Raw genomic sequence first — 96,282 nt, 5'->3', positions numbered from 1 at the left:
TGGTGAGGGGGCCAGCCGGGGCGGGGCAGCCCGGACTATCCTTCCGGCGCCTCCGCCAGACCCTCCGGGCCGCCGGCGCGGCCGGTGCCGTCGCCTGACCTTTCAGTGGGCTGGTCCTGTTCGGCTGGGCCGGAATCCCGGGTGCCGGACCCGGGCTTTGCTGCGTCCGCATCCCGGTGGACGGGTGCTGCGTCTCCTGTGTCAGCGTGGCCGGGTTGCCCGCTGAAATCGTCCGAGTAAGGTGCCCTCGGCCGGGGGAGGTCGTCGATCAGTTCATTGGCGGCCAACGCCAACAGGTCGCGCTGGATGGCCGGAAGCGAGAGGAGCCCCTGGAGGTACGCTTCCACCTCGTATTCGCCGGCATCGCCGGACAGGCTGAAGTACTTCAGCCACAGTTCGGGCAGGGGGATGTCGGCCGCCTTCATCGCTGCGCGCAGGCGCCGCCGCTGTTCCGGTTCGTTCGGATCGAAGCCCATGCGGAGTTCCTAGGCCCTGGGCGCCGGCGGCCCGGACAAGACAGCTTCGCTCACCTGCTGAAGGGTGGCGCCACGGTCCCTGGCTGCCTTGATAAGTTGCCGCAGGGCGGCTTCATGGGGGACGGCCTGCCGCTCCATCAGGACTCCGCAGGCGCGGTTAACTACGTCCCGGCTGTACAGCGACTGGCGCAGCCCCTCAGTCAGTTTCTGCGGAGCTTCGCTGGCCTGGATGTGCGCAATGAGCGTGGCCGCTGGTGCTGCGAAAAGTTCCAGGAGGCGTCCGCTGGAGCCGTCGTACGTGTGGGGTCCGGAAGAGTACAGCTTCAGTGAGCCGATGGCTTCCCTGCCGGCAATCAGGGGAGCGGTGACCACCGAACGGACGGGCAGCTGCTGTACTGCCCGCCGCCACTCCGGCCAGCGGTGCTCGCCGTGGACATCGCTCACCAGCACAGGCCTCTCTGTTGCCCAAGCGGTGAGGCACGGACCTTCCCCGAGCTGGTACTGCACGGCGTCGGCCTGCTGGACAATGCTGTCGGTGTAGCCGCTGCTGGTGCGCGTGCCGCGGGAATCCAGCAGGGAAACGCCCGCGCCGATGGTTCCCGGCACTGAGTCTTTAGCGGCCCGGGCCAGGGAGTGGACTGCTGCCACCACTTTTTCCTCTGTCAGCAGCAGGCCGCGGATACGGCCAATGAGCATGCTGAGCTCGTCAAGGGGAAGCTGCTGGGCCATAGCCCCCAGCATATGCCAATCGATTTGGCCGGTCAGGAAGTCCGCCGATTGCACGCGCCAGTAGGATGGGCACATGTCGAAATCGGCTGACAACAACGTTGTCCACGAACTCCAAGAGATCCTCACTGGCGCCGAGAGCGTGGTGGAGTTTCTCTCCGGGCTGTCCGGAATTGCCGCAGCCGCTGTGTCCGAAGCCGCGAACGACCGGATCGAATGTGCCGTCACCCTGAAGGTCCAGCGGCGGCCCGCAACCGCGGCCGGCAGCAGCGACCGGGCCGTGGAACTGGACCGGGTTGAGCAGGCCCTCGGTGACGGCCCCTGTATCGAGGCGATCCGGGAGATGGCCCCGGTGCTGGTTGAAGACGTCGCCGCAGACCAGCGCTGGCCCGCCTACAACAAGGCGCTGCTCAATGCCGGCGTGCACAGCACGCTGGGCGTTCCGCTGAAGATCACCGAAGGCGCAAGCGCCGCACTGAACTTCTTCGCTGACAAGCCGGGCGCGTTTACGGAAGACGTCTACGCGAAGGCCGTGGGATTCGCGGCCTCGGCGCATAACACGTTCAATCTCTCCGTGCGGCTCAACAAGGCCCAGAACCGTGCGGACGATCTTGAGGCGGCGCTGGAAAGCAGGACTGCCATCAACCTCGCCTGCGGCGTCATCATGGCGCAGAACCGCTGCTCCCAGGCCGAGGCCATGGAAATCCTCACCAGGGTCTCCAGCAACCGGAACCGCAAACTCCGTGATGTGGCAGCGGAGCTGATCCAACAGCTCTCCGGAGACCGCATCCAAACCCACTTCGAGTAGGCGCCCACCCTCGCGGTGATTGCCGACGGCGGCAGGCGGCCTGCGCCGTCGTCGTCAGTTTCCTGCCCGTTCCGCTGTCCGGGCGGTGACCACCGCGGCTCCTCCGCCAAGGCCTGGACCGCGGCCGGCGCGTCCCCGGATGTCCCAGCAGGTGCCCGCGCCGATCACCGTGTAATCCCCGGCGTCCACTGCGGCGAGAATGATGGCCGTGCCTTCATCAATGGCCACAGCGTGGTCCACCAGTCCGGCTGCTACGGCTCCGGTGGCCCTGCTCAACGTCCCGGCCTGCGCTGCGTGGACGTCCACCGCGAACGGGGCAATCCCCAGTCCGGGGCGGAATTCCAGGTCAACCAGGCCCTCGGAGCACTCTTCGCCGCAGACCTCGATCCCGTTGATGCGGTAGCCACCGATCAGCGCCCGCCCCGGCGCCACCATCGCACCCGCGGAAAAGCCGAGGTAGGGAACGCCGCCCGCCACCGTGTCCCGGATCGCGTGGCCCGCCTCTGCAATGCCCTTCCAGTAGGCAGGCGTCAGCCCGCCGCCCACCACTACGCCGTCTGCTCCGGCGAAAGCCGCGTGATCCACGGGATCGCCCTTACCGAGCAATACCGGCACTACGTCACAGGCAATGCGCTCCTGCAGCGGACCGGCATATTCCGGCAGCCGGGTGATCGGGGCGCCGCCGCTGTCATGGACCACTACCGCGATCCGTGGCCGTCGTCCCGGTCCTGCCCCCAGCTGTGCCTCGGCGGCAAATCTGTCAAACACTTCGGGGAACGATTCTGGGTCCGGCCCGGCGCCCACCAGGAAAATGCTCATGCCCTTCAAGATACAGAACCATTGACGCCCCGTTACCGGCGGGTTATTGTACAACCAAATGGTTGTAGATAAGCTCCGCGAGACCGAACTGGACCGCCTCTTCCAGGCGTTCGCCGATTCCACCCGCCGCGACATCGTCCGCCGCGTAACCGTCGGCGAGTTCTCGGTTTCCGGCCTCGCAGCGCTCTACGCCATGAGCTTCGCCGCAGTCCAAAAGCATGTTGCGGTGTTGGAGCGTGCCTCCCTGGTGACCAAGGAGAAGCGCGGAAGGGAGCAGATTGTGCGGGGTGACCACGACGGCCTGCAGAAAGCCCGACGGCTGCTCGACGAATACGAACACATCTGGCGGCAGCGCGCCGCGCGGATGGCCGACATTCTCGCTGAAGGTTAGGAAGGCATTGCCATGACAGTCATCAGTACGGACAAGAACTTCGAGGCCCTGAGCCTTACCCTGGTTGCCGAGTTCGATGCCGGCGCGGAACGCGTGTGGCAGCTATTCGAGGACCCCCGGCAACTGGAGCGCTGGTGGGGGCCGCCGACGTACCCGGCAACGTTCTACCAGCACGACTTTGTGCCCGGCGGCAAGGCGAGCTACTACATGACCAGCCCCCAGGGCGAAAAGTTCCACGGCTGGTGGGAGTTCACCAGCATCCAGGCGCCGCGGCAGCTGGAGTTCAACGACGGGTTCGCGGACAGCGACGGCAAACCCACCGGTGAGCACGGAACCAGCCACGCCACTGTGACACTGGAACCGCTCGGGGACCGCACCCGGATGACCATGCTCTCCGCCTTCGAGTCCGAAGAGCAGCTGGAACAGATGATGCAGATGGGCATGGAGGAAGGCCTCAAGGAGGCCGTCGGCCAGATGGACAGCATCCTCGCCGAGCACGCCAACGCCTGACGCGGCGGGCTTACTGCGGCGCAAATAAAGGAAGCGGACGACGCCGGGGCCTCCCGGCGTCGTCCGCTTCCGCGTCCGCTTCCGCGTGCGCTGGTTTGCTGCCGGGCGGCTTACGCCGCCGGCGCCTCCCGCCAGGCTGTCCAGCCGACCAGCAGGACCGCGTCCAGCGCGGCAAGGTCGCCGTGTGATTCTTCCCGGCGCTGTTGCGCCTCGACGGGCAGCCCCACCCGGGCCGCGGGGGACAGCGGCAGGATCTCCAGGGTGACGTCGGTACCGGGCCCGATTCCGGCGTCGGCCACATTGATGACCCAGGGGGAGCCGTCCCAGAACCTGTCGGCCACTGCCGCGCCGTCCACCAGCAGCCGGGCCACGTCTCCGGCCCAATGGATTTCCAGCTCGGTGTGCGCTCCGGCCAGCGACTGGCCGGGAAGGGGCAGCCGGTAAGCCTGGGCCAACTCAGTGATCACCGCAGGGTCAGGCGCTGCGGCCCGGTTGGCCGAGGAGCCGTAGGTTCCAGGGACAGGGCCCGCTGCCTTGACCGGTTCCGCGGCAACGTCAACGCTTCCGGCGGCCGGGGCAGCCGGGCCGGTGGCATGCGCGGCGACTGCCTCGAAAGAGCGCGCTCCGGGCCGGTAGCGCAGCACGTCAGGGGTGGCACGGGACAGGCCCGCCAGGTTGCCGTTGCCATCCAGCCACACCGGATCCTTGGAGAGGATCAGTTCAGGCGAGGCGTTGTCGTCCAAGACCCAGGCGGCCTCCGCCGCCTCGGCCGGGAGGACCAGGATGTCCAGCTGGGCATCCCCAAGGCGTGCGGTGGCAACCACCGGTTCGTGGCCGTGGATCCGGTAGGACCCCGCTGCATCCGAGCCGCCGGCGCCATGGACCTCCGTACCTTCGGCGAAAGAGAGTTCCACGGGTATTCCAGGTTCCGCTGCGAGGACAAGGGTGGGCAGCGAATCCGGATCCTCCGCGGACGGCTCCAGGAAGGTCAACGGGGAGGCCGTGGCCCAGGCGATGGTCACGCCGGCCACCTCGAGGTTTACGGGCCAGTGCGCCACGGTGCCCGCGGGGATGTCCACCGGCTGCCCCGGAAAGGTGACCGGACCGCCGTCGAGCTCTATCTCGAAGTGGGCGTCTTCGTAGGTGGGCAGCGGGATGTGCGGCTGGTGCCACGTGATGAACACGAAGCCGGCGGTGCCGTCGCTTCGCAGTGCCCAGCGGAGCGTGGTGGTGTCCTCGATGCCGTTAGGCATGGCCGTAGGGAGGGAAGATGGCATCTGCGCCAGGCGGTCGCCGAAGGCTGCCAGGAAGGCGTGCTGCTTGCGCAGGGCGGCAAAGCTGCCGGCCAGCCGGCCGGAAGCGCCGATCGGGGCATGGAAGTCGTAGTCGAACCGGGGAAGGTCGTTCGGGTAGCCGGTTTCCTGGGATTCCTGCAGCCCGTCGGCAGGGTTCACCCCGCCGGCGAACATGTAGTAGCCCTGCCAGGCCGAGCCGTTGCCGATCTTGTTGTGGGCCACCGCGGCCACATCCAGCCCCTGCGGCCAGGGGCGGCGCTGGTAAGCCGTGGCCATGCCACCGGTCAGCTCGCAGGTGGCGAGTGGAAAAAGGGCCGACGGTGTGCGGGGCGAAGGTGCGTTGTTTCCGCCGCCCGGGTTGCCTGCATCCTCGGCGCCGTTACCCACGAACTCGCGGATGTCCGCGCCGATGCCCGGATCGTCCCACACGTGGCTGAAGAAGTAGTGCTCGCGGAACGTGGGATCCCAGGGGGCGTCCGCATCCACCCAGAACCCGTCGCCGTAGCCGCCGAACAGGGGCAGGACCTCCCCGGCCGGCAGGTCCGCGCCACCCCAGGCCGTGGCCGTCCAGATGGGCGCGGACAGGCCGGCGTTCCTGGCCAGTTTCTTGAGCTCCACGAAGTGGTCCGGCTGGTCGTATAGCTCGTTTTCCAGCTGGATGCCAATCACGTTGGTGTCCGGCCCCGTCAGTTGGCGGAGTTCCTCTCCGAGGTGCCCGAACCAGCCCTTCACCAGTTCCAGGTAGGCGGGATCGTTGGTCCGGTGCTCTACCGGTGCCTCCTGCACCCAGTCCGGGAAGCCGCCGTTGCGGACCTCGCCGTGGCACCAGGGACCGATGCGCAGCACCACGTCCAGGCCGATCTCCGCGCAAAGGCGGACGAACGCACCTACGTCCAGGCCGCCGTCGAACCTCACCTTGCCCTCGGTTTGCTCATGGTGGATCCAGAAAGCGTAGGTGGCCACCACTGTGATGCCGCCGGCCTTCATCAGCCGCAGCCGCTCCTCCCACCGTGCCCGCGGCACCCTGCTGTAGTGCAGCTCACCGGACACCGGGAGGACCGGCTGACCGTCGGCCTCCAGGTATCGGTTGGTGACGCGGTAGCGGTGGTGGCGGTCGATGGTGTTGCTCATGGCGGGCCGGGTCAGGGGAGTTTCCCACGGCGTGTGGGCGGCGCGCAGGACGGACGGGGAACCGTTGGAGGGTGATGGCATGGGAGGAAGTATTGCACACTCGGGAAACGTTTTCTTGGCTTGGTCCCTCCGGGCCGTTGAACCCGGCGCGATGCTTCGAAATACTGGGAGGACGGCATCAACCAAGGCGAGGCGGTGAGACTGATGGGCGGCGGGGCGTCGGAGTACCGGAAGCGGCTGGAGCGCGCGGCCGAGGTCCGTTCGTACCGCGGGGCCGGCATCAGCTCGGAGGAGGAAGCCGCCCTGGATGCGCTCGACGCCAAGGAACGGGAGAAGCGGCGCAAGGTCAGCGACTCAGCGCCGGCCGAGTATCTGGTCCGGGACGCGATGGCGCAGGGAAAGTTCGACAACCTCAAGTACGCCGGCAAGCCGATTCCCGGGCTGGGCGAATCCTACGACCCCGACTGGTGGGTCAAAGGCCTCCTGCAGCGCGAGAACATCAGTGGTCTTGGACCGCCTGCCATCCTGCTCCGGGCGGAGGACGCCGGGCTGGACGCACAACTGGATGCGCAGTACACCGAACAGCAGGTCCGGGACCTCCTGGCTGATTTCAACCGCCGCGTCATTGATGCGCGCCGCCAGCTCCAGGGCGGGCCGCCGGTGGTCACCAAGACCCGGGACGTGGAGGAACAGGTGGAGCGGTGGCGGGCCAGGCGTGCCGCGCGGACGCCTGAGGTGGTGGAGGAGCCCATTCCGGAGCGCTCCTGGTGGCAGCGGCTCTGGAAGGGTCCGGGCTAGGCTGCCGGGTTCGCCAGTTCGTACAGCTCGCACAGGGCGTTGTAGTACCTGCTGGTCTGGCCTTGGTGGAGCAGGCCAAGCCTGGTGTACACACGTTGCGACGCCGCGTTGGCGGGGTTGGTCACGGCCACCACTTTGGGCACGCCGCTATTGAAGGCATAGGCGAGTACCGCCGCCGCGGCCTCGGTGGCGTACCCCTTTCCCCAGTGGTCCGGGTGGAAGTGCCAGCCGATTTCCGTGTCTCCGGACGGCTGCAGGGGGAGTTCAGCGCCCGACGCCGGAATGGACTTGAGGAGCAGCGTCCCGGCGAGTGCGGGCAGGCTGCGTCCCGGGATTCTTGGCTGCGCAGGGTCTGTCAGTTGCGGCGGGTTTGTTGGTTGGGCTGGGTTTGTGGGGTGGGCTGGGTTCGCCTGCTGGGCTGGGTCTTTCAGCTGGACGGCCCAGACGGCGTGGACCGGATCTTCCATGGCCCGCCACACACCAATGCGTTCCTCCGCTTGAGTGCGGTCCGCCATCACTCGGGGCGGGTTTCCGATAAAGCGCTGCACCTCCCAGCGGGAGTAAAGATCCAGCACAAAGTCTTCATCCTCGGGCTCCCATGGCCGAAGGATCAGCCGCTCCGTTTCAAGCTTCTCCACGCCGTTCATTGTGCCCTTGATCGTCCGGGGACCGCTGCTTTTCCACATAGGGCTTTTGGGGCGGCGGGAATGTCAGTGGGTGCTGGAAGACTTTGGTCATGGAGACGGTTGGCGGAGCGGCAGTGGAGCTGGGGCAGGCAGTTGCCGTTGCGCGGCCTGCTGTCAGGGACACCTCCGCGCCCGCCTCAATTGCGCCTATTCCGGCTGCTCCTGACGCCCGTCCGGCGGCCGCGCACGCCCTGGTTGTCCATGTTCCTTCTCTTGCTGACGCACCGCCCGTCACCGCACTTGTCTCGGCTGCCCATTGTCGTCCTCCCGCCGGCGCCGGATCCGCCGCTCCCCAGCCGGCTGCCGCTGGATCGGCCATCCTGCAAGCTACGGCCGTTCATGTTCTTTCGCCTGCGGGAGTCCGGCCGGCCGCAGGCGACCCCTTGGGCGCTGGAGTTCCTTCTCCCTCCGGTGTTGCGGGTGTTCTTGATGTGTTGAGGATTCTGGCGGTGGTGCCGGTTGCGGGTGATGGTTCGGGGATGATTGGTCAGCTTCGGCTGTTGGAGGATGTGAAGGCTGTGGCGGCGGCGAGGCAGGCCGAGATCGCTGTTGCTTTTGACCTGGTCCAGCGGCGGGAGCAGGCCGCTGCCGGTGTCCCCGCCGAGCATCTTGGAGCAGGGGTCGGGGCGCAGGTGGCGTTGGCGCGCCGGGAGTCCCCGGCCCGCGGCGGGCGGCTATTGGGATTGGCCAAGACCCTGACCGGGATGCCCCGCACCTTTGCTGCGTTCCGGTCCGGGCGGTTGAGCGAGTGGCGGACCACCCTGGTGGTGAAGGAAACCATCTGCCTGTCGGTCGAGGACCGGGCCGGGGTCGATGAGGAACTCGCCGCCGATGCCGGCGCTTTCGACGGTGCCGGGGACCGGAGCATCATCTCCGCGGTGAAGGCCGCCGCGTACCGGCGTGACCCCGCCGCTGTGGCCAGGCGGGCCGCTAAAGCCGTAGGCGAGCGGACGGTGAGCCTGCGCCCGGCCCCGGACACCATGGCCCGGCTGACCGCGCTGCTGCCGGTCGCCGAGGGTGTGGCGGCCTACGCCGCGCTCACGGCAGAAGCGGACTCCCTCCTGTCCTCCGGGGATGGCCGGTCCCGGGGCCAGATCATGGCCGATACCCTCGTCGAACGGGCCACCGGAACCCCTTGCGGGGTCAGCGGGGTGGAGGTCCAGCTCGTCATGACCGACCGCACCCTCCTCCAGGGCGACAGCGAGCCCGCCCGTCTGACCGGGTACGGCATCATCCCCGCCACCTGGGCCCGCGAACTGGTCACCGGACATCAACCGGGCACGGACACCACCACCGGCGGCAGGCGTGCAGGCGGTTCCACGGGTGTGGCTGCTCCCGGTACCGGCGGTGCACCCGGGAACCCTGCCAGCACCAGCATCAACAAAGAACCCGGGGCCGGAGCCGATTCCGGGATGGCTGTCTGGGTGAGACGGCTTTACACCGCCCCCGGGACCGGGGAGCTCATCGGATTGGATTCCAAGGCCAGGCTCTTCCCGGCCGGGCTCAAACGCTTCCTCCAGATCCGCGACGACACCTGCCGCACCCCGTACTGCGACGCACCCATCCGCCACCACGACCACATCACCCCCTGGCACCACGGAGGAGACACCACCGCCAACAACGGCCAGGGCCTCTGCGAAGCCTGCAACCACACCAAGGAAGCACCCGGCTGGTCAGCTGCAACAGCACCAAATCCCGGAGCACGCCACACCGTCCAACTCCGAACCCCAACCGGCCACACCTACCACTCCACCGCACCACCACTTCCAGGAAACCGTAATCCGGAATGCTTGACGTACGTCCCGCAGCCCGGAGCACTCCCTGGCGCGGGCGCCGATCAGGAGCGCCGCCGTCGTCCCAACCTTGCCTCGCGGCAGAAACTGGAAAGGCGGCCAAGGACCCGCGTGCCGCATGCTTCAGGACCCAAGGCAGCCGCCGTCGGCATCCCCGAAGCCAAACGAAACCGCGTGGAGGTGCTCGGCCGGGCTGGACCAATGCCTGCGGGGTAGGGCAGGTTCAATCGGTCAGCCCTGGGCTGCTACCGCTTAGGCGCGGGGGTGGGTGTCGGACTCGGGCCGATCATCGACTGGGGAGGCCCGGGGAACGGCGCGGCGGGGTAGAGGGGAGCCGCCTTGAGCATGTAGTTTGCCCATTGCGGGCCGGCGATCATGTACCCGTCGAGGCGGGGATAAAACGTTCCGTTGATGGTGACGTTTTGGCCTGCCCGCTTCTGGCCTTCGAGTGCGTCCCCGAAGAAGGACGCCGTGGCCAGCCCGCTGGTGTATCCCACAATCCAGGTGGCGCCGTTGTTGTTGGAGGTGCCGGTCTTGGCGGCAGTGGGCCACTTATCGTGAACCTTGGGCTGAATCCAGAAGCCGGAACCCCTCACCAGCACGTCCTGTAGGACGCTGTTGACGCCGCGCGCCACCTCCGGCTTCACCGCGTCCCTGCACTCGGTTGTCTGGGCGGGAAGCTTTCCACCCATAGCGTCCTTGATGTCCAGCAGGGCGATGGGGTTGCAGTACCGGCCGTCGTTGGCGAAGGTGGCGAAGGCGTTGGCCAGGTGGAGCGGTGCAACGCCGGTAGCTCCCAGCAGGTTGCCCAGCTGGTGCATGTTGATGGGTGTCCCGTCGAGGCCGCTGTGCAGGCCCACTGCGTCAACCATCTTTTGGATGCCGCAGAAATCCAGCTGCGCGGCGGACGCGAACGTAGCCGTATTGATCGAGTTGTAGAGGCCGTAGTTGATGGGCATCTTCCGGTAGAAGCCCTCTTCCGAGTTCTGCAGGTCATCGGCCGCACCCAGCTCGGGGTTGTTCTGCGCGGTACTGTAGGCGCCCAGTACCTTGCCGCAGCTGGAGCGCCAAGGGAACCCGAGCGGATAGACGCGCCGTGAAGCATCAATCTCCGTAGTCAGGGACTTGCCTTCGTTGAGCCATTCCGCGAACGTGAATGGCTTCATGGTGGATCCGGTTTGGAAGCCACCTGCCCCGTTCAGATCATTCCCCTGCGGATCCCGGGCATCAACATTGAAATTCAGCTGTGTGTCGAATTTGCCCGGTTCGGGCAGGAACGCGGTGTTCTGCGCCATCGCCAGGATCTTGCCCGTTCCCGGTTGTACCGTGACCAGCGCTGCACCCCACTTGTCCGGATTGGCGCCGGCTGTGCTGTCCACCTGGGCCTGAGCCGCCGCCTGCAGCCTGCTGTCCAAGGTGGTGACAATCGTCAGCCCGCCCCGGTACAGCTTGCGCTCGCGCTCCACTTCGTTGGGCCCGAAGGCGGGGTTGTTGAGGATGAGGTGGGAGATGTAGTCGCAGAAGTAGGGGGCCATGGCGGCATTGGCGCAGCCTTGCCGTTCCGGGGTGACCTTGAGTTCCACCGGCGTGGCTTTTGCTTCGTCATGCTGCGCCTGGGTGATCTTCTTGAGGCGAAGCATTTCGTCAAGGACCTGATTGCGGCGCGCCAGCGAGTTCTCGGGGTTGATGGCCGGATTGTAGAAGGTGGGGCTGTTGACCAGCCCGGCCAGGAGGGCGGCCTGCGGCAGGGTGAGGTCCTTTGCGGTGGTGCCGAAGAAGTAGCGTGCTGCCGCCTCGACGCCGTAGGCATCGCTGTTGAAGAAGACGATGTTCAGGTACCCCTCAAGGATCTGGTCCTTGCTGTACTTCTTTTCCAGGGCGATGGCCAGCCTCATCTCCCGCAATTTGTCGCCCATGTCTTTCTGGCCACTCAGGACTACCTCGTCCGGCCGGTCCTGGGACAGCCGGGCCTCATTGACCACGTTGGTGACGTACTGCTGCGTGATGGTGGACGCGCCCTGCTGGTCCCCTTTTGTCACGTTGGCGATCACTGCCCGGAGGATGCCCTGGGGGTCAATTCCCGCGTGCTCGTAGAACCTGCTGTCCTCAATGGAGATGATGGCGTCCTTGATGTATGGCGACATCTGGTCCAGCGGAATCCGCACGCGGTTCTCGGCGTAGAAAGTCGCGATCGGCTGGCCGTCGGAGGTGAGAACCCTGGTGGATTGCGACGGCGGTTGGACCGTCAGCTCTTTAGGCAGGCCCTCGAAGAAGCCGATCGAGTTGCTGACTCCGAGCCCCGCCGCCGCAACTGCCGGGACAACCAGGCTGGCCACCAGCACGCCACACATTGCACTGGCTGCGAGGAACCCCACGAATCGTCCCAGGGCGGCGCCAAAACCGCTTCTGCGCTTCTTCTTCGCCATCTATCAGCCCTCAAGCTTGGAGGTGCGTCCAGCCTACGCCGCTGGTATGGGCTGATCCAGAACTTCGAAGGTCAGGATACGGTCACGAAAAATGCTTGACCGGCGATACTTAACGACATATCGTTAAGTATCGCCGAAGAGATTGGCGTAAAGATAAAAATTGAAAGGTGGATGCCATCATGAGAGGCATTTCTGACGAAAAATTCCCCGGCCCGGAGTTCGCGAAGGGCCGGTTTGAACGAGGCAGGGGACGCCGGGGACCGCATGGCCACCGCGGCGGCGGCGGTTTCGGCCCAGGTTTTGGTCCCGGGTTCGGCCCTGGTTTTGGTCCTGGCTTTGGCCCGGGTTTCGGTCCGGGATTCGGGCGCGGGGGGCGGCGGGCCAGCCGAGGCGACGTCCGCGCCGCCATTCTCTCGCTCCTGGCGGAGTCACCGTCAAATGGTTACGGGCTGATCAAGACCATCGCTGAAAAGACCGAGGGAGCCTGGCGGCCAAGCCCGGGCTCCATCTACCCAACACTCCAGCAACTGGTGGACGAAGGCCTGATCGAGGCCATGAGTGAAGGCCGCGGCACCGAGTTCTCGCTCACCGAGGCCGGCCGGGAGTACGTGGCCGGGCATGCGGAGGAGATGGACAGTGCCTGGAACGCGGTACCGGAAGGATCGGACCGCGAGTTCCACCACAGCATCGGCAAACTGATGGGCGTGATCCACCAGTTCCGCAGCGGTGTTACGGAGGAGCAGCGGACCGCCGCCATCGAGAAGCTGGACGAAACCCGGCGTGCGCTCTACAAGATCCTGGCGGACTAGTGCCGGGGCTGCCGGAGCAGGGGCGGCCGTCAGGCGAAAGTATCTTCCTTTGCCTGACGGTCCGAGCCCTGGGTTTCCGAACCCTGGCGGTCTGAATCCTGGTCGGCCTGGCGGTCTGCGGAGTGCACGCCGGCCGGAGTGTGGCCGAAGACTGCCCGCAGCGGGTTGAAGCCGGCGCCTACCTCGTTGAACGCATAGGCGCTCTCGGCATGCTCGGACAGGTCCACGCCGGCCGTCTCGGCTTCGTGGCTGACCCGGAATCCGATGGTCTTGTTGATGGCGCGGCCGATCACCAGGGTGCCCAGCCCTGAGACCAGCAGCGTGATGACCACGGCCGCCGTCTGGGCAATGAGCTGCTGCACTCCACCGCCGTAGAAAAGACCTCCGGCCTGGCCAGCTGCCGGCAGGGCAATAAACCCGAGCGCCAGGGTGCCGATGAGTCCGGCGCCGAGGTGGACGCCCACCACGTCCAGGGAGTCATCGAGCCCGAAGCGGTACTTGAGGTCAACGAAGATGGCGCACGCTGCACCTGCCATCAGTCCCAGGCCGATTGCGGCCACCGGGCTGATGTTGGCGCAGGAAGGCGTGATCGCCACGAGGCCCGCCACCACGCCGGAGGCGGCCCCCAATGATGTGGGGTGGCCGTGGCGGATCTTCTCGGTCACCAGCCAGCTGAGCATGGCTGCGGCGGGTGTAACCAGGGTGTTAATCCAGATCAGGCCGGCCTGTTCGGCGCTGGTCGCTGCGCCGCCGTTGAATCCGAACCAGCCGAACCACAGCAGGGCCGCGCCCAGCATGATGAAGGGGAGGTTGTGGGGGCGGTGGTTGGGGTCCTTCGCGAAGCCGTGGCGCTGGCCCACGATGACGGCGAGCACCAGTGCGGCTGTACCGGAGCTGATTTCCACCACGGCGCCACCCGCGAAATCGATGACCTGGCCGAAAATGGCCGTCACTGCACCGCCGGCGCTCATCAGTCCGCCGCCCCAGATCATGTAGGCGAGGGGGCAATAGATCAGGGTGATCCAGACCGGCACGAACACTGCCCAGGCGCTGAACTTGGCGCGGTCTGCAATAGCGCCGCTGATCAGGGCCACGGTGATGATGGCAAAGGTTGCGCTGTATCCGGCCTTTATCAGGTCCGGCGAGCCCATCAGGTTCTGCAGCCCGAAATTGGTGAACGGGTTGCCGAAGATGCCCAGGAAGCCGTCGCCGGTGGTCATGGAGTAGCCCCACAGGACCCAGACAACGCCGACGATGCCCGCAGAGATGAAGCTCATCATGATCATGTTCAGCGCGGCCTTGGCACGGGTCATGCCGCCGTAGAAGAGGCCGAGCCCGGGGGTCATCAGCAGTACCATCGCTGCCGAGATAAGCAGCCAGACGTGTTGGGCAGAGATCTCCACCGGTGGTCCCTTCGCATGAGATTCAACGGGGCTTTGTGCCACCCCGGCTTTCCCCCGGGGTCTATTTTTCGGTGCCCGTGTTTCATCCGATGCCGCGGAAAGTTGCCATTGCGTTACACAAAACGCGCCTGCGTGAAGTTCGCATGTCGGCAATGTTTCAGTCATGTAAACGCACTCCCACCGGTACGGCCCCGTCAGTCGAAGGCCGGCCTGCGCGGGCACGCCATCACGGGTGCGCAAGGGAATATGAAGGTGAGCTCCCGCCGTCGTGCCTTAATCGGTCAAAGTTTCCTGCCCGTGAACGGCGGCTCACCGCCGTCGGAGGCGTCTGCGTGCCGTAGCGTGGCACCATGCCGCCGCGGACGAACCTGGGAACGGGCATGACTGCGTTTACCGTTGCGCCTGCCTACGGCGTCGAGCTGAGCTGCTATGACTCGGGTGGAGCCGGGCCTGCCGTGGTGCTGCTGCACGGCCTGGCGGGGAGCGCCCGCGAATTTTTTCCGACGGCGGATGCGTTCCCGGAATACCGGGTCATCCTCGTGGATCTCCGCGGCCATGGGGGCAGCACGAGGGTGCCTCCCGGCGCAGCGCGGTCGGACTATGTTTCGGATGTTGTCACTGTCATTGAGCACGTTGGTGGACCGGTGGTTTTGGTTGGCCAATCGATGGGCGCCCATACGGCCATGCTCGTCGCTGCGGAGCGCCCGGACCTGGTGGGCGGCCTGGTTCTCCTGGAGTGCAGTGCGGCCGGCGGAGACGTGGAGGGCCATTTGGCCATTGGGGACTACTTCAGGTCCTGGCCGACGCCGTTCAGCAGCCGGGAGGCGGCGCGCAGCTTCCTCGGGGATGGCCCGCTGGCCCAGGCATGGGCCGAAGACCTCGAGGAACGGGCGGACGGCTTCCGGCCGAGGTTTGATTCGGACGTCATGGCGGAAGCCGCGGCCGGTCTTTCCGCGCCCCGCTGGAAGGAATGGCATGCAGTCCGGGCGCCGGCGTTGGTGGTCTACGGCGGACGGGGGATGTTCACCCCGACGCCAAGGACGCGTTCGTTCAGCTGGGTCACCGGGTTTCGCGGGTTAACCTGCCCGAGGCGTCGCATGACGCCCACCTGGACGCTTTCGACGACTGGGTGGACGCCCTCCGCGGTTTCCTGGACCGCGAAGGGCGTGGACAGCGCCGGGGCCGCCCCTAGAACTGGCGGGCGTTGGCCAGTACGGGCAGCTTGGTGCGGACGTCGTCAATGACGGCGGGATCGACATCCACGACGGCGAGTTCCGGCTTTCCGCCCAGCGCTACCAAGGCGCTGCCCAGTGGGGAGATGACGGCGCTGTGGCCGATCCCGGTGGGGGCGCTCCCGGCAGGCCCGGCGCCGATGGTTTGGGGGTCGCCCTGGCCGCAGGCCACCACGAAGGTGGTGCTGTCCAGGGCCCTGGCGCGCACCAGGAGGTCCCATTGCTCTGCCTTGCCCTCGCCGGCACCCCAGGAAGCGCAGACGATGTTGACCTGTGCCCCGGCGCGGGCGTTGGCTGTGAAAAGTGCCGGGAAGCGGACGTCGTAGCAGGTGGCGAGGCCAAAGACCGTCCCGTTGAGCTCGAACGTCACCGGGCTCTGGCCGGCGTCGACCGTCTTGGATTCGGTGAAACCGAAGGCATCAAACAGGTGCACCTTGTCGTAGGAGGTATCCAGGCCTGGCCCGGTGACCAGAAGGGTGTTGCGGACGCGGCCGTCCTTCCCCGGCGTGAACATCCCGGCTACGATCGCAATGTCCAGTTCGTTGGCGATGCTGCGGACCTTGTCCGCCCACGGGCCGTCCAGCGGCTCTGCGATATCGGTCAACGAATGGCCGAAGGCACGCATGGCGGCTTCGGGGAAAACCACCAACTCCGCGCCGGCCGCCTTGGCCTGCGTTGCGTAGTCCCGGATGAGCTCCAGGTTGGCTGCCGTATCGGCGCTGCTGATGATTTGGGCGACTGCGAGGCGCATGGATGAACTCCGATCTGTTGTATACATAATGTATGGGAAAAAACTCCGGCACGGCTGCCTCTGGACGCGAAAAGGCATATCTGCATTTGCGTGAGAACGTCCTGGTGGATCCGGAGCTTCAGGGCCACTTCCTCAACGAAGCTGAGCTTGCGGCCGAAATTGGAGTATCCCGGACCCCAGTCCGTGAAGCCCTGCTGCTCCTGGTGTCGGACGGACTTGTGGAACTCATTCCGCAGCGCGGCGCCTATGTTCCGGCGGTGACCGGCCGCGAAATTTCCGAACTTATGGAACTCCGCGGCGTGCTCGAAAATTACGCTGCCCGGCTTGCCATTGCCGAACGCCGGGTGCCGGCGGCGCTGATGCAGGAAACGCTCGACCTGCAGTCCGAGATTCCTGATACGGGAAGGCCCGAGGACGCGCGTGAATTCATTCGCCTCGATACCCTTTTTCACCAGCAGCTCATCGACGCTGCCGGGAACGAACTGATCTCCAAAACCTACAGCAAGCTGCATGTCCGGCAGGTGCTGGTCGGTGTTTCGGCCCTGTTCCGTACCGGTGACCGTCACAGGGCGGTGTGCGCCGAACACCAGGTCATCATTGACGCCCTGGTGTCCGGCGACACGGCCAGGGCGCAGAAGGCCATCGATGAGCACCTCGCGGTTACCCGGGACATTCTCCTGCGCACCTGACACTTCGGAAGGACCTAGCGTGCTCCGCCGATGCCTGCTCCGCTGCCCTCACGGGGCAAGGCCTCCATCAGCAGCCGGTAATCCTGGTCTTCGACCGTGTTGTTGTCGCGCCCAAGGGCAAGCCCCACGAGGGTGACGGCAGCAGCCACCCCAACGTAGATGGCCACCGGCACCCAGCTGTTGAACTGGGCCAGGAGCACTGTGAACAGCAGCGGTGCTATGGCCCCGCCAATAACGCCGGCGAAAGTGTAGGCGAGGGAACTGCCCGTCGATCGAAGCCGCGGAGAGAACTGTTCAACAATGAAGGCTGCCTGCGGTCCGTACATGAAGGAGTGGGCGGCGAGGCCCAGGACGATGCCAATGATCAGCATGGGCTGGTTGTCGCCACCCAAAATGCCGAAGAAGACGAACGTCCACACGGCGCCGACAACTGCGCCAACCCCGTAAACAGCACGGCGATTGAAGCGGTCGGAAACAGCGCCTGCAAGCGGGATGAGGAAGAGCTGGAATGCGGAGCCGATCAGCACAGCGGTGAGCACCTGGTTACGTTCATAACCGAGGGCCTGGATGCCGTAGGTAAGGGTAAAAACCGTAAAGAGCGCATAGAGCACGTCTGGGCCGACGCGGCAAAGTATGGCGGCGATCAGCGGGCGCAGTTCCTGGCTAAAGACTTCCCGGATGGGGGCCTGCGGCTGTTCACCGTGTGCCTCGATGGCTTTGAAGATGGGCGTGTCTTCGAGCTTCAGCCTGATCCAGAGGCCAAAGCCGACCAGCAGCGCGGACACCAGGAAGGCCACCCGCCAGCCGAAGCTCAGGAACTGCTCTTCGGTCAGGGCAAGGGTGAGGACCGCAAGGGCGCCGTTGGCCAGCAGGTTGCCGGCCGGTGGACCCACTTGGGCGGCGGAAGCCCAGAAACCGCGGCGGTTCGGATCGCCGTATTCGCTGGAAAGCAGGACTGCGCCGCCCCATTCGCCACCCACGCCCACGCCCTGTGCAAAGCGCAGCAGCACCAGGATGATGGGTGCCGCAATGCCAATGCTGCCGTAGCCCGGAAGGATGCCGATCAGCACGGTGGCCACGCCGATGATCATCAGGGTAGCGACCAGGACCTTCTTGCGCCCGATCCGGTCACCCAGCCGGCCGAAGACGATGCCTCCCACCGGGCGTGAAACGTAGCCCACTGCGTAAGTGGAGAACGCCAGGATGGTGCCGGTCAAGGGATCAGACGAGGGGAAGAAGACGATGGGAAAAACGACGGCGGCCGCGGCAGAGTACACGGCGAAGTCGTACCACTCAAGGGCGGTTCCGGTCAGGCTCGCGGCGAAGGCCTTGTACAGGCCTTTGGGGTGGATGGGCTTCTGCGGATGCGACGCTGCGTCCGGAGCCTGTTGGGGATTGCTCATGGTGTCCTCCATGGGTTTCAACGGTGACGCCTGTCACGCTGTGATGTAATGTATACATTACGCATACTGGATGTACATCCGCGACTGTTTCCGGTTTCCGGTTTGTTAATTTTTCTTTTGCCCCCGAATAGGACGGACCCACCATGACGGTTCTCAGCTTTGAACTTCCCGACGGCGCCACCACGGATGTGCAGGTCAATCACCTGCTCAACGCCGGGTACGCCGGGCGCGAGCAGGACGAAGTGCAGGCACACATTGCAGAGTTGGCCGAGCTTGGGGTGCCGGGTCCCACCACGACGCCGGCGCTCTACCCGGTTTCCCCGTACCTCGCGCAGCAGGTTTCGGAAGTTCGGGTGCAGCACGCCAGGACCTCAGGCGAAGCTGAGTGGGCCTTGGTCATCACCGACGAAGGCGTCCTCCTGACGGTGGCGTGCGACCACACCGACCGTGAACTGGAGGTTCACGGCGTCGCCTGGAGCAAGAATGCAAGCCCCGATGTCCTGGGGCGTAAAGCCTGGTGGCTCGATGATGTCCGCGACCATCTGGACCGGATCTCGCTGAAGGGCTGGGTGGGTAAGGGGGAGGACGCTGACACGCTCATCCAGGACAGCTCGCTGGAGGCACTCCTGACGCCGGACTACTGGCTGGGCGTCCTCACGGAGCGCGGCCTGAACGCGCCGGGCACGGTCCTGATCTCCGGCACCGTTGCCATGACCAGCGGCGTGGACCAGTTTGCCCGCAGCTGGAAGGTGGAGATGGCTGACCCCGTCACTGGCCTGAGCGTCGAGGCCGGCTACGTGGTGGAGCAGATGCCCGAACCCATCGGCTAGGGCCGGACAGGTGGGCGGCTACTGCTTGTAGCCCTCAACCTCGCTGACGGGGCGCGTCTCGGCGTCGTCGGGATTCTCGCCGGAATCTTTTTTCGCCCGGCGCTGCCGCAGCAGGTCCCAGCACTGGTCCAGGCTGATCTCCACCTGCCGGAGCCTCGCGTGGTCCGGCGCCTGGCCGTCCCCGGGCCCCTCCCGAAGTGAATGCTCCTCATCCACGAGCGCCTGGATGCGTGTCAGGATGTCTTCGTCGTTCATGGTTTCCCCTTCGTCCCGGGCCGGTCTCCCCAGCGTACGTAGTCTGTGCTGATGCCACCAGCCCTCGGGCGGTACCATCAAAGTCATGCCCGATGTGCTGGATATGGCAGGACCAATCCTGGAAATGCTGACCTGGATGTGCCTGCCCGTTGGCTTGCTGCTGCTCTTCTACGTGGGCTTTCAGCGCCGCTTTGTGCATCCCTGGGATGTGGCTGAGGCCGTGGTGTACTCGGACAAGACGGGCGTGGGGTTCAGGTGGCTGGACCGAAAGCACCAGGTGCACAATGCCCCCATGTCGCCCCACGACATCAGGGACCTGGCAGTGGGCGAGACCCTGCCCATCTACTACCATCCCAAGCGCCCCACGCAGTGGCAGATCACTCCGCCCGAGGAAGCCGGGGGGACAGCCTCGGTGCTGGGGCGTGTCCTGACGGCCATTGGTTCCGTGGCACTGCTGGCAGGTTTCGTCCTGCCCATGTTCTAGCCGGCGGCTTACCGCGCACTACCCGGCGAGCACCACGCCGATCCCCAGGGCTCCCAGGGCGATACCGGCGAAGGCTGTCCACAGCACGGCGGTGATGTCGGCGTCCACGTGTTCCCGGGCGACGCCGTGCGACCTGGCGCTGTACCGCCTGCGCTGCGTGAGGTAGATGGCCAGGGCAGCCCCGGCGGAGACCGTGAAAAGCAGCAGGATGGGCAGCCCGTGGTTGGGAAGCCATCGCAGGAAAAGCGCACTCGCCGTCACCAGGGCCAGCATGGTTCTGCCCCAGGCCAGCGAGGTGCGTTCCGGCTGCAGGCCGGGATCACCGTGCGTATCTCCAGCTGGAAGGGATGGCGCCACCGGCGTCAGCGCCAGAGGACGAAAACGAGGACGACGGCGGCCGCCACCGCGCCTGCCCCTGCCAGGAGGGGCACAATGAGCGGCAGGGGGAGGGGCGCCTTGTGCCGCATGCTGCGTTCCACGCGGAGCCATCTCAGCGCGGCCCCGGCGCTGAGCAGCATGCCCAGCAGGAGCAGCACGATGGCCAGGCCCTTGCGGACAGGTTCCAGGAACAGGTCCGAGGTGAACGCCTCGATGGCGATGCCGCCGGCCAGCAGGGCCAGGGAGGTCCGGATCCAGGCGAGGAACGTCCGTTCGTTGGCGAGGGTGAACCTGGGGTCCGGCTCCTCGCCGCCGGGCAGCAGCCGTTCGGCGATCTTGCCGCGCGACGGCGGTGCGCCGTCTCCGGGTGCTTGCTGGCTGTTGGTCACGGTGCCAGTTTAGCCGCGCCGCTGTCCGCGCCCCGGCCCGCCAACGGCGGACCCGGCAGGCTGCCGGCGCCGTAACGCCCTGCCCCAAGACGCTTCCCGACACGCTGTTGCCTACGCGGATCTCCGCAGAGCCGCCCGTGACGCGAGGTGTTCGCCGATGGGCAGGGCCGCCGTCGCTGCCGGGGACGGGGCGTTGAGGACGTGGATCATCCGGCCGGTCTCAGCAAGCAGGAAATCGTGAATGAGCGTGCCGTCCCGGCGTACCGCCTGCGCCCTGATCCCCGCCTCGTACGGCAGCAGGTCTGCCTTGGCCAATCCGGGAGCGTACTTCCGGCATTCCTGCAGGTAGCTGCCCTTGAACAGGGAATTGCGGACCTCCCGGACAGCAGTCAGGGCGTTGGCGCGGGCCACGTGCCACAGCCCTGGGAACTTCGCGTAACGGGCCACATCGCGGTAATCCACCGAGAACTTGGGGTAGCCCTCCCTGGCCATTCCCAGCACAGCGTTGGGGCCCACGGTGATGGTCCCCTGCACCGTGGGGGTGAGGTGGACGCCGAGGAATGGCAGGGCAGGATCGGGGACGGGGTAAATGAGATGCCGGACGTAGCCGGACTTCTCGGCAGGAAGCTCAAAGTACTCTCCGCGGAAGGGGATGATCTGGACGTCGATGTCCACCCCTGCAGCCTCTGCGAGCCGGTCCGACTGCAGCCCGGCGCAGGCCACAAGCTGCCGGCACGAGTACGCCCCGGTCTCGGTGCGAACGTCCACCCGGTCCGTGTGTTCGGAAATGGTGGTGACCCGGGCCTTGGTATATACCTGCCCGCCCGCCCTTTCCACCAGTTGTGCGAGCTTCCGGGCCACCGCCGGGTAGTCCACGATGCCGGTGCTGGGAATGAACAGGGCACCGAGCCCGGTGACATTGGGCTCACGCCGGAGGAGTTCCTTCCGGTCCAGCCGTTCATAGTCCAGTTCGTGGACCGCTGCCCGTTCCTCGAGCTGCGTCAGCCGCTCCAGCTCCAGCGGAGTGGTGGCCACCAGCAGCTTCCCGGGCTCGCGGTAAGGAATGCCGTGCTCCTGGCAGAACTCCTTTGTCTGCCGGGCGCCGGCTTTGCTGAATCTGGCCTTCAGGCTTCCGGGCGCATAGTAGATTCCCGAATGGATGACGCCGCTGTTGTGCCCGGTCTGGTGCGCGGCAAGGGTATCCGCCGCTTCCAGCAGGACCAGGGACGCATCGGGTTCCCTGCGCAGCAGCTGGTAGGCGGTGGCCAGGCCAACGATCCCGCCGCCGATGATGCAGTAGTCCACGTGCTCCACAGGGGAAATTCTGCCCCATGGCCGCAAATACTGCTGTTTAGCCTGCGCTTCGCGGGGCAAACATGATTACTGCCACCCCCAGCAGGCAGATGACCGAGCCGGCCACGTCCCACCGGTCGGGCCGGAAACCGTCGAAAATCATTCCCCATGCGAGGGATCCGGCAACGAACACCCCGCCGTAGGCCGCCAGGATCCGGCCGAAGTGGGCGTCCGGCTGGAGGGTGGCCACGAATCCGTAGGCACCCAGGGCAATCACGCCAAGTCCGGCCCACCACCAGTCCTTGCCTTCCCTGACCGCCTGCCACACCAGCCAGGCCCCGCCGATTTCTGCCGCCGCGGCCAGCACGAACAGCACGATGGTCTTGAGGACGCTGACGGTTTCTTCCGGGATACCCACCCGGCCATCATGCCAGCCGGGAACGCCGGCAACGCGGGAATGCCACCGGGCGGCCGGCGGTTGGGGCAGGTATGGAGCGCATAGGATTCCTTTCATTCGGCCACTGGGGACCCGGCCAGGGTTCCCGCACCAGGACAGCGGGCGAGGCGCTGGTGCAGGGCATCGAATTAGCCGTAGCTGCCGAGGAACTCGGTGTGGACGGTGCGTTCTTCCGGGTACACCATTTCGCCCGCCAACAGGCCTCGCCGTTTCCGCTCCTTGCAGCTATCGCAGCACGCACCCGCCGGATCGAAATCGGTACCGGTGTTATTGACATGCGTTACGAGAACCCGCTCTACATGGCGGAGGAAGCTGCAGCCACTGACCTGATCAGCGGCGGCAGGCTCCAGCTCGGGATCAGTCGTGGCTCACCCGAGCCGGCCCGGCAAGGCGCGTCAGCTTTCGGCTATGTGCCCCGGGACGGCGAATCCGACGCCGATATGGCACGCCGCCACACCGAGCTCTTCCGCAAGGCAATCACCGGGGCTGGAGTGGCGGAAGCCGACCCCCGGTATGCCGGTGGTGCCACGGGCCTCCTGCCCGTGCAACCGCAGTCGCCCGGCCTGGCGCAGCGGATTTGGTGGGGAGCCGGCACCCGCAAAACGGCTGTCTGGGCGGCGGAGCTCGGAATGAACCTGATGAGTTCCACCCTGCTCACGGAGGACACCGGCGTGCCTTTCCATGAACTCCAGGCGGAACAGATCCAGCTGTTCCGGGATACCTGGCAGGCAGCCGGCCACTCCTATCAGCCGAGGATCTCGGTCAGCCGCAGCGTGCTGCCCATCGCGGACGACGAGGACCGCCGCTACTTCGCCGGCAGCGCCCTCCGCGACGGCCGGGACCAGGTGGGCATCATTGATGGGCTCACGGCGCGGTTCGGAAAAAGCTATGTGGGCGAGCCCGACCGGCTCGCGGAGGAACTGGCTGCGGATACCGCTGTCCAGGCCGCTGACACGCTGCTCCTGACGGTCCCGAACCAACTCGGAGTCGAGTTCAACGCGAAACTCCTGGGGAACGTGGCCCGCCACATCGCGCCGTCCCTGGGCTGGAATCCGTCCAGCCGGTGACCGGGCGGGAACCATCTCCGTGACCCAGCCGTTACTCTTAAGGTGCGGCTTGGGGGCTTAGCGCCCCAACCAGTATGGCTGCAGGACGGTCATATGACGGAGAGAGAGAAATATGGCTCGCGCCGCCCTAGGCTTAACTGCATGATCAGGCTACGACAGCTGGCCCAAGCGGCTTCGGTTCTCACCACGCCCTTGGCTCCCGAGGACATCCTCGCGCTCTTCAACCCGGTCTTTTCCGCCCGGCAGCTCCGCGGCGTCGTCACCCGGGTCGTCCAGGAAACCGCCCAGTCGGCCACCATCTTCTTCCGCCCGGGGCGGGGCTGGCAGTCGCACCTTGCCGGCCAGTGGGCCCGCATCGGCGTCGAGCTGGACGGCGTGCGGCACTGGCGCTCGTACTCACTCAGTGCCGCCGCCGGCAAGGATCCCGCCATTACCGTGACGGACGTCGGCGCGGTGTCCGGCACCCTGGTGCGCACCACGCGCCCCGGTGATGTCCTGTTCCTCGCCCCGCCGCAGGGCGATTTTGTCCTGCCCGAGCACCCCAGGCCGCTGCTGATGGTCACCGCCGGCAGTGGCATCACTCCGGTGATGTCCATGATCCGTACGCTGGTGCCGCGCCGCCCGGATGCCGACGTCGTACTTGTCCATTCCGCCCGCACGCCCGGCGACAGCCTGTTCCGCGAGGAACTTGCTGAACTTGCGGACCAGTTCCCCAACTTCCGCCTGGCGCACTGGTTCACCGGGGAGCAGGGCCGGATGGACTTTTCCAGCACCAGCCAGCTGGATGAGATCTGTCCCGACTGGAAGGAACGCGCCGCCTACGCCTGCGGCCCGGACAGCTTCCTGGACGACGCCGAAGCCCTCTGGAACCGCGCCGCCCTCACCACCGCCGCGCCCGGGACCGACATTGCGGTGGCCGGCAGCGCGGGCAACCTCATGATCGAACGGTTCAACACCACCTTTGCCGCCGGTGTGGGGCACGACGGCGGCCTGGTCACCTTCGAAGCCTCGGACCGCGAGGTGGAGGCCGACGGCGACACCCCCATCCTGGACGTCGGAGAGGACGCCGGGGTGCTGATGCCCAGCGGCTGCCGGATGGGCATCTGCCACAGCTGCCTCACTCCGCTCCTGGCCGGCCAGGTGCGCGACCTCCGAACCGGGGAAATCCATGGCGATCCCGGCCAACTGATCCAAACGTGTGTCTCGGCAGCCGCCGGACCCGTCAACCTCGAACTCTGAGGAGCAGAATAATGTCTGTCATCTCACCCACTAAGGCCGCTTCCACCGGAGGGGCAAACGCCGGCAGCTCAAGGACGCGCCCCGGCAAGCTTGCCGAGTCCGGCAGCCCCACCGTACGGCCGCCAGCGGCCGCACACCTGACGGACGAGCAGGTGGCCGAGCTGGGCCGCGAGCTTGACGCCATCCGTGACGAGATCCTGGCGAAGCGTGGCGCCGAAGACGCCGCCTACATCCGCCGGATGATCAAGGTCCAGCGTGGCCTGGAAATTTCCGGCCGTGCCGCCCTTCTGGTTGGCAAGAACAAGGCTGCCTGGGTCACCGGCACCACCCTGCTGAGCCTGGCCAAGATCCTGGAAAACATGGAGATCGGGCACAACGTCCTGCACGGCCAGTGGGACTGGATGCGGGACCCGGACATCCACTCCACCACCTGGGAGTGGGACTTTGTCACCCCCTCGCGTTCGTGGCAGCACACCCACAATGACCTGCACCACCGCTGGACCAACGTGGTGGGCAAGGACAACGACGTCGGATACAACCTCCTGCGGATGGATGAACAGCAGCCGTGGAAGCCGATGAACCTTGGCAACCCGCTGTACAACGCCATCCTGGCGCCTCTCTTCGAGTGGGGCATCGCCATCTACGACCTCGAACTGACGGAGTTCAGGGAAGGCAAGAAGTCCAAGGAAGCGCTGCTCAAGGACCTCAAGGCCCTGGGCAAGAAGGTGGTCACGCAGTTCACCAAGGACTACGCCGCAACTCCCGCCGTTGCCATGCTGACTGGCTCCGGAAAGCAGGCGCTCTACGGAACCCTGACCGCCAACGCCGTGCGCAACGTCTGGGCCCACGCCGTGATCTTCTGTGGCCACTTCCCTGAGGGCACGGATACCTTTACGGAGGAAATGGCGGAAGGTGAAACCCGCGGAGACTGGTACATCCGGCAGATGATCGGCTCCGCCAACATTTCCGGCTCAAAGTTCATGCACATCATGACCGGCAACCTCTCGCACCAGATCGAGCACCACCTTTTCCCGGACCTGCCCTCCAACCGGTATGCCGAAGTTGCGCCCAAGGTCCGTGAGATCTGCCAGCGGTACGGCCTCAAGTACACCACCGGTCCGCTGCTGAAGCAGGTTGGCTCCACCTGGGGCAAGATCTTCAAGCTGGCGCTGCCCGGCAAGACCGCCAAGGCCTGACGCAGGACGGGCAGTCCAATGCAGTAACAGCACCTCCGGTTCCGGGACATGCCGGGACCGGGGGTGCTTTTCCCTTCACGCCCTCGGCGGCGCGCATAATGGATCCCACAGCTGCGCGGCCTTTGGAGGAAAGATGAAATTCGTGGGAGCCCTCATCGTCATCTGGCTCATCATCGGCGGCGTGGCCGCCTGGCAGCGGGGCTATTTCGGCGGGGCGCCCGGGTCCTGCGCAGAAGCAGGCACCGTCGCCGTAACCATCGTTGCGGGGCCACTGAACTACATGGGCGTCAACCCGCAGATCACCTGCGAGCTGCCGCAGCCATCCCAATAGACGGACCGGGAGTCCGAGGCTGCAGGAGAACGGCCGGGGCGGTCCTAGAGTAGGGACTGCGCGGGTATTGGCATGCCGCCTGCCTGCTCCGATCAGTCTCGAAAGGAATTCGCCGCGATGGCTTTCATCACCGTTGGAACTGAGAACAGCACCGACATCGAGCTCTACTACGAGGACCACGGCTCCGGCCAGCCGGTGGTGCTGATCCACGGCTACCCGCTGGACGGGGCGTCCTGGGAACGGCAGGCCACGGCCCTCCTGGCTGCCGGCTACCGTGTGATCACCTACGACCGGCGCGGCTTCGGGAAGTCCAGCAAAACCACCGAAGGCTACGACTACGACACCTTCGCCGCGGACCTCAATACCCTGCTGACCACGCTGGACCTCAGCAACACCGTCCTTGTGGGATTCTCCATGGGCACGGGCGAGGTGGCACGCTACCTTGGCACTTACGGTTCCGGACGCGTTGCCAAGGCTGCCTTCCTGGGATCCCTGGAGCCCTTCCTGCTCAAGACCGACGACAACCCCGGCGGTGTGCCGCAGGAGGTTTTCGACGGGCTGAAGGAAGCCGTCACCGCCGACCGGTATGCGTTCTTCACCGAGTTCTTCAAGAACTTCTACAACTCGGACACCTTCCTGGGGACGCCCCGCCTCAGCCAGGAGGCCGTCACAGCCAGCTGGAACGTGGCCGCAGGCTCCGGTGCCACCGCCTCCGTGGCCGCGCAGGCCACCTGGATCACGGACTTCCGCCAGGACATCCCCAAGATCGATGTTCCTGCGCTGATTGTGCATGGCACCGCGGACAACATCCTGCCCATCGACTCCACCGGGCGGCTGTTCGCCAAGGCCCTGCCGGAAGCGGAGTACGTGGAAATCGAGGGGGCCCCGCACGGCCTGCTCCTGACCCACGCCGCCGAGGTCAACGAGGCCCTGCTCGGCTTCCTGGCCAAGTAGCGCACCAATACTTCCGACGACGGCGGCCGGCTGCCGTCGTCGTCGGAAGTGAGCAGAACAGGATGCCCCATCAGATAACGTCCCTAAACCCGGGTTTTAGGAACCAATCCTGATAGGGCAACCACGGTGGAGAGTGGGGAAGCGGGCCGGAGCTACCGGTGGAAGCCGCCTCCTCCGCCGCCGGGGCCCTGCTCCGCCGTGTATTCGCCGGCGGTGACGGTGTCCACCTGCGTGGCGCCGTCGAGCGAACCCCCACCCAGGCCCGCACTCACCGTTGCCGTGCCCCCGGTGTAGACGGTGTACTTGGCCCCTGCGGTGATCGCCGCCGAGGAGAAGACCAGCGAGGCAGCGGCCTTGGTGGTGACAAACGCTGCCACCACGGTTCCGGAGGAGTCGGCGATCTGGATGACGGTACCGGCCGGAACGGACGAGCCGAGTGTCACCTGCACCCCGGACTGGGTGGAGGACTCCGCGGGCGTAACTGCCATGCCCGCGCTGCCGGCAGCGGCAACAGTTCCTCCGCTCACGGCGAGTTCGCCGTTGACGTCCAGGGCACCGTTGCCGTCGTTCGTGGGGCCGTTGACCACCACGGTGCCACCGGAAATGGTGGCGTTGCCGTTGGAATCGAGGCCGTCACCCTGCGCATTGATGGTCAGCAGGCCGCCGCTGATGTCCACGGTGTAATCACCCACCTCCATGCTGCCGCCGCCCATGCCGCCGCCTGCTCCTGCACCGGAGGAAGCCGTGCTGCTGCCGCCGGACGCGTTCACGCCGTCGTCGTTGGAAGTGACATTGGCGGTGCCGCCGGAGACCACGATGTGCTGAGCCTCCAGGCCCTCCTCGGATTCCTTGACGGTGGTGTCGCCGGCGGCGATGGTGAGGGTGTTGAAGGCCTTCACCCCGTCATCGCCGGCCGTCACGGCCAGGGTGCCGCCATTGATGAGCACCCACCCGCGGCCCTCGTCCTCCTCGTTGTCGGACTTGAAGCCGTCGTCTGCCGCGGTGACCTGGTAGGCACCGTCCAGCAGCACGGCGTAGTCCTTGCCCACAATGCCGTCGTCTGCCGCGTCCACAGTGACGGTGCCGCCGGCCAGGACCAGCCCGTCCTTGCTGGAGATGCCGTCGTTGTAGTTGCCGTCCACGGCCAGGGTACCCGGGCCGGCGATAGTGAGGTCCGCCTTGGAGTAGAGGGCGGCGTTGGGGGCGTCCGTTCCCTGGTCGGCGTAGGTGGAAGCGTCGCTGATCGAGTTGTTGGTGCCCTCCGCGAGGTAGACGATGGCCTCGTCCGCGCTTTCCACCACAAAGGGAGATCCCGTGGAGTTGGCCAGGGTGGCACCGTCCAGGATGATGCATACGGTGTCCTCCTCGCCGGCGGCCACCACGATCCTGCCGTCGGTGAGCGACCCGCTGAGGCGGTAGGTGCCCGCGGCGCTGATGGTGACCGTATCGCCCTCTACCGATACGCCGGATGAGGACCCGGAGGCCACGGAACTGGAGCCGTCCGCGAGGGTCACGGCTACCTCGGAGGCTGCATCCCAGGTGAGGTCGTCGCCGTCGTAATGCGTGTCCTGGGCAAGCGTGTCCAGCGAAACGGCTGTTGTGGTGCCCGTCCCGGTGGAACTGGAAGAAGTGGAGGAACCGGTGCCGGATGTGCCGGTGATGCCGGTGGGTGACGTGCCGGCTACGGAGCAGCCGGCCAGGCCGATGGCGGCTGCCATGGCGGCGACGGAAAGGTAAGTGCGGAGGCTTTTCATGGAGTGTCCTTGGGTGGGGGAGCGGGTGGTCAGGAGGTAATTAGGCGGCTGGGCGGAGGGGGAGGCTGCGGGACAGCGTGCGGTTCCAGCGGTTGGCTGGAAGCTCGGGCCGAAGGGCGGCCATCCCCGTAGCGAACTTGGAGATCCGGGACGGCCTGACGCCGGCCGCCCACAGGTGCCGGTCCAGCGGCCCGGCGGTGGAGCCGGACTTGGTTTCGAGGATGACGGCGTTGTCCAGGACCCACGGTTCCCGGCCAGGCCTCTGCCATGTCACGCCGGTATCGATGGTGGCGCGGCTGCCTGACTCCTGGAGGTAGAAGGTGGTGCGGTGGTAGCGGGTCTCGAGAACAGGTTCCAGGGGGCCGGCGGGGACTGACCCCACGGCGGCGGCCAGGGTTTCCCGGACGTAGTCCAGCCCTTCCGCCGTCAGCCGCGAACGGTCCTCCAACCGGTATGGAATGCGTTCCTTGACGGTGGCTTCCCGGGCGCCTTCGGTCTTGACCTCCAGGAAGCTGATGGCGCTGTCCACGTAGGTCCGCGTGCGGATCTTGTAGCGGCGGCGCCGGCCGTGGGCTGCCAGCAGGTAGCTGTCCAGGGCGGCGGTGTCGAAGTAGACGGAGTCGTAGGCGAAGCTGCGGGCTCCGTCCATTTCCAGGACCCGCATGTCCGTGCCGAAGGTGGCCAGCAGCTGCCGCGCGGTTCCGGTGGCCAGCACGTACTTCCGGTCCACGCGGGTCTGGAGTGCGGCCTCCGCGTTCAGTTCATCCAGTCCCACGGAGGGGAAGAGATGGAGATTCCCGACGGCGGCGCCCGCCGGGTTCATCGCACGCCTGCCTGGATGTGGCCGGGCAGCTGCTCCGGGCTGGGGATGTACTCAGCGGCGGGGATGCCGCCCGCTGTGGCCGGCGCCGTCGTCGTAAGTCCCGCGAGGGTTCCCGGGACGGAGGGGGCGGCGTAGGCGGCGGGGGAGTAGGCGTAGCGGACGTCCACGATGGTCTTGTCATTGACCAGGTCCAGCTGCTGGATGGTGGCGGAGTGGACCTTGCCGTGCAGCACTTCCTCAAGCCGTGCATACAGCTCGCCGTCCTCGGCAATGGCCCGGTCCAGGATGACGGTCTGGTGCCGGTGCGCCGGCAGGACCTTGGGGTGGTCGCCCACGAACATCACCAGCAGGATCAGGGCCATCAGCGAAACGGTCAGCCAGAGCGGCTCGATGCCGAGCCCGGCGATCAGGCCCAACGCCAGTGCCGAGAAGTAGTAGGCCACCTCGTGCTGGGCCAGTTCGGTGGAGCGGAGCCTGATGATGGACAGGACGCCGAACAGTCCGAGCCCCAGTCCCAGGCCTGCAGCGGAACCGGACAGTGCGGTGGCGACGGCCAGGACCCCCACGTTCATGCCGAGGTAGGAGACCACCAGGTCGCGCCGGCGGTGGCGGCGAAGGTAGAGGGCGAAGGTGAGGATGCTGATGGCTGCCAGGTCGGCGAGGATGAAAATGAGGTTCATGGGATTCTCCGGAATGTTTTCGGTGGGCTGTTTCTTACGATCCCCGGCGATACTGTGCAGGTGCTGTGACGGAACCTAGCCGGATATATGAGCTTCTGATGGCGGTTTGCCGGCACCATTCCCGGCCTTTTCCCGTGCTGGTTTTGCGGCGGGCGGCCGGTCTTGTTTCCGGGCGAAGAGCCAGCGCTGCTGCACCGAGAAACTGATGGCGAGCAGCATGATTTCGGCCAGGATCTTGGCCGCCAGGGCAGGTACGGCGATCGCTTCGAGCGCCCAGATCAGCGCAACGTTGGCCGTGAGGAGCACAGCCACCAGGCTGAAATAGCGGAACCCCGCGGAACGGGCCGGGCGTTGCCTGCCGTGTTCGAACACCACATGCCGGTTCACCAGGAAGTTCACCGCGGAGCTCACGGCCCGGGCCCCCAGCACGGCCAGTAGCAGCGAATCCACCAGCACCGTGAGCAGCAGGAACACCGTGGTGTCCACCAGGAACGCCGCGAAGGACGAGCCAAGGAATTTCAGGAGCGGGGCATAGATGCGCACGGAGTCTGCCACCGGACGGAAATGGGAACTGGAATTGTGGTCCAGGTACACCGTGGCGATCTCCAGCGACTGAATGGAGTAGCCGGCATTCTTCGCCTCCAGCAAGAGGTTCAGCTCGTACTCATACCGGTCGCCGCGGACGGACCGGAGCCACGGGAGCATGGCGGCCGGGTAGCCGCGGAGCCCGGTCTGGGTGTCCGGGATGCGCTCGCCGGTGGCCAGGGTGAACAGCGCACGGGTGGCCGTGTTGCCGAGGCGGCTGCGGGCAGGCACATTGCCGCTGAAGCTTCTGCTGCCCAGCACCATGGTGGCCGCGCCCCGCTGGTCACCGCTGTTTCCGTGGACCTTGCCGGCTACCCGGAGGATGTCCGTCACGGTGTGCTGGCCGTCGCTGTCGGCACACACCACGTCATGGCCGGGCAGGTTGTCCGCGATGAAGCCGAAGCCGGCCTTCAGGGCGAAACCTTTCCCCCTGTTGCGTGCGTAACTGAGGACGTGGCACCCCAGCGCCCTGACGTCGTCGAACACGTCCTTGTAGGCGGGGCCGCTGCCGTCATCAACCACCACGACGGCGGTCCACGGCTCGGCGGCGCGGATCCGGCGGATCAGGGCTGGCAAATGGTGGTGGTCCGGTTCGTAGGCCGGGATAAGGATGATCATGGCCGCCTACCCGGCGATGTAGAGGATGTCGGAGGTGCCGCGTTCCTTGTTCTCGCCCAGCGGGTTGTTGACCAGCCCGCCGTTGAAGTACATGGTGGACGAGCCGCCGCCGTCGATGTTGTACGCGGTGGTGGCACCCAGGCCCTGCATGATTTCGGCCAGGCCGGTCATGGTGACGCCGGCGCTGTAGCCCGGGCTGCGGCCGTCCACGACGACGAACACCAGGTGGTTTTCATCGATGATGCCGACGGCGGTGCGCGGCTGCTCGCCCTGGATGGAGTGGTTGCCGAAGTTGGTGTCCACCTCCACGTCCTCGATGCCGGAAGCGACCTCACCGTTGTCCAGGAGGGACGGGCCGAAGGAGAGGGTGTTCCAGACGCCGTCCGCCAGTAACTGTTCGGCGGTGGTGGTGGTTTCGTCGTAGACCTTGACCGTGCCGTCGCGATAGAAGGCAAGGCCCTGGCGGGCGCCTTCGTCGCGGAACACCACGCCGTTGCGGATCACGATGCCGGTGTCGCGGAATCCGTAGTAGTCGCCGTTAATGGCGAAGATGGCATTGTTCGCCTCGGCGATGGCGGAGGTGGTTTCGGTGATGTTCTCGCCGAAGCTGTCGTTGGCGAAGGCGGACTGCAGCGTGGTGGCGTCATCGAGCACGACATCGGCAACGTAGTACGTGACGGTGCTGTCGCCGCTGCCGGTGGTCACCGTTGAGATGCTGATGTTGGACGAATCCGACGTGTAGGACGTGTCCGTGGTGACCGCTGCGGTGCCTGATCCGTCGCCGGCCGCCGTGGTGGTACCGGACTGGGCAGTGCTGCTTTGGGCAGTCCCGGCCTGGCTGGCTTGGTATGCGGAGACGTCCGAGATCTCAACATGCTGGACCACGAACCGGTCCAGCGCCCAGGCGGTGGCGCCGCCGGCGGACAGGGTGAGGGCTACGGCCCCGGCGATGACGGCCCGCCTGACGCGGCCTGGTTTACGTTTGGGAGTCTGTTGGGATGTCATGCCCCATTTCTACGGAGGCAAGTTAGCAGAAGGATTTGCCGTTGATGTGATTGGCCTGTGAAACGTGGGGAGCTGGGGAAGGTGCGGAATCCGTGGCAACTGGGGCGGGGCAAAGCCGGTTGGCCAGGTCCTTGAGTTCCTTGGGGTGGAAGGGCTTGGTGAGGTACGCGGCGGCACCCGAGGCCATGCCGGCCAGGACGTCGTCCTCTTCGGAGCGGGCGGTCAGGAACAGCAGCGGCGCCTTGCTCAGTGCCCGGACTGCGCGCGCCACCACGTGGCCGTCCATGTCCGGCAGCCCGAGGTCCAGCGTCACCAGGGAAACGGCCGGATCAGCCGCGGCGGCGATGCCCTCTGCACCGCTTGCCACCGCCCGCACCTCGAATCCGGCGCGCGTCAGGACCACGGTGATGAGACCGCGGATATCGTCGTTGTCCTCCACCACAAGGCAGACACGTTGTTGTTCCATCGAAGCCCCCCAGGCCAAAAGATGGCATCAGTCTAGCGTGGCGGAGCTAGCCGTCGTAGTGTGTCCTCGCCGGCCCCTGGCCAAGGGAGTTAACCACCGCGCTGGCCACTTCGTGGAGCTTGGAGTTGCGGGTGCTGGAGGCGGTCTTCAGGATATCGAAGGCGTCCTGCTGGCTGCACCGGTTCTGCGCCATGATGATGCCCACCGCCATATCGATCACGGTCCGGGATTCAAGGGTGGCGCGCAGGTTCGCTGCCGTCTCGCTGTAGTGGGCAAAGCGCACTGCCAGGCGAAGGGCCAGCGAGGTCTGGCCAACGAAGTCCTCGGCGAACTTGCGCGCCCGTCCTTCGAAACGGTGCGGCCGCCGCGAATACAGGAGCAGGGCGGCCTTGGTTTCGCCCTCCAGCCGGAACGGGAGTGCAAGCACGGAACGGATGCCCTGGCCCAGGACGGCCCCGGCGTACTCCGGCCAGCTGCCGTCCTTTTCCAGGTCCGGCACGTGCACGGTCACCTTCTCCATGGACGCCGTCAGGCTGGGCGTCTCAGGGTACTGGTGCTCGAGGAGGCCGAGCGACGCGGCCTCCGGGCTGCTGCTGGCCACTGTGGCGGCCTTGCGCTGCCGCAGCAGCGTGATGGCGCACAGGATTTCGTCGCCGGGTTCGGAAAGATTGCGGGCAGACACCTGCGCCAGCTCGTTGAGGAAGTCCTCGACGTCGGAGCTGCTGAGGACCAGCTCGTGCAGGTGTTCAGTGATGGATGTATCGGTTTTAGCTGTTGACTCGCTGGCCACGATTCTCTGGTGCCATTCGCTCAGGTCAAAACGAGCCAGGCGACATGGACACCGGCCGGCGGCAAGCCGGAAGGGTTTCAGGTCGCTGGATCGACGAACTTTCCAACGGCCTGCTGCTAAACCGATATTCAGAAGTATATACATGGCTTTGCAGGCGAAAGTGTCATGTTTCCGCGCCTCCACCACTGGCGAACGCGGGGTGTTCCCGGCAGAATGAAGCGGTCGCCGCGGCTGCGGTGGCAACCGGACGCCAACGGACACTTCGCCGGAGGGACGCGAAAATGACCAGACTGCTCATCATCGGTCCGCCGGGTTCGGGCAAAGGGACGCAGGCGGAACACCTTGCCCGCCACTTTAAGATTCCGGCCGTCTCCACGGGGGATATTTTCCGCAGCAACGTGAACAGGGAAACGGAGCTGGGCCGCCAGGCCGCGGGATACCTCGACGGCGGCAGTTTCGTTCCGGACCATCTCACCAATGCACTCGTCAGGGACCGGCTGCAGGGCACGGACCTCCGTTCCGGTTTCCTGCTGGACGGCTATCCCCGCACAGCGCCCCAGGTGGCGGAGCTGGACACCATGCTGGCCGCCCAGGGCAGGGCTCTGGATGCCGTTATCGAACTGCTGGCCCCCGATGCCGAACTGGAAAAGCGCATGCACCGGAGGGCACAGGAGCAGGGCCGCTCGGATGACACCGAAGAGGTCTTCCGCCGCAGGCTGGAGCTCTACCATACGGAAACGCATGAAGTAGTCTCGGCCTATGCGGGCCGCGGACTCCTGGTGTCCGTGGACGGCACCGGAGATCCCGGCGAGATTACCGCCCTGGCAATCGCCGCCGTCGAGCAATTCCTGGCCTCGTTCCATCCCCGCACCTGACTGCTTCACAGAAAAGGACACCCCCATGAAGATTGCCGTCACCGGCGGAAACGGAAAACTTGGCCGGCATGTGGTCCGCCGCCTTACGGACGACGGACACGAGGTCCTGACCCTGGACCGTGCGGGAACACGCAGTCCCGGGCTCCTGGTGGTGGACCTGCGCAACTACGGCCAGGTGCTGGACGCCCTGCTGGGGGTGGATGACCGCCACGACGGGTTCGACGCCGTGGTGCACCTTGGCGCCATACCGGCCCCGGGCATCCTGCCGGACGCCGCCACGTTCGAGAACAACATGCTCTCCACCTACAACGTCTTCCAGGCCGCGCGCCGCGCCGGGATCAAGAAGGTGGTGTACGCCTCCAGCGAGACGGTGCTGGGGCTGCCGTTCGACGTCGACCCGCCCTACATTCCCGTGGACGAGGAGTACCCGGCACGGCCCGAAAGTACGTACTCCCTGGTCAAAAAGCTGGAAGAGCAGATGGCCGTGGAAATGACGCGCTGGGATCCGGGCCTGAGCATCGTGGGCCTGCGCTTCTCGAACGTCATGGACGTCGAAGACTATGAGCGGTTCCCGTCCTTCGACTCCGACGCGATGCTCCGCAAGTGGAACCTCTGGGGCTACATTGACGGACGAGACGGCGCGCAGGCTGTCGTGAAAGCACTGGAGAACGGGACACCGGGCTTCGAAGCGTTCATCATCGCCAACGCGGACACCGTGATGAGCCGGTCCAGCGCCAGCCTCGCCGCGGAGGTCTTCCCTGCCGTCAAGGTCACCAAGGAACTCGGCGAGCACGAAACCATGCTCTCCATCGGGAAGGCCCGGCGGCTCCTCGGCTTTGAGCCCGAGCACAGCTGGCGCGATCACCAGGACGCGGAATCCGCGCAGCAGGGATAATCTTCACCTAAGCAATCTTCCGGTCGAAGATGCGCTGGATGAATACTCACTGGGCACTGCCCACGCGGCAAGGATGGACACCAGGGTGGCACAGCACGAAACAGCAGGCTCCGGAACGTCCCGCACGGCGGCCGGCAGGAACAACGGACGCTGGCGGACTTTCCACGACAAGTTCGTGGTGGAGGAACGCTTTTTGGAACCGGCGGACCGGCGGGGCCTCTACCGCGCAGCGGTCATCCTGGCTGTGGTTGGCCTGGCATTGTTCATCGCCACGCTGATCAGCGTGTTGCAGGCGGACGGCCTGTCCGCGGCAGACGAACCGGTCCGCGACTGGCTGCTGACGGAGCGCTCCGGCGCCCTCACCGCCGTCATGATCTTCCTCGCCGTGGTTTTCGGCCCCATCGCCCTGCCCATCATCGTCCTGGTGGTCATCGTGGTGTGGGGATTCGCGGCGAAGCACGCCTGGCGCCCCATCCTCCTGGCGTCGGCCATGCTCAGCGGCGTCATCATCTCGCAGGTCATCCTCCGCATCGTCCAGCGGTCCCGCCCGCCCGTGGACCAGATGCTCTTCGGCATCGACCACACCTTTTCCTTCCCGTCCGGCCACGTGCTGGGCGCCTGCGACTTCCTGCTGGTGGGCACCTTCCTCATCTTTTCGCGCCGCAGGAACACCCGGTCCGCCGTGCTGGGGTTCGTTGGCGCCGGCGTAGGAATCGTTCTGGCGTCGGTGAGCAGGCTGTACCTGGGCTACCACTGGCTGACCGACACCCTCGCCTCGTTTTCGCTTTCGCTGGTGATCCTGGCCGGCGTGATCGCCCTGGATACCTGGCGGACAGCGAGGGTCCCGGGCGAACGGGTCACGGGGGAACTGTCTAAGGCGGAAACCCCGCGCGACTGAGGCTGGTCAGCCCGACGGCCGCTGCCGGGCGCGCTTCAGGGCGCTGTGCAGCTTCAGGTTCGCGGCTTCAAGTTCCAACACCATAGCCACCCCGGCAAGGTTCAGGCCCTGTTCCAGCAACTCGCCAATCCGCAGCAGCACCGCGATGTCATCCTCGCTGTACTGCCGCGTCCCGCCGGAGGTCCGGGCCGGCGTTAACAGGCCCTTGGTCTCATAAAGGCGGATGTTCTGCTGGCCCGTCCCGGTCAACCGGGCCGCTACCGAAATGGCGTAAACCGCAGTGGATCCGGGCCGCGGTGTAGCCGGGACCTGCGGTTTTGCCATGGGCTCCTCCAGGTGCTCGGTGCGGTCTTGCCTCAGTTTTTCACGGGTGCTATAAAAAATCTATATCAGCCACCATAGAAGATGCGCCGTAAGAATTAAGACTCGAACACCTGACCCGCACCGACAAGCTGCAAGGAGTGTGCGATGACGGCCGGTCCTCCCGACTACTACGCCATCCTGAACGTGCCGCCCGACGCCGGCCGTCCCGACATTGCGCGGGCCTACCGCGGCCTCATGCGGGCCCACCATCCTGACGTCGGCCCGGCGGCTTCCGGGCACGGCGGGCCAGACGACGAGCTGCTCCGGATTATGGACGCGTATGCGGTGCTGCGCGACCCGTCCCGGCGGGCGGCCTATGACCGGCGGCGGGCTCTATCAGCAGGCCAGTCCCCAGCCCCGGCCTGGCCCGTCGCTGTCCGGAAAGTACCCGGCAACGGCGGAGTCGCCGGAGACATCATCCGGGTCACCCCCGTGCGCTGGGAAAGCGGGCCCTGGGCCTGACACCAGGCGGTGGGGAGTACCTGAAGCACAAAACACGACGAGGAGGGAGAGAGCCGCATGAGCGAGTGGCGGCGTTACGATTCACACCTGATTCCGGCGTTCCATGAGCGCTTTGAACAGCGGTGGGGCAAGGGAACGGCGCCCTTCCTGGATCCTGAAGCCCACGAGGAGCCGGTACCGCGGGCGCAGTGGATCAACCCGTCAACCGGCGCAGCCCTTGCGGTGGTGCCGGTGTGGACCCTGGATGAAAGGCAGCAGCGGTCCTTCGGCGTTTTCTACCTGCCGCCTGCGGGTGACATCTGGGTCCTCAGGCCCGGTTACACCGCCTACCTTGAACCTGCCGACGGCGAACCGGAACACCTGGTCACCCTGCGCAATGATGCGTTCCGGAAGGCCGTGGCCCATGCCAAGGAGTTCCTCTTTGGCTCCCAGTAGCCGTCCCCGGCAGGCTCGCTGACGGGTGCCGCAGCAGTTGCTCGTCAGGGGGCCTTTGCTGTGCCATCCTGAGACGTACTTATCCGCCGATCACCACATAGGGCCGCCAGATGCACATCTCCGCCAAGGACCTCGCAGCAATCATTCCCCCGGGGTTCACGCTCGGCGTCGCCACCGCAGCCATCCAGATCGAGGGGGCCCTGGACGAGGACGGCCGCGGTCCCGCAGGCTGGGACGTCTTTGCCGCCCAGCCTGGCACGATCGTGGAGGACCACAGCCCCGCGGTGGCCACGGACCACTACCACCGGATGCCTCAGGACGTTGCCCTCATGAAGCAACTGGGAGTGGACTCGTACCGGTTCTCCTTCGCCTGGCCCAGGATCCAGCCCACCGGCCGCGGACCCGCCAACAGCGCCGGCCTGGCTTTCTACGACAGGCTCCTCGACGAGCTGCTGGCCAACGGGATCTCCCCAATGGCCACCATCTACCACTGGGACACGCCGCTGGCCCTGGACGAGGCAGACGGCTGGATGAACCGTGACACCGCCTACCGGCTGGGGGAGTATGCCACCATCCTCGCGGAGAAGTTCGGGGACCGGGTTGCCCGGTGGGTCACCATCAACGAACCGGCCACCGTCACCACCAACGGTTACACGCTGGGCTTGCACTCCCCGGGCAAGGAGCTGATGCTGGGCGCCTTCCCCACGGTGCACCACCAGCTGCTGGGCCACGGACTCGCCGTCCAGGCACTGCGCGCTGCCAAGGTCCCCGGCGAAATCGGGATGACCAACGTGTATTCACCCATGGTCCCCAATTCCATCAACCCGCTGGACAAGATCAGCGCCGGCCTCATGGACCTCGCCCAGAACCGGCTGTACGCGGATCCGGTCCTCACCGGAAAGTATCCGGACCTCGTCAGGGCAGCGAAGTTCTTCTCCTCGTTCGAACATCCGGAAGAGGACATGCAGCTGATCTCCCAGCCGCTGGATTTCTACGGGCTCAACTACTACATGCCCACCAAGGTGGCCGTGGGCCCCGGCGGCGGGGCAGTTCCGGCCAGCATGGCCGAAGCCATGGGCAGCGACCTGAGCGCGGCCGGCAACGGCGGCGCGCCGTTCCACGTGGAAACCTGGCCCGAGGCGGACATCACGTCCTATGGCTGGCCGGTGAAGCCCGAGTACATCGGGGTGGCCCTGAAGGAGATGGCCGAGCGGTACCCCAACCTCCCGCCCGTCATCCTCACCGAGGGCGGCGCCAGCTTCGAGGACATCATCGTCCGGGACAAATCCACCAACACCCGGTTCATCCCGGACGAGCGGCGCCTGAAGTACCTCTCGGACCATCTTGAGACGGCGCTGCGTGCAACCGCACCCGGCGGCGAAGCGGAGTCCGTGGACCTGCGTGGCTATTACGTCTGGTCATTGCTGGACAATTTTGAATGGTCAGCAGGCTTCAACCAGCCGTTTGGGCTGTTGCACGTGGACTTCGAGACCCTTGAGCGCACGCCCAAGGCATCCTACTTCTGGCTGCAGGAACTCATCGAAGAGCGCGACCTGTTCCAGGCTGCCGGTGCGGCGATCGCCCAGGCAGTCATCCCGGAGGACGCCGCATAGGCCAGGCGTTTCAGGCGGAGCGGGATCCTAGAGCAGGTCCAGCATGCCAAGCTGCTTGGCCATGCCTGCGCCATCGGGGGAGTAGATCCATGGCACCTTGGACGCGGTGTGGTCCCCGTCTTCGGAGTGGCCGCCGGCGAATACCGACTCGCTGACGGACAGTTGGCGGATGGCGATGGCGGCCACCTTGTCCGGGTTCTCGGCTGCGAAGCCGGAGTAGATGGCTTCGTCGTGCTGGCCGTTGTCGCCAATGAGGAGCCAGCGCATGTCCGGGAACTCCTTGCTGAGCCGTTCCAGGTTGCGGTGCTTGTGGTCCTGTCCGCTGCGGAACCAGCGGTCCTGCGTCAGGCCCCAGTCCGTCAGCAGCAGCGGGCCGGACGGGTACATGTTGCGGCCCAGGAACCTGGCCAGGGTAGGCGCAGCGTTCCACGGCCCGGTGGAGAGATAAATGACGGGGGCATCGGGGTGTTCGATGGTCAGCCGGTCCAGCAGCACGGCCATCCCCGGTGTTGCCATGCGGGCCCGCTCGCTGAGGACAAAAGTGTTCCACAGGGCAAGGAACGGACGGGGCAGTGCGGTCACCATCACCGTGTCATCAATATCGGACACGATGCCGAACTTCACATCAGGGGCGATGACGTGGATCAGGGCTTCTGCCGGCTCGGTACCCTCGGCCTGCAGTGTCGCAGTGTGCCAGCCGGGCGACAACTGGACGTCCACCTCGGTGTCCACCAGGCCGCCGCGGTCCGCCTGTACGCGGGCGACAACATCTCCGATGGTGATTTCGACGTCGGTGAACTGCAGCGGCACGCCGGTAAAGGCGCGCCAGCCGCGGACGTTCTGGGTAGCGTTCTTGGCCTCCTGCTCGGCCTTGCTGCCGGGAAGCGGCTTCTGCGTCATCAGCACCCGGCCCAGGATCCGGACGCGGCTGGTGGAACCGTACCCCTGGTAGGCGATGGTCCGGGGCACGAAGTCCCAACGCCTGGCGAGCCGGATCCGGAAGCTGTTGAACCCGTCAGAGATGCGGTGGGCCAGGCGGAAGGCCTGGTTTCCGTTGAGCTCGGGCCGGCGCTCCGGAATCTGCCCCGGCTGCCCGGAAGCGTGCTGGGTTGCGGGCTGGGTCGGGTTCTGCGGCGCCGGGTCCATGGTTCCACTCTGCCACAGGGCAGCGGCCCGTGCGGCAGCCTGCGGGAGCCGGCGGCACAGTGTGACGTCAGGCGCCCAGGATGGCGCGCAGGGTCCGGGCGTTGCGCACCGCGTGCCCGCCGCCGTCGTTATTGAAATAGGCGTGCACGTCCAGCCCGTTGGCTGCCCAGCCGCGGATCCTGTCCGCCCACCAGTGCAGGTCGTCGTCGGAATAGGAGCCGGCGTAGAGGTGCTGGTGGTCTGGCCCGTGCAGCCTGATGTAGGTGAACGGGGCAGTGGTCTGCAGCAGGCACGGCAGATTGGCTCCGCTCATGATGCAGTAGGCGGCGCCGTGCCGTTCCAGGATGGCCAGGACTTCCTGGCAGTTCCAGGTGGGGTGCCGGAATTCCACCGTGACGCGGATCCAGTCCGGCATGGCGGCCAGGAAGTAGTCCAGCCGGGCATCGTCCCGTTCCAACTGAGGGGGCAGCTGCACCAGGAGTACCGCCCGCTTGTCCCCCAGCTCGTGCCAGCAGCGGGCAATCCGGTCCACCCAGACCTCGGGCTGGTACAGCTTCCGCGCGTGCGTCAGGCCACGCGGAGCCTTGACGGACATGCTGAAGCCCGGGGGCAGCCGGCGGTTCCAGCCCGCAAACGTGGAGTCCCGGGGCCAGCGGTAGAAGCTGGCATTCAGCTCCACGGTGTTGAACTGTGAAACGTAGTGGGCCAGCCGTTCCTTCGCTGGCAGGCCGGGCGGGTACAAGACGTTTGCCCAGTGGTCATAGCTCCAGCCTGATGTGCCGATATGGACTGCCACCCCTGCAGGCTACACCGGGTCTTCTGCGATTTACCCGGAGCGGGAAGCACGTTTGTGGCAGGGTAAGGTCATGGCGCGAATCGAAGATTATGCGGTGGTAGGCGACCTTCAAACCGGGGCGCTCATCAGCAAAGAAGGTTCCATCGACTGGCTTTGCCTTCCCAGGTTTGACTCTCCAGCCTGCTTCAGTGCGCTGCTGGACACACCCGATGCCGGCCGCTGGCTGCTGGCACCCGAAAGCGGCGGGCCGTGCACCCGGCGGGGATACCGGGACGGCAGCCTGATCCTGGAAACCGAATGGGACACCCCTGAAGGAACAGTGCGCGTCATCGACTTCATGCCGCCGCGAGACTCCGTGGCGGACATCGTGCGGATCGTCGAGGGCGTCAGCGGAACCGTGAAGATGCACTGCGAGCTGGTCCTGCGCTTCGACTACGGCCACATCGTTCCGTGGGTACGCCGGGACAAGCACGGCCTCCACGCCATCGCCGGGCCGGACGCTGCCTACTTCGTGACGCCGGCGGAGGTGCACGGCGAGAACATGCATACCGTGGGCGACTTCACCGTCAGTGCCGGGGAGCGCGTCCCGTTCGTCCTCACGTGGGCTCCGAGCCACGTGGGCCGTCCGCACTCGGTGGATGCTGAAAAGGTCCTGGACAGCACCTTCGCGTTCTGGCGCGGCTGGACCACCCAGTGCACGGTGCAGGGGGAGTACCAGGACGCCGTGGTGCGCTCGCTGGTGACCCTCAAGGCCCTGACCTACGCGCCAACCGGCGGCATCGTGGCTGCCGTGACTACCTCCCTGCCCGAACAGCCGGGTGGCCCGCGCAACTGGGACTACAGGTACTGCTGGTTGCGGGACGCCACCATGACGCTTCAGGCACTCCTGGCCGCCGGCTACACCGCCGAAGCGGCGGCTTGGCGCGAGTGGCTGCTGCGTGCGGTGGCCGGGGACCCCGCGGACCTGCAGATCATGTACGGCATCCACGGCGAGCGGCGCCTGCCCGAGCTGGAGCTGCCCTGGCTCAGGGGGTACGAGAACTCGGCGCCCGTGCGGATCGGCAACGCTGCAGCCGAGCAGCTCCAGCTGGACGTGTGGGGCGAGGTGCTGGACTGCCTGGCGCTGACCCGCAATTCCCTGCTGAAGCATCCGGACGATTCGTGGGACCTGCAGTGCGCCCTGATGACGCACCTGGAAACCATCTGGGACCAGCCGGACAATGGGCTGTGGGAAATGCGAGGTCCCCGCCGGCACTTCACCCACTCGAAAGTGATGGCGTGGGTGGCCGCCGACCGGATGGTGAAAGGCGTCAGGGAGTCCGGGCTGCCGGGGCCGGTGGAACGGTGGGAGTCGCTGCGGGACACCATCCACCGGGACGTGATGGCCAATGGGTTCGACGCCGAACGCAACACTTTCGTACAGTCCTACGGCAGCCCGGAGCTGGATGCCAGCCTGTTGCTGATTCCCCGCGTGGGTTTCCTGCCGCCGGACGATCCCCGCGTCATCGGGACGATCGAGGCGATCCAGCGCGAGCTGACCGAGGACGGGTTCGTGCTGCGCTACCGCCCGGAGAAGAGCGACGACGGCCTGCCGGGGAGCGAGGGCGTCTTCCTCGCCTGCTCGTTCTGGCTGGTGGAGGCGCTGCTCGGTGCAGGACGGCATGAGGAATCGCGGGAACTCTTCGAGCGGCTGCTGGAGCTGCGCAATGATGTGGGGCTCCTCAGCGAGGAGTGGGCAGTCCGTGCCGGCCGGCAGCTGGGCAACACCCCGCAGGCGTTCAGCCACTTTGCCCTTGTGACTAGCGCTTTGGAGTTGCATCAGGATACGGTTCGGCGGAGTGACACCCCTATTCCGCCGGAGTCGGCGGACCGGCGCTGAGGCGGTGCCGGCAAGGGGCTGAACTTTCCCTTCGCAGAATAGATAAGTAGACTTACTAACACCTCATGGAGTGCTCCACAAGCACAATGCCGTGACTGACGGAGGAGGAGTGATTCGCATGGCCGGGTATTTTGAGCTCGTTGATGCCCCTGACGGTGGCTACAGGGTCAGGATGATGGACGGGGCGGGGCATCTGATGGCAATTTCGGTGACCTTTCCCACGAAGCGGGCGGCGGTGGCCGGAGTGGCCATGGCCCGTGAAATTGCAGGGACGGGCCTGATTCGGGATAAAAGCCTGGACGGTGCCGGAACGGTGATCAGGGAACGGGTCAGGCCGGTGGCTACCCCCAAGGAAGAAGCTGCCCGGCAGAAGAAGGCCCCCGAGGCCAGGCGGGCCGCGGTGGGCTGATGGGCCAGCAGGACACGCCGCCGGCGTCTAACGGAACACGCCGCCGGGGGGTTCTCTTTGACGTTGACGGAACGCTGATCGATTCCTCGTATTTCCACACCGTGGCCTGGTGGGGTGCGTTCCGCCAGTACGGCTACGACATTCCCATGGCATCCATCCACTACCTTGTGGGCATGGGCGGTGACCGCCTGGTGGACAGCCTGTTGCCCTCGGACCGGGACCGCAGCGCGGACGAAGAGATCATGGCCAGCCACGGCGCCCTGTATGCCGCCCGATGGCCATCCCTGCGCGCTTTTGACGGCTCGAAGGACCTGCTGGCCCAGTGCCATGCCGGTGGCCTCGCCGTTGCCTTGGCCTCCTCGGCCCGGGAAAAGGACCTGCAGATCATGAAGGGAATCCTTGACGCAGACGCGTTCATCGATGCCGCCACGAGCTCAAAGGACGCAGAGGAAAGCAAGCCGGCCCCGGATATCCTGGCTGCTGCCCTGGAGGCAATCGACGTGGAGCCGGCCGATGCTGTCTTTGTTGGTGACGCAGTCTGGGACATGAAGGCCGCGGCAGCGCTCGGCATCCCCGCGGTGGGTGTTACGTGCGGCGGAATCAGCGCCGACGTGCTGCGGGAAGCCGGCGCGGTGGACGTCTACGACAGCCCTGCCGACCTGTTGCGTAACCTGGCCGGCAGCGCCATCGGAAAGCTGCTGAATCGAGGCAGCTAAACGGTTTGCCCGCCCGTCGCGTCCTTCTCGGTGCCGTTGTCGGCGGGTTTGGCCCACGATACGGCCACCTTCACGGAACCGTCATCGTTTCTCTCGACGTCCGTGACGACGTCGGCGAGGTTGGCGCCCATGTCCACGATCCGGGTGCGGTAGCCGGCCACGAGTTCCTCCAGGCTGGCTTCGGTCCATTCGCCGGGCCGCATGCGGGTGGAGATTTCGACCGGTTCCGGCTGATACAGCGTCATGGTGTCCTCGTTCCGTTGGCATCGTCTTCGTCGAGCAGCCCGGCGGGCCCTTCCTACGCTAGAAGCACCGGCCCGGCGCGACAAGCCCTTGAAGGGTGGTTCTCAGGTAAGAACCGACAGCATGCGGTCCATCCGCTGGTGCCGCGCGCGGAATGTCATGCTGCATCTGCCCCAGCAGTATCCGGCGGTCCACCCAAGGGCCGAACGGGCCGGCGAACCGCACGGTGTCCGTGTAGCGGCAGCCGTTGCCTTCGTCCACGGCGGTATGGGTGTGGTGGAAATAGCGGAAGAATCCCCGCACCTGCTGGTCGCTGAACCCGCGGCCCGGCGTGTAGGAATCGATGAAGGCCACCCACTGTATGGGGAAGAGGTTCTTCAGCCACCAGCGGAAGTGGTACGTACCGCCCAGTTGGCCCTTTTCAGTCGATGACCAGAGGACCTGCATCCGATCCGGCATGATGGCGACGAAGTTCTGGCGCTGCAGGCAAAAATCGATGACGACGCCGGCGGGTTGCGGAAGCCACGACTCCACGCGAAGCTCGCACACGCCGCCGGGCTCGTCCAGCAGGGCAAGGCCGCCGATGCGGCTGCGGCCCGCGTAGGCCAGGGCAGAGCTTTTTTGTTCGGCGGTTGCCGATCCCGAGTCATTGGCCAATGCGTCCCCCTGGGCATTCAGTCCACTGGTTGCAGATGCTACCCGAGCGGGGCTGGGGCGGCGAACAGTGCGGAAGACTGAATTTGATCAGCATGCTTACTTTTCGGCCGCAAATTCGATAGCGTCGAACCAAGGGCGCAATGCCCGGACCGCGAGGAAAAGGAGTAGGCCGTGAAAGCACTGACCTGGCAGGGAAAGCGCTCAGTCAGCGTTGAAGAAGTACCGGACCCCGTGATCCAGGAGCCAACTGATGCGATCGTGCGCATCACGTCCACGGCGATCTGCGGATCCGATCTGCACCTGTACGAAGTTCTTGGCCCCTACATGCACAAGGGCGATGTCATCGGCCACGAGCCCATGGGCATCGTGGAAGAAGTGGGCAGCGCCGTTACCAACCTCCGCAAGGGTGACCGCGTGGTGATCCCGTTCAACATCTCGTGCGGCTCCTGCTACATGTGTAAGCAGGGCCTGCAGTCACAGTGCGAGACCACCCAGGTCAAAGACAAGGGATCGGGGGCTGCGCTGTTCGGCTATTCGGAACTGTATGGTTCGGTGCCGGGCGGGCAGGCTGAGTACCTCCGTGTGCCGCATGCCGACTACGGCCCGGTCAAGGTGGGGACGGAACTGCCGGATGAGCGCTACCTGTTCCTCTCCGACATCCTGCCCACCGCTTGGCAGGCGGTGGAGTACGCGGACGTGCAGCCCGGCGGCACGCTCGCAGTCCTGGGGCTGGGACCGGTGGGCCAGTTCGCAGCCCGGATCGGCGTCCAGCGCGGATTCAACGTCGTGGGCGTGGACCCTGTCCCGGAACGCCGCGCCATGGCGGCCCGGCACGGTGTGGACACCCTCGATTACACCAAGACGCTCGGGGACGAACTTCGGGAGAAGACCGCCGGAAGGGGCCCTGACGCGGTGGTGGACGCCGTCGGTATGGAAGCGCACGGATCCCCGGTGGCCGGGTTCGCCCACCAGGCCCTGGGCCTGCTGCCGGACAAACTGGCCCAGAAAGCCATGGAGACGGCGGGGGTGGACCGCCTGGCCGCGCTGCACACCGCCATTGATGCCGTCCGCCGGGGCGGAACACTGTCCCTCAGCGGTGTCTACGGCGGCCAGGCCAGCCCCATGCCGCTGCTGACCATGTTCGACAAGCAGATCCAGGTGCGGATGGGCCAGTGCAACGTGCGCCGCTGGACCGATGACATCCTGCCTCTGGTGGAGGACGGCGCCGATCCGCTGGGTGTGATGGACCTCGTCACCCACCGCTCGGGCCTGGATGGCGCGCCGGCGCTGTACGAAAAGTTCCAGAAGAAGGAAGACGGCTGCATCAAGGTGGTCCTCAACCCTGGAGCCTGATCAGCACAGACTGTTCAAGGCATCCTGCGCGACTTCCTGAATCTCGGAGATCAGCGGATTGACGCCGAGGGTTGGCGGCTCGGGCGGATAGGCCACTGCCATGGCCAGTTGGGTGTTGCCGTCCTCGCTGGTCATGGCAATGGTCCCGTAGCCGTCCGTGTCGCCGGGCAGGCCGTAGTAGAAGCGGTTGTTGCAGGTGTTGTTCCAGCGGCGCAACGCAAAGCCGTAGTACTCCAGGTAGCCGCCTTTCATGGCCGTGACGCTGTCCGGTGGGAGCAGCTCGCCTTTCAGGAGCGCGGCGTAGAAACGGTTCACTTCCGGCAGGGTGGAAACGGCTCCGGAAGACGGAGCTTCCGCTTGCCATTCGGGCATGCTGGCATCCAGGCGCGCTCCGCCCACCGTGACGTAGCCGTGGACCATGCCCGGAAGGCCCGGCCCGCCCAGGCGGGTTGCACCCAGCTCCAGCGGGCGCGCTGTGTCCGTGGCCAGGACCTGTGCGATGTCCTGCCCGCGGAGCCGTTCGACGATCAGGGCCAGCGCCGCATAGTTGGTCCGGGAGTAGTTAAAGATCCGTGCCAGCCGCGGCTCCCACGGCACGGTGGCCGACAGGGCGAGTTGCTGTTCGAGGCTTACCCTGCGCGCCGTGACCTGTTCCCAGGGACCTGACGCCAGCAGCGGGTCGGTGAAGTCGGGCAGCCCCGATTCATGGGTCAACAGTTGGCGCACAGTGACCGGTCCGGGCGGGTGCAGGACGCTGCCGAACTCCGGCAGGTAGCGGCTCACGGGGTCATCGAGGCCGAGTTTTCCTTCCGCCATCAGCTTCAGCACGGAAACTGCCACCAGTGATTCGGTGATGCCGCCGACGCGTACGGGGTCGGACGCCGTTGCAGGTTCGCGGGTTTCCAGGTTCCGCACCCCGGCGGCATGTGTCCAGGCCTTGCCGCCGTAGCGGACGTCGATCAGGACGGCGGGTGCGCCCTCGCCGATCATCCGGTCGCTGAACGCTTCCAGGAGGGCGAAGGCGGCAGCCCTGTCCGGCACCGTCGGCGTGGGGTCCGGAGGGCGGGGTTCTCCGGTGCAGCCGGCGCCGCCGACAACCAGCAAGGCCGCAGCCAGGACGGCTGCGGCCTGCTTGCAGAGCGCGGATGGGCGCGGTCCCATGGGAACATTTTCCCCCGCCGGCCCCGTTTAGGTGAGTTTCACCTGGCGGTTCATGTCCTTGTACAGCAGGTAGCGGAATTCGCCGGGGCCGCCGGCGTAGCAGGCCTGCGGGCAGAAGGCGCGCAGCCACATGAAGTCGCCGGCCTCAACCTCCACCCAGTCGTTGTTGAGGAGGTACATGGCCTTGCCCTCCAGGACGTACAGGCCGTGCTCCATGACGTGGGTTTCGGGGAAGGGGATGACGCCCCCGGGCTGGAACGTCACGATGTTCACCTGCATGTCGTGCGCCAGGTCGCTGGAGTCGGTAAAGCGGGTGGTCTTCCAGGCGTCGTTGGTGTCCGGCATGGAGGTGGGCTCCACGTCCTTCTCGTTGGTGACGAAGGACTTGGCTTCGAAGCCTTCCAGCCGTTCGTAGGCCTTGCGGATCCAGTGGAAGGACACGACGTCGTCCGAAACGTTCTCGAGGCCCCACTCCGCACCGGCGGCGAGGTAGGCGTAGCCGCCTTCCTCGAGCTGGTGCAGTTCGCCGTCGAGGGTGAGGTTGACCTGTCCGCGGGTCACGAAAACGACGCCTTCGACGCCGGCTTCGAACTCGGCCTTGGGTGCTCCGCCGCCGGGACCGATCTCAACGATCAGCTGGGAGAACGTGGTGGCGAAGCCCGAGATGGGACGGGCGATGATCCACGAGCGGGTGTTCGCGAAGCCCGGCAGGTTGGACGTGACGATGTCCGTCATGACGCCCTTGGGGATCACGGTGTACGCCTCGGTGACGATGGCCCGTTCGGTGGTCAGGTGCGTCTGCGGGGGCAGCCCGCCGGTGGGGGAGTAGTACTTACCCATGGAGGAGATCCTTTGCTGAGGTGGTGGAGGTAGCGAGCCGGGGGTGCGCCAGTGCGGTGAGCTGGGGAATTCCGACGCCGGCCAGCGCCAGCACCTCTTCGGCACCTACGGCGCCGCACTGGACACCGCGGAGGACGAAGGCGGCCAGGGCACGGGCGGTGGCGGGCTCGTCCATGACGCCGCCTTCGGTGCGTTCGACATAGTTGCGGAGGCGGGCCGCGGCAGCCGGCAGGCCTTCGCGGTAGAAAGCGTAGGTGGCGGCGAACCTGCTGGGCAGCTGGGCCGGGTGCAGGTCCCAGCCCTGGTAGTAGCCGCGTTCCAGGGACCGGCGGACCAGCCGCCCGTGCAGCCGCCAGGCATTCTCCACGTTGTCGCCCACCGGGATGATGTTGGTGGACCCGTCGGAGAGCCGGATGCCGGTGCCGGCAACGGCCAGCTGCATGACTTCCTTGGCGAAATCAGCCACGGGGTGCTCCATGGACTGGTATTCGGCAGAGATCTGCAGCGACGCGGAGTAGTCGTAGGTGCCATAGTGCAGCCCGCTGATCCGGCCCGGTACGGCGTGCGGCAGCTGCGCCACGGGAGAGGTGCCCTCCGGGCCCAGGATGAGCTGGGGTGTTTCCACCTGGACCTCGAAGCGCAGCCGCCCGGCGGGCAGCGAGTGGACTTCTTCCAGCCGGGACACTGCGTAGTCCATGGCCCGGACCTGGTCCACGGTGGTGACCTTCGGCAGGGTAAGGACCAGACCCTCGGGCAGCTCCCCGGCAGCGGCGAGTCCGGAGACGAACAGGTCCAGGGTGCGCAGGCCGCGGGCCCGGGTGGCCGACTCGAAGCATTTGAAGCGGATGCCGATGAACGGGGGCGCGGACCCGGCCGCGACTGCCTGGGCCACCGCGGAAGCCGCGGCAACAGCGGCGGCGTCCTCGGCGTCGTCGCCCCTGTCCCCGAAGCCGTCCTCGAAGTCCAGGCGCAGATCCTCGATGGGTTCGCCGGCGAGCTTGGCTTCGACGCGTGCGGCGACGGCCTCGGCGAGGCCGGGTTCCTGTCCCAGGAGCCGGCCCAGGTTTTCCAGGCCGCCGTGAGCGTCCGCCGTCGCGGTTGCCTGCGCGCCCCAGTCAGCCGCGAACGACGGCGTGAACCGGTCCGCGGGCACGTACACCGTGTGCACGGGCTGGCGGGAGCCGTCGTCGCCGGGGTAGTTCTGCTCCAGGAGCCGGTCGGTGGCGGCCAGCTGCCCGTCGATGGCGGCGAGGTCTCCCGGCGAAAGCGAGGGTTTGGGTGTTCCGGCCATGCCTCAGCCCACCAGTTCGTAGGCGGGGGTGGTGAGGAAGTCCGTGTACCCGTCGGAGAGGCAGATGTCAGCAATCAGGTCGCTGGCCGGCTGGTAGTACCGGCTGAACGCTTCGTCGCCCACTTCGGTGCGGAGCCGCTCGGTTTCCTCGCCCAGGATCCGCTCCACCAGGTCCTTGGTGACGGTGTTGCCGGTGTCGGCGAGGACGGACTTGTTGCGGATCTGCTGCCAGACCTGCGAGCGGGAGATCTCCGCGGTGGCGGCGTCCTCCATGAGGTTGTGGATGGCAACGGCACCGTTACCGGACAGCCATACGGCCGTGTAGGCCACCGCAACGTACAGGTTCAGGCGCAGTCCGGCCTCGGTCACCTGGCCCTCGGCGGAAGAGACGTCCAGCAGCTCGGCGGCGGTGACCGAAACTTCGGGGCGCTGCCTGTCCACCTGGTTCGGCTTGTCGCCGAGAACGGAATCGAAGACCTCGCGGCAGGTGGACACCAGGTCCGGGTGCGCGACCCAGGAGCCGTCGAACCCGTCGTTGGCTTCACGGGTCTTGTCCGCCCGGACCTTCTCGAAGGCCGCTGCGGTGACCTCCGGGTGGCGGCGGTTGGGAATGACGGCGGCCATGCCGCCCATGGCGAAGGCACCGCGGCGGTGGCAGGTCTTGACGAGCAGCTCGGTGTAGGCACGCATGAAGGGCGCGGTCATGGCCACGGAGGCGCGGTCCGGCAGGACGAACTCCTCCCCGGCATCACGGAAGTACTTGATGATGCTGAACAGGTAGTCCCAGCGGCCGGCGTTCAGGCCCGAGGCGTGGTCCCGCAGTTCGTAGAGGATCTCGTCCATCTCGAACGCGGCAGGGATGGTTTCGATCAGCACCGTGGCGCGGATGGTGCCCTGGTGCAGGCCGAGGAAGTCCTGGGCGAACACGAACACGTCGTTCCACAGCCGGGCCTCGAGGTGGCTTTCCATCTTGGGCAGGTAGTAGTACGGGCCCTGCCCGTTCAGCACCAGCTGCTTGGCGATGTGGAAGAAATGGAGGCCGAAGTCCACCAGTGCGCCCACGGCGGGTTCGCCGTTGACCAGGAGGTGCTTCTCCTGCATGTGCCAGCCGCGCGGGCGGGCCACTACGACGGCGAGCGGCGCGTCGGTGCGGAGCTTGTATTCCTTGCCCTCGTCCGAGGTGAAGCTGAGCGTGCCCTGCGCGGCGTCGCGGAGGTTGAGGATGGCGTCGATGACGTTGCCCCAGGTGGGTGTGCTGGCGTCCTCAAGGTCCGCCAGCCACACCTTGGCGCCCGAGTTCAGCGCATTGATGGCCATCTTCGCCGGTGAGGCAGGTCCTGTCATCTCCACGCGGCGGTCCTGCAGGGCCGCAGGTGCGGGCGCGACCTTCCAGTCGCCGTCGCGTACGTCCTGCGTCTCCGGCAGGAAGTCCAGCTTGCCGGTCTCGGCCACGCGCTGCCGCTTGGCGGAACGGGCCGCCAGGAGTTCGTTGCGGGTGCCGGCGAACCGGTTGTGCAGTTCCTCCACGAACGCCAGCGCCTTGGGGGTGAGGATCTCCTCCGCGCGGTTGATCGGCCGGGGATCTGTGACAGTGATGGCCATTTCTGGTCCTTTCCTTAGGCTGAAGACTTGTGCTGAAGTCAGGCGGTGAATCAGGCGTTGGCCAGGGCGGCTTCCGGTTCCGGCTGTTCCGCCGCTGCTGCGGTTGCCACGTTGGCGGCGTGCGCTGCGGCGGCCACGGCTGAGGCAACATCGGCGGCCACATGGGGATCGAAGACGCTGGGGATAATGTAGCTGGCATTGAGCTCGTCGTCAGCTACCCGGTTGGCGATGGCTTCCGCGGCGGCAACCAGCATTTCGGGGGTGATGTCCGAGGCTCCGGCGTCCAGCAGGCCGCGGAAGAAGCCCGGGAAGGCCAGCACGTTGTTGATCTGGTTGGGGAAGTCGCTGCGGCCGGTGGCCACCACTGCCGCGTGCTTCGCAGCGATGACGGGGTCGATTTCCGGCGTGGGGTTGGCCATGGCGAACACAATGGCGTCCTTGGCCATCGAAGCTACCTGTTCCTCACCGATGACGTGCGGGGCGCTGACGCCGATGAAGACGTCGGCGCCGACGAGTGCCTCGTGCAGTGTGCCGGAGAAGCCTTCCTCGTTGGTGTTGGCGGCGATCCAGCTGCGGTGTTCGTCGCTGTACGTTTCGCCGGAGTGGATGGCGCCGGAGCGGCCGGCGGCGACGATGTGCTCCGCACCCTGGGCCTTGAGGAGCTGGATGATGGCTGAGCCTGCGGCGCCGACGCCCGAGACGACGATCTTCACGTCGGAGAGCTTCTTGCCAACTACGCGCAGCGCGTTGACCAGGGCGGCGAGGGTGACGATGGCGGTGCCGTGCTGGTCGTCGTGGAACACCGGGATGTCCAGCTCTTCGCGGAGCCGGTTCTCGATCTCGAAGCAGCGCGGTGCCGCGATGTCCTCCAGGTTGATGCCGCCGTAGACAGGCGCCATGGCCTTGGCGATACGGATGATCTCCTCGGTGTCCTGGGTGTCCAGGCAGACCGGCCAGGCGTCCACGTTGGCGAACTGCTTGAACAGTGCTGCCTTGCCTTCCATGACGGGGAGGGCGGCGGCGGGGCCGATGTTGCCCAGGCCCAGGACGGCCGATCCGTCGGTGAGCACGGCGATGGTGTTGCGCTTGACCGTCAGGTTGCGGGCCGCGGCGGGGTCTTCGGCAATGGCCAGGCAGACACGGGCGACGCCGGGGGTGTAGGCACGCGAGAGGTCGTCGCGGTTGCGCAGGGCTACTTTGGGGACAACTTCGAGCTTGCCGCCGAGGTGCATCAGGAAGGTGCGGTCCGAGACGTGCTGCACCGTGACGCCGTCGAGCGCGTTGAGGGCGTCCTTGACGCGGGCGGCGTGTTCGTCGTCGGTGGTGTTGCAGGTGACGTCCACAACGAGGGTTTCGTGGTGGGACTCGCTGACGTCCAGGGCGGTGATGGCGGCGCCTGCCGCACCAACCGCGGCGGCGAGCTCGCTCGTGGCGCTGAAGCTGGACGGCGCTTCGACGCGCAGGGTGATCGAGTTTCCGGGGCTGGGGTTCGCCATTGAATGTCCTCCTGTTGGGGCCGTGCATCGGCCTGTTCCGGTAAGCCTGTTCTCTACGAATGTTTTCGTATTATGGATATTATTATCTGCAAGATGGAAATACAAGCCCTCCGAATGCGACTGGAGGACGTGGGTGCCGGCGCGTGCCCGCACCTCCGCGCTTGATGTATGTTGGGTGTTCTAAGCACTCTTTTCACGATGTGGATAAGAGTTGTCGGATTCCGAGCCGTAGGAGACAACGGAATGGCAGAAAAAGCGTCCGGTGGCGTGCAGTCGGTAGAGCGCGTCTTTGAACTGCTGGAGCTGATCACGGATGCCGGCGGCGATGTCACCCTGAGCGAGTTGTCCTCCTCCACTGACCTGCCGCTGCCTACCATCCACCGCCTGCTGCGGACCCTGGTGTCGCTGGGCTACATCCGCCAGCTGCCCAACCGCCGCTACGCCCTGGGCCCGCGGCTGATCCGGCTTGGCGAAGGCGCCAACAAGCAGCTTGGTGCCGTGGCCCGTCCCCAGCTGAAGGCCCTGGTCGACCAGCTCGGCGAGACCTCCAACATGGCCGTGCTGGATTCGGACATGGTCATCTACGTCGCCCAGGTGCCCTCGCTGCACTCGATGCGCATGTTCACCGAGGTGGGCCGGCGCGCCCACACCCATGCCACCGGCGTCGGCAAGGCCATCCTGGCCCAACTCGACGACGAGACAGTCCGCGGCATCGTGGCCCGTGCGGGAATGCCCACGCCCACCGTGAAGAGCATCGGCGACGTCGAGGAACTGCTGGCCGATCTCAAGCTGATCCGGGAACGTGGCTACTCCATCGACGAAGAGGAACAGGAGCTGGGCGTCCGCTGCTTCGCCATGGCCGTCCCCAACGCCCCCACCCCGACGGCGATCTCCGTCTCCGGCCCGGTGTCCCGGGTGGACGAGCATTTCGCCGACAAAGCCGTGCCGGTGCTCCGCCAGGCGGCCGAGACCATCTCCCGCGAGCTGAACCGCACCTAACCGCTGAGAGTTTTTGGGCAGATAACGCGACCTCAGCAGTGGAGAAGTTCCATTATCTGTCCGAAAACTTCGAGTGAGCGGACGACGGCGGCCCGCACCTTTGGCGAAAAGGTGCGGGCCGCCGTCGTTGGCTGGGTTGCTGCTAATGTTCTGATGCCTTTTGGGGCGACTCAACGCGGACTTCCTTGCCGTCGCAGTCGATGAGCTTGCCCCCTTCGAAGCGGTCGCCGTCCACCAGGCACTTGATGTCCTGTTCCTGCACCACGCGTTCAGTGCCGGCGACGAACACGGACTGGTTCTCCGAGTTGCCGGCCTTGAGGTGGTTGAACAGCAGGTTCAGCAGGATGGCCATGACGGCTGCCGAGCTGATGCCAGAGTGGAAGATGGTGCTGAACCAGGACGGGAAGCGGTCGTAGAACGCCGGTGCCGCAATGGGGATCATGCCGAACCCGATGGATGCTGCCACCACGATCAGGTTCATGTTGTTCTTGTACTCCACCTTGGACAGCGTGCGGATGCCGCTGGCGGCCACGGTGCCAAAGAGCACCACGCCGGCGCCGCCCAGGACGGGGGTGGGGACCGCTGCGACAACCCGGCCCAGGACCGGAAGCAGGCCGAGGATCACCAGGATCAGGCCGCCGGCACTGACTACGAACCGGCTTTTGACGCCGGTAATGGCCACCAGACCCACGTTCTGGGCGAAGGCGCTCTGCGTGAAGGAGTTGAACAGCGGGGAGATGGCGCTGGAGAGCATGTCTGCGCGGAGGCCGTTGCCGATCCGCTTGGAGTCCACCTTTGTACCCACGATTTCACCCACGGCGATGATGTCCGCTGACGTTTCGGTCAGGGTGACCAGGATGACGATCAGCATCGAGATGATGGCCGCGATCTCGAACGTGGGCGGGCCGAAGGCGAATGGGGTGGGGAAGGCGACGATCTCGCCCTGGCCCACCTTGGAGAAATCGGCCATGCCAAAGGCGAAGGCGATGCCCGTGCCGAGCACCATTGCCAGCAGGATCGAGAGCCGGGAGATGGCCGCGCTGCCCACCTTGCTCAGGAGCAGGACGATGCCCATGGTGGCGGCGGCGAGGCCGATGTTGGCCATGCTGCCGTAGTTGTCAGCCTTGTTGTTGCCGCCCATGGCCCAGTTGGCGGCCACCGGCATCAGGGTCAGGCCGATGGTGGTGATCACCGTTCCGGTCACCACGGGCGGGAAAAAGCGGATGATCTTCGAAAACAGCGGTGTGATCAGCAGGCCGATGAGCGAGGCCGCGATGACTGACCCGAAGACGGCCTGGATGCCGCCCCCGCCGTGGACAATCGCCACCATGGTGGAGACGCCTGCGAAGGAGACGCCCTGGACCAGGGGGAGCTGGGATCCGAAGAAGGGGACGCCGATGGTCTGGAGGATGGTGGCGAGGCCGCCCACGAAGAGGCAGGCCGCGATCAGCAGGCCGATGTCCTGCGAGGACATGCCGGCCGCGGCGCCGATGATCAGGGGAGGGGCGATGATGCCGCCGTACATGGTGAGGACGTGCTGGAAGCCGTAGGCGAACGTGCTTCCCAGCGGGAGCCGCTGGTCTTCCGGGCGGCCCGGCTGGGTGCCGCGTCCGGCGGCTGCGGCGGCCAGTTTCTTCTTGGTGTTCATGGCAGACTTTCTTGGTTCATGGCAGACGTCATCGTCTGGCTAACTGGTGTCTGGCTAACAGGTGAAGCTGTGGGTGCTGCGAGGCCGGAGTTTTTGGGCAGATACGGGGACTTCAGGGGTGCTGAAGCCGTGGTATCTGCCCAAAAACTCCGGGGTGGGGGGTGTTTAGCAGAAGCCGGCGATGCCGGACCAGGCTGCGGGTGCTGCGGTGGCGTCGTCGCGCTGGACGGTGGCCTCGATCAGGCCGTACGGGCGGTCGGCTGCGAAGAACACTTCATTGGGGTTGTCCAGCCCGAACGGGGACAGGTCAACCAGGAAGTGGTGCTTGTTGGGCATGGAGAACTTGATCTCGTCGATCTCGCTGTGGGCCTCCAGGACCTTGGTGCCCATGTCGAACAGGGTCTGCTGCAGGGCGTGGGAGTACTTCTCGGTGAATCCTTCGAGCAGGAGGCCCTTGACGTCCTCGTAGCTCTTGTTGAAGTCAAGGGTGCTGAAATCGGTGCCGGCCTTGAAGCGCCAGCGGGCGGAAACGTCCGTAGCGAGGATGCGGTCCGTGGTTTCCGGGAGGGTGGTGTAGCGGTCCCGGGGGTAGCCGACGAAGCCTGACTCGGTGGACTTCAGGACGGTCAGGTCCTTCAGGCCGGAGATGAGGTGGGTATCGGCGCCGTCGCGGACCAGCACTGCCGTGCGGACTTCCTGGCCGTTGCGGACGAACGAGTGGTCGTGTTCGCTGCCGTGGGCCTGGATACGGTTCCACGCGTAGGACTCGGCTTCCCAGCGGCCGCCGCTGACCCAGTCGAAGCTGGAGGTGAAGTGCTCGCCGAGGCGCAGCAGGAAAGCTTCCGGGGAGCCGATGCCGTCGCGGGCGAAGGCGTAGATGGTGTTCTTCTGGGTGTCCGTGGCCACCACGTGGGCGTTGTCGCCCTCCAGGTGGGCCGCGGAAAAGTCGCCGCGCAGCTGCGAGGTGACGTTCAGGTCTTCGATCTCGTGGCGGTTGGTGTCCCTGGTGATCTTGACGACGCGGACTTCGGCCTTGCCGTACTGGTTTTCGCCGAGAATGATCTTGCTGCTCATGGTCTTTTCCCAATCTCCGGTAAGTGGAACAAGGTTCCATCACTGAAATTAAGCGCGCATTTCAAGCGCGTTTCCGGTGGAGCCGACCCAACAAAAAAGAGCCGGCATCCATTGATGCCAGCTCATTACGACCCTGCCTGCTGCTCCCAGGTTACGTGACCTGCGCCACGAGTTGCCTAACAGCGTACCCCCGCAAGCCGGTGGTGTACATCACAAGTTCAAAAAACCGATTGTGACCGGCGGGCCAGCAGCTGCCTCGCGGAACCATTGACGCGACGGCGCAGGCCCCTTTACGCTTTTCATATAGCAAAAATTACTTTCCATAATGCGAAATAATAAAACGAGGAGGATCAGATGTACCAGCAGGAGTCGCAGGCAGTTGCACCGGCGAACACGGCGGGCAGTGCCGTCCAGGAGTTCTACCTCCCCCTCGGCGGCGGCACCGATCCGGACTTCTATGTTCCGGAGGACCGCATTCACGAACCCAGCCGCTTCTCGCGCTGGATCTCCGCCCTTCCGGGCTTCGGCCGGCAGCGCTAAGCCCCGTTCCGGCCGGGCCATTCCTTGCCGGCCCACGGATCGTAGTCCGCAATGAGTTCTTCCTGGCCCGGCCGGTCCGCCTCAGGGACGTGCTGCAGGTTGACCCGCACCCGGTACCAGAGCGAGCTTGAGCCCCGCATGCCATCCATGAGGATGTCCGCGGGCTGCAGGGATTTGACCACGACGGCGTGCCCGGACTTCCATTCCTCCAGCGCCTTGAGTGCCTCCGGCTTGGTTTTGGTGCGGGCCACCTCAATCAGCGGCATGGCGGACTGCCGCCGGCCGGATCCGTTTCCCGCCCGCGGCGCCTTCTCGGCCGGACCCAGCTCCTTCGCCAGGGCCAGCAGCCCGTCCAGCGAGCCGGCGGCGCCGTCAATGCCCGCGTGCGGATCGCCGATGTCCGCGAACCGCTCCAGCACCGTGGGGACTGTGAAGCGTTCCGGCCGGACGGTGCGGACCTCGTCCCAGGTGAGCGGCGTGGACACGCGCGCGTCGGGCAGGGCGCGCACCGAGTAGGCCGATGCCACGGTGCGGTCCTTGGCGTTCTGGTTGAAGTCAACGAACACGCTCTCGCCGCGTTCCTCCTTCCACCATCGGGCTGTGGCCAGGCCCGGGGCCCGGTTCTCCACCTCGCGCGCCAGCGTCTCGGCCGCAAGGCGGACGTCTTTATAGGACCACTCGGGCGCGATGCGCACCAATATGTGCAGCCCCCGGGATCCACTGGTCTTCGGCCACCCAACCAGCCCCGCGTCGTGGAGCACTTCCTGCGCCACATAGGCCACATCCACGATCTGCGACCAGTCCACGCCGGGCATGGGATCCAGATCCACCCGCAACTCGTCCGGATGCTCCAGGTCCTCGGCGCGGACCGGGTGCGGGTTCAGGTCCAGACAGCCGAGGTTCACCACCCATGCGAGGCCGGCTGCGTCCCGGATGACAGCTTCTTCCGCCGACGTCCCGGAGGCGTAGTGCAGCGTGGTGGTGTCGATGAACGGCGGGTGGTTTTCCGGGACGCGTTTCTGGAAGAACGGTTCGGCATCGATGCCTTTAGGGAACCGCTTCAGCACCATGGGCCTGCCGCCGGCACCCCGCAGTGCGCCGTCCGCGACGGCAAGGTAGTAACGCACCAGGTCCAGCTTGGTCAGCCCCGGTTCGGGGAACACCATTTTGTCCGGGCTCGAGATCCGGACTTCAACACCTTCGATGTCCAGGATCTCGGCCGGCGTCTTTGACGGAGTCATGGCGCCACGCTAGCAGCGGCGTTGATGCCTGTCAGCCGTTGACCAGCCTGCGCGCGGCCGTGGAGTGCTCCGCAACCAGCGCGGGGATGTCCAGCCCGGGGATCCGGCCGTCCACCACGCGCCACTGGCCGCCCACCATGACCCGGTCGGCCCTGTCGGCCGCGCACAGCAGGAGCGCCGCAATGGGGTCGTGGCTGCCGGAGAAGCGCAGGTCGTCCAGTTTGAACAGGGCGAGGTCTGCCTGCATCCCGGGTGCCAGCTGGCCCAGCCCCTTCCGTCCCAGCGCCGCCGCTGAGCCCCGCGTTGCCCAGCCGAGCGCCCGCTCCACCGGCACGTCCGCACCATAACGGAGGCGCTGCAGGTACAGGGCCTGCCGGGCCTCGAGGATCATGTTGGAGGCATCGTTCGACGCCGAGCCGTCCACTCCCAGCCCCACGGGAACTCCCGCGTCCTCCAGTTCCAGGACCCGCGCCGTTCCCGAGGCGAGGCGCATGTTGGACGTGGGGCAGTGCGCGACGGCGGTCCCCGCCGAACCGAGGCGGGTGATCTCCGCGTCGCTGAAATGGATGCCGTGCCCCAGCCAGGTGCGGTCCGTCAGCCAGCCCACGCTGTCCAGGTAGTCCACGGTCCGCAGCCCGAACCGTTCCCGGCAGAAGTCCTCCTCGTCCAACGTTTCGGCCAAGTGCGTATGCAGCCGGACGTCCAGCCTTTCGGCCAGTGCCGAGCTTTCGGCCATGATTTCTTTTGTCACCGAGAATGGCGAGCAGGGGGCCAGGGCTATCTGTATTACTGCGTCGTCGCCGCGTTCGTGATACTCCGAGACCAGGCGCTCGCTGTCCGCCAGCACCACCTCCGGATCCTGCACCGTGGACTGTGGCGGCAGGCCGCCGTCGTCCGTGCCCAGCGTCATGGAGCCGCGGGTGAGTGTTGCGCGCATGCCGAGGCGGCGCACCGCGGAGACTTCGATGTCGATGGCGTCTTCGAGGCCGGCCGGAAACAGGTAGTGGTGGTCTGCCGCGGTGGTGCAGCCGGACAGCAGCAGCTCTGCCAGGGCAACCGTGGCGGCCAGTTCGAGGTCCTTCGGCGTGAGCCGCGCCCACACCGGATACAGGTTCTGCAGCCAGGGGAACAGCGGGGCGTTGGCCACCGGACCCCAGGCGCGCGTCAGGGTTTGGTAGAAGTGGTGGTGCGTGTTGATCAGTCCGGGGAGCAGGACGTGGCTGCCCGCATCAAAGGTCTGGGAGCAGGGCGCGGACGGCTGCTGGCCCGCGGCGAGGACCTCCGTGATCACGCCGTTGCTGATGACCAGCCCGCCTGAGGCGTCCAGGGAATTGGCGGTGAAGGCGGCCAGCGGATTCCGGATCCAGAGCCGGGCAGCGGCGTCGGAAGTTGCGGAAGCGGGGGTGGGAAGAGTCATGGAAGGCATCCTTGTCTGAGCGGAGTTCTGCACGTTCCAGCTCAGTGAGGCCCTGTCTGCTGATCCAGGTGGCCGGCTGCCAGCTGCGATGCAGCGGGCGGTCCGGCTTTCGCACCAGCGTAGGGAATGCCGGTGACCTGAGTCAATGGCCGCGGAATGTGACCGGCAGCCTCCCGGTGGACGTGAGCGCGACGTAACGTGGATTTCACATTGCGAAATTAAATTTCCAGAAACCTATGGCGTGGACCACAAAGCGGTGCTAATCTCGATTCTGCCAAAGGCGGGCACCCGAACCCGGGAAGCTATCTACCAGGCGCAACTAAACCTTCACAGCACATGCTGAAGCCTGGTAACCGTTCGCACCTGGTTCCTTTGGTCCTTTGCGCGGCTTCAGGCTTCCCGGCACTAAGGAAGTCGCATCATGAGTACCACCGTCACGGCCGAGCAGTTCCTGGCCCGATCCATCCGGCTGGCAACAGCCAACGTCCTCAACAGCGGCGGGCCCTTCGGCGCCATGATCGTCACCGCGGACGGCAAGACGTTCGACGGCGTCAACCGCGTCACCGCTGACAACGATCCCACCGCCCACGCCGAAGTCACGGCCATCCGCACCGCCTGCCGCGAGCTCGGCACCTTCGACCTCAGCGGCGCCGTCCTTTACACCAGCTGCGAGCCATGCCCCATGTGCCTGGCCTCGGCACTCTGGGCCCGCGTGGAGCGAGTGGTCTTCGCCGCGGACCGCCACGACGCCGCCTCGGTGGGCTTCGACGACGCCGTCTTCTACGAGTATTTCGACAACCAAGACAGGGATTCCCTGATGCCGGTCTCCAAACTGGAACTGGCCGATCCCCAGGCGCCGGCCCCGCTGGAGCCGTTCAACACCTGGAACACGCTCGAATCCAGGATTGACTACTAGGGCCCGGTGGCTGACATGACAATCCTGGACAACTCCTCTGAAAAGCAGGCTGCACTGTTCCCGAATGGAGACAACAGTGCAGAGCCCGCAGGGGCACGCGACACGCAAACGGCAAGCGGGCGGGGACGGCAAGGAAGCACCCCGCCGGCGCCGAACAACATCCTTGACCGGTTCTTCCAGATCACCAAGCGCGGCTCCACCGTGGCCCGCGAGTTCCGCGGCGGACTGGTCACCTTCTTCACCATGGCGTACATCGTCATCCTGAACCCGCTGATCCTGGGCGGCTTCAGCGCGGACAACGCCCCCACGGACGTGGCGGGCGGCTGGCTCTCCGCCGCGCAGGTGGGGGCCGTCACAGGCCTCACCGCCGGCGTCATGACCATCCTCTTCGGCCTCATCGCCAACCTGCCGTTCGGCCTCGCAGCGGGCCTGGGCATCAACTCCTTCCTGGCCGTCTCCGTGATCCAGGAGGTCACGTGGGCCGAAGCCATGGGCCTGGTGGTGATCAACGGCATCCTGATTGTGCTGTTCGGCGTCACCGGCGCCCGGACCGCCATCTTCCGGGCCGTCCCCAAGGAACTTAAGGCCGCCATCACCGTGGGCATCGGCCTGTTCATCGCCTTCATCGGCTTCGTGGACTCCGGCTTCGTCCGGCCCACCGCGGGCGGCCCGCCCGTACAGTTGGGCGACGGCGGCTCCATCACCTCCGTGCCCACGCTCGTGTTCGTCGTTGGCCTCCTGGCCATGGGCATCCTGGTGGCCCGCAAGGTCCAGGGTGGCCTGCTCATCGGTATCGTCGGCACCACCGTGCTGGCCGCCGTCGTCGAAGCCTTCATGAAGATCGGCCCCGCCAGCGCCACCAACCCCGGCGGCTGGCACCTGAACACTCCCGTCCTCTCCGGACAACTGGTATCCGCGCCGGACCTGGGCCTGGTGGGCCAGTTCGATCTTTTCGGCTCGTTCGCCAGGATCGGCGGACTCGCAGCCACCATGCTGGTCTTCACCCTCGTGTTCACCAACTTCTTCGACGCCATGGGCACCATGACGGGCCTGGCCAAGAGCGCCGGCGTCGCGCACAAGGACGGCACGTTCCCGCGGCTCAAGTCGGCCTTCATCGTGGAAGGCTTCGGCGCTGTTGCCGGCGGTGCCACGTCCGGCTCGTCCAACACCGTCTACATCGACTCCGCGGCCGGCATCGGCGAAGGGGCCCGCACCGGGCTGGCCTCCGTAGTCACCGGCGTCTTGTTCCTGGGCTCGATGTTCCTCACTCCGCTCACCAGCGTGGTGCCGCTCGAAGTGGCCGCCGCCGCCCTGGTGGTAGTGGGCGCAATGATGATGGCGCAGATCCGCGAGATCAAGTTCACCAAGTTCACCGTGGCCCTGCCGGCGTTCCTCACCATCGTGACCATGCCGCTGAGCTACTCGATCGCCAACGGCATCGGCGTGGGCTTCGTCAGCTGGGCCATCATTGGCGCCGCGTCCGGAAAAGCGAAGAAGATCCATCCGCTCATGTGGGTGGTCAGCGCCGGGTTCCTGGTGTACTTCGCCCGCGGGCCCATCAACGCCCTGCTGGGCGGCTGACACCAGCAGCCCCGGGTCCGGCGGGACATCCGCATCCCGCACTGAAGATGCGGATGTCCCGGCCGGAATGCTTTCCCAACCACCGGATAGGAACGACAATGGACACCACCGCGCGGCAGGAGGAACACCGCAATGCTTGATTTGATCCCTTCGCTGGGCGCCTGGTTGCCTGCGCTCTCCGGGCGGCCGTTCGCCGTCGCCACCATTGTGGCCGCCGCCGGTTCCGTGCCCCGGCCCGTGGGCACGTCCATGATCGTCACGGCGTCAGGTCAGGTGCTGGGCAGCCTGTCCGGCGGCTGCGTTGAGGGCGCCGTGGTGGCGCTCGCGCAGGACGCCATGGACGACGCCGGCACCCGCCGGGAAACATTCGGCTTCAGTTCGGCTGACGCCTTCGCCGCCGGACTCACCTGCGGGGGCACGCTCACCGTCCACATCGAACCTGTTCCGGCCGCTGTGGCCGGTGGTACGCCACACCCGCTGCGTGCCGCCCTCCTCCACCTTGCCGGTGCCATCGCCGGCGAACCCGTTGCCTTGGTAAGGCGCCTGTCCCCGGACGGCGCCGCCGGGGGAGGTGGCGCCGTCGTCATACCGGATCCGGCCAGGGCCTGCGCGGCTGCCCCGGATCTCGCGGCGCTGCTGAGTGACGTGGGGCATGGGCGGGAAGCGGCGGAGATCCCCGCCCTCGTACAGTCTCAGCTGAGGGCCGGCGGAGCCGGACTGGTTCCGCTGCCCGGTCCGGACGGATGCCTTCAGGACCGGGCAACGGACCGCCACATGGGCCCTGCCGTGCTGGTGGAATCCCGGCTGGCTCCGCCACGGATGCTGGTGTTTGGCGCCAACGATTTCGGCGCCGCCCTGGTCCCCGCCGCCAAGCTCCTCGGCTACCACGTGACCCTGGTGGACGCCCGCCCGGCCTTCGCGAACCAGCCGCGGTTCGCCGCCGCCGATGAAGTCGTGACGGACTGGCCCCACCGCTACCTGGCTGCTGAGTCCGCGGCAGGCCGGCTGGACAGCCGCACCGTTGCCGCCGTCCTCACCCACGATCCCAAGTTCGATCTTCCGCTCCTCGAAACGGCCCTCGGCCTCGATCTCGCATACGTGGGGGCCATGGGATCGCGGCGCAGCCACCTGCAGCGCGTCGACGGCCTGCTCAGCGCGGGCATTCCGCCCGCCCGGATTGCCCAGCTCCATTCACCCATCGGCCTGGACCTCGGCGCCGTGACACCGGCGGAGGTGGCCGTGTCCATCACGGCCGAGCTCATCGCCGACCGGACGCGCGCTGCCAGCTGCGCACCGCTTCGTGAGACGTCCGGCAGTATCCACCAACACTCCGCGCCGTCGCCGGCGCCCACCACCCTTTACCAGCAGGAGAACGCATGGACATGAACACCATCGAGGCCGTGGTTCCCACCACGGACCCCGCCCAGTGGCGCGACGGCGACGCCTGGCTTGCCGGCGGCACGGTCCTGTTCTCCTACGGCAGCTACGCCTTCGGGCCCCAGCCGATCCGGCGCCTCCTTGATCTCGGCGCAGCGGGCTGGACGCCTGTTACCGCCACCGGCGACGGGATCGACCTCGCCGCCACCTGCTCCATCGCTGAGCTGTACCGCCTCCCTGACTCATCAGAGGCCGCGGGCATGCCCTGGCCTGCGCTGGACCTGGTCCGGCCGTGCTGCGACTCCTTCGTTGCTTCCTTCAAGGTGTGGAACATGTCCACCGTGGGCGGCAACCTGTGCACCTCGCTGCCCGCGGGCCCGGTCATCTCGCTGTGCGCCGGACTGGACGGGGTGGCCACCATCGCAGGGCCCGGCGGCACCAGCCGCAGCGTACCCGTCGCCGACTTCGTGACCGGGGACGCAAAGAACTGCCTGGCACCGGGCGAGCTGCTCCGCAGCGTCCATCTCCCGGCGTCGGCCCTCTCTTCCAGGGTAGCGTTCCGACGCCTGTCCCTGAGCAACCTGGGCAGGTCCGGAGTATTGCTGATCGGAAGGCTCGACGGCGGCACCGCCCTGGTCCTGACCGTCACCGCGGCCACGAAGCGGCCCGTGCAGCTGCGCTTCGACACTATTCCGGACACCGACCATCTGGCGGCCGCGCTCGACGACGCCATACCTGCCGCCCTGTACCACGACGACGTCCACGGGCTCCCGGCCTGGCGCCGGGACATGACCTACCGGCTGGCCGAGGAAATCCGTGCCGAACTGGCAGCACCTGAGGGGACAGCGGCGGGCCTTAGGGTGTCCGGCGACTTCTGGCCGCCCCGGAGTACCACGGCCACCGGTTCCACAGCTCTTCCGAAAGGGGCCTGACCATGGCCATCAACATCAACGGCGCACCGGCCGAAACGGATCCCCGCCCAGGGCAGTGCCTCCGGACCTTCCTCCGGGAACAGGGAAACCTCGGCGTCAAGAAAGGCTGCGACGGCGGCGACTGCGGCGCCTGCACGGTCCACGTGGACGGCACGCCGGTCCACAGCTGCATCTACCCCGCGGTCCGTGCCGACGGGCGCGCCGTCACCACCATCGAAGGACTGGCCGCCGCGTCCGGCGACGGTACCGGCCTGCACCCCGTGCAGCAGCAGTTCATGGAGCGGCAGGGCTTCCAGTGCGGCTTCTGCACCGCCGGCATGGTGATGACCGCCGCCACATTCGACGACGAACAAAAGGACAACCTGCCCCGCAACCTCAAGGGCAACCTCTGCCGCTGCACGGGCTACCGCGCCATTGCCGACGCCGTCTGCGGCCACGCAGGGCACCCGGATCCGCAGGGGCAGGGCTCGGGTATTGCCGGGGCAGGCCAGCCGGACCCGGAACCCGGCCAGCTTGGTGACGACGTCCCCGCGCCGGCCAGCCGTGCAGTGGTCACCGGCGCGGCCCGCTACACCCTGGACATCCCGCAGGAGCAGCAGCAGGCACTGCTGCACCTCAAGATCCTGCGGTCCCCGCACGCCCACGCGCGGGTGGTGTCCATCGACAAGGACGCAGCCCTCCGGATCCCCGGCGTGGTGGCTGTCTTCACCTCCGATGACGCCCCGGAGCAGCTGTTCTCCACCGCCCAGCACGAGCTGTTCACCGACGATCCGGACGATACCCGCGTGCTGGATGACGTGGTCCGGTTCATCGGGCAGCGCGTGGCCGCCGTCGTGGCCGAATCCGTGGCTGCCGCCGAGGCCGGTGTGCGGGCGCTCGCGGTGGAGTACGGGGAACTGCCCGCGGTCCTCACACCGCAGGACGCACTCCAGCCGGGCGCCCCGCTGGTGCACGGCGACAAGGACGGCGCCACCGCCCGGATCTCCCGCCCGGACCGCAACGTGGTGGCCGAGCTGCATTCCGAGCTTGGAAGCGTGGCAGACGGGTTTTCGGCAGCAGACTTCATCCACGAGCAGACTTACCAGACCCAGCGGGTCCAGCACGTGGCTTTGGAGACCCACGCCGCCGTCGCCTCCGTTGATGCCGAGGGCCGGCTCCAGGTCCGCACCTCCAGCCAGGTACCGTTCCTGGTCCGGCGCACCCTGTGCAGGGTGTTCGGGCTGGAAGAGGACCGGGTGCACGTAGTGGCAGGCAGGGTTGGCGGTGGCTTCGGGGGCAAGCAGGAAGTCCTCACCGAGGACCTCGTGGCGCTCGCGGCCCTGAAACTGGGGCGGCCCGTCCAGCTGGAACTTACCCGCACTGAACAGTTCACCGCCACCACCACCCGGCATCCGTTCACCATCAAGCTCAAGGCCGGGGCCAGCAAGGACGGCCACCTCACCGCCCTGGAGCTGGACGTCCTCACCAACACCGGCGCCTACGGGAACCATGGCCCCGGGGTCATGTTCCACGGCTGCGGCGAATCCCTTGCCGTGTACAAGTGCGACAACAAGAAAGTGGACGCCCACGCCATGTACACGCATACGGTCCCGGCCGGGGCGTTCCGCGGATACGGGCTGAGCCAGATGATTTTTGCTGTGGAGTCTGCCATGGACGAGCTCGCCGCCGGCATCGGCATGGACCCGTACGAGTTCCGCCGCCGAAACATGGTGCGCGAAGGCGACCACATGCTGTCCACCCACCCGGAACCCGAGGAGGACGTTCACTACGGCAGCTACGGGCTGGACCAGTGCCTGGACCTGGTGCGCGGCGCCCTGGACCGGGGCCTGGAGCGGTACCGCGCTGCCGGGCTGGACCAGCTGGGACCGGACTGGATGACCGGTGAGGGCGCCGCGCTGTCCATGATCGACACCGTGCCGCCGCGTGGACACTTCGCCCACTCCCGGATGCGGCTCCTGCCCGACGGGACGTACCAGGCCGACGTCGGCACGGCCGAGTTCGGCAACGGCACCACCACCGTCCACGCCCAGCTGGCCGCCACCGCCCTCTCCACCGAGGCCGCCCGGGTAGCTGTGCGGCAGTCCGACACGGACTTGGTGGAGCACGATACCGGCGCCTTCGGTTCGGCCGGCACAGTGGTGGCCGGAAAGGCCACGCTTGCTGCGGCCGAGGAACTGGCTGTCCGCATCCGGGCCTTTGCCGCTGGTATCCGGCAGACCCAGGCCTCCGCCTGCGTCCTGGACGGAGACGCTGTGGTGGTGGACGGGACGCCCGTGGCACTTTCGGAGCTGGCGCACGCAGCTGCGGAAGCCGGCGTCGAACTCGCCGCCGAAGGCCGCTGGGGCGGAACCCCCCGGTCCGTGGCGTTCAACGTGCACGGCTTCCGCGTCGCGGTGAACCGGAACACCGGCGAACTGAGGATCCTGCAAAGCGTGCAGGCGGCCGACGCCGGCGTGGTGGTCAACCCCCGGCAGTGCCGCGGCCAGATTGAAGGCGGAATCGCGCAGGCCATCGGTGCGGCGCTGTACGAGGAAGTGGTGGTGGACGGCGCCGGCAAGGTCACCACGGACATCCTGCGGCAATACCACATTCCTACTTTCGCGGACGTGCCGCGCAGCGAGGTGTACTTTGCCGACACCAACGACAAGCTGGGGCCTTTGGGCGCGAAGTCGATGAGTGAAAGCCCGTTCAATCCCGTGGCGCCGGCGCTGGCCAACGCCATCCGGAACGCCACCGGGGTGCGGTTCGCGTCCCTGCCCATCGCGCGGGACCGGATCTACCTGGGGCTTAAGGAGGCCGGGTTGGTCCCCGTGGACCATGTCCACTCCCAGCCAGTGCGGTGAACCGGCGGACTGTAAAATTCCTGTGGCTGCCGGGCTGCCCCCTATAGTCGGGGGATGGAACAACGGATTTTAGGCAGGACCGGACGGAACGTCTCCATCGTAGGGTTGGGCACCTGGCAGCTTGGCGCGGACTGGGGCAACGTTGACCCGGCCCAGGCCCAGGCCATCCTGGCGGCGTCCGCCGAAGCCGGTGTCACGTTCTTCGACACCGCCGACGTGTACGGCGATGGCAAGAGCGAGCAGGCCATCGGCAAGTTCCTGGCCGACAACCCCGGGCTGGACATCACCGTGGGCACCAAGATGGGCCGCCGGATGGACCAGCGCCCGGAGAACTACACGCTGGCCAACTTCCGCCAGTGGGTTGACCGCTCGCGGAAGAACCTGGGAACGGACACCCTGGACCTGGTCCAGCTGCACTGCCCGCCCACGCCGGTGTTCAGCAACAACGAGGTCTACGACGCCCTGGACACCCTGGTGTCTGAGGGGGCCATCCGCAACTATGGCGTCAGCGTGGAGCGGACGGACGAGGCCCTGGAAGCCATCCGGCGCCCGGGAACGGCCTCGGTCCAGATCATCCTGAACGCGTTCCGGCTCAAGCCGCTGGACGAGGTCCTGCCCGCCGCGAAGGCAGCCGGCGTGGGGATCATCGCCCGCGTACCCCTGGCTTCAGGGCTGCTGTCCGGAAAATACACCAAGGACACCACGTTCGCGGACAACGACCACCGGAACTACAACCGGGACGGCGGTTCCTTCGATGTGGGGGAGACCTTCTCCGGAGTGGACTTCCAGCTGGGCCTGAAGGCTGTGGCCGAGTTCGAACAGCTGGTTCCCTCCGGCGCCACCACCGCCCAGGCCGCCATCGCGTGGATCGCAGCACAGGACGGCGTCACCACGGTGATCCCGGGTGCCCGTAGCGTGGACCAGGCTGTGGCGAATGCTGCCGCCGCGTCCGTGGCTGTTTCCGATGAATTCGGTGAGGGCGTCCGCTGGATCTACGACCACTACTTCCGCGAGGTCATCCACCCGCGCTGGTAGCCGCGATGCCAGGTCCGGACAGTTCCATGCGGCCCGCTGACAGCGTCGACGCGTTCATTGGCGCGCTCGCCGCCGTGGAGCCGGGTGCTGACTGGGCCAACTTCTTCGATCACACAGTCCCGGAAAATGCGCTGCGCCGGAGCAACCTTGCGCTTTACGTGCAGGAGATGCTGGAACGCCGGCCATCGATCCTGCTGGTGGGCGAGGCGCCGGGTTTCCGGGGCATGCGGCTCACCGGTGTGCCCTTCACCAACCGCACCATGTTCGAGGGGCCGGCCAACAGTTTTGGGCTGTTCGGGCCGGGCAAGGGGTACGTCCTGCCGCCGGACGCTGCAGGGATTGCGGCGGAGCCTACGGCCACGGTGATGTGGGAGGTCCTCGCGGAGCTTGGTGTCCTGCCGCTGCTGTGGAGCGCGTTCCCGTGGCACCCGCACAAGCCGGGGCAGCCGCTGACCAACCGCACGCCGCGGCCGTCCGAAGCGGTCCTGGGCACCCCGTTCTGGCAGGCACTGGCAGAGCTCTTCGCTGTCCGCACCATAGTGGCCGTGGGCAACGTGGCCCATGGCAGCCTGCTCCGGAGCGGACTGGATGCGCCGAAGATCCGGCACCCAGCCCACGGCGGCAGGGCCGGGTTCAAGAGTGGGTTGGAGCAGCTGCTACTGAAGTAAGCCCAGTTGGTCCGGTGTGTCCACATCCTCGCCGGTGGACTGGTCGCTGCAGTCCACCTCATCCACCAGTTCGGGGTGGTCCCGCAGGAAGCGGCGCGCCCCGGCGTCGCCAGTCACCGTTGCGGCAACCGCCGGCCGCAGCGAAGCGTCGATGAGCAGGGGATGGCCGCGGCGCAGCTTGGGCGGCAGACCGCCGTCGTCCGGTGATTCCCGACGGCGGTACGCGGCGGCGGTGATCCGGCCCGGGCGGTGGGCGGCCAGCAGCCGCGCCACCGTTTCCGGGGTGAGCCCGGGCTGGTCCGCCAGGGCAACCAGAATGTGGTCCGCCGGGTCTGCCGTCCGTTCACCGAGCAGGAAGGAACTTCCCATGCCGGACTGCCAGTCCTTATTGGTGGCAATCCGGCAACGGCCCAGATTGGCCGCCGCTACAACCTCCGTGGCACCCGCGCCAAGGACCGCCACCACGTCACGGCAGCCGCCGTCGAACAGTGTTCCGGCGATGGCCTCCACCAGCGGCCGCCCGCGGTAGGGGAGCAGGGCTTTGGGCCCCCGGCCCAGGCGCGTCCCCGCGCCGGCGGCCAGGACGATACCCGTTGTCTTCACCTGTCCCATCCCCATACCCGCACCCTAACCGAGTTTTGGGCAGATACCGCGGCTTACGAGCCCCATAGGTCGTTGTACCTGCCCAAAAACTCTTGCGGGTGGATCAGGCGTCGCCGCCCGCACCACCTGTAGTGCCGGCGTTGACGTCCAGGAGCTTGTACCGGTCCATGGCGTACTGCGGTGCGCCCTCCTCCACGTCGCCCCGCGCCGCGAGCATCTGCAGCGCCTTCACCACGATGGAGTGGGTGTCGTTCTTGAAGAAGCGGCGGGCTGCTGCTCGGGTGTCGGAGAAGCCGAAGCCGTCAGCGCCGAGGGTGGCGTATTCGTTGGGGACGAACTGGCGGATCTGGTCGGGGACGGCTTTCATGTAGTCGGAGACGGCGACGACGGGGCCGGTGGCGCCTTCGAGTTGTTGGGCGACGAACGGGACCCGGGCGGGTTGTTCGGGGTTGAGGAAGGCTTCTTCTTCGGCGGCGAGGCCGTCGCGTCGGAGTTCGTTCCAGGAGGTGACGGACCAGACGTCGGCCGAGACGGACCAGTCTTCGGCGAGGATGCGCTGGGCTTCGAGGGCCCAGGGCACGGACACGCCGGAGGCCAGGATCTGCGCCTTTGGTCCCTCAACGCCCGACGCCGAGATCCGGTGGATGCCGCGCAGGACACCCTGCACATCCAGGTTTTCCGGCTCAGCAGGCTGGACGATGGGCTCGTTGTAGACCGTGAGGTAGTACATGAGGTTCTTGTCTTCGAAACCTGCCGTCCCGCCGTCGGACTTTTCCCCGTACATGCGTTCGAGGCCGTCGCGGATGATGTGGCCCATTTCGTAGCCGTAGGCGGGGTCGTAGGTGACTACTGCCGGGTTGGTTGATGCCAGGAGGGGGGAGTGGCCGTCGGCGTGTTGGAGGCCTTCGCCGGTGAGGGTGGTCCGTCCTGCGGTGGCGCCGATGATGAAGCCGCGGGTCATCTGGTCCGCGGCGGCCCAGAAGGCGTCGCCGGTGCGTTGGAAGCCGAACATGGAGTAGAACACGTAGACCGGGACCAGGGGCACGCCGTGGGTGGCGTAGGCGGTGCCGGCGGCGGTGAAGGCTGCCACGGCGCCGGCTTCGTTGATGCCGGGGTGGATGAGCTGGCCGGCGGGGGATTCCTTGTAGGCCAGGACGAGGTCGCGGTCCACGGACAGGTAGTTCTGGCCCTTGGGGTTGTAGATCTTCGCCGTGGGGAAGAACGCATCCATACCGAAGGTCCGCGATTCGTCCGGAACGATGGGAACAATCCGGTGCCCGAACTTCTTGTCGCGGAGCAGGTCCTTGAGCAGGCGCACGAACGCCATGGTGGTGGCGGCCTGCTGTTTCCCCGAGCCGCGCCTGGCCGCATCGTAGGACTTCAGTTCCGGCAGCTCGACGGCCTCATGGTGTGAACGGCGTTCGGGTACCGAGCCACCCAGCGCCCGCCGGCGTTCGTGGAGATAGGCGATTTCGGGTGCATCGGCACCCGGGTGGTAGTAGGGCGGGCGGTAGGGATCTGCGTCCAATTGCTCATCAGACACGGGGATACGGAGGTAATCCCGGAAGTCCTTGAGGTCTTCCACCGTCAGCTTCTTCATCTGGTGGGTCGCGTTGCGGCCCTCGAAGTGCGGTCCGAGTCCGTAGCCTTTGACGGTTTTGGCGAGGATGACGGTGGGTTTGCCCTTGAATTCGGTGGCGGCTTTGTAGGCGGCGTAGACCTTGCGGTAGTCGTGGCCGCCGCGTTTGAGGTTCCAGATCTGGTCATCGGTGAGGTCCGCGACCATGTCCTTGGTGGCCGGGTCCTTGCCGAAGAAGTGTTCGCGGACGAACCCGCCGGATTCGGCCTTGTAGGTCTGGTAGTCCCCGTCGGGGGTTTCGTTCATGATCTTCACCAGGGACCCGTTGGTGTCCTGGGTGAGCAGGTCATCCCACTCCCGGCCCCAGACGACCTTGATCACGTTCCAGCCCGCGCCGCGGAAGAACGCTTCGAGTTCCTGCATGATCTTCCCGTTGCCCCGGACCGGCCCGTCGAGGCGCTGGAGGTTGCAGTTGATCACGAAGTTCAGGTTGTCCAGGTTCTCGTTCGCGGCGAGCTGGAGCAGGCCGCGGGACTCGGGCTCGTCCATTTCCCCATCGCCCAGGAACGCCCAGACCTGCTGGTCACTGGTGTCTTTGAGGCCACGGTTGTGCAGGTACCGGTTGGACTGGGCCTGGTAGATCGCGTTCATCGGGCCGATGCCCATCGACACGGTGGGGAACTCCCAGAAGTCCGGCATCAGGCGCGGGTGCGGGTAGGAGGACAGGGCATGGCCGGCCCGGGACTTTTCCTGCCGGAACCCGTCCAGGTCCTCCTCCGTGAGGCGGCCTTCCATGAACGCCCGGGCGTACATGCCGGGGGAGGCGTGGCCCTGGAAGAAGACCTGGTCCCCGCCGCCGGGGGCGTCCTTGCCGCGGAAGAAGTGGTTAAAGCCCACCTCGTACAGGGTCGCCGCCCCGGCGTAGGTGGAGATATGCCCGCCCACCCCGATCTCGGGCCGCTGCGCCCGGTGCACCATGACCGCGGCGTTCCACCGCATGTACGCCCGGTACCGGCGCTCGTACTCCTCGTTGCCCGGGAACGGTGCTTCCTGGTCCACCGGGATCGTGTTCACGTAATCGGTGGTGGTCACCATCGGCACCCCGACACTCTGCGCGCCCGCACGCTGCAGCAGGCTCCGCATAATGTACTGGGCACGCTCGGTACCCTGTTCCCGGATCAACGCATCCAGGGACTCAACCCACTCCGCAGTCTCTTCCGGATCACGATCAGGCAGCTGGTCAGTCAACCCGCTGAGGATATGGGAGGTATCTTCTCCTGCAGCCACGGGAGCCTCTTTTCATCATCGAATGGCCCATGTTTTCGTATTGTGAGAAAACATTCTTGCATGACGAGATTATCCGCGAGGCGCCGCTCGGGTCAATGTGAGGGCCTGCCGCTCTCCTTGCGAGCCGAAGGCCCGCCCCTCCCAACCATTTGTGACTGTTTTGGCGGGCGGCGTTACCTTGACGCTACGTGACCCAGGTCATACGCTTGTTTTCACTATTCAATATCTCGATTCCGCAGAGTGGAATAACAGAAACGACAGGGGCCAGCAGGCCTGGTTCCCACCGTCGGACTCACCACCCCGGAAGCCCCAACGAATTGAGACCCCCTATGCAGACCCCTCCTCCGGCGGGCGTTGATACGACGCAGGACCTGACAGCGCCGTCAGTTGCTCCCACCCATCCGTCCGTCAGCGTTGACGCCCTGTGCGAAGCTGCAAGCGCAGCATCAGGCAAGAGCATCAGCCCCACTCTCTACAACGTGGACCTTGCCCCCACCAAGCGTGAAGGCCGCAGCTGGACCAGTTACAGCATCTTCACGTTGTGGGCCAACGATGTGCACAGCCTCGGAAACTATGCCTTCGCCATCGGCCTGTTCGCACTGGGCCTTGGCGGCTGGCAGATCCTTTTGGCACTGGGCATCGGGGCGGCGCTGCTGTTCGGACTCCTGACCCTCTCAGGTTTCATGGGCGTCAAGACCGGTGTTCCCTTCCCGGTGATGAGCCGGATCAGTTTCGGCATCAGGGGAGCCCAGATCGCCAGCCTCCTCCGCGGCGCCGTCGCAGTGGCCTGGTTCGGCATCCAGACGTACCTCGCCTCCGTGGTTTTCCGCGTGATGCTCGTGGCCATGTTCCCCGCCCTGGCTGACCTGGACAAAGACTCCATCCTGGGGCTCTCCACCCTCGGCTGGGCGGCATTCCTGGTCCTGTGGGTGGTACAGCTGGTGATTGTCAGCTTCGGCATGGAGATGATCCGCAAGTACGAGGCCTTCGCCGGCCCGGTCATCCTGGCCACCATGGCTGCCATGGCCATCTGGATCTTCGTGGAAGCGGGCGGCTCCATCGCCTGGTCCTCGAACAATGCCCTGGAAGGGCTGGACATGTGGCGGACCATCTTCGCCGGCGGCGCCCTCTGGGTATCCATCTACGGCACGTTCGTCCTGAACTTCTGTGACTTTACCCGGTCCGCGGTATCAAAGAATGCGGTGGTGCGCGGCAACTTCTGGGGCATCCCCATCAACATGCTGCTCTTCGGCGCCATTGTGGTGGTCATGGCCGGCGGCCAGTTCAAGATCAACGGCACCATTATCCAGAGCCCCTCGGACATCGTCCAGACCATCCCCAACACGCTGTTCCTGGTCCTGGCCTGCCTCGCCCTGCTGATCCTCACCATCGCGGTCAACCTGATGGCCAACTTCGTTGCCCCCGTCTACGCCCTGACCAACCTGTTCCCCAAACGGCTCAACTTCCGCCGGGCGGCCATCGTCAGTGCCGTCATCGGACTCGTGATCCTGCCCTGGAACCTGTACAACAACCCGCTGGTGATCGTGTACTTCCTGGGCGGCCTCGGGGCCCTGCTCGGCCCGCTGTTCGGCGTGGTCATGGCCGACTACTGGCTGATCCGCCGCGGCAGGGTCAACGTCCCGGAGCTTTACACCGCCTCACCCGACGGCACCTACTTCTACCGCAACGGCGTCAACCCGCGCGCCCTCATCGCCATGGTGCCGGCCGCTGTCGTGGCCCTGTGCATCGCCTTCGTTCCGGCGCTGGCCGCCGTGGCACCCTTTGCCTGGTTCTTTGCGGCGAGCATCGCGGCAGTGGTGTACTACTTCGCCGCCGACCGGACGCAACGGCTGGAAGATCGCGACGGCGAGTCCATCGCCGTCGCCAGTACCCACTGACCAGGACCCACTCACCAGCACCCACTGACCAGGGTCCACCCACCGGCGGCCACCGCCGCAGCCCCGTAAAGGAAAACTGCATGCGCATCCTCGTTGCCAACGTCAATACCACCGGGTCCATGACCGAATCCATCGCCGCCTCGGCCCGTGCGGTTGCCGCGCCGGGCACGGAGATCGTGGGCATCACGCCCCGCTTCGGCGCCGATTCCTGTGAGGGGAACTTCGAAAGCTACCTTGCGGCCATCGCCGTCATGGACGCGGTGACGTCCTACCCTGAACCGTTCGACGCGGTGGTCCAGGCCGGCTACGGCGAGCACGGCCGGGAAGGGCTGCAGGAACTCCTGGACGTCCCGGTGGTGGACATTACCGAGGCCGCGGCCAGCACCGCCATGTTCCTGGGCCACAAGTACTCCGTGGTGACCACCTTGGACCGCGCCGTGCCGCTCATCGAAGACCGGCTCAAGCTCGCCGGCCTGGACGCCCGGTGCGCATCGGTCCGGGCGAGCGGAATGGCGGTACTGGAGCTGGAGGAAGAACCCGATCGGGCCGTCGAGGCGATCGTTAGCGAGGCCATGCGGGCCGTCACCCAGGACAAGGCGGAAGTGATCGTCCTGGGCTGCGGCGGGATGGCCGGGCTGGACGAAGAGATCCGCCAACGCGCAGGAGTTCCCGTGGTGGACGGTGTGGCCTCGGCTGTCACCATTGCGGAGTCGCTGGTGCGGATGCGGCTGTCCACCTCCAAGATCCGGACCTACGCTGCGCCCCGGCCCAAGACCGTCATAGGCTGGCCGCTGAACAGCGCCGGAACGGCAGCGCAGCTGCAGAACACGCGGCCGTAGTACAAGGAGCACACGTGAGCAATTCCCACTCCGCAGGACAGCCGGTGCCACGCACCGCGGTGGTGACCGGCGCCGGTTCCGGCATTGGGCGGGAGGTGGCACGCCAGCTGCTGGCGGACGGGTACCGGGTAGTCCTGGCCGGCCGGCGTGAGACTCCGCTCAAGGAAACCGCGGCGGACCATCCCGGCGCGTACGTGGTGGCATGCGACGTCTCCCTGCCGGACGACGTCGAACGCCTTTTCTCCGCCGCCCTGCAGCGGTGGGGCCGCGTGGACGTCCTGTTCAACAACGCCGGCGTGTTTGGCCCCGCCGCGAGCGTGGATGAGATCAGCGTGGACGACTGGAACGCCACCGTGGCCGTAAACCTGACCGGGTCCATGCTGTGCGCGGCAGCCGCGGTGCGGGCCATGAAGGCCCAGGAACCGCAGGGCGGCCGGATCATCAACAACGGGTCCATCGCGGCCCACTCACCCCGGCCGCGGACGGTCGCCTATACGGTAACAAAGCACGCCCTGACGGGCCTGACCAAGAGCATCGAGCTGGACGGACGCGGGTTCGGGATCACCTGCGGGCAGATCGATATCGGCAACACCGCCACGGAGATCATGGACGCCATCGGCGTGGGCTCGGGTGCGCTGCAGGCCGACGGGACCCGCCGGGTGGAGCCGACCTTTCCTGTGGCGGACGCGGCCCGTGCGGTGCTGATGATGGCCAACATGCCGGCGTCGGCCAACGTGGGCTCCGTGGTGGTCACCGCTGCGGGTATGCCGTTCGTCGGCCGCGGCTGACCCTCGGAGTTTTTGGGCAGATACGGGGACTTCCGGGCGGCCCAAGTCCTCGTACCTGTCCAAAAACTCAGGTGGCGGGTGCTCAACCTGTGGATAACATCCCGGAAGCATCCCCGGGGTGGCTCAATGAAGTATGAGCAGATTGTCCCGCTTGCCGGACCCGTTTGATGATTATCCCTTTTCGGTAGCGGATGCTGAACGAGCGGGCATTGCCACCAGTAGGCTTTTCGCCTCGGATTTGCACCGGCCAAGCCGCGGTCTCCGGGTGCCAAGGACAGCTTCGCTGGAATTGACGGCGCTGGTCCAAACGCATACGCGGTTAGACAGCGACACTTTCGCCAGCCTTCTTACCGCGGCCCAAATCCTGGGCGTGCCATTGCCTCCTTGGGCAGAATTCAGGCCCGACGGCGGCGGGCCCGTGACCTCCGTCGTCGACCCTGTTCCGTGGGGTAAGAAATCAGGCACCCACTTCCGTGAACCCGGGCGGTTCCTGCATCTCTCGAGGAAGAATGGCGGGTCCCTTCCCCGACGGAGAGGCATCGCAGGGCATTTGCTCAAGGTCCGCGACGGCGACCTGATGGAGATCGACGGGCTGAGGCTGACATCGCCTCTCCGGACGTGGGTGGATCTTGGCTCGGTCCTGCCGATGGACGACCTGATTGTTGCCGGCGATGCCATCGTCAGTGAGCACGCGAGGAATTTAGGGGAACCAAAGATCGCCATGGTGCCGCTGACCGAGCTGAGGAAATTCGTCGAAGGTGCCAACGGAATCCATGGCGTCCGCAAGGCGCGGGAGGCCCTGGAGCGGCTGCGTGTAGGAGTCGACTCACCTCCGGAAACGAAGCTGCGGCTGATGTTGGACGACGCCGGCCTCCCGGAGTTTGTGCCTAACTGCAGGGTGCACGATTCCGTGGGAAAGCCCGTCTGGACGGACCTGGGCTGCACCCGGTTTCGGGTCTGCCTCGAGTACGAGGGCCTGCACCACCTCCAGCCAGAGCAGCAGGCCCTGGATTCGTATCGTGACCAGCGGGTGGGCGAGGCAGGTTGGCGGCAGGTCAAGATCAACAGGATCGATATCGAACGCGGTCCGGAGTGGGTGGTGGCGAGGGTCAGTCAGGCGCTCCGCAAACAGGGCTGGCGCCGGTGAGTTTTTGGACACATACCGGGACTTTAGCGCCCCTGAGGTCTCGGTACCTGTCCAAAAACTCCGGAGGAGGTTAGAGCGGCAGGAGGGCGGAGAGGTCCGCGCGGAGCCCGGAGGCGGCCACCTTGCCTTCCTCCACAGCGTCCGCCCAGGCGAGCCCGCCTGTGACCATCGCAAGCCAGGTGGCGGCGTCGCACTCTATGACGTTCGGCGGTGTGCCGCGGGTGTGGCGCGGGCCTTCAACGCACTGGGTGACGCCAAAGGGCGGCACCCGGACCTCCACCGAGTTGCCCGGCGCGCGGGCCGTGACTTCCTCCAGGGTGTAGCGCACGGCGGTGGCCAGGACGGGTCTCGGGAGGGGAGCGCCCGACGGCGACCGGGCCGCTTCCAGCCATGCGTCCAGGGCCGCTTTGCCTTCCTTCACGTCAACGCGACGGCGGGCGGTTGCCATGTTTCCATCCTTAGTTCCGGTGGTGGTTCGATCAGCGGGGTTCGCTCAGAGTGGGTGCTCAGTCCAGGAGCGCCGAAACCGCCGGGCCCAGGCGGATTTTGCCCACGGGGTGGCCGCCGCCCAGTACGGGTTCCACCACCTTTTCAAGGACGCTGGCCACACCCGGGATTTCCACGGCACCGGCCGCGGCCAGCAGCGTCAGCCCCACCAGGGAGGTGGCACGGAGGTTCCCGTCGAGGATCTTGACGGCCACCGAGACGCCCTGCGGCGTGGCCATGGCGAGCACGCCCTCGGCACCGATCTTGGCGATGACCTCCAGCTCATCCATCACCAGGGTGTTCGCCTCGCCGCGGCCCTGCACCGCCCACGGGTAGTCGAGCATGGACGTGGCAATCGTGGCGGCGCGGGCGTTGGAGCTTTGGTCGCCGGGGGCCTTGGCGAGGAGGGAGTACCCCCGCGCCAGGCCTTTCAGGGACAGGGCTGCCACCGGGGCGCCGCAGCCGTCGATGCCCAGGTGCGCGATCTTCTCGCCGGTGTATTCCTCGATGACGCTCCGCACCCGCTGCTGCAGCGGATGGTTCGGCTCAAGGTAGCTGTGCGTGTCCCAGCCGTTTTCGGTGCAGGCCCAGAGGAATGCGGCGTGCTTGCCGGAGCAGTTGAAGGCCAGCCGGGATTTGCCCTTCTCAGACCGGACCAGCCAGTTCCGTGCGGTTTCGTCCTGCGGCCACGCTTCGGGGCACTGCAGCTGGTCCTCCCGCACCCCTGCGGCCTTCAGCATTCCGGCCACCACGTCCATGTGGTCCAGCGAACCTGTGTGGCTGCCGCAGGCAATGGCCACCTGGGCGCCCCGCAGCGGGACGCCGGACTGCATGGCGGCCAAGGCCTGGAACGGCTTGAGGGCCGACCTCGCGTAGATAGGGGTGTTGATGTCGCCCAGCTCCGTGACCACGGATCCGTCAGCGGAAAGAAGGACAGCCGAGCCGATGTGCCGGGACTCCACGAAACCGCTGCGCTCGATCACGGCCAGTTCGACGGCGGAGTCCACGGTAAAGGTGGCGTGGGGATTGTGCGGCATGCTGCCAGTCTAGGGGGAACCCCCCGGACGGGACCGGCCGACGCGGCGTCACTCCACCGTGACCATCACTGACTGCCAGCCCGAGGCGCCGTCCGGGACGGGGTCTGCGCGCTGCTCGGTCTGCACCTCGCCAGTGCCGTCCGTGGCGCGGACCTTGATGTAGTGGGGGCCAGGGGTGGCGTCCCATTCGTAGGACCACTGCCGCCAGGTCACCAGGGATGCCTCGGTGGACAGCGTGGCCTCCACCCAGTCCGCATTGTCGATCTGGATTTCCACTTTGGTGATCCCCCGGGTCTGGGCCCAGGCAGTGCCGCCCACGGCAACCTTCCCGGCGGGGACCTTGGCGAAGGACTTGGGCACGTCAACCCGCGCCATGGTCTTGATGGGTCCACGTTCGGACCAGCCGCGTTCGGTCCAGTACGCTTTGCTGTCCGCGAACCGGGTGACCTCCAGGTCCACCACCCACTTGGTGGCGGAGACGAACCCGTACAGGCCCGGCACCACCATCCGCACCGGGTACCCATGCTCCAGCGGCAGCGGCTCGTCGTTCATGCCGATCGCCAGCATGGCATCCCGGCCGTCCTGGAGTACTTCCAGGGGCGTGGACGCGCTGAAGCCGTCGATGGAGGTGGAGAGGACCATGTCAGCGCCGTCCTTGGGCTTGGCCCGCTTCAGCACCTCCCGGATAGGCAGTCCCAGCCACTTCGCGTTGCCGGCCAGGTTCCCGCCCACCGGGTTCGAGACGCAGGTGAGCGTCACGTGCGATTCGATCAGGTCGGCGTCGAGCAGGTCCTGGAACGTCAGGCGCACCTCTTCCTCCACGAGGCCGTGGACCCGCAGCTCCCAGTCGTCGGCGTTGATCTCGGGGACGCTCAGGGCGGTGTCGATGCGGTAGAAGTCGTTGTTGGGGGTCACCCAGGGCGGAGCCCCGTCCACGGGCGACTGGACGCCGGCCGGAATGGGCGGGGCGGCCGTGGCCGGTGTGGGGAGCTGGAGCGCTTCGCGCGCCTTGGCGATGTTGCTGCGCGCGGCACCGAGCAAGCGGCCTCCCGTGGCTGCGACGCCGGCCGCGACGGCGGTGATCCCGGCCGCGGCAAAGAACCTCCGGCGGCTGCTGCCTGCGCTCCCAACGCGTGCATCGGCGTCGTCCGCCAGATCTGCCGGCGCCTCGGGCCACGCCTTCAGGGCCTGTACCCGGTTCAGCAGCATTCGGAGCACCGCCACTCCTGCGAGGGTTCCCAGGACGGCGGGGATGGCGTCTACGGCTGAAACACCCGCCCGGGTCACAACGCACGCCACGATCACCGCGCCCATGAACAGGACGCCCAGGACGCCCAATGCCCACTTCCGGTACGCCACAACGCCCAGGACGCAGGCCAGGACGGTGATGGTCAGGCCCATGCCAACGAACAGGGCCGCCTTGTCATTGGTGCCGAACGTGGCGATGGCAAAGTCCTTCAGCCACCCCGGAGTGAAATCAATGAAGGTGGAGCCCAAGGCAAAGAGCGGCGTGGCGCGGGCGGTGAAGAACGCGCCGATCAGCTCCGCCACGGCCAGTACGACGGCGGCAGCCACCACACCTGCCAGCGCAGCCAGGGGAGCGGGTCCAGTGAGGCGGTTCCGTAGCGTTGTCATGGCAGGTGTTCGGAGCGGGACAGCCCCGCGGATGGCAGCGGGCGGCAAGGACACAGCTTAGGAGCGGGCAGGGTCCACAAAGTACGCTTGGAGACTGTGAAGGTACTCGTCATCGGCCCCGGAGGCCGCGAACACGCAATTGTCCGCTCCCTGCTCGCCGACCCCAACGTGTCCGAGGTCCATGCAGCACCCGGTAACGCCGGCATCAGCAAGCTGGTCCCCACACACAACATCAACGGCAATGATCCCGACGCCGTCGCGAAGCTGGCCACCAAGCTGGCCGTCGACCTCGTGGTGGTGGGCCCCGAAGCCCCGCTGGCAGCAGGCGTGTCCGATGCTGTCCGTGCAGCAGGAATTCCCGTGTTCGGCCCCAGCAAGGCTGCCGCGCAGCTGGAAGCGTCCAAGGCGTTCGCCAAGGAGATCATGGCCGAGGCAGGCGTGCCTACGGCGATGGCCCTGGTGGCCACCAACGCCGAAGAGGCCGCATCGGCACTGGATACCTTCGGCGCCCCCTACGTGGTCAAGGACGACGGCCTCGCCGCCGGCAAGGGCGTGGTGGTCACACGCAACCGCGAGGAAGCCCTGGCCCACGCCCAGTCCTGCTTCGACGCCGGCGGGTCCGTGGTGATCGAGGAATTCCTCGACGGCCCCGAGGTATCCCTCTTTGTCCTCTGCGACGGGCACAGCACCGTGGCGCTTTCGCCCGCCCAGGACTTCAAGCGCATTTTCGATAATGACGAAGGCCCCAACACCGGCGGCATGGGCGCCTATACCCCGCTGGAATGGGCCCCGGAAGGCCTCGTCCAGGAAGTCATCGACCGGGTGGCCCAGCCCACCGTCAACGAGATGGCCCGCCGCGGCACGCCTTTCGTCGGCGTCCTGTTCGTCGGCCTGGCCCTGACCTCCCGCGGCACCCGGGTCATCGAATTCAACGTCCGTTTCGGCGACCCCGAGACCCAGGCCGTCCTGGCACGGCTCAAGACTCCGCTCGGCTCCCTTCTCCTCTCTGCCGCCAAGGGCGAACTGGAGACCGCGCAGGAGCTGCGCTGGTCCAAGGACACCGCCGTCGCCGTCGTCGTCGCGTCCGAAAACTACCCGGACACTCCCCGTACCGGGGACCGGATCCGCGGCCTGAAGAAGGCCGAGGCATTGGACGGCGTGCACGTCATCCACGCCGGAACGGCCCTGGACGACGACGGCAAGGTAGTGTCCGCCGGCGGCCGCGTCCTGGCGGTGGTCGCCCTGGGCAGTGACCTGGTGGAGGCGCGCGAACGCGCCTACGACGGCGTGGAACTGGTCCAGTTGGACGGCGGACAATTCCGCAGTGACATCGGCCGCAAGGCTGCCCGCGGCGAAATCAAGGTGCCGTACGCCGCCACGGGTGCGCTGCCCATCACGAAAGCGAAGGCCTAGCATGAGCGAAACTTCAGCATCCCGCGGCTTCAGCAGCGCCAGCACCCTGGACCTGCCGGGCTGGACCCACGTCTACTCCGGCAAGGTCCGCGACCTGTATGAGCCTGCCGATGAGTCCGTCAAGGAGAGCGTGGGACAGGACTGCGTGCTGGTGGTGGCCAGCGACCGGATCAGCGCCTACGACCATGTGCTCTCCAGCGAAATCCCGGACAAGGGCCGCATCCTCACCCAGCTGAGCCTGTGGTGGTTCGGCCAGCTGGGCGTGGAGCACCACGTCCTGGCCTCCACCGTCGAAGAAGGCGTCCCGGCCGAGGTCGAGGGCAGGGCCATGATCTGCAAGAAGCTGGACATGTTCCCGGTGGAATGCATCGCCCGTGGCTACCTCACCGGGTCCGGGCTGCTGGAGTACCGGGCGTCCGGTACCGTCTGCAATATTTCGCTGCCGGAAGGGCTGGTGGACGGTTCACGGCTGGAGCACGCCATCTTCACGCCGTCGGCGAAGGCGGCCGTGGGCGAGCACGACGAAAACATCACCTACGATGCCGTGGTGGCGCTGGTGGGCGACGACATCGCTGCCCGGCTCAGCGAACTGACACTGAAGATCTACACCACCGCGGAAAAGATTGCCCGGGAGCGCGGCATCATCCTGGCCGACACCAAGGTGGAGTTCGGCTATGACGCCGTCTCCGGTTCCATCACGCTGGGCGACGAAGTGCTGACGCCGGACTCCTCCCGCTTCTGGGACGCCGCTACCTACCAGCCGGGCCAGGCCCAGCCGTCCTACGACAAGCAGTACGTCCGGGACTGGCTGACGTCCGCCGAGTCCGGCTGGGACAAGGCCTCTGATACGCCGCCTCCGGCGCTGCCCGCCGAAGTGGTTGAGCGTACCCGCAGCCGCTACGTGGAGGCGTACGAGAAGATCACGGGCAAGACCTTCGCCTGACAGGGCCCCAGCTGTCCCCGCCGGCTTAGTGCTGCGTTAGCTGGCCTTCGCAGCGTTGGCGGCCCGCCTCTGGGCCAGCTTGATCTCCAGGACCGCGTCCAGTGCCTGCTGGACGCGGTCTGCCGCACCCGCTGCACTGAAGGCCTTCTGGGCTTCCTGAAGGTGGATCAGGGCCTCCTCCGACTCGCCGGCGGCCTTGAGGGACTTGCCCAGCAGGAGCGAAACCTCGCCGGCGGTGTGCTTGGCCAGCGAGGCCCGTTCGCCATGGATTTCGCGGAGCTTTTCGACGGCGGCCACAATGTCCCCGGTCAGGTACAGCCACCGGGCGCGGATGAAGGCAACCTCCAGCTGGTCCGACTTGTTGCCGCCCACGATGGACAGGGCAAGCTCGGCGCGCTCGATGGATGAAAGGGTTTCCGGTTCCACGATTCCGGAGGAGAGCCGTACGGCAGCGGAGGCTTTATTGAACCGTGCCCACAGTTCGATGTCGTTTGCGGGGGAGAGCAGGCGGGCTGCGCGCTCGTGGTGCTTGATGCCCTCCTGGTAGTCGTGGCGCATGAAGGCCACGTTGCCGATCACCCAGGCGACCTCGCCGGCCAGCTGCGACATGGAGTGCTCATCCACATGGTCGTTCATGTCCTGGCAGTACTTCCAGGCCTCATCCAGGCGGCCGCTCTCGGCCAGGGCGCCGATCAGGGCCCGGTGTGCGCCGATGATGAGGGTGGAGCCCTTGGGCAGCTGTGCGCAGAGTTTGACGGCTTCCTTCGCCTCATCTACGGCAACGCTCAATTGACCCAATCCATGGCTGACGGCTGCCAGCATTTGCCGGGCCCTGATGCCGAGCCCTACCGACTCAGTGGCCATGGGGTGCTCGAGCAGGTGTTTGATGATTCGCTGGCACTCCTGCAGGTTTCCCTGCTTCATCAGGCATTCCGCCTGCATGTAGGTCATGTTCCACCAGGCGCTGGTGTTCCTGCCATCCAAGGCAATCTGCGCCGCGGTGGCGGCGTGGCTGGCAGCCAGCGGGTAGTCACGCAGGTCCCAGGCCTGCCGGGCATACAGCCCGGCCAGGACGTATTCGGCGTCGCTGACCGAGATGGGCTGGCTCCACGCTTCCAGCGCCTTAGGTGCCAGTTCCAGCCGGCGCGCCAGCTCCTCGATGACCTCGGCGGTGGGTTCCCTCCGCCCGGTTTCGAGCAGTGAAATGTAGCTGGGAGAGTACAGGTCCTTACCCAGTTCAGCCTGCGTCAGCCCCCGTTCGAGACGCTCCGCGCGGAGCTTCTCCCCGAATCCGTTGCCCACGGCATCCTCCTCTTCCGGACCATCTTTTCACCAAATGCTTGACAGTCCCTGTGGAAAACATTTTACAATGTATGTCAACAAGGACAGTGCTGGCTTTGTAACGAATCCGACTCGTATTGAGGAACCCATTTATGTTGAAGAAGATCGCAACCGCGGCCGTACTGGCCGGGGCCCTTGCTTTTTCTGCTGCGGCTCCGGCCGTCCTGTCCGCCGGTTCCATTGTTGATTCCAACGGTACTTCGGTAGCCATTGGCAACTGGCCGGACCCGATGTCCAAGAAGGTCAAGGACACGAAGACGGACACGTCAGGGACCACCTACACCACAAGGATTGGCAACTGGCCGGACCCGATGTAAACAGCTTCCTCAACCCAGGAGGCGAGGACAGCCCCGGAGCATAGCTCCGGGGCTGTTTCCTTTAAGCAGTCACTGCCCGGACTCCGTGCGGGGCGTCTTTCGCCGCTGCGTACAGTGGACAGGCAAAGCAAAAGAGGGCCTCCGCAAGGAGACCCTCTTTCAGTGTGGTCGGGATGACAGGATTTGAACCTGCGACCTCTTCGTCCCGAACGAAGCGCGCTACCAAGCTGCGCTACATCCCGATCCGTTGCCCAAAAGCAACTTTACAAGAATAGCCGATGCTGGGTCCCGATGCGAAATCGTGGGGGAGTTCAGACCAGCGAGTCCTTCCACGCCCCATGCAGGTCCGCGAAGCGTCCGCCGCCGCCGATCAGGTCGGCCGGGCTGCCGTCCTCGACAATGCGGCCGTCATGGACCACCAGTACCCGGTCCGCCGTTTCCACAGTGGACAGCCGGTGGGCAATGATCAGTGCGGTCCTGCCGGCGGAGTCACTGCCTGCCAGGAGCCGTGCCAGCCCGCTCTGCACCAGCCGCTCGGAGGGGATGTCCAGCGACGAGGTGGCTTCGTCCAGGATCAACACCGCCGGACGGGCCAGGAACGCCCGGGCGAAACTGATGAGCTGGCGCTGGCCCGAGGAGACCCTGCCGCCGCGCTTGTTGACGTCCGTGTCGTAGCCTTCCGGCAGCTGCAGGATGAAGTTGTGGGCACCCACGGCCCTGGCTGCGTCCTCGATTTCGTCCCGTGACGCCTCCGGACGGCCCAGGGCGATGTTGTCCGCCACCGAACCGCTGAACAGGAAGGCCTCCTGGGTGACCATGACGATGTTGCGGCGCAGGTCCGTGCTGCTGAGGTCCCGCAGGTCCACCCCGTCCAGGGTCAGGGTGCCTGACGTGACGTCGTAGAAGCGGGCGATCAGCTTGGCCAGCGTGGACTTTCCGGCGCCGGTCTGGCCCACCAGGGCAACGGTTTGTCCGGCGGGGATGTGCAGGTCCAGCTTGGGGACCACCAGCGGGCCGGAGCCGTAGCGGAACTCCACGCCGTTGAAGTCGATCCCGCCGCGGGCGTTTTCCAGGGCCACCGGATTCTTCGGCGGCCGCACGGTGGGAACCTCCTCCAGCAGGCCGGAAACCTTTTCGAGGGCCGCCTGGGCGCTTTGGAACGAGTTGTAGAACATGGCCATCTGGTCCACCGGCTGGAAGAAGCGTTTCGTGGAAAGGATCAGGGCCAGCAGGACGCCCACGGCGAGGTCACCGGTGAGGACGCGGAAGCCGCCGAACAGCAGCACCACCGCCACGCATACGTTGCCGATCAGCACCAGGCCCGGCTGGAAAATGCCGTTGAGGTTGATGGAACGGACCGTCACCTTGCGGTAGTCCTCGGCCAGCTGCCCGTAGGTCTCCGCGTTCTCGCGCTCCTTCCGGAAAGCCTTCACTGCGCGGATGCCGGTCATGGTCTCCACGAAATGCACGATCAGCCGGGCGGACACCACCCGGGACTCCCGGAAGGCGATCTGCGAGTGCTTCTGGTACCAGCGGGCCAGGAAGAACATCGGCACGCCCGCGGCAAGGACCAGCAGGCCGCTGCGCCAGTCCAGGGCGAACACTGTCACCGCGGTGAACACCATGAACAGCAGCCCCGAGGCCAGCGAGCTGACTCCCGAATCCAGGAGTTCGCGGAGCGCCTCGAGGTCAGAGGTCTGCCGGGCGATGATCCTGCCGGAGGTGTACTTCTCGTGGAACTCCAGGCTCAGCCGCTGGGTGTGCCGGAATACGCGCACCCGCAGGTCCAGCAGCATCGCCTGGCTGAGCCGCGCCGTGGAGGTGACATACAGGGCGGTGAGTCCCGCCGTCGCCACCGCTGCCAACAGATACGCGACGCCGGTGAACACCAAGGGCAGGTTGTCTCCGGCCTGCAGGGCGGGCAGCGCGCGGTCGATGCCGAAGGCGATCAGCGCCGGGCCCGCCACGCGGGCGGCCTGCGAGAGGACCACCATGGCGATGGTGAGCCAGAACCGTACCCGGACCGGGCGGATGAGTGAGCGTAGCAGGGCGAGCGAACGCCGGCGTACTGCGCGGCTGTCACTCTTGCTGAGGTGGGCGTTGTCTTCGTTGGCGGTACCGAACGTTGCTGTGCTCATCGGGTCACTTCCTCGGCCTGGTCCTCAAGCTCCGACAGTTCGGAGTCCAGGTCCCGCGGCTCCTGGTCCAGGCTGGCGATGACGTAGCGGTAGTGGGCGTTGCTTGCCAGCAGTTCCGTGTGTGTTCCGACGGCGGCGATCCGGCCGTCCTCCAGCAAGGCCACGCGGTCTGCCAGCGCCACTGTGGAGGGGCGGTGCGCCACGATCAGCGTGGTGGTGTCCTTCAGGACTTCCCGGAGGCGGGCCTCCACGAGTTCCTCGGTGTGTACGTCCAGCGCGGAGAGCGGGTCATCGAGCACCAGCACGCGGGGCCTGGCGGCGATGGCACGCGCCAGCGCGATCCGCTGCCGCTGACCGCCGGAGAGGCTGAGCCCTTCCTCGCCGATGAGGGTGTCCACGCCGTCGGGCAGGGAGTGCGCGAAGTGCGCCTGGGCAACGTCCAACGCCTCCTCCAGGACGTCGTCCGTCCGTTCCCGGGCGCCCAGGAGAACGTTGTCCCGGACTGAGTTGGAGAAAAGCGTGGTGTCCTCGAAGGCCACGCCCACCACCTGGCGGAGCTCTCCGACGTCGAACTCTTTCAGGTCCACGCCGTCGATGGTGATGGAGCCGTCGCTGACGTCGTACAGGCGGGGGACCAGCTGAATCAAGGCGCTCTTGCCGCTGCCGGTGATGCCCACCAGCGCCATGGTTTCGCCCGGCCGGACCTCAAGGTTGATGTTCTTCAGGATGGGTTTGTCCGGAGCGTCCTCGAACGCGAAGGAGGCGTTGTTGAAGCGCAGCGTCCCGGCAATCGCGGCGGGGGTGCGGGGCTGGGAGGGGCTGGTGATGGTGTTCTGTGTGTCCATCACCTCGTAGTGGCGGTCGATGGCGGTCTTGGCCGTGAGCGCCATGGCCAGCAGCATCCCGGAGAACTCCACGGGGGAGGCAATGACCGCTGCCGTGGCAAAGAAGGCAACCAGCGCACCGATGCTGAGCTGGCCGCTGGCGCAGAGCAGGACGCCCACCACCAGTCCGGCGCCCAGGGCTAGCTCGGGCAGCAGGGTGACCACCATGGTGAAGGTTGCCTGGTGGCGGGCCTTTTCGATTTCTGTCTGGCGGAGTTCCTCAGCCTGCTCGTTGAAGTTCTCCAGCGCCTCGCGGCTCCGCCCGAAGGCTTTCAGGACGCGGATGCCGTGGACAGACTCCTCCACGGTGGTGGCAAGGTCGCCGGCCTGGTCCTGGCTGCGCCGGGCCACCTTGCTGAACCGGGTGCGGAACCGGAAGCTGTTGATGGTGATGGGAACCGCGGCGGCCAGGAAGATCAGGGCCAGCTGCCAGCTCATGGAGAACATGGCAACGATACCGATGATGACCGTCAATGTGGTGACCACCAGCATGATGGCGCCGAAGGCCATCCAGCGGCGGAGGAAGTTCAGGTCCGTCATGGCGCGGGACAGCAACTGCCCCGAACCCCACCGGTCGTGGAACGAAACCGTCAGGTCCTGCAGGTGGTCGTAGAGGGACACCCGCATCCGGGTTTCCACGGTGGTGGCCGGGTTGATGACGAACTGGCGGCGCAACGCCACCAGTCCGGCTTCTGCCACGCCCAGGACCAGGATGACGCCGGCCGAGATCCACACAGCATCGGATGCGCCGCCAGGCTTCAGCGATTCGTTGACCAGCACCCGCAGGACCTGCGGGATGGTGAGGGCCACGAAACTGGCCATCAATGCGCAGAGGAGCCCGAGCAGCAGCCGGGGAATGATGGGCCGGACATGGGGGTAGAGACGGCTGATTGACCTGAAAAATGGAGTTTGCTTCGCCATGCCCGCTTCTAAAGCTCTAAAACGAATGTAGTTTCCCGTAGCAACTACCCTATGCCATCACGTGAGACGATTCACAGGATCAAGAGCACATCAGCCAGGTTGCTGACTTATTGCATTCCGTAATGCGTGCGGTCAGGCAGGCGAGGTAAGGGTCAACAGGACGGCCTCTGGACGGCAAGCGATCCTCACGGGAGCGAAGCGCGAAGTGCCGATGCCGCCGGAGACGTTCACCGGCGTCGTACGTCCGTTGCTCTGCCAATCGTTCAGGCCCTTGGCGCGCCAGGTGGGGAGGTCGCAATTGGAGACGAGCGCACCGTACCCGGGGATGCACAGCTGCCCGCCGTGGGTGTGTCCGGCCAGCAGCAGGTCCGCGCCCTCGCCCGTGAAGTGGTCCAGCACCCGCTGGTATGGCGCATGGATGACGGCCACCCGGAGGTGGTCCTTGGCATCTTGGTTCCGGGTCCCGCGGGGCCAGCCGGCGTAGCGTTCCCGGTTCAGGTGGGGATCATCCACGCCGGAGAAATCGAAGCGCATGCCGTTCAGGACCAGTGACTGGTTTCGGTTGGTCAGGTCCACCCAGCCGCCCATTCCGAAGCCGGACCGCAGCCGCGGCCAGTCAAGGGCCACCGGCTTGGGCCGGGCCTTGGACGGGCCCATCAGGTACGACGCCGGGTTCTTCAGGGTGGGTGCGAAATAGTCGTTCGAACCAGGGACGAAGACGCCCGGGAACTCCATCAGCGGCTTGAGGGCAGCCAGCAGTGGATCAACAGCCTTGATGTGGCTGAGGTTGTCGCCGGTGTTCACCACGAGGTCCGGACGGAGTTTCGCCAGCGACCCGAGCCAGGCAGCTTTCTTGTCCTGGCCCGGAACGAAGTGGATGTCGCTGAGGTGCAGGACGCGGAACGGTTCCCTGCCGGGGGGAAGGATGGGCAGCGTCTCTTCGCGCAGGACGAACTGGTTCTTCTCCCACAGGCCGTACCCGAAGGCGGCCAACCCGGCCGCTGATCCTACCCCTGCGGTGACGGCAAAGCCGCGCCCGATTGTCCGGGCGCGGCTTACCAACGTGTCCATGGTCATGGGCCGGTTAGTCTTTCCCGCTGTTGTTGCCATTACCGTTACCGTTGCCGTTGTTGCTCGGCTGGGGAGCCGGCTGGCTTGCTGCCGGGGCGGACGGTGCCTGCGTGGCCTGCGGAGCGGTGGTGGCCGGAGTGGTGCTCCGGGTGGTGCCGTTCACCAGGTTGCTCGGCGGGGCCGGGAACGGATCGGTGCCGTAGCCGGGGGCAATCTGGGACATATAGTTCGAGAACATCGGCCCGGCAATCATGTAGCCGTCAATGCCCGGGTAGAACTTGCCGTTCACGGTGATGTTCTGGCCGGGACGGTCCTGGGCGCCCAACGCGTCACCGAACCACGTGGCGGTGGCCAGGCCGGTGGTGTGGCCAACAACCCAGGTGGAGCCGTTGTTGTTGGACGTACCCGTCTTGGCGCCGATGGGGAAGCTGGTCCGGGTGGAGATCCGGGGCTGGATCAGCGAACCGGAGCCGCGGTTCAGGACTTCCTGCAGTGCGTAGTTGACGCCGCGGGCAACCTCGGGCTTGATGGCGTCGCGGCAGTTGGTGGACTGCGCCGGCAGTTGCTTGCCCGTGGCGTCCGTGACGGACGTGATGGCAATGGCCTCGCAGAACTTGCCGTCGTTGGCGAACGTGGCGAACGCGCTGGCCATGGTCAGCGGGGACGTCTGGGTGGAACCCAGCAGGTTGCCGAGCAGGTTCATGTTGATCTTGGGGTTGGGATCCGAGCCGTCTGCCGCCGGCAGTCCGCTGTGCAGTCCTACGGCGTCAACCACCTTCTGGATGCCGCAGAAGTCCAGCTGGGCGGCTGAAGCGAACGTGACCGTGTTGATGGAGTTGTAGAGGCCTTCCAGGACGGACAGGGGACGGTACCACTGGGGCTCGGCGTTCTGCAGGTCATCGGCGGTGCCCAGGCCCGCGTTCTTCTGCGCCGTGCTGTAGCCGCCGGTCACCTTGCCGCAGGAGTTCCGCCACGGGAAGCTCAACGGGTACACCCGCTGGGCGGAGTTAACCACGGTGTTCATGGACTTGCCCTCATTGAGCCACTCCGCGAACGTGAACGGCTTCATGGTGGAACCGGGCTGGAAACCACCGATGCCGTTGAGGTCGTTGCCGTCCTTGTCCATCTGGTCCACGTTGAAGTTCAGCTGCGAATCAAAGCCCTGGTTCGGCAGGAACGTGGTGTTCTGGGCCATCGAAATGATCTTGCCCGAGTTCGGCTGGACGGACACCAGCGAGGCGCCCCACTTGTCAGGGTTGGCACCCGCGGACGCGTTGACTTGGTCCTGGGCGACAGCCTGGGCCTTCGGGTCAAGCGTGGTGGTGATGGTGAGGCCGCCGCCGTAGATCAGGCGCTGCCGCTCTTCACGTTCGGCACCGTAGGCCGGGTTGTTCTCCAGCAGGTGCAGGACGTAATCGCAAAAGTACGGTGCGGAGGAAGCGTACGCACAACCCTGCTTGGGCTGGGTCACCTTGGGCTCCACCGGGGTGGCCACTGCGGCGTCGTGTTCTTCCTTGGTGATCTTGCCCTGGTTCAGCATCAGGCCCAGCACCAGGTCGCGGCGCTGCTTGGAGCTCTCCGGGTTGGTGATGGGGTCGAACGCTGAGGGGCTGTTCACCAGGCCGGCCAGGAGGGCTGCCTGGGGGAGCGTCAGGTCCTTGGCTGAGGTGCTGAAGAAGTACCGCGAGGCCGCTTCGATGCCGTACGCGTCGCGGTTGAAGAAGACGATGTTCAGGTAGCCCTCAAGGATCTGGTCCTTGGAGAACTCCTTCTCGAGGGCGATGGCTAGCTTCATCTCGCGGAGCTTGTCGCCCACGCCCTTGTTAACGCCGTTGAGCTTGATCTGGTCCTCGTTGCCTTCGGCAGCGAGGTTGGCGTTCAGCACGTTGTTCACGTACTGCTGGGTGATGGTGGAGGCGCCCTGCTTGTTGCCGCGGGCCGTGGCAGCCAAGGCACGCAGGATGCCGGTGGTGTCCACGCCCCCGTGCTCATAGAAGCGGCTGTCCTCGACGGCGATGACAGCTTCCTTCATGAACGGGGAGATTTGGTCCAGGGCAACCTTGGTGCGGTTTTCCGTGTAGACGCTGGCAATCTCGCTGCCGTCCGCGGCCAGGATCCGGGTGGTCTGGTTGGGCGGATCGACCTTCAGTTCTGCCGGGAGGGTGTCGAAGAACTCGATCGAACCGCTCGCTGCGCTGCCCGATACGGCAGCAGCCGGCACCAGGAGACCGGCCACCAGGACACCGCAGACAGCACTCACGCCAAGGAAAATGAGGATCTTTCCGAGGGTGGTGGCAGTGTCGAATAAGGGGTTCTTACGAGTTGCCATGTTTTCCACTTTACCGGCAAGGACTAGTCTTTCTCTCATGACCAAATGGGAGTACGCGACGATTCCGCTCATTATTCACGCCACGAAGCAGATCCTGGACCAGTGGGGAGAGGACGGCTGGGAGCTCGTCCAGGTAGTCACAGGACCTGACGGCAACGGACTGGTTGCCTACCTTAAGAGGGAGAAGCAGTAGCATGAGCACCCCCGCAGAAGCCCGCACCGGCGCGGAATCAGCCCCCGTTTCAGCTGTCGAACAGCGCCTGGCCGAGCTCGGCCTGACGCTCCCTGAGGTTGCCGCCCCCGTGGCCTCCTACGTTCCCGCCGTCATCTCCGGCAACCACGTCTACACCTCCGGCCAGCTGCCGTTTATTAACGGCAAACTCGAAGCTACGGGCAAGGTGGCCGCCGGCGCCGAAGCGTTCGCCGACGAGCCCACGGTTTCGCCCGAAGACGCCCAGAAGTACGCCGCGGTGTGCGCCGTCAACGCCCTCGCCGCCGTCAAGAGCGTCATCGGCGACCTTGACCGGATCACCCGGATCGTCAAGGTTGTGGGATTCGTCTCCTCGGACCCCACCTTCACCGGGCAGCCCGCCGTGATCAACGGTGCCTCGGAACTGCTGGGCCGCGTCCTCGGCGACGCCGGCCAGCACGCCCGGTCCGCCGTCGGCGTTGCCGTCCTTCCCCTCGACTCCCCGGTGGAAGTCGAACTGATCGCCGAATTCAGCTAGGACCGGTCTTTTCCTTGCCACAGCTCGCCCGCCGTCTTTTTGCACTCCCCGAGGAACTTGTAGGAGCAGCACAAAGCTGGCTTGAACACGGCGAGCGGACGCCTCGGGCCGCGCGCCTTGCGTCCTCGGTTGTCCTGCTGCGGGATTCCCCCAACGGCCTGGAAACCTGGCTGGCTTACCGGCCGGGTTCCTCGCCGCTGGGGGTCCTCGCGTTTCCGGGCGGATCGCTGGACACGGCCGACGACGATCCCATGGGCTGGCTGGGCCCCTCACCCCAGCACTGGGCTGAGCAGATGGGAACGGACGACGTCGGGCTGGCGCGCAGGCACGTTGTGGGCGCCATCCGCGAACTTTTCGAAGAGACCGGGATCCTGCTGGCCGGGCCGGACATGTCCAGTACCGTCGAGGCCACCTCCACCATCGAGTGGATGCGTGCCCGCGTTGCGGTGGCCGAACAGGAAAAAACCCTCGCACAGGTCCTGGACAAGCGCGGCCTCCTGCTGCGGACCGACCTGCTGAAGTCCCTGGTCAACTGGCGTACCCCGGACTTTGCGCACCGCCGGTTCGATACGCGCTACTTCGCCGCTACGGTCCCCATGGGCCAGGAACCCACGCTGCTGGACGGCAAAGGTATCTGGGGCCGCTGGGTCAACGCTGCGCAGGTCATCGAAGGGCGCAACACCTCGGCCCTTGGCGATGAAGCCGGCCAGGAGAACACCGTTGGCCGGACACTGGGCAAGCTCCTGGTGCCGGGTTCCGAGATTATGCTCGAGAAGATGGCGTCGGCCAACGGCTGCATCGCCTACCTCAGCTACAAGCGCAAGGCGCACGTCTATCAGCCGGCCTTGGTTGAAGAGGACGGGCAGCTGATGCTCGAGGTGGAAGCAGCCAAGACCACCCCCGGCGATCCCCAGCGCGAACGCTAACGCCACGCACCCATCCGGCGCCGTTTCCGGACAAACAAAAAGCCGCCCTACCGGTGAGGTAGGGCGGCCTTTACGTTTCGCTCAGGTGCGCAGTGCTTAGCGGGAGCGCTGGCGGAGGCGCTGCATGTCCAGGATGACGACGGCGCGGGCTTCCAGGCGGAGCCAGCCGCGCTGGACGAATTCTGCCAGGGCCTTGTTGACGGTTTCGCGTGAGGCGCCCACCAGCTGCGCCAGCTCTTCCTGGGTGAGTTCGTGGGCCACCAGGACGCCGTCGGTGGCAGGACGGCCGAAGCGATCCGCGAGATCCAGCAGGGCCTTGGCCACACGGCCGGGGACGTCCGAGAAGACGAGGTCCGACAGGGAGTCGTTGGTGCGGCGGAGGCGGCGGGCCAGGGCCTGCAGCAGCTGGGCGGAAACCTCGGGGCGGGTGCGCAGGAGGTTGTTCAGGCTCTCGTTCTTGAGCCCGGCCAGCCGGGTCTCGGAAACGGCAGTGGCCGTGGCCGTGCGGGGGCTGGGGTCGAACAGGGCCATCTCGCCGAAGAGCTCGCCCGGGCCGAGGATGGCCAGGAGCGACTCGCGGCCGTCGGGGGATGTGCGGCCGAGCTTCACCTTGCCGGAGACGATGAAGTAGAGCTGGTCACCCTGGTCGCCCTCGCGGAACACGGACGCGCCGCGGGAAAGGTCCACCTCGGTGAGCTCGTCCGTCAGCAGACGGAATGCGTCGTCGTCGAGCGTGGCGAAAAGTGGTGCTCGGCGCAGTACCTCGATGTCCATGAAATCTCCTGAGTAAAAAGTATCGTCTGTGGCGCTTTTGCCATTGTTTCAGAATTTTCAAGCTTCTGTGACGAACTTGGCAGCCGAAACGCCTATAAGGCGGCCTGCGACGGGGCCGGCGCGGCCCCGTCGGGAGGCCTGTTGTGACGGGGATGACGTCACAGAGGATTATCAGGGACCCCCATTAGAATGAGGTTTCAACTGTTTATAAGGAGCCTTCGTGGTCGGCTTGACTGTCCTGGACCTGATCCTGATCCTGGCGTTGCTGTCCTACCTGGTCTACGGGCTGCGTAACGGCTTCCTCGTCACTGTTGGCGGCCTGGTCGGCTTCGCGGCCGGCGCCGTCGCCGCCTTCTTCGCCGTCCCGCTGGTCAGCGGCTTCGTTGCGGACTCCGGCTGGAGGCTGACCGCCATCGTGGCTGCCGCCGTCGTACTGGTGGTGCTGGGCCACGGCCTGGGCACCATGGTGGGGCGGCAGGTCCGGGGCGCGGTGCGCATCCGGCCGCTCCGCGCGGTGGACCGGCTGGTGGGCGGCGCCGTGAACGTGGTGGTTGCTGCGCTGGTGATGTCCATGCTGGCTTTCAGCGTCAGCGCCCTGGGTGTGCCGGTGGTGTCCCAGCAGCTGGCCGAATCAAAGGTGATCCGCTACATCGATGGACTGACCCCCATCCCCGTCAAGGCCACCATGGCGCAGCTGCGCTCCACGGTGATCGGCAACGGCATCCCCACCCTGATCGAGGGCCTCGGGCAGGGTCCGGCTGTCTCCGTTCCCAACGCCAGCACGGATACGCCTGCACTTAACCGTGCCGCCGCCTCGGTGCTGCGCATTGCCGGGACTGCGTACGAGTGCGGCCAGAACCAGACCGGCACCGGCTTTGTGGTGTCCGAGGACCGCGTGGTCACCAACGCGCACGTGGTGGCGGGCGTGTCGCAGCCGGTGGTGGAGATGCCCGACGGCGATGCCATCCCCGGGCGCGTGGTCTACTTTGACAGCAGGCACGACCTCGCGGTGCTGGCCGTTGACGGTTTGCCTGCGCAGCCGCTGCCCCTGTCCGCGGATCTTCCCGGCGGCAGCCCGGCCGCGTTCTCCGGCTATCCCCACGGCGGCCCGTTCCAGTCCAAGCCGGCCACCGTCCAGGACATCGCCACCGTCCTGGTCCCCGATATTTACGGCAACAACCCGGCACCCGAAGACATCTACCGGCTGGCCGGCGACGTGCAGCCGGGCAACTCCGGCGGCCCGCTGCTCACCACGGACGGCCAGGTGGCCGGAGTCATTTTCGCCAAGGCCACAACGGACTCGGACGTGGGCTTCGCCATCACCATGGATGAGCTGAACCCGGTGGCCGCGCAGGCCTCTTCCCTGAGCGCGCCGGTGTCCTCCGGCCAGTGCATCCAGAAGTAGGGACTTCCGAAGCAACTAGAGGGTTTCGGCCAGGTAATCGATGGCCAACCGGTATCCCGTTACGCCGGCGCCCACAATGACGGCGGCGCACACGGGCGACAGGTAGGAGTGGTGCCTGAATTCCTCGCGCTGGTGCACGTTGGTGATGTGGACCTCGACGGCGGGAAGCTGCACTGCAGCGAGGGCGTCACGCAGTGCCACGGAGGTGTGGGTGAAGGCGCCGGCGTTGATGACGATGCCTGCCGCTGTTTCGCGCGCGGCGTGGATGACGTCCAGCAGGACGCCTTCGTGGTTGGACTGGACGCATTCCACGGCGAACCCGTGCGCCCCGGCGGCTGTGCGGGCCAGGTGCTCCACGTCGGCAAGAGTTGAGGTGCCGTACTTTTCGGGCTCCCGGGTGCCGAGGAGGTTCAGGTTGGGGCCGTTGATTACCAGGATGGTGCCGCGGCCGGTGTCCGGGGTGGAGGCTTCAGTCATGCCTGCCAATCTATCGGCTGGCCCGGCATGCCGTGCATTCTTACGTGCCTCGTCCTGCCGGAGCCTGAAGCTAGCATGTACTCCATGACAACTTCGGCTGTGCCGGGGCCCCGGGGGCCTGTGACGCGTAAGGATGTTGCGCGGTTTGCGGGGGTTAGTACTGCCGTGGTGAGTT

General features: G+C 66.3%; 92 protein-coding genes and 1 tRNA gene. 45 read left to right on the top strand and 48 right to left on the bottom strand.

The annotated features are described in order from the left end of the window. Positions 1-35: 35 nt before the first annotated feature. Positions 36-476, bottom strand: a complete 441-nt coding sequence (locus UC32_RS21190; protein WP_412178030.1) for a hypothetical protein — start codon at positions 474-476, stop codon at positions 36-38. 9 nt (positions 477-485) lie between these two features. Beyond that, complete coding sequence (locus UC32_RS16255) at positions 486-1,205, bottom strand: GAF and ANTAR domain-containing protein (protein WP_045732234.1); 720 nt, start codon at positions 1,203-1,205, stop codon at positions 486-488. A 73-nt stretch (positions 1,206-1,278) separates the two neighbouring features. Between UC32_RS16255 and UC32_RS16250 the strand changes: the two genes are divergently transcribed. Beyond that, entirely contained in the window at positions 1,279-2,010 is a 732-nt protein-coding gene (locus UC32_RS16250) for a GAF and ANTAR domain-containing protein (RefSeq protein WP_045732233.1), read from the top strand. Positions 2,011-2,064: 54 nt separating this feature from the next. Here the strand turns inward: UC32_RS16250 and UC32_RS16245 are convergent, their stop codons facing one another. Next, positions 2,065-2,829, bottom strand: a complete 765-nt coding sequence (locus UC32_RS16245) for a Type 1 glutamine amidotransferase-like domain-containing protein (RefSeq protein WP_045732232.1) — start codon at positions 2,827-2,829, stop codon at positions 2,065-2,067. Between the two features lie 58 nt (positions 2,830-2,887). Here UC32_RS16245 and UC32_RS16240 point away from each other — a divergent pair, with 58 nt between their 5' ends. Continuing rightward, on the top strand, positions 2,888-3,220 hold the full coding sequence (locus UC32_RS16240; RefSeq protein ID WP_045732231.1) for an ArsR/SmtB family transcription factor: 333 nt from the start codon (positions 2,888-2,890) through the stop codon (positions 3,218-3,220). A 12-nt stretch (positions 3,221-3,232) separates the two neighbouring features. Then, positions 3,233-3,730 (top strand): SRPBCC family protein, encoded by a 498-nt coding sequence (locus UC32_RS16235; protein WP_045732230.1) that lies wholly within the window; start codon positions 3,233-3,235, stop codon positions 3,728-3,730. Between the two features lie 110 nt (positions 3,731-3,840). Here the strand turns inward: UC32_RS16235 and UC32_RS16230 are convergent, their stop codons facing one another. Beyond that, on the bottom strand, positions 3,841-6,237 hold the full coding sequence (locus UC32_RS16230; RefSeq protein ID WP_045732229.1) for a beta-galactosidase: 2,397 nt from the start codon (positions 6,235-6,237) through the stop codon (positions 3,841-3,843). Between the two features lie 123 nt (positions 6,238-6,360). Between UC32_RS16230 and UC32_RS16225 the strand changes: the two genes are divergently transcribed. Next, the gene (locus UC32_RS16225) at positions 6,361-6,954 is read left to right on the top strand and encodes a DnaJ family domain-containing protein (protein ID WP_045732228.1); all 594 of its coding nucleotides are present in this window, start codon (positions 6,361-6,363) and stop codon (positions 6,952-6,954) included. On the opposite strand, the gene UC32_RS16220 is transcribed toward UC32_RS16225, so the two are convergent. Continuing rightward, positions 6,951-7,601 carry a GNAT family N-acetyltransferase gene (locus tag UC32_RS16220; protein ID WP_045732227.1) on the bottom strand — a complete coding sequence of 217 codons (651 nt, stop codon included), beginning with the start codon at positions 7,599-7,601 and terminating at the stop codon, positions 6,951-6,953. The genes UC32_RS16225 and UC32_RS16220 overlap by 4 nt on opposite strands. A gap of 518 nt (positions 7,602-8,119) precedes the next feature. Between UC32_RS16220 and UC32_RS16215 the strand changes: the two genes are divergently transcribed. Beyond that, positions 8,120-9,649: an HNH endonuclease gene (locus tag UC32_RS16215; RefSeq protein ID WP_152642643.1), complete on the top strand. Its 1,530-nt coding sequence runs from the start codon at positions 8,120-8,122 to the stop codon at positions 9,647-9,649. A gap of 29 nt (positions 9,650-9,678) precedes the next feature. Here UC32_RS16215 and UC32_RS16210 read toward each other — a convergent pair whose 3' ends face one another. Then, positions 9,679-11,859, bottom strand: coding sequence for a transglycosylase domain-containing protein (locus UC32_RS16210; RefSeq protein ID WP_045732226.1), 2,181 nt, complete (start codon positions 11,857-11,859; stop codon positions 9,679-9,681). Positions 11,860-12,038: 179 nt separating this feature from the next. Between UC32_RS16210 and UC32_RS16205 the strand changes: the two genes are divergently transcribed. Beyond that, positions 12,039-12,668: a PadR family transcriptional regulator gene (locus UC32_RS16205; RefSeq protein WP_045732240.1), complete on the top strand. Its 630-nt coding sequence runs from the start codon at positions 12,039-12,041 to the stop codon at positions 12,666-12,668. Positions 12,669-12,697: 29 nt separating this feature from the next. On the opposite strand, the gene UC32_RS16200 is transcribed toward UC32_RS16205, so the two are convergent. Continuing rightward, on the bottom strand, positions 12,698-14,071 hold the full coding sequence (locus UC32_RS16200) for an ammonium transporter (protein ID WP_045732225.1): 1,374 nt from the start codon (positions 14,069-14,071) through the stop codon (positions 12,698-12,700). Positions 14,072-14,451: 380 nt separating this feature from the next. Here UC32_RS16200 and UC32_RS20415 point away from each other — a divergent pair, with 380 nt between their 5' ends. Further along, entirely contained in the window at positions 14,452-15,315 is an 864-nt protein-coding gene (locus UC32_RS20415) for an alpha/beta fold hydrolase (protein ID WP_161797268.1), read from the top strand. Here the strand turns inward: UC32_RS20415 and UC32_RS16185 are convergent. Beyond that, positions 15,260-16,054, bottom strand: a complete 795-nt coding sequence (locus tag UC32_RS16185; RefSeq protein WP_045732222.1) for a carbon-nitrogen hydrolase family protein — start codon at positions 16,052-16,054, stop codon at positions 15,260-15,262. The genes UC32_RS20415 and UC32_RS16185 overlap by 56 nt on opposite strands. 32 nt (positions 16,055-16,086) lie before the next feature. On the opposite strand from UC32_RS16185, the gene UC32_RS16180 reads away from it, so the two are divergent. Then, the gene (locus UC32_RS16180) at positions 16,087-16,743 is read left to right on the top strand and encodes a GntR family transcriptional regulator (protein WP_045732221.1); all 657 of its coding nucleotides are present in this window, start codon (positions 16,087-16,089) and stop codon (positions 16,741-16,743) included. A gap of 14 nt (positions 16,744-16,757) precedes the next feature. Here UC32_RS16180 and UC32_RS16175 read toward each other — a convergent pair whose 3' ends face one another. Then, complete coding sequence (locus UC32_RS16175) at positions 16,758-18,146, bottom strand: MFS transporter (protein WP_152642641.1); 1,389 nt, start codon at positions 18,144-18,146, stop codon at positions 16,758-16,760. Between the two features lie 143 nt (positions 18,147-18,289). On the opposite strand from UC32_RS16175, the gene UC32_RS16170 reads away from it, so the two are divergent. Continuing rightward, positions 18,290-18,976, top strand: a complete 687-nt coding sequence (locus UC32_RS16170) for a DUF2848 domain-containing protein (protein ID WP_045732219.1) — start codon at positions 18,290-18,292, stop codon at positions 18,974-18,976. 18 nt (positions 18,977-18,994) lie between these two features. Here the strand turns inward: UC32_RS16170 and UC32_RS16165 are convergent, their stop codons facing one another. Further along, on the bottom strand, positions 18,995-19,231 hold the full coding sequence (locus tag UC32_RS16165; protein WP_045732239.1) for a DUF2630 family protein: 237 nt from the start codon (positions 19,229-19,231) through the stop codon (positions 18,995-18,997). Between the two features lie 85 nt (positions 19,232-19,316). Between UC32_RS16165 and UC32_RS16160 the strand changes: the two genes are divergently transcribed. Beyond that, the gene (locus tag UC32_RS16160) at positions 19,317-19,715 is read left to right on the top strand and encodes a hypothetical protein (protein ID WP_045732218.1); all 399 of its coding nucleotides are present in this window, start codon (positions 19,317-19,319) and stop codon (positions 19,713-19,715) included. 18 nt (positions 19,716-19,733) lie between these two features. Here the strand turns inward: UC32_RS16160 and UC32_RS16155 are convergent, their stop codons facing one another. The 4 genes from UC32_RS16155 to UC32_RS16140 form a co-directional block, all read right to left on the bottom strand. After that, on the bottom strand, positions 19,734-20,072 hold the full coding sequence (locus tag UC32_RS16155) for a DUF202 domain-containing protein (protein WP_045732217.1): 339 nt from the start codon (positions 20,070-20,072) through the stop codon (positions 19,734-19,736). 5 nt (positions 20,073-20,077) lie between these two features. Next, complete coding sequence (locus UC32_RS16150) at positions 20,078-20,482, bottom strand: YidH family protein (RefSeq protein WP_045732216.1); 405 nt, start codon at positions 20,480-20,482, stop codon at positions 20,078-20,080. Positions 20,483-20,593: 111 nt separating this feature from the next. Further along, positions 20,594-21,796 (bottom strand): L-2-hydroxyglutarate oxidase, encoded by a 1,203-nt coding sequence (gene lhgO / locus UC32_RS16145; RefSeq protein ID WP_045732215.1) that lies wholly within the window; start codon positions 21,794-21,796, stop codon positions 20,594-20,596. Positions 21,797-21,833: 37 nt separating this feature from the next. Then, positions 21,834-22,193, bottom strand: coding sequence for a YnfA family protein (locus UC32_RS16140; protein ID WP_045732214.1), 360 nt, complete (start codon positions 22,191-22,193; stop codon positions 21,834-21,836). Between the two features lie 71 nt (positions 22,194-22,264). On the opposite strand from UC32_RS16140, the gene UC32_RS16135 reads away from it, so the two are divergent. The 5 genes from UC32_RS16135 to UC32_RS16115 all read left to right on the top strand — a co-directional run bounded on the left by UC32_RS16135 (position 22,265) and on the right by UC32_RS16115 (position 27,019). Further along, on the top strand, positions 22,265-23,299 hold the full coding sequence (locus UC32_RS16135; RefSeq protein WP_045732213.1) for an LLM class flavin-dependent oxidoreductase: 1,035 nt from the start codon (positions 22,265-22,267) through the stop codon (positions 23,297-23,299). Between the two features lie 141 nt (positions 23,300-23,440). Further along, entirely contained in the window at positions 23,441-24,538 is a 1,098-nt protein-coding gene (locus UC32_RS16130) for a ferredoxin reductase (RefSeq protein WP_045732212.1), read from the top strand. 11 nt (positions 24,539-24,549) lie between these two features. After that, a complete protein-coding gene (locus UC32_RS16125) occupies positions 24,550-25,734 on the top strand; it encodes a fatty acid desaturase family protein (protein ID WP_045732211.1) in 1,185 nt (394 codons plus the stop codon). Between the two features lie 133 nt (positions 25,735-25,867). Continuing rightward, positions 25,868-26,065 (top strand): hypothetical protein, encoded by a 198-nt coding sequence (locus UC32_RS16120; RefSeq protein WP_015938384.1) that lies wholly within the window; start codon positions 25,868-25,870, stop codon positions 26,063-26,065. A gap of 117 nt (positions 26,066-26,182) precedes the next feature. After that, entirely contained in the window at positions 26,183-27,019 is an 837-nt protein-coding gene (locus UC32_RS16115; RefSeq protein ID WP_045732210.1) for an alpha/beta fold hydrolase, read from the top strand. 152 nt (positions 27,020-27,171) lie between these two features. On the opposite strand, the gene UC32_RS16110 is transcribed toward UC32_RS16115, so the two are convergent. The 7 genes from UC32_RS16110 to UC32_RS16080 all read right to left on the bottom strand — a co-directional run bounded on the left by UC32_RS16110 (position 27,172) and on the right by UC32_RS16080 (position 33,740). Then, positions 27,172-28,773 carry a carbohydrate-binding domain-containing protein gene (locus tag UC32_RS16110; RefSeq protein ID WP_045732209.1) on the bottom strand — a complete coding sequence of 534 codons (1,602 nt, stop codon included), beginning with the start codon at positions 28,771-28,773 and terminating at the stop codon, positions 27,172-27,174. Between the two features lie 40 nt (positions 28,774-28,813). Further along, on the bottom strand, positions 28,814-29,596 hold the full coding sequence (locus UC32_RS16105; protein WP_045732208.1) for a polyphosphate polymerase domain-containing protein: 783 nt from the start codon (positions 29,594-29,596) through the stop codon (positions 28,814-28,816). After that, positions 29,593-30,276: a DUF4956 domain-containing protein gene (locus tag UC32_RS16100; protein WP_045732207.1), complete on the bottom strand. Its 684-nt coding sequence runs from the start codon at positions 30,274-30,276 to the stop codon at positions 29,593-29,595. The genes UC32_RS16105 and UC32_RS16100 overlap by 4 nt, the downstream gene beginning before the upstream one ends. Positions 30,277-30,351: 75 nt before the next feature. Next, positions 30,352-31,479 (bottom strand): bifunctional glycosyltransferase family 2/GtrA family protein, encoded by a 1,128-nt coding sequence (locus UC32_RS16095; RefSeq protein WP_045732206.1) that lies wholly within the window; start codon positions 31,477-31,479, stop codon positions 30,352-30,354. Positions 31,480-31,485: 6 nt separating this feature from the next. Beyond that, on the bottom strand, positions 31,486-32,484 hold the full coding sequence (locus UC32_RS16090; RefSeq protein WP_045732205.1) for a phosphodiester glycosidase family protein: 999 nt from the start codon (positions 32,482-32,484) through the stop codon (positions 31,486-31,488). A gap of 22 nt (positions 32,485-32,506) precedes the next feature. Next, positions 32,507-32,950 carry a response regulator transcription factor gene (locus UC32_RS16085; protein ID WP_045732204.1) on the bottom strand — a complete coding sequence of 148 codons (444 nt, stop codon included), beginning with the start codon at positions 32,948-32,950 and terminating at the stop codon, positions 32,507-32,509. 46 nt (positions 32,951-32,996) lie between these two features. After that, the gene (locus UC32_RS16080) at positions 32,997-33,740 is read right to left on the bottom strand and encodes a GAF and ANTAR domain-containing protein (RefSeq protein WP_045732203.1); all 744 of its coding nucleotides are present in this window, start codon (positions 33,738-33,740) and stop codon (positions 32,997-32,999) included. Between the two features lie 281 nt (positions 33,741-34,021). Here UC32_RS16080 and UC32_RS16075 point away from each other — a divergent pair, with 281 nt between their 5' ends. The 3 genes from UC32_RS16075 (at position 34,022) to UC32_RS16065 (ending at position 36,408) form a co-directional block, all read left to right on the top strand. Beyond that, on the top strand, positions 34,022-34,615 hold the full coding sequence (locus UC32_RS16075; protein ID WP_045732202.1) for an adenylate kinase: 594 nt from the start codon (positions 34,022-34,024) through the stop codon (positions 34,613-34,615). Between the two features lie 25 nt (positions 34,616-34,640). After that, on the top strand, positions 34,641-35,510 hold the full coding sequence (locus UC32_RS16070) for an NAD-dependent epimerase/dehydratase family protein (protein ID WP_045732201.1): 870 nt from the start codon (positions 34,641-34,643) through the stop codon (positions 35,508-35,510). 85 nt (positions 35,511-35,595) lie between these two features. Then, positions 35,596-36,408 carry a phosphatase PAP2 family protein gene (locus UC32_RS16065; protein ID WP_235423690.1) on the top strand — a complete coding sequence of 271 codons (813 nt, stop codon included), beginning with the start codon at positions 35,596-35,598 and terminating at the stop codon, positions 36,406-36,408. Between the two features lie 6 nt (positions 36,409-36,414). On the opposite strand, the gene UC32_RS16060 is transcribed toward UC32_RS16065, so the two are convergent. Beyond that, complete coding sequence (locus tag UC32_RS16060) at positions 36,415-36,732, bottom strand: MerR family transcriptional regulator (protein ID WP_045732199.1); 318 nt, start codon at positions 36,730-36,732, stop codon at positions 36,415-36,417. Between the two features lie 144 nt (positions 36,733-36,876). On the opposite strand from UC32_RS16060, the gene UC32_RS16055 reads away from it, so the two are divergent. From UC32_RS16055 to UC32_RS16045, 3 genes are all read left to right on the top strand, one after another. Then, on the top strand, positions 36,877-37,233 hold the full coding sequence (locus tag UC32_RS16055; RefSeq protein WP_045732198.1) for a J domain-containing protein: 357 nt from the start codon (positions 36,877-36,879) through the stop codon (positions 37,231-37,233). A gap of 57 nt (positions 37,234-37,290) precedes the next feature. After that, positions 37,291-37,668 carry a hypothetical protein gene (locus tag UC32_RS16050; RefSeq protein WP_045732197.1) on the top strand — a complete coding sequence of 126 codons (378 nt, stop codon included), beginning with the start codon at positions 37,291-37,293 and terminating at the stop codon, positions 37,666-37,668. A gap of 110 nt (positions 37,669-37,778) precedes the next feature. Further along, a complete protein-coding gene (locus tag UC32_RS16045; RefSeq protein ID WP_045732196.1) occupies positions 37,779-39,281 on the top strand; it encodes a glycoside hydrolase family 1 protein in 1,503 nt (500 codons plus the stop codon). 27 nt (positions 39,282-39,308) lie between these two features. Here the strand turns inward: UC32_RS16045 and UC32_RS16040 are convergent, their stop codons facing one another. Both UC32_RS16040 and UC32_RS16035 read right to left on the bottom strand, forming a co-directional pair. After that, positions 39,309-40,427 carry an App1 family protein gene (locus UC32_RS16040; protein WP_082072179.1) on the bottom strand — a complete coding sequence of 373 codons (1,119 nt, stop codon included), beginning with the start codon at positions 40,425-40,427 and terminating at the stop codon, positions 39,309-39,311. A 67-nt stretch (positions 40,428-40,494) separates the two neighbouring features. Next, positions 40,495-41,223 carry a DUF72 domain-containing protein gene (locus UC32_RS16035; RefSeq protein WP_045732195.1) on the bottom strand — a complete coding sequence of 243 codons (729 nt, stop codon included), beginning with the start codon at positions 41,221-41,223 and terminating at the stop codon, positions 40,495-40,497. A gap of 52 nt (positions 41,224-41,275) precedes the next feature. Between UC32_RS16035 and UC32_RS16030 the strand changes: the two genes are divergently transcribed. The 3 genes from UC32_RS16030 (at position 41,276) to UC32_RS16020 (ending at position 44,227) form a co-directional block, all read left to right on the top strand. Next, complete coding sequence (locus UC32_RS16030; RefSeq protein WP_268747959.1) at positions 41,276-43,102, top strand: glycoside hydrolase family 15 protein; 1,827 nt, start codon at positions 41,276-41,278, stop codon at positions 43,100-43,102. 118 nt (positions 43,103-43,220) lie between these two features. Further along, on the top strand, positions 43,221-43,511 hold the full coding sequence (locus UC32_RS16025) for a hypothetical protein (RefSeq protein ID WP_045732193.1): 291 nt from the start codon (positions 43,221-43,223) through the stop codon (positions 43,509-43,511). Beyond that, the gene (locus UC32_RS16020) at positions 43,511-44,227 is read left to right on the top strand and encodes an HAD family hydrolase (RefSeq protein WP_045732192.1); all 717 of its coding nucleotides are present in this window, start codon (positions 43,511-43,513) and stop codon (positions 44,225-44,227) included. Before UC32_RS16025 ends, UC32_RS16020 begins: the two co-directional genes overlap by 1 nt. Here UC32_RS16020 and UC32_RS16015 read toward each other — a convergent pair. Together UC32_RS16015 and UC32_RS20095 are read right to left on the bottom strand one after the other, a co-directional pair. Then, complete coding sequence (locus UC32_RS16015; protein WP_045732191.1) at positions 44,224-44,472, bottom strand: hypothetical protein; 249 nt, start codon at positions 44,470-44,472, stop codon at positions 44,224-44,226. The two genes, UC32_RS16020 and UC32_RS16015, sit on opposite strands and share 4 nt — an antisense overlap. 58 nt (positions 44,473-44,530) lie before the next feature. Then, positions 44,531-45,127 carry an SRPBCC family protein gene (locus tag UC32_RS20095; RefSeq protein WP_052690604.1) on the bottom strand — a complete coding sequence of 199 codons (597 nt, stop codon included), beginning with the start codon at positions 45,125-45,127 and terminating at the stop codon, positions 44,531-44,533. Between the two features lie 171 nt (positions 45,128-45,298). Here UC32_RS20095 and UC32_RS16005 point away from each other — a divergent pair, with 171 nt between their 5' ends. Beyond that, positions 45,299-46,480 (top strand): zinc-dependent alcohol dehydrogenase, encoded by a 1,182-nt coding sequence (locus UC32_RS16005; protein WP_045732190.1) that lies wholly within the window; start codon positions 45,299-45,301, stop codon positions 46,478-46,480. On the opposite strand, the gene UC32_RS16000 is transcribed toward UC32_RS16005, so the two are convergent. From UC32_RS16000 to UC32_RS15980, 5 genes are read right to left on the bottom strand one after another with little or no spacing between them, the layout of a single operon-like run. Continuing rightward, complete coding sequence (locus tag UC32_RS16000) at positions 46,481-47,641, bottom strand: serine hydrolase domain-containing protein (RefSeq protein ID WP_045732189.1); 1,161 nt, start codon at positions 47,639-47,641, stop codon at positions 46,481-46,483. It lies immediately after the preceding gene. A gap of 27 nt (positions 47,642-47,668) precedes the next feature. Continuing rightward, complete coding sequence (locus UC32_RS15995; RefSeq protein ID WP_045732188.1) at positions 47,669-48,481, bottom strand: bifunctional allantoicase/(S)-ureidoglycine aminohydrolase; 813 nt, start codon at positions 48,479-48,481, stop codon at positions 47,669-47,671. Next, positions 48,474-49,772: a DUF6986 family protein gene (locus tag UC32_RS15990; RefSeq protein WP_045732187.1), complete on the bottom strand. Its 1,299-nt coding sequence runs from the start codon at positions 49,770-49,772 to the stop codon at positions 48,474-48,476. The genes UC32_RS15995 and UC32_RS15990 overlap by 8 nt, the downstream gene beginning before the upstream one ends. Before the next feature lie 3 nt (positions 49,773-49,775). Then, positions 49,776-51,374: a malate synthase A gene (gene aceB / locus UC32_RS15985; RefSeq protein WP_015938367.1), complete on the bottom strand. Its 1,599-nt coding sequence runs from the start codon at positions 51,372-51,374 to the stop codon at positions 49,776-49,778. Between the two features lie 50 nt (positions 51,375-51,424). Continuing rightward, entirely contained in the window at positions 51,425-52,870 is a 1,446-nt protein-coding gene (locus tag UC32_RS15980) for an NAD-dependent malic enzyme (protein ID WP_045732186.1), read from the bottom strand. 243 nt (positions 52,871-53,113) lie between these two features. On the opposite strand from UC32_RS15980, the gene UC32_RS15975 reads away from it, so the two are divergent. Next, positions 53,114-53,869: an IclR family transcriptional regulator gene (locus tag UC32_RS15975; protein WP_015938365.1), complete on the top strand. Its 756-nt coding sequence runs from the start codon at positions 53,114-53,116 to the stop codon at positions 53,867-53,869. 142 nt (positions 53,870-54,011) lie between these two features. Here UC32_RS15975 and UC32_RS15970 read toward each other — a convergent pair whose 3' ends face one another. Further along, complete coding sequence (locus tag UC32_RS15970) at positions 54,012-55,517, bottom strand: nucleobase:cation symporter-2 family protein (RefSeq protein ID WP_045732185.1); 1,506 nt, start codon at positions 55,515-55,517, stop codon at positions 54,012-54,014. Positions 55,518-55,682: 165 nt separating this feature from the next. Then, a complete protein-coding gene (gene pucL, locus UC32_RS15965; RefSeq protein ID WP_045732184.1) occupies positions 55,683-56,591 on the bottom strand; it encodes a factor-independent urate hydroxylase in 909 nt (302 codons plus the stop codon). A 354-nt stretch (positions 56,592-56,945) separates the two neighbouring features. Between pucL and UC32_RS15960 the strand changes: the two genes are divergently transcribed. Next, positions 56,946-57,131, top strand: coding sequence for a hypothetical protein (locus UC32_RS15960; protein WP_045732183.1), 186 nt, complete (start codon positions 56,946-56,948; stop codon positions 57,129-57,131). Here the strand turns inward: UC32_RS15960 and ligD are convergent. Continuing rightward, positions 57,128-58,372, bottom strand: a complete 1,245-nt coding sequence (gene ligD / locus UC32_RS15955) for a non-homologous end-joining DNA ligase (RefSeq protein WP_045732182.1) — start codon at positions 58,370-58,372, stop codon at positions 57,128-57,130. The two genes, UC32_RS15960 and ligD, sit on opposite strands and share 4 nt — an antisense overlap. A 31-nt stretch (positions 58,373-58,403) precedes the next feature. Beyond that, complete coding sequence (locus UC32_RS15950) at positions 58,404-59,789, bottom strand: 8-oxoguanine deaminase (RefSeq protein ID WP_045732181.1); 1,386 nt, start codon at positions 59,787-59,789, stop codon at positions 58,404-58,406. A gap of 421 nt (positions 59,790-60,210) precedes the next feature. Between UC32_RS15950 and UC32_RS15945 the strand changes: the two genes are divergently transcribed. The 7 genes from UC32_RS15945 to UC32_RS15915 all read left to right on the top strand — a co-directional run bounded on the left by UC32_RS15945 (position 60,211) and on the right by UC32_RS15915 (position 69,141). After that, positions 60,211-60,705, top strand: coding sequence for a nucleoside deaminase (locus UC32_RS15945; RefSeq protein WP_045732180.1), 495 nt, complete (start codon positions 60,211-60,213; stop codon positions 60,703-60,705). A gap of 6 nt (positions 60,706-60,711) precedes the next feature. Next, positions 60,712-62,286 (top strand): NCS2 family permease, encoded by a 1,575-nt coding sequence (locus tag UC32_RS15940; protein ID WP_045732179.1) that lies wholly within the window; start codon positions 60,712-60,714, stop codon positions 62,284-62,286. 132 nt (positions 62,287-62,418) lie between these two features. Next, entirely contained in the window at positions 62,419-63,672 is a 1,254-nt protein-coding gene (locus UC32_RS15935; protein WP_045732178.1) for an XdhC family protein, read from the top strand. Beyond that, positions 63,663-64,595: an FAD binding domain-containing protein gene (locus UC32_RS15930; protein WP_045732177.1), complete on the top strand. Its 933-nt coding sequence runs from the start codon at positions 63,663-63,665 to the stop codon at positions 64,593-64,595. Before UC32_RS15935 ends, UC32_RS15930 begins: the two co-directional genes overlap by 10 nt. Before the next feature lie 2 nt (positions 64,596-64,597). Then, positions 64,598-67,438: a molybdopterin-dependent oxidoreductase gene (locus UC32_RS15925; RefSeq protein ID WP_045732176.1), complete on the top strand. Its 2,841-nt coding sequence runs from the start codon at positions 64,598-64,600 to the stop codon at positions 67,436-67,438. Between the two features lie 54 nt (positions 67,439-67,492). Further along, on the top strand, positions 67,493-68,473 hold the full coding sequence (locus tag UC32_RS15920; protein ID WP_045732175.1) for an aldo/keto reductase: 981 nt from the start codon (positions 67,493-67,495) through the stop codon (positions 68,471-68,473). Between the two features lie 26 nt (positions 68,474-68,499). Continuing rightward, the gene (locus UC32_RS15915; RefSeq protein ID WP_045732174.1) at positions 68,500-69,141 is read left to right on the top strand and encodes a uracil-DNA glycosylase; all 642 of its coding nucleotides are present in this window, start codon (positions 68,500-68,502) and stop codon (positions 69,139-69,141) included. Here UC32_RS15915 and nboR read toward each other — a convergent pair. Both nboR and aceE read right to left on the bottom strand, forming a co-directional pair. After that, positions 69,130-69,759: a nicotine blue oxidoreductase gene (gene nboR, locus UC32_RS15910; RefSeq protein WP_045732173.1), complete on the bottom strand. Its 630-nt coding sequence runs from the start codon at positions 69,757-69,759 to the stop codon at positions 69,130-69,132. The two genes, UC32_RS15915 and nboR, sit on opposite strands and share 12 nt — an antisense overlap. A gap of 88 nt (positions 69,760-69,847) precedes the next feature. Next, entirely contained in the window at positions 69,848-72,610 is a 2,763-nt protein-coding gene (aceE, locus tag UC32_RS15905; protein WP_045732172.1) for a pyruvate dehydrogenase (acetyl-transferring), homodimeric type, read from the bottom strand. Positions 72,611-72,939: 329 nt separating this feature from the next. On the opposite strand from aceE, the gene UC32_RS15900 reads away from it, so the two are divergent. The 4 genes from UC32_RS15900 (at position 72,940) to UC32_RS15885 (ending at position 77,282) form a co-directional block, all read left to right on the top strand. Then, positions 72,940-74,508: an NCS1 family nucleobase:cation symporter-1 gene (locus UC32_RS15900; protein ID WP_045732171.1), complete on the top strand. Its 1,569-nt coding sequence runs from the start codon at positions 72,940-72,942 to the stop codon at positions 74,506-74,508. Positions 74,509-74,588: 80 nt separating this feature from the next. Continuing rightward, entirely contained in the window at positions 74,589-75,347 is a 759-nt protein-coding gene (locus UC32_RS15895; protein WP_045732170.1) for an aspartate/glutamate racemase family protein, read from the top strand. Positions 75,348-75,361: 14 nt separating this feature from the next. Beyond that, complete coding sequence (locus UC32_RS15890; protein WP_045732169.1) at positions 75,362-76,135, top strand: SDR family oxidoreductase; 774 nt, start codon at positions 75,362-75,364, stop codon at positions 76,133-76,135. A 418-nt stretch (positions 76,136-76,553) separates the two neighbouring features. Next, the gene (locus tag UC32_RS15885) at positions 76,554-77,282 is read left to right on the top strand and encodes a hypothetical protein (RefSeq protein ID WP_235423689.1); all 729 of its coding nucleotides are present in this window, start codon (positions 76,554-76,556) and stop codon (positions 77,280-77,282) included. 70 nt (positions 77,283-77,352) lie between these two features. Here the strand turns inward: UC32_RS15885 and UC32_RS15880 are convergent, their stop codons facing one another. The 3 genes from UC32_RS15880 to UC32_RS15870 are packed head-to-tail and all read right to left on the bottom strand — an operon-like array spanning position 77,353 to position 80,440. Continuing rightward, positions 77,353-77,730 (bottom strand): sterol carrier family protein, encoded by a 378-nt coding sequence (locus tag UC32_RS15880; protein WP_045732168.1) that lies wholly within the window; start codon positions 77,728-77,730, stop codon positions 77,353-77,355. A 58-nt stretch (positions 77,731-77,788) separates the two neighbouring features. Beyond that, on the bottom strand, positions 77,789-78,805 hold the full coding sequence (locus tag UC32_RS15875; RefSeq protein WP_045732167.1) for an asparaginase: 1,017 nt from the start codon (positions 78,803-78,805) through the stop codon (positions 77,789-77,791). Positions 78,806-78,853: 48 nt separating this feature from the next. After that, the gene (locus tag UC32_RS15870; protein WP_045732166.1) at positions 78,854-80,440 is read right to left on the bottom strand and encodes a molybdopterin-dependent oxidoreductase; all 1,587 of its coding nucleotides are present in this window, start codon (positions 80,438-80,440) and stop codon (positions 78,854-78,856) included. Positions 80,441-80,536: 96 nt separating this feature from the next. Between UC32_RS15870 and purD the strand changes: the two genes are divergently transcribed. Continuing rightward, the gene (purD, locus tag UC32_RS15865) at positions 80,537-81,853 is read left to right on the top strand and encodes a phosphoribosylamine--glycine ligase (protein ID WP_045732165.1); all 1,317 of its coding nucleotides are present in this window, start codon (positions 80,537-80,539) and stop codon (positions 81,851-81,853) included. A gap of 1 nt (position 81,854) precedes the next feature. Continuing rightward, a complete protein-coding gene (locus UC32_RS15860; RefSeq protein ID WP_045732164.1) occupies positions 81,855-82,796 on the top strand; it encodes a phosphoribosylaminoimidazolesuccinocarboxamide synthase in 942 nt (313 codons plus the stop codon). 36 nt (positions 82,797-82,832) lie between these two features. Here UC32_RS15860 and UC32_RS15855 read toward each other — a convergent pair whose 3' ends face one another. Further along, complete coding sequence (locus UC32_RS15855; protein WP_045732163.1) at positions 82,833-84,098, bottom strand: helix-turn-helix domain-containing protein; 1,266 nt, start codon at positions 84,096-84,098, stop codon at positions 82,833-82,835. A 131-nt stretch (positions 84,099-84,229) separates the two neighbouring features. On the opposite strand from UC32_RS15855, the gene UC32_RS15850 reads away from it, so the two are divergent. Further along, positions 84,230-84,454 (top strand): hypothetical protein, encoded by a 225-nt coding sequence (locus UC32_RS15850; protein ID WP_045732162.1) that lies wholly within the window; start codon positions 84,230-84,232, stop codon positions 84,452-84,454. 165 nt (positions 84,455-84,619) lie between these two features. On the opposite strand, the gene UC32_RS15845 is transcribed toward UC32_RS15850, so the two are convergent. The 5 genes from UC32_RS15845 to UC32_RS15825 all read right to left on the bottom strand — a co-directional run bounded on the left by UC32_RS15845 (position 84,620) and on the right by UC32_RS15825 (position 91,797). Beyond that, positions 84,620-84,696, bottom strand: a tRNA-Pro gene (locus UC32_RS15845). 69 nt (positions 84,697-84,765) lie between these two features. Further along, on the bottom strand, positions 84,766-86,592 hold the full coding sequence (locus UC32_RS15840) for an ABC transporter ATP-binding protein (protein WP_045732161.1): 1,827 nt from the start codon (positions 86,590-86,592) through the stop codon (positions 84,766-84,768). After that, positions 86,589-88,397, bottom strand: a complete 1,809-nt coding sequence (locus tag UC32_RS15835; protein WP_045732160.1) for an ABC transporter ATP-binding protein — start codon at positions 88,395-88,397, stop codon at positions 86,589-86,591. The genes UC32_RS15840 and UC32_RS15835 overlap by 4 nt, the downstream gene beginning before the upstream one ends. Before the next feature lie 132 nt (positions 88,398-88,529). Then, positions 88,530-89,474: a metallophosphoesterase gene (locus UC32_RS15830; RefSeq protein ID WP_045732159.1), complete on the bottom strand. Its 945-nt coding sequence runs from the start codon at positions 89,472-89,474 to the stop codon at positions 88,530-88,532. A 7-nt stretch (positions 89,475-89,481) separates the two neighbouring features. After that, complete coding sequence (locus UC32_RS15825; protein ID WP_045732235.1) at positions 89,482-91,797, bottom strand: transglycosylase domain-containing protein; 2,316 nt, start codon at positions 91,795-91,797, stop codon at positions 89,482-89,484. Between the two features lie 37 nt (positions 91,798-91,834). On the opposite strand from UC32_RS15825, the gene UC32_RS20610 reads away from it, so the two are divergent. The 3 genes from UC32_RS20610 to UC32_RS15815 are packed head-to-tail and all read left to right on the top strand — an operon-like array spanning position 91,835 to position 93,451. Continuing rightward, positions 91,835-91,990 (top strand): DUF4177 domain-containing protein, encoded by a 156-nt coding sequence (locus UC32_RS20610; RefSeq protein ID WP_011693223.1) that lies wholly within the window; start codon positions 91,835-91,837, stop codon positions 91,988-91,990. A 1-nt stretch (position 91,991) separates the two neighbouring features. After that, positions 91,992-92,525: a RidA family protein gene (locus UC32_RS15820; RefSeq protein WP_015938334.1), complete on the top strand. Its 534-nt coding sequence runs from the start codon at positions 91,992-91,994 to the stop codon at positions 92,523-92,525. Between the two features lie 14 nt (positions 92,526-92,539). After that, entirely contained in the window at positions 92,540-93,451 is a 912-nt protein-coding gene (locus UC32_RS15815; protein WP_045732158.1) for an NUDIX hydrolase, read from the top strand. A gap of 96 nt (positions 93,452-93,547) precedes the next feature. Here the strand turns inward: UC32_RS15815 and UC32_RS15810 are convergent, their stop codons facing one another. Further along, positions 93,548-94,225 carry a Crp/Fnr family transcriptional regulator gene (locus UC32_RS15810; RefSeq protein ID WP_009359192.1) on the bottom strand — a complete coding sequence of 226 codons (678 nt, stop codon included), beginning with the start codon at positions 94,223-94,225 and terminating at the stop codon, positions 93,548-93,550. Positions 94,226-94,445: 220 nt separating this feature from the next. Here UC32_RS15810 and UC32_RS15805 point away from each other — a divergent pair, with 220 nt between their 5' ends. Then, on the top strand, positions 94,446-95,630 hold the full coding sequence (locus tag UC32_RS15805) for a MarP family serine protease (protein ID WP_045732157.1): 1,185 nt from the start codon (positions 94,446-94,448) through the stop codon (positions 95,628-95,630). Positions 95,631-95,645: 15 nt separating this feature from the next. On the opposite strand, the gene aroQ is transcribed toward UC32_RS15805, so the two are convergent. Beyond that, complete coding sequence (aroQ, locus tag UC32_RS15800; RefSeq protein WP_045732156.1) at positions 95,646-96,107, bottom strand: type II 3-dehydroquinate dehydratase; 462 nt, start codon at positions 96,105-96,107, stop codon at positions 95,646-95,648. Between the last annotated feature and the right edge of the window lie 175 nt (positions 96,108-96,282).

Source organism: Pseudarthrobacter chlorophenolicus, from assembly GCF_000962805.1.
Taxonomy (GTDB): Bacteria; Actinomycetota; Actinomycetes; order Actinomycetales; family Micrococcaceae; genus Arthrobacter; species Arthrobacter chlorophenolicus_A.
The sequence above is the reverse complement of the archived record's forward strand: the minus strand, read 5'-3'. Positions and strand labels throughout refer to the sequence as shown.

What these genes read in the sequence shown, in the direction of transcription:
- UC32_RS21190 (WP_412178030.1), bottom strand. Translation starts at nt 476, where the DNA reads ATGGGCTTCGATCCGAACGAACCGGAACAGCGGCGGCGCCTGCGCGCA.
- UC32_RS16255 (WP_045732234.1), bottom strand. Translation starts at nt 1,205, where the DNA reads ATGGCCCAGCAGCTTCCCCTTGACGAGCTCAGCATGCTCATTGGCCGT.
- UC32_RS16250 (WP_045732233.1), top strand. Translation starts at nt 1,279, where the DNA reads ATGTCGAAATCGGCTGACAACAACGTTGTCCACGAACTCCAAGAGATC.
- UC32_RS16245 (WP_045732232.1), bottom strand. Translation starts at nt 2,829, where the DNA reads ATGAGCATTTTCCTGGTGGGCGCCGGGCCGGACCCAGAATCGTTCCCC.
- UC32_RS16240 (WP_045732231.1), top strand. Translation starts at nt 2,888, where the DNA reads ATGGTTGTAGATAAGCTCCGCGAGACCGAACTGGACCGCCTCTTCCAG.
- UC32_RS16235 (WP_045732230.1), top strand. Translation starts at nt 3,233, where the DNA reads ATGACAGTCATCAGTACGGACAAGAACTTCGAGGCCCTGAGCCTTACC.
- UC32_RS16230 (WP_045732229.1), bottom strand. Translation starts at nt 6,237, where the DNA reads ATGCCATCACCCTCCAACGGTTCCCCGTCCGTCCTGCGCGCCGCCCAC.
- UC32_RS16225 (WP_045732228.1), top strand. Translation starts at nt 6,361, where the DNA reads ATGGGCGGCGGGGCGTCGGAGTACCGGAAGCGGCTGGAGCGCGCGGCC.
- UC32_RS16220 (WP_045732227.1), bottom strand. Translation starts at nt 7,601, where the DNA reads ATGAACGGCGTGGAGAAGCTTGAAACGGAGCGGCTGATCCTTCGGCCA.
- UC32_RS16215 (WP_152642643.1), top strand. Translation starts at nt 8,120, where the DNA reads ATGATTGGTCAGCTTCGGCTGTTGGAGGATGTGAAGGCTGTGGCGGCG.
- UC32_RS16210 (WP_045732226.1), bottom strand. Translation starts at nt 11,859, where the DNA reads ATGGCGAAGAAGAAGCGCAGAAGCGGTTTTGGCGCCGCCCTGGGACGA.
- UC32_RS16205 (WP_045732240.1), top strand. Translation starts at nt 12,039, where the DNA reads ATGAGAGGCATTTCTGACGAAAAATTCCCCGGCCCGGAGTTCGCGAAG.
- UC32_RS20415 (WP_161797268.1), top strand. Translation starts at nt 14,452, where the DNA reads ATGACTGCGTTTACCGTTGCGCCTGCCTACGGCGTCGAGCTGAGCTGC.
- UC32_RS16185 (WP_045732222.1), bottom strand. Translation starts at nt 16,054, where the DNA reads ATGCGCCTCGCAGTCGCCCAAATCATCAGCAGCGCCGATACGGCAGCC.
- UC32_RS16180 (WP_045732221.1), top strand. Translation starts at nt 16,087, where the DNA reads ATGGGAAAAAACTCCGGCACGGCTGCCTCTGGACGCGAAAAGGCATAT.
- UC32_RS16175 (WP_152642641.1), bottom strand. Translation starts at nt 18,146, where the DNA reads ATGAGCAATCCCCAACAGGCTCCGGACGCAGCGTCGCATCCGCAGAAG.
- UC32_RS16170 (WP_045732219.1), top strand. Translation starts at nt 18,290, where the DNA reads ATGACGGTTCTCAGCTTTGAACTTCCCGACGGCGCCACCACGGATGTG.
- UC32_RS16165 (WP_045732239.1), bottom strand. Translation starts at nt 19,231, where the DNA reads ATGAACGACGAAGACATCCTGACACGCATCCAGGCGCTCGTGGATGAG.
- UC32_RS16160 (WP_045732218.1), top strand. Translation starts at nt 19,317, where the DNA reads ATGCCCGATGTGCTGGATATGGCAGGACCAATCCTGGAAATGCTGACC.
- UC32_RS16135 (WP_045732213.1), top strand. Translation starts at nt 22,265, where the DNA reads ATGGAGCGCATAGGATTCCTTTCATTCGGCCACTGGGGACCCGGCCAG.
- UC32_RS16130 (WP_045732212.1), top strand. Translation starts at nt 23,441, where the DNA reads ATGATCAGGCTACGACAGCTGGCCCAAGCGGCTTCGGTTCTCACCACG.
- UC32_RS16125 (WP_045732211.1), top strand. Translation starts at nt 24,550, where the DNA reads ATGTCTGTCATCTCACCCACTAAGGCCGCTTCCACCGGAGGGGCAAAC.
- UC32_RS16120 (WP_015938384.1), top strand. Translation starts at nt 25,868, where the DNA reads ATGAAATTCGTGGGAGCCCTCATCGTCATCTGGCTCATCATCGGCGGC.
- UC32_RS16115 (WP_045732210.1), top strand. Translation starts at nt 26,183, where the DNA reads ATGGCTTTCATCACCGTTGGAACTGAGAACAGCACCGACATCGAGCTC.
- UC32_RS16110 (WP_045732209.1), bottom strand. Translation starts at nt 28,773, where the DNA reads ATGAAAAGCCTCCGCACTTACCTTTCCGTCGCCGCCATGGCAGCCGCC.
- UC32_RS16105 (WP_045732208.1), bottom strand. Translation starts at nt 29,596, where the DNA reads ATGAACCCGGCGGGCGCCGCCGTCGGGAATCTCCATCTCTTCCCCTCC.
- UC32_RS16100 (WP_045732207.1), bottom strand. Translation starts at nt 30,276, where the DNA reads ATGAACCTCATTTTCATCCTCGCCGACCTGGCAGCCATCAGCATCCTC.
- UC32_RS16095 (WP_045732206.1), bottom strand. Translation starts at nt 31,479, where the DNA reads ATGATCATCCTTATCCCGGCCTACGAACCGGACCACCACCATTTGCCA.
- UC32_RS16090 (WP_045732205.1), bottom strand. Translation starts at nt 32,484, where the DNA reads ATGACATCCCAACAGACTCCCAAACGTAAACCAGGCCGCGTCAGGCGG.
- UC32_RS16085 (WP_045732204.1), bottom strand. Translation starts at nt 32,950, where the DNA reads ATGGAACAACAACGTGTCTGCCTTGTGGTGGAGGACAACGACGATATC.
- UC32_RS16075 (WP_045732202.1), top strand. Translation starts at nt 34,022, where the DNA reads ATGACCAGACTGCTCATCATCGGTCCGCCGGGTTCGGGCAAAGGGACG.
- UC32_RS16070 (WP_045732201.1), top strand. Translation starts at nt 34,641, where the DNA reads ATGAAGATTGCCGTCACCGGCGGAAACGGAAAACTTGGCCGGCATGTG.
- UC32_RS16060 (WP_045732199.1), bottom strand. Translation starts at nt 36,732, where the DNA reads ATGGCAAAACCGCAGGTCCCGGCTACACCGCGGCCCGGATCCACTGCG.
- UC32_RS16055 (WP_045732198.1), top strand. Translation starts at nt 36,877, where the DNA reads ATGACGGCCGGTCCTCCCGACTACTACGCCATCCTGAACGTGCCGCCC.
- UC32_RS16050 (WP_045732197.1), top strand. Translation starts at nt 37,291, where the DNA reads ATGAGCGAGTGGCGGCGTTACGATTCACACCTGATTCCGGCGTTCCAT.
- UC32_RS16045 (WP_045732196.1), top strand. Translation starts at nt 37,779, where the DNA reads ATGCACATCTCCGCCAAGGACCTCGCAGCAATCATTCCCCCGGGGTTC.
- UC32_RS16040 (WP_082072179.1), bottom strand. Translation starts at nt 40,427, where the DNA reads ATGGACCCGGCGCCGCAGAACCCGACCCAGCCCGCAACCCAGCACGCT.
- UC32_RS16025 (WP_045732193.1), top strand. Translation starts at nt 43,221, where the DNA reads ATGGCCGGGTATTTTGAGCTCGTTGATGCCCCTGACGGTGGCTACAGG.
- UC32_RS16020 (WP_045732192.1), top strand. Translation starts at nt 43,511, where the DNA reads ATGGGCCAGCAGGACACGCCGCCGGCGTCTAACGGAACACGCCGCCGG.
- UC32_RS16015 (WP_045732191.1), bottom strand. Translation starts at nt 44,472, where the DNA reads ATGACGCTGTATCAGCCGGAACCGGTCGAAATCTCCACCCGCATGCGG.
- UC32_RS16000 (WP_045732189.1), bottom strand. Translation starts at nt 47,641, where the DNA reads ATGGGACCGCGCCCATCCGCGCTCTGCAAGCAGGCCGCAGCCGTCCTG.
- UC32_RS15995 (WP_045732188.1), bottom strand. Translation starts at nt 48,481, where the DNA reads ATGGGTAAGTACTACTCCCCCACCGGCGGGCTGCCCCCGCAGACGCAC.
- UC32_RS15990 (WP_045732187.1), bottom strand. Translation starts at nt 49,772, where the DNA reads ATGGCCGGAACACCCAAACCCTCGCTTTCGCCGGGAGACCTCGCCGCC.
- aceB (WP_015938367.1), bottom strand. Translation starts at nt 51,374, where the DNA reads ATGGCCATCACTGTCACAGATCCCCGGCCGATCAACCGCGCGGAGGAG.
- UC32_RS15980 (WP_045732186.1), bottom strand. Translation starts at nt 52,870, where the DNA reads ATGGCGAACCCCAGCCCCGGAAACTCGATCACCCTGCGCGTCGAAGCG.
- UC32_RS15975 (WP_015938365.1), top strand. Translation starts at nt 53,114, where the DNA reads ATGGCAGAAAAAGCGTCCGGTGGCGTGCAGTCGGTAGAGCGCGTCTTT.
- UC32_RS15970 (WP_045732185.1), bottom strand. Translation starts at nt 55,517, where the DNA reads ATGAACACCAAGAAGAAACTGGCCGCCGCAGCCGCCGGACGCGGCACC.
- pucL (WP_045732184.1), bottom strand. Translation starts at nt 56,591, where the DNA reads ATGAGCAGCAAGATCATTCTCGGCGAAAACCAGTACGGCAAGGCCGAA.
- UC32_RS15960 (WP_045732183.1), top strand. Translation starts at nt 56,946, where the DNA reads ATGTACCAGCAGGAGTCGCAGGCAGTTGCACCGGCGAACACGGCGGGC.
- ligD (WP_045732182.1), bottom strand. Translation starts at nt 58,372, where the DNA reads ATGACTCCGTCAAAGACGCCGGCCGAGATCCTGGACATCGAAGGTGTT.
- UC32_RS15950 (WP_045732181.1), bottom strand. Translation starts at nt 59,789, where the DNA reads ATGACTCTTCCCACCCCCGCTTCCGCAACTTCCGACGCCGCTGCCCGG.
- UC32_RS15945 (WP_045732180.1), top strand. Translation starts at nt 60,211, where the DNA reads ATGAGTACCACCGTCACGGCCGAGCAGTTCCTGGCCCGATCCATCCGG.
- UC32_RS15935 (WP_045732178.1), top strand. Translation starts at nt 62,419, where the DNA reads ATGCTTGATTTGATCCCTTCGCTGGGCGCCTGGTTGCCTGCGCTCTCC.
- UC32_RS15930 (WP_045732177.1), top strand. Translation starts at nt 63,663, where the DNA reads ATGGACATGAACACCATCGAGGCCGTGGTTCCCACCACGGACCCCGCC.
- UC32_RS15925 (WP_045732176.1), top strand. Translation starts at nt 64,598, where the DNA reads ATGGCCATCAACATCAACGGCGCACCGGCCGAAACGGATCCCCGCCCA.
- UC32_RS15920 (WP_045732175.1), top strand. Translation starts at nt 67,493, where the DNA reads ATGGAACAACGGATTTTAGGCAGGACCGGACGGAACGTCTCCATCGTA.
- UC32_RS15915 (WP_045732174.1), top strand. Translation starts at nt 68,500, where the DNA reads ATGCGGCCCGCTGACAGCGTCGACGCGTTCATTGGCGCGCTCGCCGCC.
- nboR (WP_045732173.1), bottom strand. Translation starts at nt 69,759, where the DNA reads ATGGGGATGGGACAGGTGAAGACAACGGGTATCGTCCTGGCCGCCGGC.
- UC32_RS15900 (WP_045732171.1), top strand. Translation starts at nt 72,940, where the DNA reads ATGCAGACCCCTCCTCCGGCGGGCGTTGATACGACGCAGGACCTGACA.
- UC32_RS15895 (WP_045732170.1), top strand. Translation starts at nt 74,589, where the DNA reads ATGCGCATCCTCGTTGCCAACGTCAATACCACCGGGTCCATGACCGAA.
- UC32_RS15880 (WP_045732168.1), bottom strand. Translation starts at nt 77,730, where the DNA reads ATGGCAACCGCCCGCCGTCGCGTTGACGTGAAGGAAGGCAAAGCGGCC.
- UC32_RS15875 (WP_045732167.1), bottom strand. Translation starts at nt 78,805, where the DNA reads ATGCCGCACAATCCCCACGCCACCTTTACCGTGGACTCCGCCGTCGAA.
- UC32_RS15870 (WP_045732166.1), bottom strand. Translation starts at nt 80,440, where the DNA reads ATGACAACGCTACGGAACCGCCTCACTGGACCCGCTCCCCTGGCTGCG.
- UC32_RS15860 (WP_045732164.1), top strand. Translation starts at nt 81,855, where the DNA reads ATGAGCGAAACTTCAGCATCCCGCGGCTTCAGCAGCGCCAGCACCCTG.
- UC32_RS15850 (WP_045732162.1), top strand. Translation starts at nt 84,230, where the DNA reads ATGTTGAAGAAGATCGCAACCGCGGCCGTACTGGCCGGGGCCCTTGCT.
- UC32_RS15840 (WP_045732161.1), bottom strand. Translation starts at nt 86,592, where the DNA reads ATGAGCACAGCAACGTTCGGTACCGCCAACGAAGACAACGCCCACCTC.
- UC32_RS15835 (WP_045732160.1), bottom strand. Translation starts at nt 88,397, where the DNA reads ATGGCGAAGCAAACTCCATTTTTCAGGTCAATCAGCCGTCTCTACCCC.
- UC32_RS15830 (WP_045732159.1), bottom strand. Translation starts at nt 89,474, where the DNA reads ATGACCATGGACACGTTGGTAAGCCGCGCCCGGACAATCGGGCGCGGC.
- UC32_RS15825 (WP_045732235.1), bottom strand. Translation starts at nt 91,797, where the DNA reads ATGGCAACTCGTAAGAACCCCTTATTCGACACTGCCACCACCCTCGGA.
- UC32_RS20610 (WP_011693223.1), top strand. Translation starts at nt 91,835, where the DNA reads ATGACCAAATGGGAGTACGCGACGATTCCGCTCATTATTCACGCCACG.
- UC32_RS15820 (WP_015938334.1), top strand. Translation starts at nt 91,992, where the DNA reads ATGAGCACCCCCGCAGAAGCCCGCACCGGCGCGGAATCAGCCCCCGTT.
- UC32_RS15810 (WP_009359192.1), bottom strand. Translation starts at nt 94,225, where the DNA reads ATGGACATCGAGGTACTGCGCCGAGCACCACTTTTCGCCACGCTCGAC.
- aroQ (WP_045732156.1), bottom strand. Translation starts at nt 96,107, where the DNA reads ATGACTGAAGCCTCCACCCCGGACACCGGCCGCGGCACCATCCTGGTA.